Source organism: Streptomyces sp. RK9, assembly GCF_045070545.1.
In the GTDB taxonomy this organism is placed as follows: domain Bacteria; phylum Actinomycetota; class Actinomycetes; order Streptomycetales; family Streptomycetaceae; genus Streptomyces; species Streptomyces alboflavus.
In genome coordinates this window covers 2,842,668-2,956,889 of record NZ_CP173704.1, presented here as the reverse complement: position 1 = coordinate 2,956,889, position 114,222 = coordinate 2,842,668, and the positions used below count along the sequence as shown (strand labels likewise).

General features: G+C 72.6%; 97 protein-coding genes, 1 pseudogene and 1 riboswitch (2 of these 99 running past the window's edge). Of the genes and pseudogenes, 30 read left to right on the top strand and 68 right to left on the bottom strand.

Features of this window, described 5'->3' with window-relative positions; all coding sequences use genetic code 11:
* Positions 1–1,942: the 3' portion of an NACHT domain-containing protein gene (locus tag AB6L24_RS33370; protein WP_405661615.1), read on the top strand. Its footprint begins 1,037 nt before the window's first position; only the last 1,942 of its 2,979 coding nucleotides appear in the window; the start codon falls outside the window, past its left edge; the stop codon is at positions 1,940–1,942.
* Between the two features lie 51 nt (positions 1,943–1,993).
* On the opposite strand, the gene AB6L24_RS33365 is transcribed toward AB6L24_RS33370, so the two are convergent.
* From AB6L24_RS33365 to AB6L24_RS33350, 4 genes are all read right to left on the bottom strand, one after another.
* Positions 1,994–2,188 (bottom strand): acyl-CoA carboxylase subunit epsilon, encoded by a 195-nt coding sequence (locus tag AB6L24_RS33365; RefSeq protein WP_030361921.1) that lies wholly within the window; start codon positions 2,186–2,188, stop codon positions 1,994–1,996.
* Positions 2,189–2,243: 55 nt separating this feature from the next.
* Positions 2,244–3,836: an acyl-CoA carboxylase subunit beta gene (locus AB6L24_RS33360; RefSeq protein ID WP_380847211.1), complete on the bottom strand. Its 1,593-nt coding sequence runs from the start codon at positions 3,834–3,836 to the stop codon at positions 2,244–2,246.
* 419 nt (positions 3,837–4,255) lie between these two features.
* A complete protein-coding gene (locus AB6L24_RS33355) occupies positions 4,256–5,095 on the bottom strand; it encodes a DUF4097 family beta strand repeat-containing protein (protein WP_405661612.1) in 840 nt (279 codons plus the stop codon).
* A gap of 96 nt (positions 5,096–5,191) precedes the next feature.
* Positions 5,192–5,731: a toxin-antitoxin system HicB family antitoxin gene (locus tag AB6L24_RS33350; protein WP_405661610.1), complete on the bottom strand. Its 540-nt coding sequence runs from the start codon at positions 5,729–5,731 to the stop codon at positions 5,192–5,194.
* A 301-nt stretch (positions 5,732–6,032) separates the two neighbouring features.
* On the opposite strand from AB6L24_RS33350, the gene AB6L24_RS33345 reads away from it, so the two are divergent.
* A complete protein-coding gene (locus AB6L24_RS33345; RefSeq protein ID WP_405661607.1) occupies positions 6,033–6,638 on the top strand; it encodes a YceI family protein in 606 nt (201 codons plus the stop codon).
* 35 nt (positions 6,639–6,673) lie between these two features.
* Positions 6,674–7,219 (top strand): hypothetical protein, encoded by a 546-nt coding sequence (locus AB6L24_RS33340; RefSeq protein WP_405661605.1) that lies wholly within the window; start codon positions 6,674–6,676, stop codon positions 7,217–7,219.
* 25 nt (positions 7,220–7,244) lie between these two features.
* On the opposite strand, the gene AB6L24_RS33335 is transcribed toward AB6L24_RS33340, so the two are convergent.
* Complete coding sequence (locus AB6L24_RS33335; RefSeq protein WP_405661602.1) at positions 7,245–8,150, bottom strand: alpha/beta fold hydrolase; 906 nt, start codon at positions 8,148–8,150, stop codon at positions 7,245–7,247.
* 161 nt (positions 8,151–8,311) lie between these two features.
* Complete coding sequence (locus AB6L24_RS33330; protein WP_405661599.1) at positions 8,312–9,130, bottom strand: maleylpyruvate isomerase family mycothiol-dependent enzyme; 819 nt, start codon at positions 9,128–9,130, stop codon at positions 8,312–8,314.
* 86 nt (positions 9,131–9,216) lie between these two features.
* Between AB6L24_RS33330 and AB6L24_RS33325 the strand changes: the two genes are divergently transcribed.
* Positions 9,217–9,639, top strand: coding sequence for an ankyrin repeat domain-containing protein (locus tag AB6L24_RS33325; protein ID WP_405661597.1), 423 nt, complete (start codon positions 9,217–9,219; stop codon positions 9,637–9,639).
* A 43-nt stretch (positions 9,640–9,682) separates the two neighbouring features.
* On the opposite strand, the gene AB6L24_RS33320 is transcribed toward AB6L24_RS33325, so the two are convergent.
* Positions 9,683–11,041 (bottom strand): hypothetical protein, encoded by a 1,359-nt coding sequence (locus AB6L24_RS33320; protein ID WP_405661596.1) that lies wholly within the window; start codon positions 11,039–11,041, stop codon positions 9,683–9,685.
* 191 nt (positions 11,042–11,232) lie between these two features.
* Between AB6L24_RS33320 and AB6L24_RS33315 the strand changes: the two are divergent.
* Positions 11,233–12,699 (top strand): annotated as a pseudogene (locus tag AB6L24_RS33315) (glycoside hydrolase family 30 protein); the annotation flags it as partial.
* Between the two features lie 40 nt (positions 12,700–12,739).
* Here AB6L24_RS33315 and cimA read toward each other — a convergent pair.
* The 11 genes from cimA to ureA all read right to left on the bottom strand — a co-directional run bounded on the left by cimA (position 12,740) and on the right by ureA (position 26,173).
* Positions 12,740–14,365 carry a citramalate synthase gene (gene cimA / locus AB6L24_RS33310; RefSeq protein ID WP_405661594.1) on the bottom strand — a complete coding sequence of 542 codons (1,626 nt, stop codon included), beginning with the start codon at positions 14,363–14,365 and terminating at the stop codon, positions 12,740–12,742.
* A 338-nt stretch (positions 14,366–14,703) separates the two neighbouring features.
* Positions 14,704–15,993: a TolB family protein gene (locus tag AB6L24_RS33305; protein ID WP_405661591.1), complete on the bottom strand. Its 1,290-nt coding sequence runs from the start codon at positions 15,991–15,993 to the stop codon at positions 14,704–14,706.
* A 153-nt stretch (positions 15,994–16,146) separates the two neighbouring features.
* On the bottom strand, positions 16,147–17,385 hold the full coding sequence (locus AB6L24_RS33300; RefSeq protein WP_405661589.1) for a TolB family protein: 1,239 nt from the start codon (positions 17,383–17,385) through the stop codon (positions 16,147–16,149).
* A complete protein-coding gene (locus AB6L24_RS33295; protein ID WP_405661587.1) occupies positions 17,385–18,635 on the bottom strand; it encodes a hypothetical protein in 1,251 nt (416 codons plus the stop codon). Before AB6L24_RS33295 ends, AB6L24_RS33300 begins: the two co-directional genes overlap by 1 nt.
* 21 nt (positions 18,636–18,656) lie before the next feature.
* Entirely contained in the window at positions 18,657–19,712 is a 1,056-nt protein-coding gene (locus AB6L24_RS33290; protein ID WP_405661585.1) for a TolB family protein, read from the bottom strand.
* A gap of 44 nt (positions 19,713–19,756) precedes the next feature.
* Positions 19,757–20,869: a hypothetical protein gene (locus AB6L24_RS33285; RefSeq protein WP_405661583.1), complete on the bottom strand. Its 1,113-nt coding sequence runs from the start codon at positions 20,867–20,869 to the stop codon at positions 19,757–19,759.
* Positions 20,866–21,960, bottom strand: coding sequence for a protein TolB (locus AB6L24_RS33280; RefSeq protein WP_405661581.1), 1,095 nt, complete (start codon positions 21,958–21,960; stop codon positions 20,866–20,868). Before AB6L24_RS33280 ends, AB6L24_RS33285 begins: the two co-directional genes overlap by 4 nt.
* Positions 21,961–22,125: 165 nt before the next feature.
* The gene (locus tag AB6L24_RS33275; protein WP_405663509.1) at positions 22,126–22,671 is read right to left on the bottom strand and encodes a TetR/AcrR family transcriptional regulator; all 546 of its coding nucleotides are present in this window, start codon (positions 22,669–22,671) and stop codon (positions 22,126–22,128) included.
* Positions 22,672–22,758: 87 nt separating this feature from the next.
* Positions 22,759–23,781, bottom strand: coding sequence for an agmatine/peptidylarginine deiminase (locus AB6L24_RS33270; protein WP_405661579.1), 1,023 nt, complete (start codon positions 23,779–23,781; stop codon positions 22,759–22,761).
* A gap of 11 nt (positions 23,782–23,792) precedes the next feature.
* Positions 23,793–25,475, bottom strand: a complete 1,683-nt coding sequence (locus tag AB6L24_RS33265; protein ID WP_405661577.1) for an urease subunit alpha — start codon at positions 25,473–25,475, stop codon at positions 23,793–23,795.
* Positions 25,475–26,173 (bottom strand): urease subunit gamma, encoded by a 699-nt coding sequence (gene ureA / locus AB6L24_RS33260; protein WP_405661575.1) that lies wholly within the window; start codon positions 26,171–26,173, stop codon positions 25,475–25,477. Before ureA ends, AB6L24_RS33265 begins: the two co-directional genes overlap by 1 nt.
* Positions 26,174–26,358: 185 nt before the next feature.
* On the opposite strand from ureA, the gene AB6L24_RS33255 reads away from it, so the two are divergent.
* Positions 26,359–27,819, top strand: a complete 1,461-nt coding sequence (locus AB6L24_RS33255; protein ID WP_405661573.1) for a cytosine permease — start codon at positions 26,359–26,361, stop codon at positions 27,817–27,819.
* Between the two features lie 256 nt (positions 27,820–28,075).
* Here the strand turns inward: AB6L24_RS33255 and AB6L24_RS33250 are convergent, their stop codons facing one another.
* Positions 28,076–29,005: a zinc-binding dehydrogenase gene (locus AB6L24_RS33250; RefSeq protein WP_405661571.1), complete on the bottom strand. Its 930-nt coding sequence runs from the start codon at positions 29,003–29,005 to the stop codon at positions 28,076–28,078.
* Positions 29,006–29,210: 205 nt separating this feature from the next.
* Here AB6L24_RS33250 and AB6L24_RS33245 point away from each other — a divergent pair, with 205 nt between their 5' ends.
* Positions 29,211–29,873 carry a TetR/AcrR family transcriptional regulator gene (locus AB6L24_RS33245; protein ID WP_405661568.1) on the top strand — a complete coding sequence of 221 codons (663 nt, stop codon included), beginning with the start codon at positions 29,211–29,213 and terminating at the stop codon, positions 29,871–29,873.
* Positions 29,874–29,968: 95 nt separating this feature from the next.
* Here the strand turns inward: AB6L24_RS33245 and AB6L24_RS33240 are convergent, their stop codons facing one another.
* Both AB6L24_RS33240 and AB6L24_RS33235 read right to left on the bottom strand, forming a co-directional pair.
* Positions 29,969–31,057: a branched-chain amino acid aminotransferase gene (locus AB6L24_RS33240; RefSeq protein WP_405661567.1), complete on the bottom strand. Its 1,089-nt coding sequence runs from the start codon at positions 31,055–31,057 to the stop codon at positions 29,969–29,971.
* Positions 31,058–31,308: 251 nt separating this feature from the next.
* Positions 31,309–32,349: a 3-isopropylmalate dehydrogenase gene (locus AB6L24_RS33235; RefSeq protein ID WP_405661564.1), complete on the bottom strand. Its 1,041-nt coding sequence runs from the start codon at positions 32,347–32,349 to the stop codon at positions 31,309–31,311.
* A 176-nt stretch (positions 32,350–32,525) separates the two neighbouring features.
* Between AB6L24_RS33235 and AB6L24_RS33230 the strand changes: the two genes are divergently transcribed.
* On the top strand, positions 32,526–34,115 hold the full coding sequence (locus AB6L24_RS33230) for a purple acid phosphatase family protein (protein WP_405661562.1): 1,590 nt from the start codon (positions 32,526–32,528) through the stop codon (positions 34,113–34,115).
* A gap of 36 nt (positions 34,116–34,151) precedes the next feature.
* On the opposite strand, the gene AB6L24_RS33225 is transcribed toward AB6L24_RS33230, so the two are convergent.
* Positions 34,152–34,280 (bottom strand): hypothetical protein, encoded by a 129-nt coding sequence (locus tag AB6L24_RS33225; protein WP_087885970.1) that lies wholly within the window; start codon positions 34,278–34,280, stop codon positions 34,152–34,154.
* Between the two features lie 249 nt (positions 34,281–34,529).
* On the bottom strand, positions 34,530–35,492 hold the full coding sequence (locus AB6L24_RS33220) for a LysR family transcriptional regulator (protein ID WP_405661560.1): 963 nt from the start codon (positions 35,490–35,492) through the stop codon (positions 34,530–34,532).
* A 124-nt stretch (positions 35,493–35,616) separates the two neighbouring features.
* Here AB6L24_RS33220 and AB6L24_RS33215 point away from each other — a divergent pair, with 124 nt between their 5' ends.
* Positions 35,617–36,627, top strand: coding sequence for an NADP-dependent oxidoreductase (locus AB6L24_RS33215; protein WP_405661558.1), 1,011 nt, complete (start codon positions 35,617–35,619; stop codon positions 36,625–36,627).
* A 28-nt stretch (positions 36,628–36,655) separates the two neighbouring features.
* Here AB6L24_RS33215 and AB6L24_RS33210 read toward each other — a convergent pair whose 3' ends face one another.
* On the bottom strand, positions 36,656–37,225 hold the full coding sequence (locus AB6L24_RS33210) for a GNAT family N-acetyltransferase (protein WP_405661555.1): 570 nt from the start codon (positions 37,223–37,225) through the stop codon (positions 36,656–36,658).
* A gap of 77 nt (positions 37,226–37,302) precedes the next feature.
* Between AB6L24_RS33210 and AB6L24_RS33205 the strand changes: the two genes are divergently transcribed.
* The 5 genes from AB6L24_RS33205 (at position 37,303) to AB6L24_RS33185 (ending at position 42,051) form a co-directional block, all read left to right on the top strand.
* Positions 37,303–37,986: a CDP-alcohol phosphatidyltransferase family protein gene (locus AB6L24_RS33205; RefSeq protein WP_405661552.1), complete on the top strand. Its 684-nt coding sequence runs from the start codon at positions 37,303–37,305 to the stop codon at positions 37,984–37,986.
* Complete coding sequence (locus tag AB6L24_RS33200; protein WP_405661549.1) at positions 37,983–38,846, top strand: phosphatidate cytidylyltransferase; 864 nt, start codon at positions 37,983–37,985, stop codon at positions 38,844–38,846. The genes AB6L24_RS33205 and AB6L24_RS33200 overlap by 4 nt, the downstream gene beginning before the upstream one ends.
* A 140-nt stretch (positions 38,847–38,986) precedes the next feature.
* Complete coding sequence (locus tag AB6L24_RS33195) at positions 38,987–40,216, top strand: lysophospholipid acyltransferase family protein (RefSeq protein WP_405661546.1); 1,230 nt, start codon at positions 38,987–38,989, stop codon at positions 40,214–40,216.
* Between the two features lie 102 nt (positions 40,217–40,318).
* The gene (locus AB6L24_RS33190) at positions 40,319–41,050 is read left to right on the top strand and encodes a nitroreductase family protein (protein ID WP_405661544.1); all 732 of its coding nucleotides are present in this window, start codon (positions 40,319–40,321) and stop codon (positions 41,048–41,050) included.
* Between the two features lie 131 nt (positions 41,051–41,181).
* Positions 41,182–42,051: an alpha/beta fold hydrolase gene (locus tag AB6L24_RS33185; RefSeq protein WP_405661541.1), complete on the top strand. Its 870-nt coding sequence runs from the start codon at positions 41,182–41,184 to the stop codon at positions 42,049–42,051.
* 122 nt (positions 42,052–42,173) lie between these two features.
* On the opposite strand, the gene pruA is transcribed toward AB6L24_RS33185, so the two are convergent.
* Together pruA and AB6L24_RS33175 are read right to left on the bottom strand one after the other, a co-directional pair.
* A complete protein-coding gene (gene pruA / locus AB6L24_RS33180; protein ID WP_405661540.1) occupies positions 42,174–43,805 on the bottom strand; it encodes an L-glutamate gamma-semialdehyde dehydrogenase in 1,632 nt (543 codons plus the stop codon).
* Between the two features lie 50 nt (positions 43,806–43,855).
* Positions 43,856–44,782 (bottom strand): proline dehydrogenase family protein, encoded by a 927-nt coding sequence (locus tag AB6L24_RS33175; protein ID WP_405661538.1) that lies wholly within the window; start codon positions 44,780–44,782, stop codon positions 43,856–43,858.
* A 270-nt stretch (positions 44,783–45,052) separates the two neighbouring features.
* Here AB6L24_RS33175 and AB6L24_RS33170 point away from each other — a divergent pair, with 270 nt between their 5' ends.
* Positions 45,053–46,285 carry a PucR family transcriptional regulator gene (locus AB6L24_RS33170; protein ID WP_405661536.1) on the top strand — a complete coding sequence of 411 codons (1,233 nt, stop codon included), beginning with the start codon at positions 45,053–45,055 and terminating at the stop codon, positions 46,283–46,285.
* Positions 46,286–46,300: 15 nt separating this feature from the next.
* On the opposite strand, the gene AB6L24_RS33165 is transcribed toward AB6L24_RS33170, so the two are convergent.
* The 3 genes from AB6L24_RS33165 to AB6L24_RS33155 form a co-directional block, all read right to left on the bottom strand.
* Complete coding sequence (locus AB6L24_RS33165) at positions 46,301–46,924, bottom strand: isochorismatase family protein (protein ID WP_405661534.1); 624 nt, start codon at positions 46,922–46,924, stop codon at positions 46,301–46,303.
* Positions 46,925–47,139: 215 nt separating this feature from the next.
* Complete coding sequence (locus AB6L24_RS33160) at positions 47,140–48,150, bottom strand: GlxA family transcriptional regulator (RefSeq protein WP_405661533.1); 1,011 nt, start codon at positions 48,148–48,150, stop codon at positions 47,140–47,142.
* Between the two features lie 74 nt (positions 48,151–48,224).
* Complete coding sequence (locus AB6L24_RS33155; protein WP_405661531.1) at positions 48,225–48,872, bottom strand: TetR/AcrR family transcriptional regulator; 648 nt, start codon at positions 48,870–48,872, stop codon at positions 48,225–48,227.
* 83 nt (positions 48,873–48,955) lie between these two features.
* Here AB6L24_RS33155 and AB6L24_RS33150 point away from each other — a divergent pair, with 83 nt between their 5' ends.
* A complete protein-coding gene (locus tag AB6L24_RS33150; protein ID WP_405661529.1) occupies positions 48,956–50,623 on the top strand; it encodes an MFS transporter in 1,668 nt (555 codons plus the stop codon).
* On the opposite strand, the gene serA is transcribed toward AB6L24_RS33150, so the two are convergent.
* From serA to AB6L24_RS33120, 6 genes are all read right to left on the bottom strand, one after another.
* On the bottom strand, positions 50,620–52,224 hold the full coding sequence (gene serA / locus AB6L24_RS33145) for a phosphoglycerate dehydrogenase (protein ID WP_405661527.1): 1,605 nt from the start codon (positions 52,222–52,224) through the stop codon (positions 50,620–50,622). The genes AB6L24_RS33150 and serA overlap by 4 nt on opposite strands.
* A gap of 261 nt (positions 52,225–52,485) precedes the next feature.
* The gene (ilvC, locus tag AB6L24_RS33140) at positions 52,486–53,484 is read right to left on the bottom strand and encodes a ketol-acid reductoisomerase (protein ID WP_405661525.1); all 999 of its coding nucleotides are present in this window, start codon (positions 53,482–53,484) and stop codon (positions 52,486–52,488) included.
* A gap of 129 nt (positions 53,485–53,613) precedes the next feature.
* A complete protein-coding gene (gene ilvN / locus AB6L24_RS33135; protein ID WP_405663507.1) occupies positions 53,614–54,138 on the bottom strand; it encodes an acetolactate synthase small subunit in 525 nt (174 codons plus the stop codon).
* A gap of 35 nt (positions 54,139–54,173) precedes the next feature.
* Positions 54,174–56,033: an acetolactate synthase large subunit gene (locus AB6L24_RS33130; protein ID WP_405661522.1), complete on the bottom strand. Its 1,860-nt coding sequence runs from the start codon at positions 56,031–56,033 to the stop codon at positions 54,174–54,176.
* A 253-nt stretch (positions 56,034–56,286) separates the two neighbouring features.
* Entirely contained in the window at positions 56,287–59,418 is a 3,132-nt protein-coding gene (locus tag AB6L24_RS33125) for a putative bifunctional diguanylate cyclase/phosphodiesterase (protein WP_405661520.1), read from the bottom strand.
* A gap of 477 nt (positions 59,419–59,895) precedes the next feature.
* Complete coding sequence (locus tag AB6L24_RS33120; RefSeq protein WP_405661518.1) at positions 59,896–60,843, bottom strand: 2-hydroxyacid dehydrogenase; 948 nt, start codon at positions 60,841–60,843, stop codon at positions 59,896–59,898.
* Positions 60,844–60,949: 106 nt separating this feature from the next.
* On the opposite strand from AB6L24_RS33120, the gene AB6L24_RS33115 reads away from it, so the two are divergent.
* A complete protein-coding gene (locus AB6L24_RS33115) occupies positions 60,950–61,948 on the top strand; it encodes an aldo/keto reductase (RefSeq protein ID WP_405661516.1) in 999 nt (332 codons plus the stop codon).
* Positions 61,949–62,191: 243 nt separating this feature from the next.
* Positions 62,192–63,370, top strand: coding sequence for a PQQ-dependent sugar dehydrogenase (locus AB6L24_RS33110; protein WP_405661514.1), 1,179 nt, complete (start codon positions 62,192–62,194; stop codon positions 63,368–63,370).
* Positions 63,371–63,414: 44 nt separating this feature from the next.
* Here AB6L24_RS33110 and AB6L24_RS33105 read toward each other — a convergent pair whose 3' ends face one another.
* The 12 genes from AB6L24_RS33105 to gatC form a co-directional block, all read right to left on the bottom strand.
* Positions 63,415–63,675, bottom strand: coding sequence for a DUF6191 domain-containing protein (locus AB6L24_RS33105; RefSeq protein WP_405661513.1), 261 nt, complete (start codon positions 63,673–63,675; stop codon positions 63,415–63,417).
* A gap of 107 nt (positions 63,676–63,782) precedes the next feature.
* Positions 63,783–66,881, bottom strand: coding sequence for an AAA family ATPase (locus AB6L24_RS33100; protein WP_405661511.1), 3,099 nt, complete (start codon positions 66,879–66,881; stop codon positions 63,783–63,785).
* Positions 66,882–67,029: 148 nt separating this feature from the next.
* Positions 67,030–67,221, bottom strand: coding sequence for a hypothetical protein (locus AB6L24_RS33095; RefSeq protein ID WP_380847342.1), 192 nt, complete (start codon positions 67,219–67,221; stop codon positions 67,030–67,032).
* Positions 67,222–67,423: 202 nt separating this feature from the next.
* Positions 67,424–67,978 (bottom strand): helix-turn-helix domain-containing protein, encoded by a 555-nt coding sequence (locus tag AB6L24_RS33090; RefSeq protein ID WP_405661508.1) that lies wholly within the window; start codon positions 67,976–67,978, stop codon positions 67,424–67,426.
* Between the two features lie 165 nt (positions 67,979–68,143).
* Positions 68,144–68,785: a hypothetical protein gene (locus tag AB6L24_RS33085; protein ID WP_405661506.1), complete on the bottom strand. Its 642-nt coding sequence runs from the start codon at positions 68,783–68,785 to the stop codon at positions 68,144–68,146.
* A gap of 121 nt (positions 68,786–68,906) precedes the next feature.
* Complete coding sequence (locus AB6L24_RS33080; RefSeq protein WP_405661504.1) at positions 68,907–69,482, bottom strand: GNAT family N-acetyltransferase; 576 nt, start codon at positions 69,480–69,482, stop codon at positions 68,907–68,909.
* A 35-nt stretch (positions 69,483–69,517) separates the two neighbouring features.
* Complete coding sequence (locus AB6L24_RS33075) at positions 69,518–71,761, bottom strand: MMPL family transporter (RefSeq protein WP_405661502.1); 2,244 nt, start codon at positions 71,759–71,761, stop codon at positions 69,518–69,520.
* A gap of 254 nt (positions 71,762–72,015) precedes the next feature.
* Positions 72,016–74,106 (bottom strand): phosphocholine-specific phospholipase C, encoded by a 2,091-nt coding sequence (locus tag AB6L24_RS33070; protein ID WP_405661500.1) that lies wholly within the window; start codon positions 74,104–74,106, stop codon positions 72,016–72,018.
* 186 nt (positions 74,107–74,292) lie between these two features.
* The gene (gene gatB, locus AB6L24_RS33065; RefSeq protein ID WP_405661498.1) at positions 74,293–75,810 is read right to left on the bottom strand and encodes an Asp-tRNA(Asn)/Glu-tRNA(Gln) amidotransferase subunit GatB; all 1,518 of its coding nucleotides are present in this window, start codon (positions 75,808–75,810) and stop codon (positions 74,293–74,295) included.
* 18 nt (positions 75,811–75,828) lie between these two features.
* Positions 75,829–76,080 (bottom strand): hypothetical protein, encoded by a 252-nt coding sequence (locus AB6L24_RS33060; protein ID WP_405661496.1) that lies wholly within the window; start codon positions 76,078–76,080, stop codon positions 75,829–75,831.
* Entirely contained in the window at positions 76,077–77,576 is a 1,500-nt protein-coding gene (gatA, locus tag AB6L24_RS33055; RefSeq protein WP_405661494.1) for an Asp-tRNA(Asn)/Glu-tRNA(Gln) amidotransferase subunit GatA, read from the bottom strand. The genes AB6L24_RS33060 and gatA overlap by 4 nt, the downstream gene beginning before the upstream one ends.
* Before the next feature lie 6 nt (positions 77,577–77,582).
* Positions 77,583–77,879, bottom strand: a complete 297-nt coding sequence (gene gatC / locus AB6L24_RS33050) for an Asp-tRNA(Asn)/Glu-tRNA(Gln) amidotransferase subunit GatC (RefSeq protein ID WP_016642027.1) — start codon at positions 77,877–77,879, stop codon at positions 77,583–77,585.
* Between the two features lie 218 nt (positions 77,880–78,097).
* Here gatC and AB6L24_RS33045 point away from each other — a divergent pair, with 218 nt between their 5' ends.
* Complete coding sequence (locus AB6L24_RS33045; RefSeq protein WP_405661492.1) at positions 78,098–79,657, top strand: glycosyltransferase 87 family protein; 1,560 nt, start codon at positions 78,098–78,100, stop codon at positions 79,655–79,657.
* 75 nt (positions 79,658–79,732) lie between these two features.
* Here AB6L24_RS33045 and AB6L24_RS33040 read toward each other — a convergent pair whose 3' ends face one another.
* The 5 genes from AB6L24_RS33040 to AB6L24_RS33020 all read right to left on the bottom strand — a co-directional run bounded on the left by AB6L24_RS33040 (position 79,733) and on the right by AB6L24_RS33020 (position 88,009).
* The gene (locus tag AB6L24_RS33040) at positions 79,733–81,862 is read right to left on the bottom strand and encodes a putative bifunctional diguanylate cyclase/phosphodiesterase (protein ID WP_405663505.1); all 2,130 of its coding nucleotides are present in this window, start codon (positions 81,860–81,862) and stop codon (positions 79,733–79,735) included.
* 1,640 nt (positions 81,863–83,502) lie between these two features.
* Positions 83,503–85,686: an NAD-dependent DNA ligase LigA gene (gene ligA / locus AB6L24_RS33035; RefSeq protein WP_405661490.1), complete on the bottom strand. Its 2,184-nt coding sequence runs from the start codon at positions 85,684–85,686 to the stop codon at positions 83,503–83,505.
* A 31-nt stretch (positions 85,687–85,717) separates the two neighbouring features.
* Positions 85,718–86,725: a methionine synthase gene (locus AB6L24_RS33030; protein ID WP_405663503.1), complete on the bottom strand. Its 1,008-nt coding sequence runs from the start codon at positions 86,723–86,725 to the stop codon at positions 85,718–85,720.
* 29 nt (positions 86,726–86,754) lie between these two features.
* Positions 86,755–87,444, bottom strand: a complete 690-nt coding sequence (locus tag AB6L24_RS33025; protein ID WP_405661487.1) for an SDR family oxidoreductase — start codon at positions 87,442–87,444, stop codon at positions 86,755–86,757.
* Positions 87,445–87,469: 25 nt separating this feature from the next.
* Positions 87,470–88,009, bottom strand: a complete 540-nt coding sequence (locus AB6L24_RS33020) for a TIGR00730 family Rossman fold protein (RefSeq protein WP_405661485.1) — start codon at positions 88,007–88,009, stop codon at positions 87,470–87,472.
* A gap of 113 nt (positions 88,010–88,122) precedes the next feature.
* Between AB6L24_RS33020 and AB6L24_RS33015 the strand changes: the two genes are divergently transcribed.
* On the top strand, positions 88,123–88,455 hold the full coding sequence (locus AB6L24_RS33015; protein WP_405661483.1) for a DUF427 domain-containing protein: 333 nt from the start codon (positions 88,123–88,125) through the stop codon (positions 88,453–88,455).
* Here the strand turns inward: AB6L24_RS33015 and AB6L24_RS33010 are convergent.
* Positions 88,452–89,447: a GlxA family transcriptional regulator gene (locus AB6L24_RS33010; RefSeq protein WP_405661481.1), complete on the bottom strand. Its 996-nt coding sequence runs from the start codon at positions 89,445–89,447 to the stop codon at positions 88,452–88,454. The two genes, AB6L24_RS33015 and AB6L24_RS33010, sit on opposite strands and share 4 nt — an antisense overlap.
* A 94-nt stretch (positions 89,448–89,541) precedes the next feature.
* Here AB6L24_RS33010 and AB6L24_RS33005 point away from each other — a divergent pair, with 94 nt between their 5' ends.
* On the top strand, positions 89,542–90,501 hold the full coding sequence (locus tag AB6L24_RS33005; protein WP_405661479.1) for an NADP-dependent oxidoreductase: 960 nt from the start codon (positions 89,542–89,544) through the stop codon (positions 90,499–90,501).
* 242 nt (positions 90,502–90,743) lie between these two features.
* Here AB6L24_RS33005 and mnmA read toward each other — a convergent pair whose 3' ends face one another.
* The gene (mnmA, locus tag AB6L24_RS33000) at positions 90,744–91,886 is read right to left on the bottom strand and encodes a tRNA 2-thiouridine(34) synthase MnmA (RefSeq protein WP_405661477.1); all 1,143 of its coding nucleotides are present in this window, start codon (positions 91,884–91,886) and stop codon (positions 90,744–90,746) included.
* 61 nt (positions 91,887–91,947) lie between these two features.
* Here mnmA and AB6L24_RS32995 point away from each other — a divergent pair, with 61 nt between their 5' ends.
* Positions 91,948–92,667 carry an N-acetylmuramoyl-L-alanine amidase gene (locus AB6L24_RS32995; protein ID WP_405661474.1) on the top strand — a complete coding sequence of 240 codons (720 nt, stop codon included), beginning with the start codon at positions 91,948–91,950 and terminating at the stop codon, positions 92,665–92,667.
* Positions 92,668–92,824: 157 nt separating this feature from the next.
* On the opposite strand, the gene AB6L24_RS32990 is transcribed toward AB6L24_RS32995, so the two are convergent.
* The 3 genes from AB6L24_RS32990 to AB6L24_RS32980 form a co-directional block, all read right to left on the bottom strand.
* Entirely contained in the window at positions 92,825–94,003 is a 1,179-nt protein-coding gene (locus tag AB6L24_RS32990) for a cysteine desulfurase family protein (RefSeq protein WP_405661472.1), read from the bottom strand.
* Positions 94,004–94,067: 64 nt separating this feature from the next.
* A complete protein-coding gene (locus AB6L24_RS32985) occupies positions 94,068–94,286 on the bottom strand; it encodes a DUF4190 domain-containing protein (RefSeq protein ID WP_405663501.1) in 219 nt (72 codons plus the stop codon).
* A gap of 152 nt (positions 94,287–94,438) precedes the next feature.
* Entirely contained in the window at positions 94,439–94,591 is a 153-nt protein-coding gene (locus AB6L24_RS32980; RefSeq protein WP_405661469.1) for a hypothetical protein, read from the bottom strand.
* A gap of 133 nt (positions 94,592–94,724) precedes the next feature.
* On the opposite strand from AB6L24_RS32980, the gene AB6L24_RS32975 reads away from it, so the two are divergent.
* Positions 94,725–95,375, top strand: coding sequence for a TetR family transcriptional regulator (locus AB6L24_RS32975; protein WP_405661467.1), 651 nt, complete (start codon positions 94,725–94,727; stop codon positions 95,373–95,375).
* Between the two features lie 60 nt (positions 95,376–95,435).
* Positions 95,436–96,302, top strand: coding sequence for an alpha/beta fold hydrolase (locus AB6L24_RS32970; RefSeq protein WP_405661464.1), 867 nt, complete (start codon positions 95,436–95,438; stop codon positions 96,300–96,302).
* Here AB6L24_RS32970 and AB6L24_RS32965 read toward each other — a convergent pair.
* Positions 96,274–97,308, bottom strand: a complete 1,035-nt coding sequence (locus AB6L24_RS32965) for a helix-turn-helix transcriptional regulator (protein ID WP_405661462.1) — start codon at positions 97,306–97,308, stop codon at positions 96,274–96,276. The two genes, AB6L24_RS32970 and AB6L24_RS32965, sit on opposite strands and share 29 nt — an antisense overlap.
* 128 nt (positions 97,309–97,436) lie before the next feature.
* Here AB6L24_RS32965 and AB6L24_RS32960 point away from each other — a divergent pair, with 128 nt between their 5' ends.
* The 3 genes from AB6L24_RS32960 (at position 97,437) to AB6L24_RS32950 (ending at position 100,108) form a co-directional block, all read left to right on the top strand.
* A complete protein-coding gene (locus tag AB6L24_RS32960; RefSeq protein ID WP_405661461.1) occupies positions 97,437–98,342 on the top strand; it encodes a LysR substrate-binding domain-containing protein in 906 nt (301 codons plus the stop codon).
* 120 nt (positions 98,343–98,462) lie between these two features.
* Positions 98,463–99,044, top strand: coding sequence for a cysteine dioxygenase (locus AB6L24_RS32955; RefSeq protein ID WP_405661458.1), 582 nt, complete (start codon positions 98,463–98,465; stop codon positions 99,042–99,044).
* Positions 99,044–100,108, top strand: coding sequence for a YeiH family protein (locus AB6L24_RS32950; protein ID WP_405661455.1), 1,065 nt, complete (start codon positions 99,044–99,046; stop codon positions 100,106–100,108). Before AB6L24_RS32955 ends, AB6L24_RS32950 begins: the two co-directional genes overlap by 1 nt.
* A 121-nt stretch (positions 100,109–100,229) precedes the next feature.
* On the opposite strand, the gene AB6L24_RS32945 is transcribed toward AB6L24_RS32950, so the two are convergent.
* From AB6L24_RS32945 to AB6L24_RS32900, 10 genes are all read right to left on the bottom strand, one after another.
* Positions 100,230–101,099, bottom strand: a complete 870-nt coding sequence (locus tag AB6L24_RS32945; RefSeq protein WP_405661453.1) for a thioesterase family protein — start codon at positions 101,097–101,099, stop codon at positions 100,230–100,232.
* A gap of 25 nt (positions 101,100–101,124) precedes the next feature.
* A complete protein-coding gene (locus AB6L24_RS32940; RefSeq protein ID WP_405661450.1) occupies positions 101,125–101,802 on the bottom strand; it encodes a trimeric intracellular cation channel family protein in 678 nt (225 codons plus the stop codon).
* 178 nt (positions 101,803–101,980) lie between these two features.
* Positions 101,981–103,195, bottom strand: a complete 1,215-nt coding sequence (locus AB6L24_RS32935) for an ABC transporter ATP-binding protein (protein WP_405661449.1) — start codon at positions 103,193–103,195, stop codon at positions 101,981–101,983.
* Between the two features lie 11 nt (positions 103,196–103,206).
* Positions 103,207–104,349: an ABC transporter ATP-binding protein gene (locus AB6L24_RS32930; protein WP_405661447.1), complete on the bottom strand. Its 1,143-nt coding sequence runs from the start codon at positions 104,347–104,349 to the stop codon at positions 103,207–103,209.
* Complete coding sequence (locus tag AB6L24_RS32925) at positions 104,346–105,347, bottom strand: ABC transporter permease (protein WP_405663499.1); 1,002 nt, start codon at positions 105,345–105,347, stop codon at positions 104,346–104,348. The genes AB6L24_RS32930 and AB6L24_RS32925 overlap by 4 nt, the downstream gene beginning before the upstream one ends.
* A 166-nt stretch (positions 105,348–105,513) precedes the next feature.
* The gene (locus AB6L24_RS32920; protein WP_405661444.1) at positions 105,514–107,289 is read right to left on the bottom strand and encodes an ABC transporter substrate-binding protein; all 1,776 of its coding nucleotides are present in this window, start codon (positions 107,287–107,289) and stop codon (positions 105,514–105,516) included.
* Positions 107,290–107,391: 102 nt separating this feature from the next.
* Positions 107,392–108,396, bottom strand: coding sequence for an ABC transporter permease (locus tag AB6L24_RS32915; RefSeq protein ID WP_380847438.1), 1,005 nt, complete (start codon positions 108,394–108,396; stop codon positions 107,392–107,394).
* A gap of 368 nt (positions 108,397–108,764) precedes the next feature.
* Positions 108,765–109,580 carry an enhanced serine sensitivity protein SseB C-terminal domain-containing protein gene (locus AB6L24_RS32910; protein ID WP_405661441.1) on the bottom strand — a complete coding sequence of 272 codons (816 nt, stop codon included), beginning with the start codon at positions 109,578–109,580 and terminating at the stop codon, positions 108,765–108,767.
* A 608-nt stretch (positions 109,581–110,188) separates the two neighbouring features.
* On the bottom strand, positions 110,189–111,022 hold the full coding sequence (locus AB6L24_RS32905; RefSeq protein ID WP_405661439.1) for an enhanced serine sensitivity protein SseB: 834 nt from the start codon (positions 111,020–111,022) through the stop codon (positions 110,189–110,191).
* Positions 111,023–111,122: 100 nt separating this feature from the next.
* Positions 111,123–111,845 carry an AAA family ATPase gene (locus AB6L24_RS32900; protein ID WP_405661437.1) on the bottom strand — a complete coding sequence of 241 codons (723 nt, stop codon included), beginning with the start codon at positions 111,843–111,845 and terminating at the stop codon, positions 111,123–111,125.
* A gap of 143 nt (positions 111,846–111,988) precedes the next feature.
* Positions 111,989–112,108, top strand: a riboswitch (glycine riboswitch).
* A 158-nt stretch (positions 112,109–112,266) separates the two neighbouring features.
* Between AB6L24_RS32900 and gcvT the strand changes: the two genes are divergently transcribed.
* The 3 genes from gcvT to glyA form a co-directional block, all read left to right on the top strand.
* Complete coding sequence (gene gcvT / locus AB6L24_RS32895) at positions 112,267–113,391, top strand: glycine cleavage system aminomethyltransferase GcvT (RefSeq protein ID WP_405661435.1); 1,125 nt, start codon at positions 112,267–112,269, stop codon at positions 113,389–113,391.
* A 133-nt stretch (positions 113,392–113,524) separates the two neighbouring features.
* Positions 113,525–113,902 (top strand): glycine cleavage system protein GcvH, encoded by a 378-nt coding sequence (gcvH, locus tag AB6L24_RS32890; RefSeq protein WP_405661433.1) that lies wholly within the window; start codon positions 113,525–113,527, stop codon positions 113,900–113,902.
* Positions 113,903–113,927: 25 nt separating this feature from the next.
* A protein-coding gene (gene glyA / locus AB6L24_RS32885; RefSeq protein WP_405661431.1) for a serine hydroxymethyltransferase crosses the window boundary here: on the top strand, positions 113,928–114,222 show its 5' end (the start). It continues 968 nt past the right edge of the window; only the first 295 of its 1,263 coding nucleotides appear in the window; the start codon lies at positions 113,928–113,930; its stop codon lies beyond the right edge, outside the window.

Below are 114,222 nucleotides of genomic sequence, written 5' to 3'. Positions count from 1 at the left end.
CCGGGTGGCGGGGCCGCTGACGGGGCTGATGCCCGCCGGGTGGATGCACCGGGCGTTCGCGGACGGGCGGGTGCTGCTCCTGGTGGACGGCGTCGACGAACTGCTCGCGGGTGAGCGGCAGGGCGTGCGGGAGTGGCTGCGCGGGCTGCTGCACCAGTACCCGGACTCCCGCGTCGTCGTGACCTCCCGGCCCGCCGCGGCGCGCGGCGACTGGCTGCGGGACGAGGAGTTCACCGCGCTCCACCTCGCGCGCATGACCCCCGCCGACCTGACGTCCTTCATCCGCCAGTGGCACCAGGCGGTGGGCGGCTCCGCCGGTCTGCCGTGCGCGGAGGACGAGCTTCCGCGCTATGAGCGCTCCCTCCTGACCAGTCTCAAGGACCGGGCCCACCTCCTGTCGCTCGCGACGAATCCGCTGCTCGCCGCGTTGCTGTGCGCGCTCCACCTCGCGCGCCGGGGCCAGCTCCCCCGCAACCGCATGGAGCTGTACCGCATGACGCTCGAAGTCCTGGTGCAGCAGCGGGACAACGACCGGGGCGTGCGCAGCGAGCTGCCGGTGCCGCTGACGCTGACCGACAAGCTGTGTCTGCTGCGCGACCTCGCCTGGCGGCTTTCGGACAACAACCGCACCGAGATCGCCCACGACCGCGCCACCGCCCACGTCACCGTGAAACTCGCCGCGATGCGGCACCTGGACGGGCTGGACGGGCCCGCCGTCCTGGACCACCTGCTCCATCGCTCCGGGGTCCTGCGCTCGCCCGTCGAGGGCCGCCTGGACTTCGTGCACCGGACGTTCCAGGAGTATCTGGCGGCGTACGAGGCGGGGGTCGAGGACCGCATCGGGAACCTGGTGGGCCGCGCCCATCTGGATCTGTGGCGGGAGACGGTGATCATGGCCGCGGGCCACGCCAACCGGACCCAGCAGGAGGAACTGCTCGGCGGCATCCTGGACCGTGCGGAGCGGGAGCCGCGCCATGCGCGGACGCTGCGCCTGGTGGTGGCGTCCTGCCAGGAGACGATGCCGTCGGTGCCGGAGGCGCTGGCGGCGCGCCTCGACCAGGCGGTGGGTCGGCTGGTGCCGCCCAGGCGGCAGTCGGAGGCGGAGTCGCTGGCGGCGGTGGGCGTGCCACTGCTGTCCCGGCTGCCGTCGTCGCTGGACGGGCTGAGCGAGGCGGTCGCCCTGGCCACCGTCACCACCACCGCGCGGATCGGCGGCGAGGGCGCGCTGGCGCGGCTGGCGGCGTACGCGGCGGATGCGCGGCGGTCTGTCCAGCAACACCTGGCGGACCACTGGGGGCACTTCGACGCCGACGCCTTCGCGGCGGCCGTCCTGCAGCACATGCCGCTGGGCAACGTCGTCCTCCCCCTCACCCATCCCGGGCAGTGGGCGGCGGCGACCCGGCTGGCGAACCCCAGTTGGATCACCGTGCACTACCCCTTCACCAGGGGCCTCAGCTGCCTGGAGGAGCTGCCCGCGCCGCGCGGGCTGTGGCTGTTCGAACTGCTCGGGGACGTCGATCTGTCGCCGCTGCGCTCCCAGACGCAGCTGGGCGTCCTGTGTCTGAACGGGAGGGGCCGCCTGCGGGATCTCGACGCGCTCGGGCCGTTGGACAGGCTGTCCATTCTGACGCTCGACGGCTGGGCGCCCCTGCCACCTCCGGCCGGCATTCCCGGGCACCTGGAGCTGAGCCAGTTGACTCTGGGTGAACTCGCTCCCGACGCCGACCTGAGTCCGCTGACCGGCTTCCCCCTGTCGCGGCTCACCTTGTCCGGCAGCGGTCGGCCGCGCGGTCTCGATGTGCTGCCGCCGAGCCTCGGGAAACTGGAGCTCACCGGCTTCGACCTGACCGAGTGGCCTCCCCTGCTCGGCTCCACGATCCCCCCGCGGTGCGAGACGTCCTTCCACGGCTGCGAGCTGCCTCCCGCGTTCGGAGACGGCTGAGCCCCGCCCCTCCGGGAAGGAGGAGCGGGGCTCGGCGCACGCCGGTGGGGCTCAGCCCTGCCAGCTGTGCGGGGCGCGGAAGCCCGGGGTGCGCTCCAGGCGGCGCCAGCCGGCCTTGTCGCGGCCGCGGTGGGCGGGGGCGACGTCGGGCTGCGCGGCGGCGCGGGCGATCAGGATCGCGGTGAGGGCCGCGACCTCCTCGGGCTCGGCGTGGCCCTTCTCGACGCGGATGTCGGGAGTGCTCATTGCAGTGTGCTCCTTGTGGGAACTGCGGCGGACGGAAAAGGTCTGGGGTGCGCCGCTACTGCGGCGGGTTGCCGTGCTTGCGCGAGGGCAGGTCGGCGTGCTTGTTGCGGAGCATCGCGAGGGAGTTGATCAGCACGGCGCGGGTCTCGGCCGGGTCGATCACGTCGTCGACGAGTCCGCGCTCGGCGGCGTAGTACGGGTGCATCAGCTCGGCCTTGTACTCCTTGACCATGCGGGCGCGCATGGCCTCGGGGTCCTCGGCGGCGGCGATCTGACGGCGGAAGATGACGTTGGCCGCGCCCTCGGCGCCCATCACGGCGATCTCGTTGGTGGGCCAGGCGTAGGTCAGGTCGGCGCCGATGGACTGGCTGTCCATGACGATGTACGCGCCGCCGTAGGCCTTGCGCAGGATCAGGGAGATCCGCGGCACGGTCGCGTTGCAGTAGGCGTAGAGCAGCTTGGCGCCGTGGCGGATGATGCCGCCGTGCTCCTGGTCGACGCCGGGCAGGAAGCCGGGGACGTCGAGGAGCGTGACGATCGGGATGTTGAAGGCGTCGCACATCTGGACGAAGCGGGCCGCCTTCTCGGAGGCCTCGATGTCCAGGACGCCCGCGAGGGACTGCGGCTGGTTGGCGACGATGCCGACGACCTGGCCGTCGAGCCGGGCCAGGGCGCAGATGATGTTGCGGGCCCAGCGCTCGTGGACCTCCAAGTAGTCGCCGTCGTCGACGAGTTCCTCGATGACCTTCGTCATGTCGTACGGCCGGTTGCCGTCGGCGGGGACCAGGTCGAGCAGCACGTCGCTGCGGCGCTCGACGGGGTCGTCGGAGGGCGCCACCGGCGGGTTCTCGCGGTTGTTCTGCGGGAGCATCGCGAGCAGGTAGCGGACCTCGGCGAGGCAGGTCTCCTCGTCGTCGTACGCGAAGTGGCAGACGCCCGAGGTCTCGGCGTGCACGTCCGCGCCGCCCAGGCCGTTCTGGGAGATCTCCTCGCCGGTCACCGCGCGGACCACGTCCGGGCCCGTGATGAACATCTGCGAGGTGTCGCGGACCATGAACACGAAGTCGGTCAGGGCGGGGCTGTAGGCCGCGCCGCCCGCGCACGGGCCGAGCATCACCGAGATCTGCGGGATGACACCGGAGGCCTTGGTGTTGCGCTGGAAGATGCCGCCGTACCCGGCGAGGGCGGAGACGCCCTCCTGGATGCGGGCGCCCGCGCCGTCGTTCAGGGAGACCAGGGGCGCGCCGGCCGCGATGGCCATGTCCATGATCTTGTGGATCTTGGTGGCGTGCGCCTCGCCGAGGGCACCGCCGAAGATCCGGAAGTCGTGGGCGTACACGAAGACCGTGCGGCCCTCGACTGTGCCCCAGCCGGTGATGACACCGTCGGTGTACGGCTTCTTGGCCTCCAGGCCGAAGCCCTGGGCCCGGTGCCGCCGCAGCTGCTCGACCTCCTGGAACGACCCCTCGTCGAGGAGGAGCCCGATCCGCTCCCGCGCCGTCAGCTTGCCCTTGGCGTGCTGCGCCTCGGTCGCCTTCTCACTGGGCCCCGCCAGCGCCTGCGCACGGATCTCGGCCAACTCGGCCACTCGGCCCCGCGCGTCGGTGGGCTCCCCCGCGGAAGATCCAGCTTCGTCCAAAACGGTCATGCTCTCGACCTTACGAAGGACACGAGGGAAAACGGACCGTCGACTCTGCACAGTCTCCGGACCGTTTTCCTGGCACCCCCGAACAGAAGCGCCCGGGGCTGCAGCCGAAGTGACTGCTCAGAGGCCCATTGGGCTGTAGGGATTCCACAACCGCCGCCAGTGAGACTCAGGTCACACCCAGGCCCGGAGCGGGCCGCTCCGGACGCGCAGCGCAGTCGCGGGTCACGGCCCGTGACGGTCGCCGCAGGACGCCGACGGGAAGGCCCGCGCGGGCCTTCGCCGCCCGCGCGGACGGCGGAGGATAGCGGCCCGCGCTGACAGCTCGCTGAATTGGCGGGGCCCGACAACCGGCGGGCGCCCGCGCGGGGCCGACGCGAGGCGCCCCGGAGGGCTCCCCGCACCCCCGGGCGGCGCCCCGCTCAGGCCCGGTGGATCACGATGTCGCCGGTCCCCGTGCGCCCGCGCACCTGGACCGTCTCGCCGGAGTCGCCGGGGCCCTCGGAGGAGCCGAGCGCCTGCCGCACGGTGCCCGCCTTGGTGCGGACATCGAGCCAGGCGGCGGTGCCCTCGCGGACGCCGATGTCGATGCGGCCCATGCCGGTCTCCACGACGACGCCGCCGCGCACGACCTCGCCGACCGCGACGGCGCCGTTGGCCGTCCTGATGCTGACGTCGGAGAGCGCGTGGCCGACCGTGATGGTGCCGTTCGACGCCTTCACGCGCAGGTCGCCGACGACCTCGCCGACCTCGGTCGGGCCGTTGGAGTTCTTGATGACGGCGGCGCCGCCGATCTCGCCGAGCCGGACCCCGCCGGACGCGGTGGTGACGTCGACGGGGCCCTCCGCGCGGTCGACCACGACCTGGCCGTACCCGGTGTGCAGCCGCGCCGAGCCCGCCCACTCGACCCGGACGTCCCCGGCCGAGGTCTTCACCTCGCACTCCCCGATACGCCCGGTCGCGGCGAAGTCGGCCATGGACGCTGTGACGTCGACGTGCGAGCCCTCCGGGAGCGCGATCTCCACGTCGACGGACGAGCCCCGGCCGAACAGCGAGCGCTCCTTGGGGCCCTTCACCAGGAGCCGTCCGTTCGCGTACTCGACCCGGGTGCGCTCGGCGGCGCGCACGTCGGCCGGGCGGGAATCGGTGCTCGGGCGTACGTCGACGACGGTGTCGGCGCGGTCCGAGGCGGTGATCCGCACCGTCCCGACCTCCAGGATCACCGAGGCGTAGACGGGCTTGGCGGTGTCGAAGGTTGGCATGGGGCTGTCCTCATCCTGATCCTGACGGGTCGTCCGGTCCCGCCGGGACACGTCGTGCGGTCCCGGCCGGGCCGGACGGCTGGCGGGGCGGAGCCGCTAACGCGCCCATCCCGTGAAGCTGTTGCCCGCGCCCTGGTGGCCGCGGGGCGTGGGCTGCCGGGCCGGGTCGCCCTGCTTGAGCGCGTCGGCGACGGTGCGGACCAGCCAGGCGTTGACCGACAGGCTCTCGGCGGCCGCGGCCTCCTCGGCCTGGGCCTTGAGGTGCATCGGAAGCCGGAGGTTGATGCGGGCCGTGCCGCCCTCCTCCGGCTCGGGCACGGGCGCGGGCGCCGGGGCGGCGACGGGCCGGGGCGCGCGCAGGTCCATGGGCATCGCGTCGAAGCCCTCGCCCGCCGGGGCGGGCGTCACCACGAAGTCCGGATCGCCCCCACGCAGACGCACGTCGACCGAGCCCGGGGCCAGGTCTCGGGTAATCTCGTCCATGGCCGCGGACAGCACATTCAGCATGGTGAGCCGGGTGGCCGACTCCAGCGGCGCGATCAGACGCTCGGCGATCGCGCGAGCGTCCTCACCACCGGCCTCTGCGGCGACCGCGAGCTCCTGCCGGAGTTGGTCGACATACGGCGTGAGATTCATGGCACCATTCTGGCACCACAATGGCGCCATAGCAAGTTCTTAACGTCTCAAAACCGCCGTCACCCCCGGCCCGCGATGGCACCACCCCGCACGCCATCGGCACCCCTCGCGGCCCGGGCTCCGCCATTCGGCCCCACTTCCTCACACTCGACGCGTAATCGCCTCGACACGCTCCGCTTTATGTTGAATATTGAACCGAGTAGCGTTACAGTCAATCTCGTTGAACACTCAACTACTCGCGGCCGTGGCTCAGCACCCCCCGAAGGCCCGGAGCCCGGCCCGTCCCCCCGAGGAGCACGTCATGGGAATCTTCAGCCGCAAGGACGACAGCGCCACCCCCGCGACCGCCGGGGCCGCCCCGGAGCTGGGCGCGCTGACGGGTGAGTACACGCTCGACCCGGCGCACTCGTCGATCGGCTTCGTCGCCCGGCACGCGATGGTCACCAACGTCAAGGGCTCCTTCAAGGAGTTCAGCGGCGCGCTGCACCTGGACGGCGCGGACCCGGCCGCGTCGACGGCGTCCCTCGACGTCACCATGGAGAGCATCGACACCGGCAACGCGGACCGCGACGGCCACCTGAGGAGCGCCGACTTCTTCAAGACCGACGAGTTCCCGCAGATGACCTTCCGCTCCACCAAGGCCGAGGCCCTCGGCGGCGACGACTACCGCATCACCGGCGACCTCACGATCCTCGGCACCACCAGGCCGCTGAGCATCGACCTGGAGTTCAACGGCGCCGCGAAGGACCCGTTCGGCAACGAGCGCGTCGGCTTCGAGGGCAAGGCCGAGATCCTGCGCTCGGAGTGGGGCCTGACCTGGAACGCGGCCCTGGAGACCGGCGGTGTGCTCGTCTCCGACAAGATCAAGCTCAACTTCGACATCTCGGCGATCAAGAACGCCGCGTGACACCGGACCGCCGGACGGGACGGTACCGTTCGGCGGTGTCCGAGTTCCTGTCCCAACTGCCCGCCCTCATAGGCGTGGTCATCGGTGCCATGGGGTCGTACGTCGCCGTGATGCGCGGCGAGCGCGTCCGTTTCCGGCGCGAGCGCGAGGCCCGCTGGGAAGAGCGGCGCCTCGCGGTCTACACCGAGTACGCGCGCGTGCTGAAGCAGACCGTGACGCTCACCTACCGGATCGCCGCCGACCAGGGCAACGACCCGCATCCGCACCCCTTGTCCGCCGAGGAGGCCGAGCCGCAGCTCGCCGAGGCCGCCGACGCCCGCGACCCGGCGGGCGAGGCCCTGCTGCTGCTCGGCGCGCCGCGCGTGGTGGAGCGGGCCCGGGTGTGGGTGATCGTCGTGATCGAGATGGAGCGGTTCCTGCGCACGGGCGCCCACGACGACCCGGAGGCCTGGCAGGACCTCCTCACCCGCCAGCGCACGGCCCGCGAGGGCTACTACGCCGCGGTGCGGGAGGACTTGGGGCTGCCGCCCGGCCACTCCGGCCGCTGGGAACTGCCCGGGCTCAGGCCGCCGAGCGCCTGAGCCCGCACACGACTTCGCGACCCTCTCACCCGGCCCGGCGCGCCGCCGCGGCCGACGTGTGCTCCAGGATCGCCGCCACCAGCGGGCCCTGCACGGCCGGGGGCAGCGCGTGCCCCATGCCGGGGATCTCCACCAGGCGGGCGCCTCCCACCACCTGCGCGAGGTGCTGCGGGTGCGGCGGCGGGAACACCGGCTCGGCGGGAGCCACGGTCACCAGGACCGGGACCTCGTTCCGGGCGAGCGGCGCCGTGCGCAGCATCCCCGAGTCGTCCGCGCGACCGTGCGCCGTCGACGCCTTGTACGTACCCGTGTGCACGACGACGCGCCGCTCCAGGTCGCGGAAGTACCCTTCGTCGAACGGCAGTTGATCGCCCCCGAGCACCCGCCAGTGCTCCACGCGGCGGTCCAGCTCGGCCTCGAGCCCCTCGTCCTTCACGGGGCGCGCCCACATCTCCAGGACCTCGGGGAAGATCGGCGGCAACTCGGCCGCGGGCGTGGACGTGCCGTCCGGGGCGACGTACGGACGCGTGCTCAGCGCGCACGTGCCCATGAGCGTCGCGCTCAGGAAGCGGTCCGGGTGGTCGGCGAGGACCAGCTGGGTCAGCATGCCGCCGAGGGAGAGCCCGACCACGTGCGCCCGGGGGATCTCCAGGGCGTCCAGGACGGCGACCGCGTCCTGCGCCAAGTCCACGACGCGGTACGGCTGTTCGTCGTACGCCGTCGTCGAGCGGCCCGTGTCGCGGTGGTCGTAGCGGATCACGTGGTGGTGCTCGGCCAGGGCGTCCACCATCTCCTCCGGCCAGCCGACGCCGGCGGCCGCGGCGCCCATGACCAGGAGCAGGGGCGGGGCGTCGGGCGCGCCGCGGCGCTCGGTCCACAGGCGCACTCCGGGGGCCGCGTCGATGTACTGCTCGGTGGCGGGGTGGTGCATCGGGGCCTCCCGGAAGGGGTGGTGCGGGGTCGGCGGGCGCAGGGTGCCGCCGCGTCGACCATCACTTGACGATACGTATCGTCTCGTTCAATGGACCGCACGTCAAGCCGGGAGGGCGCGCCGCCCCGGGGGTCCCTGGCGTCGAGGTCGTGCACGCGCGGTCAGCCGAAGCCGTTGCGGTCCAGCCAGAAGGCGAGGAGGGCGGTGTCGCCCGTGACCTCGGTCGTGGGGGTGCCGGGCGGGCGGCGGCGGTAGAGGGTCAGGATCAGTTCGGTGAGGGGGCCGCTGACGGTGACGTCGGGCGCGCCGGGGTCGTCGCCCGTGCGGCGCCAGGCGAGCGCGTCGCCCCTGAGGTCGACCAGCCAGTCCGCCCCGGCCGCGGGGGCGGCGTCCGTCGCCCGGAAGCGCAGGGTGCTCCCCCGCCCCAGCAGCTCGCGCTTCTCCGGGAAGAACTGGAGCTGCAGCGGATGCGTGCCGAGCTCCATCCACTCGTCGACGGCGTCCACGGCCACGGCCTCGTCCAGGACGGTGAAGTCGATGCCGAGGGCGAGCGCCGCGTCGGCCCGGTGGACCAGGGACTCGTGCGCGAAACGGCGGGCGAAGAAGCCGGACGTCTCGCCCGGCAGCGGGGCCCACACCGGGGCGTCCGGGCCCGCTTCGCGCAGGGCGTCGGTGAGGCCCGCGGCGCTCTCGCGCAGCCAGGGGGCGAGGACGGCGGGGTCCTCGCCGGCGTACGCCGAGAGGTCGCGCATCGCGGTGTCCGGGGGCGGTGCCGCGGCGCGGGTGCGGACCGTCGTCTCCGCCCAGCGGTAGCCGTGGCCCAGGTGCCGGACCAGTTGGTTCACCGTCCAGCCCGGGCAGGAGGGGACGGGGGTCGACAGGTCGGCGTCCTTGAGGTGGGTGGCCAACTGGTCGGCCTGCACGGTGATCTGGTCGCAGGTGCGGGGGTGGCCGAGGCGGCCGTGACTCAGCTTCGACATGGGCCCACCGTAGGCCCGGGCACCGACACCGCCCCCGGCGGAAACGAGTGGTCCCGCCACGTATCCGGCCGTTAGTCTCGGCCCCGATGAAACAGCGACAGCAGAAGAAGCTCTCCCGGCAGCTCTTCGAGGCGATCTGGCAGGACACCCCCACCACCGTGCGGGCACTGCTGCGGGCCGGGGCCGACCCGGAGCGCCGCGACCGCGAGGGGGTCACACCGCTGTACGAGGCGTCGGTGAACGGCCGGGCCGCGATCGTCCGCCTGCTCCTGGCCGCCGGGGCCGCCCCCGACACCGAGAGCCACGGCCTCGGCGCGGACGGCACGCCGTTGTGCGCGGCCTCCTGCTGGGGGCGCACCGAGACCGTGCGGGCGCTGCTCGCGGGCGGCGCCGACCCGAACCTCCGCGAGGAGCGGGGCACGGGCTCGTCCCCACTGCACTGGGCGCACCAGGGCCCTCACCCCGAGACGGCCGCCCTCCTCGTCGCGGCGGGCGCGAGGCAGGCCTAGGGCCTCGCCGCTCCTTGCTCCACGCCGACCTATCGGACAGGCCCTAGAACCCGCCCCCGAAGTCCCCGCCCCCGCCGAAGCCACCACCGCCGAAGTCCCCGCCGCCGAAGTCCCCGGACGAGAAGTCGGCGCCGGACACGTCACCGCCCTCGTAGCCGCCCCCGCCGAAGTCCCCGTATCCGGCGCCGTAGCTCGCCGCGTACGCGGGGCTCGCCATCATCGAGCCGAGCATCGTGCCGACGAGGAGGCCGGGGAGCAGGCCGCCGCCGAAGTAGCCGCCCGCCCAGGGGCCGTAGGCGGGTCCGGCCTCCCAGTAGGGCCGTCGTTCGCCGGAGTCGGTCGTCACGGTGCGGGCCATCGGGTCGTCGCCGTCGGCGAGGCGGACCGCGTCGGCCGCGCACACCGGCACCTCACGGGTCGCGCCCCCGTCGGGGGTCCACTCGGCGTCCTTCACGGAGGGGCCGTGCCGGGGGTCGAAGAAGCAGGGGGCGCGGCGCTCGGGCAGCGGGCGGCCCTCCCGGCGGGCCGCGAGCAGCGCCAGCGAGAAGCGGCCGTCCTCCAGGGCCTGGGTGACGGCCCGCACCTGCTCGGGGCGCTCCGCCGACGCCATGAACGACTTGGCCTTCTCGTAGGCGTCGAGGGACCGTTCGTAGTCCGCGCGCATGGCGTCGTCCGCGCCGGCCTCCGCCGGGTGGAAGTCCAGCCGGTCCAGCTCCTCGCCGAAGGCGGTGATGTCCTCGTCGACCACGACGCGCAGCTTGTCCAGGGCCGCGCGCTGCTCGTCCTCGCGGGCGCGGCGCTTGCGGCGGGCGAGGGCGTAGGCGCCTGCGCCGCCCGCGGCCACGACCGCGCCGACGCCGATCAGCGCGCCGACGGGCACGCCGTCGTCACCGCCCGACGTGCTGCCCCAGGACGCCGGGGCCGAGCCCGACGCCTGCGGAAGCGCCTGGTCGACGAAGTCGTTGAGCTGGGACTTCGCGTCCTCGCCCTGGACCAGGGCGGACAGGTTGCCGACGGCGTTCTTCGAGAGCACGGAGCCGTCGGCCCGCGCGTCGAAGCGGTCGCCGAGGCGGACCGCGTACACGCCGGTGACGCCGGTGGCGGTGCGCAGGTCGCGGAAGAGGTCGTCGCGGCCGGGGAACGAGGCGGGGAGCACCGCGACGAACACCGGCTTGTCGGCCTTCTTGATCTTGTCGGCGAGGGCGTCCGCGTCGGCGGCGGAGAGCTGCGAGGCGGCGGCCTCGTCGACGTACACCGGGTTCTTCTTCAAGGCGTCGGCCACCGCCTGGACGTCCGTCGCGGCCTGGGCTCCGGGCGCCGCCGTGAGCGTGGCGCCGAGGGCCAGGAGCAGTCCGGACAGGATCAGGGTCAGCCGCGACGCCGTCTGCCTGGTGGGCCTCATACTTCACGCTAACTCCTCCACGGCCGGAACGTTCCCTCCGTTCGGCGGGGAAAGCGCTCACCGCGTTCGGCTCCCGAAGTCTTGACGGGTCCGTGGGGCAGCAGTTAACTCACGCCTTGAACTAAGGCATGACGTAGCCATGACATCCCCATGGCTCCCGGCCCGACCCCACGAAGGGCGGACAACGTCCCATGCGCAGACCCTCCACACCCCGGCGCCTCGCGCGCTTACTGACCGCCGGACTCCTCACCACCGCCGGGCTCACCGGCCTCGGGGTCTCCTCCGCCGAGGCGGCGGGCGAGCAGGTCTCCATCTGGCTGACGACGACGGACGACAGCGGCGGCCGCCACGTCACCCGGGGCCTGCAGCCGCAGACCCCGATCACCTTCCAGCCCGGCACGGGCGGCGGCGGCACGAACATCACCGTCGACGAGAACACCCGCTACCAGACCTTCACCGGCGGCGGCGCCTCCTTCACCGACACCGCGGCCTGGCTGATGGACGGCAGCGGGGCCCTCACCCAGGCCAAGCGCGACGAGACGATGCGCAAGCTGTTCTCGCCGACCGAGGGCATCGGGCTCTCCTACATCCGCAACCCCATGGGCGGCTCCGACCTGGCCCGCTTCGGCTACACCTACGACGACATGCCCGCCGGGCAGACCGACCCGGGCCTCTCCCGCTTCTCCCTCGCGCACGACCTCCAGGACGTGCTCCCGCTCACCAAGCAGGCCAAGCAGCTCAACCCGAGGCTGACGACGGTGGCGTCGCCGTGGACGGCCCCGGCCTGGATGAAGGACAGCGGGCAGCTCAACGGCGGCTGGCTGAAGGCGGAGTACTACGGGACGTACGCCCAGTACTTCGTGAAGTACCTCCAGGCCTGGCGCGACAACGGCGTGCCCGTCGACTACGTCACCGCGCAGAACGAGCCGACCTGCTGCAACGGCTACCCGTCGATGAGCTGGAACGGCAACGGGCTCGCGTACTTCACGAAGAACGAGCTGCTTCCCAAGCTCGCGGGCGCGGGCCTGCCCACCAAGGTCCTCGCGCACGACTGGAACTGGGACACCTACGACGCGTACGCCGCCCAGACCGTCGACGACGCGGCGGTGCGCTCGCACCCCAACTTCGGCGGCGTCGCCTGGCACGGGTACGGCGGCAACGTCTCGAAGCAGACCGAGATCCACAACAAGTACCCGCAGCTGGACGCCTTCCAGACCGAGCACTCGGGCGGCACCTGGATCGGCAATCAGCAGCGCGAGGACATGATGAACATCATCGACTACACGCGGAACTGGGCGAAGTCGGTGACGAAGTGGTCCCTCGCCGTGGACCAGAACCGCGGTCCGCACAACGGCGGCTGCGGCACCTGCGACGGCCTGATCACCGTGCACAACGGCGACGGGCGGCACGGGCAGGTCGACTACACCGTCGAGTACTACACGATGGGACACCTGACGAAGTTCGTGCAGCCCGGTGCCGCCCGCGTCGCCTCCACGGCCAGTGCGGACGTGCCGAACGTGGCCTGGCGCAACACGGACGGCACGAAGGCCCTGATCGCCTACAACGACTCCGCGTCGGCGAGGACGGTCACCGTCAACTGGGGCGGGCAGCACGCGACGTACTCACTGCCGGGCAAGACGTCGGCGACGTTCACCTGGAAGAGCTGACGCCCCGTCCTCGAAGCCCTGCGGGGCCGGGCTACTCCGTCGGCTCGACCCCGGCGCGCAGCAGGCCGTACGTGACGGCGTCCTCCAGGGCATGCCACGACGCGGCGATGACGTTGTCCGCGACGCCGACCGTGGACCACTCGCCGTCGCCGTCGGCCGTGGAGATCAGCACCCGGGTCGTGGAGGACGTGCCGTGCTTGCCCTCCAGGATGCGAACCTTGTAGTCCACCAGCTCCAGCTTGGCCAGCTGCGGGTAGATCCGCTCCAGGCCCACGCGCAGCGCCCGGTCCAGGGCGTTGACCGGGCCGTTGCCCTCTGCCGTCGCGACGATCCGCTCGCCCTTGGCCCACACCTTCACGGTGGCCTCGTTGGCGTGCGAGCCGTCGGGGCGGTCCTCGGTGATGGCGCGCCAGGACTCCGTGCGGAAGTAGCGCCGGGAGCGGCCCTCGGCCTCCTCGCGCAGGAGCAGCTCGAAGGACGCGTCGGCGGCCTCGTAGGTGTAGCCCGCGAGCTCGCGCTCCTTGACGCGGTCCACGACCCGGCCGATCAGCTCCCGGTCGCCGCCGAGGTCGACGCCCAGCTCCTTGCCCTTGAGCTCGATGGAGGCGCGCCCGGCCATGTCGGAGACCAGCATCCGGATGCGGTTGCCGACGAGTTCGGGGTCGATGTGCTGGTACAGGTCCGGGTCGACCTTGATCGCGGAGGCGTGCAGGCCGGCCTTGTGGGCGAACGCGGAGACGCCGACGTAGGGCTGGTGGGTGGACGGGGTGAGGTTCACGACCTCGGCGATGGCGTGCGAGACCCGGGTCATCTCGCGCAGCGCGCCCTCGGGCAGGACCCGCTTGCCGTACTTCAGCTCCAGGGCGGCGACCACCGGGAACAGGTTGGCGTTGCCGACGCGCTCGCCGTAGCCGTTGGCGGTGCACTGCACGTGGGTGGCGCCCGCGTCGACGGCCGCGAGGGTGTTGGCGACCGCGCAGCCCGTGTCGTCCTGGGCGTGGATGCCGAGCCGGGCGCCGGTGTCGGCGGCGACGGTGGCCACGACGGCCTGGACCTGGGCGGGGAGCATGCCGCCGTTGGTGTCGCAGAGGACGACGACGTCCGCGCCCGCGTCGGCGGCGGCGCGCACGACCGCCTTCGCGTACTCGGGGTTCGCGCGGTAGCCGTCGAAGAAGTGCTCGCAGTCGACGAAGACGCGGCGGCCCTGGGAGCGCAGGTGGGAGACGGTGTCGCGGACCATCTCGACGTTCTCGTCGAGGGTGGTGCGCAGGGCCAGCTCGACGTGCCGGTCGTGCGACTTGGCGACCAGCGTGATCACCGGGGCGCCGGACGCGAGCAGCGCGTTGACCTGCGGGTCGTCGGCGGCCTTGGCGCCGGGCCTGCGGGTGGCGCCGAACGCGACGAGCTGGGCGTTCCTGAACGTGATCTCCGCCTGCGCGCGGGCGAAGAACTCGGTGTCGCGCGGGTTGGCGCCGGGCCAGCCGCCTTCGATGAAGCCCACGCCGAAGTCGTCCAGATGCCGGGCGATGGTCAGCTTGTCCGCGACGGTCAGGTTGATGCCTTCGCGCTGCGCGCCGTCGCGCAGCGTGGTGTCGAACACGTGGAAGGAATCGTCGGGCACAGGTGAGGAATCGTCGGGCTTGCTGGTTTCCGTCATGCTGTCTGGCTCCTGTGTCGGATGTCGGTCTACCGGAAGGACCGGCTCCACCACCTCCATGATCCCGCGCGCCCCGTTTGCCGACTGTGGGTGGGCCGGAAAACGAAAAGACCCCTCGCGGGTGCGAGAGGTCTGCGCGCGGGTCGAGGACGACGGTGTCCGCTCTGTACGTGATGGGTACGGGGCGGTCACTGCGGACCGGCGCGCTTGCTGCCAATAATCATGGCGAACATGAGCATGTCCGGCAGGGTGCCACAGGTTCTGTGGCACCCGCCTCGCTGTCTCACCATGCGGTCCGGCTCATGGTTCGCGCCCCCGCGCGACTGAAGGCGTACGCGTCAGCGCACGTTCCGGCGTACGAAGACGTCGCGCGCCCCGTTCGTGTCGCCCGGGACCATGTTCGCCGCGTCCGAGGTGAACACGAACCTCTTGGCGTCGGCGCTCAGGGCGTAGGCGGGCCAGCCCTGGTCCTCGCTCTGGCCGCCGCCCCGGGGCACGTTGACGCGCCGGGTCACGCCGTCCTTCAGGTCCCGTACGTACAGCGGGCCCTGCGCCGGGTCGCCCGCGGTGAGGCCGGACGACGAGGAGATGAAGCCGACGTGGCGGCCGTCGGGGCTGATGCGGGCCTGGTGGGAGTCGGCGTCGGTCTGGCCGCCGCCCGCCTTCCGGGTGACCTTCTTGAGGGCGCCGGTGCGGGTGTCGAGGCGGTAGACGTCGCTCTTGCCGTTGGTGTCGCCGGAGACCATCGGCTCCACCGTCTCGAACGCCGCGTACCGGCCGTTCCGGCTCAGCGAGGGCAGTCCGACCTTGAGGTCCTCTCCGCTGGCGGACAGGTCGATGCGCTTGGTCGTGCCGGTGTTCGCGTCGTACGTGTACGTCCTGCCGCCGAGACCGGGGCGGACCTGGCCGAGGGTGTAGCCGATGTGGCGGCCGTCGGCGCTCAGGCTCATCCCGCCGATGATCCAGGTGGGCTGGCCGGTGACGATCTCGCTGACCCTGCGGGTGGTGCCCTCCTTGCGGTCGCGCAGGTAGATGCCGGTCCACATGCCGTCGCCGCCGCCGTCGCCGTGCTGCTTCAGCTCCGAGACGAAGGCGACGTACCGGCCGTCGGCGCTGACCTGGGCGCCGACCACATAGTCCCCGAAGACGGGCTTGTCGTCGTCGGAGAGGCTGACGATCTCGGTGCGGCCGGTCTTGCGGTCCTTCAGGAACGTGCCGCTGTACAGGCCGCCCGGCCGGTCCACCTGCGCGGAGTAGGTGACGTACCGGCCGTTCGCGCTGATCGAGGGGTCACCGGCGTGCGAGGTGTACTGCGCGCCGGAGTCCTGGAGGCTGATCCGCTCGACCTTCTTGGTCTTCAGGTCGCGCAGGTAGATGTCGGTGCGGTCGTTGGTGTCGCCCCGCACCAGGTTGGTGGCCTCGGACGCGAACACGGCGTAGCGGCCGTCGGCGCTGATGTCCGGGGCGTCGGAAGGGCCGTTCGCCTGGGTGCCGCTCGCGCCCACGCTCACCCGCTCGGTGCGGGGAGCGGGGGCGCGGGTGTCGGCTGCGGCCGCGGCCGGCAGGACCGCGCCCGTGACGGCGGCGACGAGCGCGGCGGCGAACGCCGCGCGGGTGGTGTGACGCATGGGTGGTTCCCCCGTGAGATGAGTGCTCGGTGCTCGTGCTTGGTGCTTGGTGCTTGGTGCGTCGTGCTTCGTGCTCGTGCCTGCTGCCGGGTTCCGGTGTGCGTTGCCCGGTTCCCGTGCCTGTAGGGAGTGCCGTACGGGCACTTCTGGTTGCTAGCCGGACTGTCCGTCCTTCACTGTCCGCAGGAAGACGTCCGACAACCTGTTCGTGTCTCCTGTCACCAGATCGGGCGATGCGGAGTCGAAGGCCACGACGCTGCCGTCTTCGTTGACCGACGGACGCCGGGCCGGGAGGTCGTTGCGCCCGCCGTCGACGTCCGCGCTGATCAACTGGGTCTTGCCGGTGGCCAGTTCGCGCAGGTACACGGCCGGCACCGCGGCCTTCCCCCGGCCCGGCACCGCCGACGTGTACGCGAGGTGCGCCCCGTCGGTGCTGAGCGAGGGCGCCGCCGTCCACGCCTTCGCGCCGGAACCCCGGACCAGGGTGGTGGTGTCGGTGTCGAGGTCGCGCACGAAGACGTTCACGCCGCCGTTCGTGTCGCCCGGCACGAGGTCGGAGGCCCGGGACGCGAAGGCCACACGCCGCCCGTCCGCGCTGATCGACGGCGCGGACGAGGCCCCGTCGGCCGCGCCGCCGTCCCGGGCGACGGACACCTTCTCGACGGTGCCGGTGTCCATGTCGCGGACGTGGACGTCGCGGCCCTGCCGGTAGGCCACGTACCGGCCGTCGTAGCTGACGTCCGAGTCGCTCGCCGCGCCCGCACCCGGCGAGTCGTCGCTGACCCGGTCGACGGTGCCGCCGTGGAACACGAACCGGTAGACGTGCGACCGCGGCTCCTCACCGGGGCCGGCGGGCGGCAGCGTGGCGGTGAAGGTGAGCCACTGGCAGGACGGGTCGACGGCGGGCTGCCCCGCCGAGGTGAAGTGGACGCCCTGGTGGCCCCGGACGTACGAGTACTTGCCCTGGGCGATGTTGTGGGTGTGGACGACCGGCCGGTCGTCGGGCAGCGGCGGGTAGGACACGTCGGTGGACTCGGAGACGAATCCGGTCTCCCGGCCGCTGGCGCACGGCGACCCGTCGTAGGAGGGACCGCTCGGCCAGCCGCTGATCGGGCCGGTGCCCGAGTGCGTGAGTTTGTAGACGTCCGGCTGTCCGTTGGTGTCGCCGTCCCAGAGCGGCCCGTCGGACGTGAAGGCGGTGACCCGCTCCTCCCCCATGTCCGCGTCGTACGACGCCTCGGCGAGCTGGCCGCCGTCCCGCGTCACGCTGATCCGTTCCGTGGCGGGCGCCTCCCCGGTGTCCGGGCCCGCCTGCGCGGGGATCGTGCCCATCAGGGCGACGAGCACGCCGGCGGCGACCGCTCCGGTGGTGACGCGCGTGCCGTTGCTCATCATCGTGCGTTCGCCCCCGGTCCGGTCGGAAGGGTGCGGACGAAGACGTCCCTGACCCCGTTGGTGTCCCCCGCCACCAGGTCGGCCGACGCCGAGTCGAAGGCGACGACGCTGCCGTCTTCGTTGAGCGACGGACGCCGGGCCGGGAGGTCGTTGCGCCCGCCGTCGATGTCCGCGCTGATCAACTGCGTCCTGCCGGTGGCCAGTTCGCGCAGGAACACGGCGGGAACGCGAGCGCCCTTGCCCCGTACCGCCGAGACGTACGCGAGGTGCGTGCCGTCCGTGCCGAGCGCCGCGTCGTAGGTCGTCGCGCGCCGCGACTCGCCGCGCACCAGGCGGGTCGCCCCCGCGTCGAGGTCGCGCACGAAGACGTTGACGCCGCCGTTGCGGTCGCCCGCCACGAGGTCGGACGCGGTCGAGTCGAAGGCGACGTGGCGGCCGTCGCCGCTCAGGGACGCGCCGGACGAGCGGCCGTCGGCCGGGCCGCCGTCGCGGGCCACGGACGCCTTCTCCAGGGTGCCGGTGTCCAGGTCGCGTACGTAGACGTCGCCCCGGGACTCGTACGCCACGTACCGGCCGTCGTAGCTGATCGAGGAGCGGTCGGCCCGTGCCGAGGGCGCGCTGACGAGGCGGACGGTGCCGTCGTAGATGCGGTAGCGGTAGACGCGCGGCTGCCCCGCGGTGCCGTCGGGGCCTTCGAGGGCCGCCGTGAACGACACCCACATGCAGTCGTCGCTCACCTTGGGCCGGGCCGCCCACGCGAAGGGCGTGCCCTCGAAGGACTGGCTGGCGCGGGAGACCTTGCCCACGGCGCGGTTGCGGACGTAGACGGTCGGGCGGTCGTCGGGGGCCGGTGTGGACGTGATGTTCGTGGCCTCGGAGACGAACGCGGTCATCCGGCCGCTCGCGCACGGCGCGCCGCCGCGGGAGGGGCCGTTGCCCGTGCCGCGCGGGTGGCCGGAGCTGATGACGGAGTCGCCGAAGTACACGTCGGTCAGGCCGTTGGTGTCGCCCTCCCACACCGGACCGGCCGTGGTGAAGGTGGGCCTGGCGGCGTATCCGGACGACAAGTCCTGTCCGTACGACGGCACTTGGAGCTGTGCGCCGCTCCGGTCCACGCTGGCCCGTACCGTCGTGGGCCCGGCGGGATCCGGGTCGGCGTGGGCCGGTGCGACGGCCGCCGCCGTGAGGGCGGCCGTCAGGACGGCCACGGTTCTCGCGGCCCTGCTCGCCGTGCTTGCCTCGCTCATGAAGGTCCCCCGTGGGTGGGTTCAGCGGGTGTGGCGCAGGAAGATGTCGGTGCTGCCGTTCGTGTCGCCCGGCACCAGGTCGGCGGCGGCCGAGGTGAAGACGACCGCGCGGCCCCCCGCGGTGACGGATCCGGGCGCGACGGCGCCGGGTCCGACGGGCGTGCGCCTGCCGGTGCGGACGTCGAGGAGGGTGAGCGCGGTGCCGTCCGCGCCCTCGGTGAGGACGGCGTACCGGGCGTCCGGGCTCGCGGCCTCGGCGGGCCTGTCGGCGACCTCGCGGGCGGCACCCTTGCGCAGGTCGTACGCGTACGTCCGGCCCCCGGCGACGAACAGCGCGGTGCGGCCGTTCCCGGCGAGCCGCACGAACCCCGCGTCGCCGAGGCCCCGGTCGAGCTGCGTGGTCGCCCCGGTCGCCCGGTCGCGCACGAACAGGTCCACGCCGTCCGCGCCCCGGGTCGCGTACGCGAGGAGCCCGCCGTCGGCGCTCAGGGACGCGGCCCCGAACCAGCCGTCGCCGCCGATCAGTTCGTCGGCCCCGGTGGCCAGGTCGCGGACGCGCAGGTTCTGAGTCGGGCGGAAGCGGTCGCCCGAGGTGTACGCGACCGTGTCGCCGTCGGCCGAGACGGCGCGGAGCAGGCCGGTGCCGTGCCCCGGCGCCCCCACGTTCACGTTCCGGCCCGTCTCCCGGTCGTAGAGCATGGGTGCCGGGGACTTGGTGCCCGCCGTGTGGCCGACGCGGCGGCCGTCGCGGCTGAGCAGCGGCGTGCCCCAGGAGGAGTCGCCGTCGTTCGGGATCGGGGTCAGCTCGCCCGTGACCCGGTCCTTCAGGACGAGGCAGGTGTACGTCTGCTGGTGGCAGCGCAGCCGCTCCGCCTTGGTGGCGAAGGCGACGTACCGGCCGTCGGCGCTGATCCCGGCGTCGAGGGAGCGCCCGTCGAGCTGCGCCCCTTCGGCCGCGGTGCTCACGCGCTCGGTGCGCGGCGCGCGCGGCGGGGCGTCCGCCGCGGCGGCCGGGAGGGTCGCGCCGCTGACCGCGAGGGCAAGTGCCGTCCCCAGCAGGGCTTTCGCGCACCTCATGCGCGCCTCCTCCGTCGCTGCGCGGGCCTTCACCGCGTGTGCCTTCACCGCGTGTGCCGTACGAAGACGTCCGGCACGCCGTTGGTGTCGCCCGGCACCAGGTCGGTGGCGCCCGAACTGAACACGACGGCACGGCCCTTGGCGGTCACCGCGCCGTGGCCCGCCCGCGCGTCCGCCGGGCCGACGTCCGTGCCGCGGCCGGTACGCAGGTCGAGCAGGCGCAGCCCGTCGGCGGTGGAGAGGACGACGTGGCGGCCGTCGGCGGTGGCGGACCTGGCGCGGCCGTCCGCGACGCGCGCGGTGGCACCGGTGCGCACGGTGTGGACGTACAGGCCGCCGCCCGCGTTGAACAGGATGCGGCGGCCGTCGCCGGTGATCCTGACCAGCTCGGCCGTGCCGAGGCCGGTGTCGAGCTGGACGCGGGCGCCCGTGGCGGGCTCCTTCAGGAAGACGTCGCCGCTGTCGTCGGGGCCCTCGCTGTAGCCGCCGATCTGGTACGCGACGCGGGTGCCGTCGTCGGCCACGGACGCCCCGCCCTTGTCGCCCTCCTCCGGCGCCGAGATCAGCTCGTCCGTGCCGGTGGTGGTGTCGCGGACGTACAGCAGACGGGCGTTCTGGTTGCCGTTGCGGTTGCCGACGGTGTAGGCGACGCGGGTGCCGTCGGGGCTGATCGCGTGCACGGCGCCGAGTTCGTTGCGCCCTGGCGGGTCGGTGGGCCAGAGGCGGGTGGTGGCGCCGGTGGCCCGGTCGTGCAGGTAGGGCGCGGCGAACCGCTTGTTGGCCGTGAAGGCGACGCGGCCGCCGTCGTCGCTGAGCAGCGGGTTGCCGTAGAGGTGGCCGCTGCCGAGGTCGATGCCGGTCAGGGCGCCCGTGCGCAGGTCCTTGAGCTTCAGGCAGTGCAGATAGGTGTCGCAGCCGAGGGCGGGCGCCCGGGTCACGAACGCGGCGTGCCGGCCGTCGCCGCTGATCGCGCCGTCCGTCGAACCGCCGTCGAGCTGGGCGCCGTCGGCGGCGGTGCTGAGGCGGTCGGTGCGGGCCCCGGCGGAGGCGGTGGCGGTGGCGGTGGCCGCCGTCAGGGAGGCGCCGCTCAGGGCGAGGGCGAGGGCGGCGGTCGCCAGGGTCCGCGCGCGGCCGCCGCCGTGCCGGGCCGTGCTCACCGGCGCGTCCACTTGAAGACGTCGTTCAGGTCGTTGGTGTCGCCGGGCACCACGTCGGTCTCGCCCGAGGTGTAGACGACGGTGCGGCCCTTGGCGCCGACCGCGCCGGGGACGGCGGTACCGGTGCCGACGACGTGCACGCGGCCGGTGCGCAGGTCGCGCAGGCGCAGCGTCGAGGCGTCGTCGGAGTAGAGCAGGTGGCGGCCCTCGGGGCCGACGGCCTTGGCCGAGGTGCCGGAGAAGTGCCGGACCTTGCCGGTGCGCAGATCGCGTACGTAGGCGCCGTTCGCGGAGTTCAGCACCACGGTGCGGCCGTTGCCGCTGATCTCGACGAGCTTGGAGGCGGTGCCGTCGTCGACGCGCTCGAGGCTGCCGGTGTCGCGGTCGCGGACCCAGACCTGCTTGGTGCCCGCGTCCTCGTACGCCACGAAGCGGCCGGTGTCGCTGAGGGACGGGTTCACCATGTCGCGGGCGGCGTCGGGCGGTCCGTCGCTGACGACCTCGCGGGTGTCGGTGGCCCAGTCGTAGACCTCGATCCGGTACGGGTCGGCGGGGTGCTGCGGGCGCAGGACGTACGCGACGTGGCGGCCGTCGGCGCTGATCTCGGACTCGCCGGAGCCCTCCTTGAAGCCCTTGGCGTCGACGCGCCGCTTCTCCCCCGTCGTCAGGTCCACCACGAACGCGTTGGTGGTGTGCGAGCCCCAGTCGAGGTACGTGGCGAAGCGGCCGTCGTCGCTGACGCTCGGCGCGGTCAGGCTGTCCCGGATCCTGCTGACCTTGCGGGAGTCCTGGTCCCGGACGTGCGCGGAGCTCTGGGGCCGCGGGTAGGTGTCGGGCGTGAGGTTGGTGGCCGCGCTGCTGAAGGCGACGTGCCCGCCGTCGGTCGTGACGGTGGCGGCGCCCGACGCGCCGTTGGCCTCGGTGCCGTCGGCGGCGACGCTGACGCGCTCCACGCGGGGCGCGCGGCGCTCCGACGGGGCGGCCCCGGCCGTGTCGGACGGTTCGGCCGCGTGCGCGGCCGACGGTAACGCGACGGCGGCGAGCGCGGTGGTGAGCGCGGCCGCGGACAGGGCACGAACTGCTCTGCGCATGATTCCCCCCGGAATCCCCTCGGCGCGCCCGCGCTGCCTCTGGGCGCGCCGCCCCCGGCCCGGCGCCGAGGGCCCACCGGGATACAAGCGCTTTCTCCGACGCCCCGCAATCCGCAGGAGTGCGTACAACCTGGACGCCCCCTCGGGCGTCCGTGGGCGAGGCGGCTACCCCTGCGGTGTGAGCGTTTCGTCCAGGAACTCCCTTGCGTGCGCGAGGACTTGGTCCCGTCCGGTGCCGCGCAGGCCGATCGCCACATGGATGGAGAAGCCGTCGAGCAGCGCCCGCAGCCGGGTCGCGTACCGGTCGGCGTCGACGGCGCGGAACTCCCCGCGCGAGACGCCCTCGGCGAGCAGCGCCACCAGGTCGCGGTGCCAGGAGCCCTCGATGGCGGCCTGCCGGTCGCGCCCCTTCTCGTCCGCGTTCAGGGACCGGTTCCACACCTCGAGCCAGAGGATCCAGTGCGGGTCGCGGTGCCCCTGCGGGACGTACAGCTCGACGTACGCGTCGAGGCGGGCGCGGGCCGGACCCGGCCGGGCGAGCAGCCGTCCGCGCTCGGCGCCGAGCCGCCCCTCGCTCCACTCCAGGGTGCGCAGGAGCAGTTCGTCCTTGGAGCCGAAGTAGTAGAGGAGGTGGCCGCTGCTCATGCCGACCTCGCGGCCGAGCGCGGCCATGGTGAGCTGTTCCAGGCCGCGGTCGGCGATCATCTCCATGGCCGTCGCGAGGACGTCCTCCCGCGGGGGCGCGTTCCTGCGTGCGCTGCGCGGGGCGCTCGCTTCGGCCACGTGGTACTCCGGCTGCTAGATCCTTGGCTGCTGCTGGGTGATGCAGTGGATGCCACCACCCCCGGCAAAGATCGTACGGGCGTCGACGAGGGTCACGGTCCTGCGCGGGAACAGCCGCCGGAAGATGCCCGCGGCCAGCTCGTCGTGCGGGTCGTCGAAGGCGCACAGCACGACGCCGCCGTTGCACAGGTAGTGGTTGATGTACGAGTGGTCGACCCAGCCGTCGTCGTCGGCGAGCGCGGTCGGCGCGGGCACCTCGACGATCTCCAGGGTGCGGCCGCGCGCGTCCGTCTGTCCCTTGAGTACGCCGATGACCTCGCGGCTGACCTCGAAGTCCGGGTGGGCGGGGTCCTGCTGGGAGTGCACGAGGACGACACCGGGGGCGGCGAACGCGGCGACGATGTCGACGTGGCCGAGGGTGCCGAAGCCGTGGCCGGGGTAGTCGGCGGTGAGGCCGCGCGGCAGCCACAGGGCCTTGCGGGTGCCGATGCGGGCGTGCACCTCCGCCTCGACCTGCTCCCTGGTCCAGCCGGGGTTGCGCTCGGGGCCGAGCTGCACGGTGTCGGTGAGGAGCACGGTGCCCTCGCCGTCGACGTGGATGCCGCCGCCCTCGTTGACCAGCGGCGAGGAGTACGTCTCGGCGCCGGCGAGGTCCGCGACATGGCGGGCGATCTTCGCGTCGTGCTCCCAGCTGGCCCACTCCTGCGCGCCCCAGCCGTTGAACGTCCAGTCCACGGCGCCGAGCCGGCCCGCGCCGTCGGTCACGAAGGTCGGCCCGATGTCCCGCATCCAGGCGTCGTCGAGCTCGCGCTCCACCAGATCGACGTCCGGGCCGAGCAGCTCCCCGGCCCCGGCGGACTGCCCGGGCCCGCACACGACGGTGACCGGCTCGAAGCGGCGGACGGCGCGGGCGACCGCGGCCCAGGCGCGGCGGGACTCCGCGAGCGCCCCTGGGTCGTCGAACGTCACGTTCGGGCCCGGCCAGGCCATCCAGGTGCGCTCGTGCGGCTCCCACTCGGCGGGCATGCGGAAGGTCATGGCTGTGGTCCTCACAGGAAGTACAGGCGGTTGAGGGAGACGGAGTCGGCGGGCTCCGAGCGGAGCGGGTCGCCGTCGAGGCTGACCAGGCCGGTGCGCTGGTCGACGTCGACGGCGCCGGTGCGGGAGTTCAGGAGCAGGTCGGCGGGGCCGATGCCGCGGGTGCCGCGCACGGCGACGCGGCGGCGCCGAGTGGGCATCAGGTCGTTGCCCTGCTCGACGGCGGCTCCGGCGACGAACGCGACGGAGATGTCGGCGGGGGTCGCGCCGTACGCGCCGAACTGCGGTCCGAGGACGAGGGGTTCGCAGGTGTCGGTGGCGGCGTTGGGGTCGCCGACGACGCCGTACGCAGGGAAGCCGGACTTCAGGACGAGCTGCGGCTTCGCGCCGAAGAACTCGGGGCGCCACAGCACGATGTCGGCGAGCTTGCCGACCTCGATGGAGCCGACCTCGTGGGCGAGGCCGTGGGCGAGGGCGGGGTTGATGGTGAGCTTGGCGACGTACCGAAGGACGCGGCCGTTGTCGTCGTGCGGCCCGTCGCCCTCCATCGGCCCCAGCTCGGCCTTCATCTTCCCGGCCATCGCGAAGGTCCTGCGGACCGTCTCACCGGCGCGCCCCATGCCCTGCGCGTCCGAGGACGTGATCCCGATGGCGCCGAGGTCGTGCAGGACGTCCTCGGCGCCCATGGTCCCGGCGCGGATGCGGTCGCGAGCCATCGCCGCGTCGCCCGGCAGGTCGGTCTTCAGGTCGTGGACGGACACGATCATCCCGTAGTGCTCGGCGACCGCGTCCCGCCCGAAGGGCAGCGTGGGATTGGTGGACGAACCGATGACGTTCGGCACGCCCGCCATCTTCAGCACGTTCGGCACATGCCCACCGCCGCAGCCCTCGATGTGGAAGGCGTGAATGGTCCGCCCCTCCAACACACGGAGGGTGTCCTCGACCGACAGACACTCGTTCAACCCGTCACTGTGCAGGGCGACTTGGACGTCGTACTCCTCGGCCACCCGCAACGCCGTGTCCAACGCCCGCGTGTGCGCCCCCATGTCCTCATGCACCTTGAAACCGGACGCCCCGCCCTCCGCCAACGCCTCCACCAGCGGAGCCTCATGGGACGACGAACCACGGCCGAGGAAGCCGATGTTGACGGGCCAGGCGTCGAAAGCGTTGAACGCGTGCCGCAGCGCCCAGGGCGAGTTGACCCCGACGCCCCACACCGGCCCGAACTCCTGGCCGATGATCGTGGTGACGCCGGAGGCGAGGGAGGCCTCCATGATGCGCGGCGACAACAGATGTACGTGCGTGTCCACGGCCCCGGCGGTGGCGATCAGCCCTTCCCCCGACACGATGGACGTCCCGGTCCCGACGACCACGTCCACACCATCCAGGGTGTCCGGATTCCCGGCCCGCCCGATGGCGTGGATCCGCCCCTCCCGGATCCCGATCGACACCTTCCGGATCCCAAGCACCGCGTCGATCACGAGCACATTGCTGATCACGACATCACAGGTCTCCCGCACAGCGGCGGCCTTCAGATGCAGCCCGTCCCGCGCGGTCTTGCCGAACCCGGCCAGGAACTCGTCCCCCGCCAACTGGGCATCGGACTCCACCCGCGCCACGAGCCCGGAGTCCCCGAGGACCACCCGGTCCCCGGCCCGCGGCCCATGCACGGACGCGTACTCGTAGGGGTCCATCACTCGCCCTCCTCAGGGGTGCTCGCTCCGAGATAGCCGCAGGCCGCCGCCCTGCGCAGGGCCTCCTCCTTGGCGCCGGGCGCGTCGAGCGGACCGTCGACGAGTCCGGCGAAGCCGATGGCGACGCGGGCGCCGCCGATGGGCACGAGCCCGGCCTCGACGCGTTCGCCGGGACCGAAGCGCAGGGAGGAGCCCGCGGGGACGGCGAGCCGCATGCCGTAGGCGGCGGCGCGGTCGAAGTCGAGGCGCGGGTTGGCTTCGAAGAAGTGGAAGTGCGAGGTCACGCTGACCGGCACGGACGCGGTGTTGTGCACGGCGAGGGTGACGACGGGCGCGCGGTCCGGCGTGGACGGGGCAGGCCGCAGCGCGCCGGGGGCGTCCGGGCCGAGAGAGCCGCCGCCGATCGGGTCGGCGACCACGGCGAGCCGCGACCCGTCGTCGAAGACGGCCTCCACGTGCACCTCGGTGACGACGTCCGCGACGCCGGGCAGCACGTCGTCGGGGCCGAGGACGGACCGCGCCCGCTCGATGGCCTCGGCGAGCCGGGCCCCGTCGCGGGCGGCCTCGCAGACGGTGTCGGCGATCAGGGCGGTCGCCTCCGGCACATTGAGCCTGAGGCCGCGCGCCCTGCGGGCCCTGGCCAGCTCGGCGGCGCCGAAGAGCAGCAGCCGGTCGCGTTCCGTGGGGGTAAGGCGCACGCCGCCACTCCTCGCATCCGTGGGTCACCGGGTCCGGACCCGGACGCTCCGGATCGACCACTTAGATCATCACTCTAAATGCCAAGCTCCCAGACCGAAAGCATTGACGCGAACGCAATACGTCCTTCACATTGAACGGCACTCAAACACCGAAGAACGATTCGAGCGAGCGTCAGGGGCAGCCCATGCCGATAGAACAGCGCGGAGTCGACACCATCCCCGAGGAGGAACGCACCAGCGGGCCGCGGGACGTGGTCTCGATCCTCCTCGGCTCCAACCTCTGCCTCGGAGTGATCGTCTTCGGCTGGCTGCCGGTCTCCTTCGGGCTCGGCTTCTGGCAGTCGGTGAGCGCGGTGGTGGCGGGCACGCTGATCGGCACGGCGCTCACGGCGCCGCTCGCGCTGGTCTCGCTGCGGACCGGCACGAACCTGTCGACGTCGTCGGGCGCGCAGTTCGGCGTCCGCGGCCGGCTCGTCGGCTCGGTCGTCGGGCTGCTCCTGTCCCTCGGCTACACCGCGCTGACCATCTGGATCGGCGGCGACGTCATGGTCGGCACCCTGCACCGCCTGACCGGCCTGCCCGCCGGCGGCCTCTCCTACAGCCTGGTGTACGCGCTGCTCGCGGCGGCGACGGTGGCCGGGGCGGTGTACGGCTACCGGGTGCTGCTCCGGCTCTCCCGCATCCTCGCCGTCGGCATGAGCGCCCTGCTCGTCCTCGGCGTCTTCGCGTACGCCCCCGACTTCACCACCGCGGCGCTGCCCGGCGCGGGCGGGTACGCGCTCGGGTCGTTCTGGCCGACGTGGCTCCTCGCGCTCGTCGCCGCGGGGCTCTCCGGGCCCATCGCCTTCATCACCCTGCTCGGCGACTACACCCGCTACGTCTCACCGGCGCGGCACAGCTCCCGCTCCGTCCTGCGCGCCACCTGTCTCGGCCTGACCGCCGGACTCCTCGTCCCCCAGCTCTTCGGCACCTTCACCGCCTACGCCGCCCGCGCGGCCCTCGACTACGCCGAGCCGCTCGTCTCGGCCGCGCCCGGCTGGTACCTCGTGCCGCTGCTTCTCGCCGCGTCCGCCGGGTCCGTCGGGAACGCCGGGCTGATGCTGTACTCCATGGGGCTCGATCTCGACGCGATCGTGCCGCGGGCCTCGCGGGCGCGGGCCACGTACACCGTGGCGGTGGTGGCCACGGGGTGTGTCTTCGTCGGGCACTTCGCGTGGTCCGCGCAGGACGCGATGACGTCCTTCGTGCTGCTCCTCACGGCGATCGGGACGCCGTGGGCCGTGATCACCCTCATGGGGTTCGTACGCTGTGGCGGGGTGTACGACGCCGACGCCCTCCAGGTCTTCAACCGGCGGTCCCGGGGCGGGCGTTACTGGTTCCGGTCCGGCTGGAACCCGTGGGCCACGGCGGCCTGGGCCCTCGGCGCGACCGTCGGGCTCCTCGCGGTGTCCCTCCCCTCCTACGAGGGGCCGCTCCTGCCCCTCACCGGCGGGGTGGACTGCAGCTTCCTCCTCTCGGGGGTGGTCGGGGGTGCCGCTTACGCGCTGCGCCCCGACCCTCGTCCTCAATCGCCGGACGGGCTCTCTCCCACCCACCCGCCCGAACTCGCACCGGCCTGCCCACCAGCCCGGCACCCCCAGCCCTGAACGGGTCACCCCCGATCGCGCTCCGCGCTCGTCCTCAAACGCCGGACAGGCTCTCTCCCACCCACCCGCCCCCACCATTGCTTCGGCTGGGGCGGTCCGCACTGCCTGCCCAGGCAGAAATCAGCCCGTCCGGCGCTTGAGGACGAGGCGCGCAGCGCCGATTCGGGGGCGCCCCCGTCTCACCCGACGGGAAATCCCACCCCCGGGGTCCAGGGGCAAAGCCCCGGTTTCGGGAAGGGGTGGGATCGGGGAAAGCTCACCCCACCTCCAGCACCGCCTTCCCATGCAGCCTCCGCCCCCGCAGCGCCTCCACCGCCACCCCGGCGTCCCCCCAGTCCCCCCGCCACGCCTCCCCCGCGTCCAGCCGCCCCGCGGCAACCTCCCCCGCCAGCCACGCCAGGTCCCGCCCCAACCCCGCACACCCCAGCAGAAAGAAGCTCACGACCGCCCGGTCGTGCCGCCCCTGGTCCCCGTACAGCACCCCGTGCGCGAAGTGCTCGCCGTCCCCACCCGAGTGCCCCACGGCGACCAACACCCCGCCCTGCGCCAACTTCTCGTACGCGGAGACGAGTTGCCGCCCACCCACGAGATCCACGACGCCGTCCAGCGGCACGTCGACCTCCTCGGGGTCCCCGACGACCGCGTGCGCGCCGAGCGCCCGCAGCGACTCGCCCCGCGCACCCGGATCCCCGGTCGAGGCGACGACGTACGCACCACCCCGCCGGGCGAGCTGCACGGCGTACCGCCCGACCCCGCCCGTCGCCCCGGTGACGAGGACCCGCCGCCCGAGCAGCGGCCCCACCCGGTGCAGGGCCCGCAGCGCGCTCGCCCCGGCGACGGGGATCGTACTGATGGCGCCGAGGTCGGCCCCGTCCGGCACGACGCCCATGAACCCCGTGTCCACAGCGCGGAGTTCGGCCCAGCCGCCGGCCTCGCCGAGGGTCACCACGGGGGTGCCGACCGGGGGCCCGGAGCCGTCGGCGGCGGCCCGCTCGACGTGTCCGGCGGCGTCCCAGCCGAGGACGGCACCGGGCGCGGCACCGGGCACGACGCTCGCGACCTCGCCGTAGTTGAGGGAGGTCGCGGCGACGCGGACGAGGGCCTGATGCGGGGCGGGTTCGGGGTCGGGCGCGGTGCCGAGACGGAGTCCGGCGGGGGCGTCGGGGTCGACGAGGAGAGCACGCATGACGAAGTCACCTTTCGCAGGCACGACAGAGCAGCACGACAGAGCAGACAGAGCGCGTAGAACAGACAGAACGGACAGAGCGCCACAGCGCAGGGAAGGGCAGGGCGGGGCGCAGTCCGGCGTCACCCGAACCGCGGCGCAGCCATAGTGCCACTCAGTGGCACAAGCCATCAAGAGGCATTGGCTACCGGGCTACACTCCCCGCATGGACTCCGCCCGCCCCACCCCCCAGCTCCCGCTGCGCGAACGCAAGAAGCTCCGCACCCGGCAGGCCCTGGTCGACTCCGCCCTGGAGCTGTTCACGGAGCGCGGGTTCGACGGCGTCACGCTGGATGAGCTCTGCGACACCGTGGAGGTGTCGAAGCGGACGTTCTTCCGGACGTTCACCAGCAAGGAGGATGTGGCCTGCGCGCCGCTGCACGACCTGTGGACGGCGTTCCTGGAGGAGCTGGAGCAGGCGCGGCCGCGGGGCGGGCCGCTGCACGAGCTGCTGCGTGACGTCCTGCTCGGCACGCTCGACCGGATGCCCGGCGAGGAGTGGGCGCACCGCGTGCTCCTGAGCCGCCGCCTCGCCGCGCGGAACCCGTCGATGGACGCGCACGGCCTGGCGTTCTGCGACCGCACCGGCCGGGCCGCCCTGGACATCGTCGTACGCCGCTTCGAGCTCGGCGGCGCCCCCGACGACCCGGACCACCTTCGCGCGCGTCTGGCCGTGGACCTGCTCGTGGCCGCCTGGCACCGCGGCCTGGACTCCTGGACCACCGGCGCGCCCGAGCCCGAACGGGCCGCTCTCGCCGCCGCGTTCCGCCGGGCGAGCGCGGCCCTGCCGGAGAGCCTGGCGCTCACCGCGCGCACCGGACCGGCCTGAAGCGACCCGGAGAACGGCACGCGAACGGCACGGAGGCCGGGTCCGGCAGGCGACTGCCGGACCCGGCCTCCGTGGCCGGACGATGCGGGAAGGGCTCAGCCCAGGCGGTGCATCCACCCGTGCGGGTCCGCCGCGACACCCCGCTGCACGTCGAGCAGCGCGTCCCGCAGCTTCATCGTGACCTCGCCGGGCGTGCCGTCGCCCTGCGTCCACTCGCCCCGGGCGGACTTGACCGTGCCGACGGGCGTGATGACGGCGGCGGTGCCGCAGGCGAAGACCTCGGTGAGGGTGCCGTTCGCGGTGTCGGCCTGCCACTGGTCGATGGAGACGCGGCCCTCCTCGGAGGTGTAGCCGAGGTCGCGGGCGACGGAGAGCAGGGAGTCGCGGGTGATCCCGGCGAGCAGGGAGCCGGTCAGTTCGGGGGTGACGATCTTGTCCCCGTACACGAAGTACAGGTTCATGCCGCCCAGTTCCTCGACCCACTTGTGCTCGACGGCGTCGAGGTAGGCGACCTGGTCGCAGCCCTTCTCGGCGGCCTCGGCCTGGGCGAGCAGGGACGCGGCGTAGTTGCCGCCGGTCTTGGCGTCGCCCATGCCGCCGGGGACGGCGCGCACGCGGTCCTCGGAGAGCCAGATGGAGACGGGCTTCACGCCGCCGGGGAAGTAGGCGCCGGCGGGCGAGGCGATGACGACGAAGAGGTATTCGTTGGCGGGCTTCACACCGAGCCCGGCCTCCGTGGCGATCATGAACGGGCGCAGGTACAGCGACTCCTCGCCGCCGTGCGCGGGCACCCAGTCGATGTCCTGCCGGACCAGGGCGTCGCAGGCGTCGAGGAAGGTCTCGACGGGCAGCTCCGGCATGGCCATGCGGCGGGCGGAGGCCTGGAAGCGCCGGGCGTTGGCCTCGGGGCGGAACAGGGCGACGGAGCCGTCGGGCTGGCGGTAGGCCTTGAGGCCCTCGAAGATCTCCTGGGCGTAGTGCAGGACGGTCGTCGCCGGGTCGAGGGCGAGCGGGCCGTACGGCACGAGCTGGCCGTCGTGCCAGCCGCGGCCCTCCGTCCAGCGGATGGTCACCATGTGGTCGGTGAAGTGGCGGCCGAACCCGGGGCTGGCCAGGACCGCCTCGCGCTCCTTGGCGGAGACCGGGGTCGAGGAGGGCTTGAGCTCGATCGTGGGCGTCGTCATGGTTGCGTGTCCTTCACCGGTTTGTGTGTGACGGACCGCGCCGAGACCCGTACGCGCGCGTTCCTCGCGGCGTCCGGGCGTGCGCCGTTTCGCGGCCCCACGTTCGATTATCGCTCGTGGGACGACCTGGACGAAACGGCGGCCTGGGGCGGCCCTGGGTTCGATGGTGACACCCGGGGACCGCAAACGAGAAGCCGCCGGGTGCGCGTGCGACCCGGCGGCTTGCTGTGACGGAGCTGGTGGCCGGCGGATCAGCCCGCTACGCGTACGGCGAGCGCGTCGCCGATCTCGTCGGTGGTACGAGCGGTGTCGCCGCGTCCGCCGAGGTCGGCGGAGACGGCCTCCTCGACACGGCCCGCCTCGTCGTCGTACCCGAGGTGGCGCAGGAGCAGGGCGACGGACAGCACGGTGGCGGTCGGGTCGGCCTTGCCCTGGCCCGCGATGTCGGGCGCCGAGCCGTGCACGGGCTCGAACATCGAGGGGAACTCACGGCCGGGGTTGATGTTGCCGGAGGCCGCGACGCCGATGCCGCCGGAGACGGCCGCGGCGAGGTCGGTGATGATGTCGCCGAAGAGGTTGTCGGTGACGATCACGTCGAAGCGGCCGGGGTCGGTGACGAGGTAGATCGTCGCGGCGTCGACGTGGATGTAGTCGGTGGTGACCTCGGGGAACTCCTCGGCCACCTTGTTGAAGACGTTCGTCCACAGGTGGCCCGCGAAGGCGAGCACGTTGTTCTTGTGGACCAGCGTGAGCTTCTTGCGCGGGCGGGCCTGCGCGCGGGCGAAGGCGTCCCGGACGACGCGCTCCACGCCGAAGGCCGTGTTCACGGAGACCTCGGTGGCGACCTCGTGCTCGGTGCCCTTGCGGATGGTGCCGCCGTTGCCCGTGTAGGGGCCCTCGGTGCCCTCGCGCACGACCACGAAGTCGATCTCGGGCTGGCCCGCGAGCGGCGTGGCCACACCGGGCAGCAGCCGCGAGGGGCGCAGGTTGACGTGGTGGTCGAAGGCGAAGCGGAGCTTGAGCAGGAAGCCGCGCTCCAGGACGCCGGAGGGGACCGAGGGGTCGCCGATGGCGCCGAGCAGGATGGCGTCGTGCTTCTTGAGGTCCGCGAGGTCGGCGTCGGTGAGGGTCTCACCGGAGGCGTGATACCGGCGGGCCCCGAAGTCGTACTCCTTGGTCTCCAGCTTCACATCCTGCGGGAGGACGGCGTTGAGGACCTTGAGCCCCTGGGCCACGACTTCCTGGCCGATCCCATCTCCGGGGATCACTGCGAGATTGATGCTGCGAGACATGACGGCACCGTACTCCTCGTCCCATCCAATGACATTCCCTGTCCGCCATACGGACGGGCGTGCGGCGGCCACGCGGACGGCGACGGCCGGGTTCCGCGCGGGCGCCACCACATGGACACGCATCCTTCACCTGTACGTCCGGCCTGAGTTGGACGCCCCTGGGAAGTTCCCTGGTCATGGACACCCCCAACGTCGGGCTCCCGGAGGAGCTCGCGAGCCGCCTGAGCATGCCGGAGCAGCACGAGTACCTGCGCGGGAAGCTCTCGCGCCGCAAGGTGCTCGCCAGTTCCTTCGCCACGGCGGGCGTCGCCGGCGGCATCGGCCTGCTCGCGGGCAGCTCGGGCAGCGCGTACGCCGAGCGCCCCACCGGCACGGCCCCGCTCGCTGCCTCGCGCGGCCCGGTGCGGGTCGACGGGAAGCTCGTCGCGCCCTTCGGCCGCCATCTCGCCTTCGGCGCCGACCCGAAGACCCAGATGCGGATCTCCTGGCAGGTGCCGTTCGCGGTCAAGTCCCCTTACGTACGGGTGGGTCTGAAGCCCTGGGAGCTGAGCCGGAAGATCGAGGCGGAGGTGCGCGACCTGCACACGCCGTCCCTGTCGAAGAAGCTCCCGAAGGTCGAGCAGTACTACCTGCACGTGGCGCTCGACGGCCTGAAGCCCGGCACCACGTACTACTACGGCGTCGGCCACGACGGCTTCGACCCGGCGTCGCCGGAGCGGATGGCCACGCTCGGCTCGTTCCGCACCGCGCCCGCGCGCCCGGAGAAGTTCGTCTTCACGGCCTTCGGCGACCAGGGCGTGAGCTACGAGGCGCTGGCGAACGACCAGTTGATCCTCGGCCAGAACCCGTCGTTCCATCTGCACGCGGGCGACATCTGCTACGCGGACACCACGGGCCACGGCAAGGAGGGCGACAGGTACGACGCCCGCGTGTGGGACCAGTTCCTCGCGCAGACCGAGTCGGTGGCGAAGTCCGTGCCGTGGATGGTGACGACCGGCAACCACGACATGGAGGCGTGGTACTCGCCGAACGGCTACGGCGGCCAGTCGGCCCGCTGGTCGCTGCCCGAGAACGGCTTCGACGCGAAGAACGCGCCGGGCGTCTACTCGTTCCGCTACGGCAACGTCGGCGTCGTCGCCCTGGACGCGAACGACGTCTCGTACGAGATCCCCGCCAACAAGGGCTACACGGACGGCAAGCAGACCGCCTGGCTCGACAAGCGGCTGAGGCAGCTGCGCGCCGACGAGGACATCGACTTCATCGTCGTGTTCTTCCACCACTGCACGTACTCCACGGCGACGCACGGCTCCGACGGCGGTGTGCGCGACGCGTGGCTGCCGCTGTTCACCGAGCATCAGGTGGACCTGGTGATCAACGGCCACAACCACGTGTACGAGCGGACCGACGCCGTCAAGGGCGGCGAGGTCGGCAAGCCGGTGCCGGTCGGAGCGTCGACCGATCCGACGCGCGACGGCATCGTGTACGTCACCGCGGGCGGCGCCGGCAAGGACCTGTACAGCTTCCCGGTCGGGGTCGACGACAGCTACGAGGGCCACGAGAAGGACGAGGGCACGATCCTCACCTTCCACTGGACCAAGCTGCGCCTGCCCGACCCGGACACGGTGCAGTGGTCACGGGTGCGCTACACCGGCTTCTCGTTCCTCGCGGTGGAGGTGACGGCCGGGTCCGACCCGAAGCTCACGGTCTCGGCGCTCGCGGAGAGCGGCGAGCGCGTCGACCACTTCGAGATCAGGCGCGGGAAGTAGCGCGGGACGGCTGCGGGCAGCGAGGGCGGGCGGGGCTCAGTGCCCCGTCTCGCCGCCGTTGTCCCTGCGGTCGAGGGCCCGCTGGAGGGCCGCTGCGGCGTTCTTGCGCTCGGACTCGCTGGGGCGGACGGCGTGGCGGACTCGGCGGGCGGTCGTCTCGGCCATGGGAAATCGACTCCTTAGATCGCATCCGGGAGTGCGGATCCGCGTACGCACGGTCGTACGCGGAGAGAAGGGGGGTTACGAGACATCCCCCACTACCTAATGGGTGTGAGGGGACCCCCAGAGAGGCCGGGGAGCACAGGCCGCAGGGTTCGCCTGCGCGGGGCCCGGCTCGCAGCCGCCAATCGCTTGATCGAGCGAGACGTTCGGCTCCTACAAAGCTAAGACAGCTTCGCCCACTTGTCTCTACAGTTACTCGGACTTCCTACTATCTGAGACGGCTCTCACCGGGCCGGGCGACTCCGCTTCCACTTCGGGTCGGGCCCGCAGCGCCCGCAACTCCCGGATCAGGGCCCGGACCGCCAGCGATCCGGCCAGCTCAGGCGTGGTGACATAGCCCACGGAGCGGGTCGGCCTGTCGGCGCCGAGATCGGTGATCCGCACCGTCGGCGGCGCTCCGGTCAGGGACAGGGCGGGCATGATCGCCATGGCGTGCCCGGCGCTCACCATCGCGAGCACCGCCCCGTCGTCCTCGGTCTGCGTGGTCGCCCGCGGGATCCAGTCCTGGCCCGCCCACCAGTCGCGGGTGTACGAGGTGCAGTTCTCGGCCCAGTCCACCAGCGGCAGGGAGCGCGGGTCGGGGTGCCCCGCCGGGTGCACGAAGGAGTACGGCTCCTCGACGAGCACGCCGCCGACCAGGCCCTGCGGGATCGGCGAGGTGGTGCCGATGGTCGCGATGCCGAGGTCCGCGCGCCCGTCGGCGACCTCGCCCGCGGTGCCGCGGCCCAGCTCGCGGACGACGCGGACCTCGGGCTCGAGGCCGGGGTGGCGGGCCCGCAGGTTCGCGAGGGCGGGTGGGAGCAGGTGCAGGGCGGCGCTGCGGAAGGCGGCGATGCGGAGGGGTCCGGTGAGGGCGGGCGCGCCGGTGCCGTCCGCGGCACCTGCCGCACCCCGGGTCTCGGCGACGAGGGTCTCCAGGAGCCGCAGCACGCGGCGCGCGTGGGCGACGGCCCGCTCGCCCGCCGGGGTGGGCGTCGCGCCCTTGCGGCCGCGCTCGAAGAGGACCGCGCCGAGCTTGTGCTCCGTGCCGCGCACCGAGTGCGACACCGCCGACTGGGTGAGGCCGAGGTCCCGGGCGGCGCCGGAGAAGCTCCGGGCGCGCTCGACGGCGACAAGGATCCGCAGCTCGTGCGGGGCGAGGTCGGGCTCGGCCACCGGTTCTCACCTGGTCCTGTCCGGTTCGTGGCATGGGCTCCCATGAGGAGCGCTCATGCTTCGGTGCGTTCCATGAACCGAACCCTCTGCCGCTCCCCCGCATTCCCCGCTTACGGTCGGCTCCATGAACAGCATCTCCGTCGCCACCGCCCGCACCGTCCACCAGATCGCCCGCCCGCACGGCTTCCCCACCCCCGACGACTTCGCGTTCGTGGAGTCCGCGGTGCCGGAGCCCGCGCCGGGCACCGCCCTGGTGGAGAACCTGTACTGGTCCGTCGACCCCTACCACCGCGAGATGATGGACGGCGAGTTCGAGCTGAACGCCCCGCTCGAAGGGCGCACCATCGGCCGCGTGACCGCCTCCCGGACGCCGGAGATCGCCGAGGGCGAGATCGTCTTCCACCGGCAGGGCTGGCGCACCCACGCGGTGGTGACCCCGGAGGAGGTCCGGCGGCTTCCGCGCTTCGACGGGGTGCCGCTGTCGGCGTACATGAGCATCCTCGGCGGCACGGGCCTGACGGCGTACGTGGGGCTGACACGGATCGCGAAGCTCCGCGAGGGCGAGGACCTGTTCGTCTCGGCGGCGGCGGGCGGCGTGGGCACGGCCACGGGGCGGCTCGCGCGGGTCATGGGCGCGGGCCGGATCGTCGGCAGCGCGGGCTCGCCCGCGAAGGTGGCGTACCTGACGGAGCAGGTCGGCTACGACGCCGCCTTCGACTACCACGCGGGTCCCGCCGTGGACCTGCTCGCGAAGGCCGCCCCCGACGGCGTGGACGTGTACGTCGACAACGTCGGCGGCGAGCAGTTGGAGGCCGCGATCGAGGGGCTGCGGGAGTTCGGCCGGATCGTGCGGATCGGCACCGTCGCGCAGTACAACGCCCTGGAGCCGCTGTCCGCGCCCCGCAACCTCACCGAGATCGTGGAGAAGAGCCTGCGCATGGAGGGCTTCCACGTGCGCAACCACCGTCACCTGCAGGACGAGTTGTACGACTTCGTGGTGCCGCATCTGCAGAGCGGCCGGATCGGCCTCGACGAGACGGTCGTGGACGGCTTCGACCAGATCGTGACGGCGTTCCTGGGGATGCTGCGCGGCGAGAACGTGGGCAAGATGATCATTCGCGCGACACCGGCGTAGCCGTACGGCGCGGCCCATCGGACAGGCCCTAGAACACGTCCCCGTCCCGCCAGTCGATGAGCAGTTCGTGGGCCGGGTCGAGGTCGGAGCCCCACACCATCGGCGGGTCCTCGTCCGGCATGGACACCGGGCCCTCGGGGCCGAGCGTGCCGACGGTCCCCGGCCAGGTCTCCCAGCCGTGCGCGCGGTACAGCTTCTCGCCCTCGTCGGAGGGCGAGAGGACGCCGAGGTCGTAGCCGCCGTCGACGATCCGCTCCAGGGCGCTCATCACCTGCCCGCCGAGGCCCTGGCGCTGCCGGTCGGGGCGCACTGCGACGTTCTCGACGTAACCGACGCGCAGGGAACGGCCGTTGTGCAGGACGCGCCGCTGGACGACACAGCCGTGAGCGAGCAGCGTGCCGTCCGGACCGTGCACGAGCACATGCATGCCGCCGAGCCCGTGGGCCCAGTCCTCGTCGCCGAAGTCGCCGTCGAAGGCGAGGTCCATCAGGGCGCGTCCGGCCCGGAGTTCGGCGGCGGAGAGGTCGGCGGTGTGGGCGGTGCGCAGCACCGTGCCGCCGGAGGGAGGGGAGGAAGGAGGGGTGGTCTGGTTGATCACGGACCCACGGTACTCAGACCCCATTTGAGTACGCACCCCGATTTTCCGGTGCCCCCGGCGGCGGCAGAGTCACCCGCATGAACGCTTCCTCTGGCTCCTCGGGGTCCCCGGGTCCCGGCCTGTACGCGCTGAAGCCGTGGTACGCGCGGAAGCTCTCCGGCGTACGCGGCGCGCTGGCCCGCCGCGAGGTGTCCCCGGACACCCTGACCGCGGCGGGCGTGGTGTGCGCGGCGGGCGCGGGGGCGGCCCTCGCCTGGCTCCCGGCCCCGCTCGCGGCGCTGCCGGTGGCCCTCCTGCTCGCGGCCCGCCTGGCGTGCGCGAACCTCGACGGCGCCCTGGCCCGCGACACCGGCCGCACGACACGCCGCGGCTCCCTCCTCAACGAACTGGGCGACAGGGCGGCCGACTTGGCCGTCGTCGCCGGTTTCCTCACCGTGGCCCCCCTGTGGCTGGTGGCCACGGCGGCCCTGGCCGCGACCCTCCCGTCCTGGGTGTCCCTCGCGGGCGCGGCGGCGGGCGCACCGCGCCTCAACGGCGGCCCGGTCGGCAAGACGGAACGCTGCGCCCTGGCGGTCGTGGCGGCGGCGTCCGGCTGGTGGGTGCCGGTCCTCGCGGTGATCGCGGCGGGCTCGGCGGTGACGGCGGTGACGCGGGGCGTGCGGCTGTGGGGGGAGCTGGGGCGGACGCAGGAGCCGGGGCGGCCCCGGACACCCGAGCAGGCCGAAGTCCCCGCGACACAGCAGGAGTTGAGGGCGCGATGAGTCTCGCGGTCCTGGTCGGGGAGACGGTCGGGCGGGCCGTGCCGGTCGTGGCGGGGGTGCTCGGGGCCGGAGGTGTGGCCGTGGCCGCGCTGCCCGCGCGGGTGCGGATGCGGGCCGAGTTGCGGCGGCGGTGGCGGACGTGGGCGCTTGCGGCGCCGCTGTTCCTCGGGGCGTTCTGGGCGGGCCCGGCGGGCGCGTTCGTGCTCGCGGCGGGGCTCGGGGCGGTCGCGGTCGGCGAGTACGCGCGGATGGCGGCCCTGCCGGGCGGCGAGCGCGCGGTGCTGTGGGCGGCGGCGGTGCTGCTCCCGGCGGCGGCCTGGGCCGCGCCGGACACCCTGGACGTACGCGTCCTCGGCGCGCTCCTGCTCGTCGCCGCGCTGCCCGCGCTGTTCTCGGGCGACGCGGCCCACGGCTTCACCCGCGCCGCCCGTACCGTCTTCGGCCTGCTGTGGATCCCCGTGTCCCTGACCGGCCTGGTGCTCCTTGGCGACACGGCGGTGGCGGTGGGCGTGGCGGTGGCGTTCGGCGACGTGGGCGCGTGGTGCGGCGGCACGGCCCTGGGCCGCCGCGGCCCCCTGGCCCGCCCCCTCTCCGCCCTGTCCCCCAACAAGACCTGGGCGGGCGTCCTCGGCTCGGCCGCCGCGACCGCCGCCGCCCTGGCCGCGGTCGGCGCCTTCACCCCCCTCCTCTGGCTCGCCGTCCTCACCGGCTGCGTCCTCGGCGACCTCCTGGAGTCGATGGTGAAACGCGAGGCGGGCGTCAAGGACGCAGGCACCTGGCTCCCCGGCTTCGGCGGCCTCCTGGACCGGGTGGACTCCTTGCTCCTGGCCCTCCTGGTGACAATGGCGGTGGCACTGTGACGACGCTGACCCGCGCACGCGGCGCGACGACCACCAAGCCCGTCCGGCGATTGAGGACGAGCGCGAAGCGCGATCGACGGCGCCGCGTCCGACCCGCACTCGCTCAGCACGGCCCGGCGAGTTCCCAGCCCGTCCGGCGATTGAGGACGAGCGCGAAGCGCGACCGGCGGCACCCAGTCCCACCCGGGAGGAACACCCGCTCCCGGCGCCCGAGGCGCACCGCAGCGCTCCTCCGCCGAGCGCTCTGGTGGACCCTCCTCACCCTCACAGGCGGCATCTCCCGCCACGGCCACCTCCCCAAGGGCGGCTGCGTGGTGGTCGCGAACCACACCTCCCACGCCGACACGGCGGCCCTCCTCGCGGCCCTGGACGCACCCCACGCCCCCAGGATCGCCGCCGCGGCGGACTACTGGTTCGCCTCCCCCTGGCGCAGCCGCGTCTGCTCCCGCCTCGCCGCGGGCTTCCCCGTACGCCGCACGGGCGGCGGCATGGACGACCTCCTGGCCCGCACGGGCGACCTGCGCGCGGGCCGCGCGGTGGTCCTGTTCCCGGAGGGCACCCGCGCCCGGGCGGGCGATCTTGGCGCGTTCCACAAGGGCGCCCTGGTCCTGGCGAGGGAGGCGGACGTCCCCGTGGTCCCGGTGGGCATCGCGGGCACGGACCGCCTCCTGCCGAAGCACGGCACCCTGCGCCCGGCCCTGGTCCGCGTCCGCATCGGCACCCCGCTCCCGCCGACGGCGACCCCGGAGGAGGCCCGCGCGGCGGTGTCGGAGCTGCACCGCCGTACGACCGCCGAACCCCTCGGGGACTCCCGCGTCCGCAAGCGCGCCGCCCGCGTCCTGGCGACCCGCTGGGCCCTCCCGCTCGCGTTCGCCTGGGCGTTCGCGGAGGCCCTGAGCTGGCCGCTGATGCCGGAGCTGCTCCTGGCGATCGTGTGCGTGGCGGTGCCGCGCCGCGCCTTGAAGCTGTCCCTCGCGGCGCTCGCGGGCACCCTGGCGGGCGGCGTACTCGCCCTCCAACTCGCCGCGTCGGGCGCACACGTGCCGCAGCCCCTGACGACGGACCGGATGCGCGCGGAGGTGCACAAGGAGCTGACCGCGCACGGAGCGGCGGCCGTCCGCGACCAGCCGTGGAACGGCATCCCCTTCAAGGTGTACGCGGCCGGAGCGGGCACGGCCGACGTCCCGGCCCCGGACTGGCTGGCCCAGTCGGCCCTCGCGCGCGGCTCGCGCACCCTCACCGTGGGCCTCGCGTGCGGCGCGTTCGGTTTCCTCGCGCACCGCCTGCGCCGGCACTACGGCCTGTATCTGGCCCTGCTCGGCACCGGATTCACGAGCGGTCTGACGCTGATCGTACGGAGCTGGAGCTGACCGCCGACTGCCCGCGGGGGCCGACCCGCGGGCACCGGCCCCGCCCCCGAAACCCGCTGCCGCCCCCTGTCCGCCCCCGCCCCCGCGCGGCACACTCGGCTCATGCCTGATACCGAACAGAGCAAGCCGGAGACCGGACACACCGAAGAGCGCTGGACCCCCATCCACGGGCAGCCCTACCGCTCCGTCCCCTACCGCCCGGCCCGCATGCCGGAGGCCGAATCCCTCAGCCAGGCAGCGGAGTTGAGGGACCGCATGCGGGAGCGCCGCACGGTGCGGCAGTTCTCGCCGGACCCGGTGCCGACGCAGGCCGTGCGGGACGCCATCGCCTGCGCGGCCACCGCGCCGTCGGGCGCGCACCAGCAGCCGTGGACCTTCGTCCTCGTACAGGATCCGGAGATACGCCGCCGGATCCGCGAGGCCGCCGAGCACGAGGAGCGCATCTCCTACGACGGGCGGCTCGGCGAGGAGTGGCTGGCGGCGCTGCGCCCGCTCGGCACGGACGAGGTGAAGCGGCACCTCACGGACGCGCCCGCGCTGATCGTCGTCTTCCAGCAGCGCTACTGGCTCGGCGAGGACGGCACGAAACACAAGCACTACTACGTGGACGAGTCCGTCGGCATCGCCGTCGGGATGCTGCTCTCGGCCCTGCACCTGTCGGGCCTGGCCGCGCTGGTGCACACGCCGAGCCCGATGCGGTTCCTGTCGGAGGTGCTCGGCCGCCCGGCGAACGAGAAGGCGTTCGCGGTGCTCCCCGTCGGCTATCCGGCCCCGGACTGCCAGGTCCCCGACCTCGTGCGGAAGTCCCTGGACCAGGTCCTCGTGGAGGTGTAGCCGCACCGGCCCGCCCCCGCCTCGGCACCCCCCACCTCCGGCTAACCACCAAAAGACACTTGACTGGTTAGCCGGAGGCGTGCTCGAATCATCTCATCGGCAACCACTGAAAGAGCGATGAGGGGTTAGAGATGAGCGCCCAGGTGCACTACCGGTCCGTCGAGGTCCGCGGCCACGAGATCTTCTACCGCGAGGCGGGCCCCGCCGACGCCCCCGCCCTGCTGCTCCTGCACGGCTTCCCGACCAGCTCGCACATGTTCCGCGACCTCATCCCGAGCCTCGCCGGGCGGTACCGCGTCATCGCGCCGGACCACATCGGCTTCGGCCGCTCGGCGACCCCCGCGGCCACGGACTTCCCGTACACCTTCGCCGAACTCGCCCTGGTCACCGCCGAGTTCACGGAGAAGATCGGCCTGGACCGGTTCGCGCTCTATGTGCAGGACTACGGCGCCCCGATCGGCCTGCGCCTCGCGCTCGCCCACCCGGACCGGGTCACGGCGATCGTCACGCAGAACGGCAACGCCTACGAGGACGGGCTCGGCAAGGAGGCGTGGGCGCCCGTGTTCGCGTACATCGCGGCGCCGAGCGAGGAGACGGCCGGGCCCGTCCGCGAGATCCGCTCCCCCGAGGGCATCAAGTGGCAGTACACGCACGGCGTCCCGGACCCGAGCGCGGTCAGCCCGGACGCCTGGGACCACGACGTGGCCCTGATGGCACGGGACGGCCAGGACGAAATCCAGCTCGCCCTCATGGGCGACTACGGCAGCAACATCGACCTCTACCCGGACTTCCACGCCTACTTCCGCGCGAGCCAGGTCCCGGTGCTCGCCGTGTGGGGAGGCCACGACGAGATCTTCGTGCCCGCCGGGGCGATCGCCTTCCAGCGCGACCTGCCCGAAGCGGAGATCCACCTGCTGCCGGCGGGCCACTTCGCCCTGGAGACGCACGCGGAGCAGATCGCGGGCCTGATGGACGACTTCCTCGCCCGGCGGGTGCGGTAGTCCGGACCCCTCGCCGCGGTGGTCCGGACACGTCACCGCCCCCGGCCGGGGTGGGGCCCAGGCCGGGGGCGGGGGTCGGGGTGGCGTCGGGCCGCGGGCCGGGCCCGACGCCGGTCGGGGGGTCAGCCCATGTGCGGGTAGGAGTAGTCGGTCGGCGGGACCAGCGTCTCCTTGATGGCGCGGGTCAGGGTCCAGCGCTGCAGGTTCTGCGGAGCGCCGGCCTTGTCGTTGGTGCCGGAGGCGCGGCCGCCGCCGAACGGCTGCTGGCCGACGACGGCGCCGGTCGACTTGTCGTTGATGTAGAAGTTGCCCGCCGCGTAGCGGAGCTTCTCCATCGTGTGCGCGGCCGCGGCGCGGTCGTTCGCGATGACCGAACCGGTGAGCGCGTAGTCCGACACCGACTCCATCTGCGCCAGCATCTCGTCGTACTTCTCGTCCTCGTAGACGTGCACGGCGAGGAACGGGCCGAAGTACTCGGTCGTGAAGACCTCGTTGGCCGGGTCCGAGCACTCGACGACGGTCGGGCGCACGAAGTAGCCGACGGAGTCGTCGTAGGTGCCGCCCGCGACGATCGTGCAGGAGTCGTCCGCCTTGGCGCGGTCGATCGCGGCCTTGTTCTTGGCGAACGAGCGCTCGTCGATGACGGCGCCGATGAAGTTCGACAGGTCGGTGACGTCACCCATCTTGATGGCGTCGACCTCGGCCGCGAACTCCTCCTTGAAGCCCGAGTTCCAGATGGAGGCCGGGACGTACGCGCGCGAGGACGCGGAGCACTTCTGGCCCTGGAACTCGAAGGAGCCGCGGGTCAGCGCGGTCTTCAGGACGGCGCGGTCGGCGCTCGGGTGGGCGACGACGAAGTCCTTGCCGCCGGTCTCGCCGACCAGACGCGGGTAGGTGCGGTACTTCGCGATGTTCTCGCCGACCGTCTTCCACAGGTGCTGGAAGGTCGCCGTCGAGCCGGTGAAGTGGATACCCGCGAGGTCACGGTGGTGCAGGGCGACCTCGGAGACCGCGATGCCGTCGCCGGTGACGAGGTTGATGACGCCCTTGGGCAGGCCCGCCTCCTCCAGGAGCTGCATGAGCAGGACGGCGGCGTGGGTCTGCGTCGGGGACGGCTTCCACACGACCACGTTGCCCATCAGGGCGGGGGCGGTGGGGAGGTTGCCCGCGATGGCCGTGAAGTTGAACGGCGTGATCGCGTAGACGAAGCCCTCGAGCGGGCGGTGGTCCAGGCGGTTCCAGACGCCCGTGGAGTTCGCCGGGGGCTGCTCGGCGAGCAGGTCACGGGCGTACTTCACGTTGAAGCGCCAGAAGTCGACGAGCTCACAGGGAGTGTCGATCTCGGCCTGCTGGGCCGTCTTGGACTGGCCGAGCATGGTGGAGGCGGCCAGCGTCTCGCGCCACGTGGTGGACAGCAGCTCGGCGGCGCGCAGGATGATCGCGGCGCGGTCGTCGAAGGACATCGCGCGCCACGCCGGAGCGGCGGCCAGGGCCGCGTCGATCGCGTCCTGGGCGTCCGCCTGCGTGGCGCCGCGGCCGGTGCCGATGACGGCCTTGTGGTTGTGCGGCTGCACGACCTGGAAGGGCTCGCCGCCGCCGAGGCGCTTCACGCCGCCGATCGTCATCGGCAGCTCGATCGGGTTCTCGGACAGCTCCTTGAGCTTGGTCTCGAGCCGGGCGCGCTCCGGGGAGCCGGGGGCGTAGCCGTGGACCGGCTCGTTGACCGGGGCGGGGACCTGGGTCACAGCGTCCATGAGTTCCGTAACTCCTTTGTGCGGGGGAAATCTGGCGGCCGGGGGCGGGCTCAGCCCTTGGTGAGGACCGACCGGGCGAAGAACAGCAGGTTCGCCGGCTTCTCCGCGAGACGGCGCATGAAGTAGCCGTACCAGTCGGTGCCGTAGGCGGTGTACACGCGCATCCGGTGGCCTTCGGCGGCGAGCCGCAGGTGCTCGTCGCTGCGGATGCCGTAGAGCATCTGGAATTCGTACTCGTCCAGTTTGCGCCCGGCGCGGCGCGCGAGCTCCTGGGTGATGGCGATGAGCCGCGGGTCGTGGGACCCGATCATGGGGTAGCCGGAGCCCTCCATGAGGATCTTCAGGATCCGGACGTACGCCTTGTCGATCTCGGCCTTGTCCTGGTACGCGACGGAGGCGGGCTCCTTGTAGGCGCCCTTCACGACACGCACGCGGCTGCCGGCTGCGGCCAGGCGGCGGGCGTCGTCCTCGGTGCGGAACAGGTACGACTGGATCACGCAGCCGGTCTGCGGGAAGTCCTTCCGCAGCTCCTCGTGGATGGCGAACATCGAGTCGAGGGTGGTGTGGTCCTCGGCGTCGAGGGTGACGGTGGTGCCGATGGCGGCGGCGGCCTCGACGACCGGGCGGACGTTGGCGAGGGCCAGCTCGTGGCCGCCCTCCAGCGCCTGGCCGAACATCGACAGCTTCACGGACATCTCGGCCTTGGTGCCGAGGCCGAGGTCCTTGAGCCGGTCGATCAGCTCCAGGTAGGCGTCGCGCGCGGCGTGGGACTGCTCCACGGTGGTGATGTCCTCGCCCACCACGTCCAGGGTGACCTCGAGGCCCTTGTCGGCGGCGTCGACGACGATCGGGACCACCTGGTCGACCGTCTCACCGGCGATGAACCGGTCGACGACCTGCTTGGTGCCCGGCGCCGCCGACACGAAACGGCGCATCTGGTCACTGCGCGACGCGGCAAGGATCACGGGACCCAGCACGGGCACCTCCACGGGAGTACGAGCGAGTGCCGTACCGACAATTTTGCGACAAAACCGGTACGACACGGAGAACCACCGTGAAACTTATGGATCCCTCCGACCGTGGGCCATCGACACCTGTCACGCATCCGTGGGCTGGATCTCAGACATATGTATGAGGTCCGGTCCCGACTGCGTGAGAATGGGCTTCGTACGGGACGGGACGCGTACGGCACGGGCTTCCTGCGGGTGGCCTTCCCACGGAGTGGCGCGAGCGAAGGGCGGCGGCGGGTGAAGGGCGACTACCAGGAACTGGTCGACGAGATCTCGACCCTGCTCGGCGCGCCCGCCACGCTGGAGAACCGCGACTTCGAGCTGATCGCCTTCGGCGCGCACGACGGCGGCGACGGCCTCGACGCCCCCGACCTCGACCCGGTCAGGACCCGCTCGATCCTCACCCGCCGCTCCACCACCCAGGTCCGCGCGTGGTTCGAGAGCTTCGGCATCACCCGCGCCACGAGCCCGGTCCGGATCCCGCCCACCCCGGAGGCGGGCGTGCACCGCGGCCGCGTCTGCCTTCCGGTACGCCATCGGGGGTTCGCCCTGGGCTACGTCTGGCTGCTCGACGACGAACCGGGCCCCACGGACGCACAGCTCACCGCCGCCATGGAGGTGGCCGCGCGGATCGGGGCGCTGCTCGCGGAGGAGGTCCAGGCGGGCGCCGACCTCACCCGGGAGTTCCGGGCGGCCCTGACGGCGGAGCGCGGCTGGCAGCGGGACATGACGGTGGCGGCGCTGCACACGGCGCTCGGCCCGCGCGCGGACGGGCCGCACGCCCTGGTGTGCGTGGCGCCCTGGCACGCCCCCGGCTCCCGACGGCACTCCGGCAGCGGACCGGCGGGCGCCGCCCCCGCCCCGGACCCGGTCGCCGACCCGGACGACGCGCCCGCGCTGCGGACGGTGCCGGGCGCGGCGGCCCTGTGCACGGTGCCGTGGACCACGGCGCCCGGCGTCCTCGGCCAGGCGCTCGCGGTCCTCGTGCGCCTTCGGTCGGCGGACGCCCTGACGCCCGCCCTGTCGGCGGCCGGGCGTCTCGCGGAGTCGGCGGGGCAGGGCGCGGCGGCCGGGGTGGCCGGGGCGCGGCGGGGGCTCGACGACCTGGGGGCGGCGTGGGGCGAGGCGACGGCGGCGGCGCGGGCGGCGCTCGCCGAACCGCGGTTCGCGCCGCTCGCGCGCTGGTCGGACATCGGACCGTACCGGCTGCTCACGGCGCTGCCTCCGGAGGCGGCGCGGGACGCGGTGGCCCGCGAGCTGCTCTCCCCCGCCCATCGCGAACTGGCCCGCACGGCCGAGGTGTTCCTCGACCGCGCGGGCCAGGCGGGACGGGCGGCGGCCGAGCTCGGCATCCACCGCCAGACCCTCTACTACCGCCTCTCGCGCGTGGAGCAGCTCACGAAGCTGGACCTCGACGAGGGCGAGGACCGGCTCCTCCTCCACATGATCCTCAAGGCGTCACGCCTGTAGCGGACGCCTGGCCGATCAGGCCTTGACCAGGTCGTCCACCGTCGGCGCGACCCGGCCGAACAGGTCGCCGATCGTGGCCAGCGCGGCGGTGTGCAGGGCCGCCGCGGGCAGGGCTGCGCCGTCCGTGTCGGCGAGGGTGCGGGTGGCGGTGGCCTCGGCGACGACGGTGGGCCGGTAGCCGAGGTTGAAGGCGCCCTGGGCGGTGAAGGTGACGCACATGTGCGTCATGAACCCGGCGAGCACAAGCTCCGCGCCCGCCTCGACGCCCAGCTCACCGAGGACCTCCTGGAGCCGGGTCTCGTGGAAGGAGTCGGGGAACTGCTTGACCACGACGGGCTCCCCGTCGACGGGGGCGACCTCGTCGCAGATCGCGCCGATCTCCGCGCGGATGTCGTACGGGGTGCCCTCTCCCCCGTCGTTGACGATGTGGACCACGGGAATCCGGGCGGCGCGGGCGGCGGCGAGGAGCCGGGCCCCGGCGGCCAGCGCCTCGCTCGCGCCCTCCAGCTCCATCACGCCGGTGGTGTACGTGTTCTGGTAGTCGATCAGGACGAGGGTGGTGTCACCGAGCCGGGGCAGCTCGGCCTCCAGGCCGATCACCTGGCGGAGGGTGGCGGAGGGCTTCGTGGGAGCGGTCATGACGGGGGGTCCTTTCGAGGTGGGGTACGTGGCGGGCGCGCGGGCGCACGGGCACGGCGAAGCGGCACGGCTCGCGTGAATGCCCGGTGCCCCGGGGCCCGGGGTCGGTCGGTCTGTCGGTCTGTCGGTCTGTCGGTGAAATGTGGTGCCGAATCCGGTGGATCAGGCCGTGGTGCGGGTCCGGCGGACGAGGTCGCGGTGCGGGGTCCGGCGGATCAGGCCGTGGTGCGGAAGCGGCGGCGATAGGCCGCGGGGGTCGTGTCGATCTGCTTGCGCAGCGCCCGGTGCAGGGTCTCCACGGAGCCGAACCCGCTGGCGGCGGCGACCCGTTCCAGGGGTTCGTCGGTGCTTTCGAGGAGGCGGCGGGCGGCCTCCACCCGGACGGCCTCGACATAGGCGGCGGGTCCAGTGCCGGTCTCCTGGCGGAAGACCCGCGCGAAGTGCCGTTCGCTGAGGGCCATCCGCCCGGCGAGCGCCCCCGCCGACAGGTCGGCGTCGAGGTGCTCCGCGATGTACGTCCGCAGCTCCTCGATGTCCCGCCGGGACGCGGGCGGCCGGCTCAGCGGTACGGAGAACTGGCTCTGCCCGCCCTGGCGCTTGAGGTACATCACCAGTTGCCGGGCCACCGTGAGGGCGACCTGCTCACCCAGGTCCTCGGCCACCAGGGCGAGCGCCAGATCCATGCAGGCGCTGATGCCCGCCCCGGTCCACACCCGCCCGGACCGCACGAAGATCGGGTCGGCGTCGACCGTCACCTCCGGGTGTTCGGCGGCGAGTTGGGCGGCGGTGGACCAGTGGGTGGTCACCCGCTTCCCGTCGAGCAGCCCCGCGGCGGCGAGGACGTGCGCGCCGACGCACACCGACGCGACCCGCCGGGCGCCGGGCGCGGTCTCCTTCACCCACGCCACGACGTCCTGGTCGATCCGGGCGACCGGGCCCTCGGGGAGCATGTCGACGGCGCCGGGCACGAGCAGCGTGTCGATGACACCGCCGCCCCCGCGCGCCCCGCCGCCCGCGCCGACCTCGGCGAAGGACAGGTCGGCGAGGAGCCGCACCCCCGCCGATGTCGTGACGGCGCCGCCGGTCGGCCCCGCGAGCTGCACGTCGTAGCTCGCGCGGCCGCCGGTCTCGCGGTTGGCCAGCGCGAACACCTCGGCCGGGCCGGTCACGTCGAGCAGGTCGACGTCCGGGAAGACCGCGATGACGATGCGTCGGGAACGGGGCATGGACTTATCGTCGCCCGCGCCCCGCACATCCACAATGACGGGCTTCTGTCACATCCGGACACGAGTGACCCGCGTCAGCCGCCCACCCCGTCCGACCCAGACTCCCCGCCCAACCCAGAGGCCCCATCCGACCCAGACACCCCAGACGCCCCCGCCCGCCCCATCACGCGCCGCAGCCCCTCCGTCAGCTGCGCCGCGTCCGTCGCCGACTCCGGGTCGAAGAGCCACTGCACCATCAGCCCGTTGAGCAGCGTCGTGTAGAGCCGTCCCTCGGCGTCGAGGACGTCGTCGCCCAGCGTGTCCTCGTCGACGTCGAGCAGCACCGAGGCGAGCCCCGCCCGCCCCTCCCGCTGCGCCTTGGCGACGAGTTCGCGCACGCCGGGCAGCCGGTCGCCGTGGGTGACGAACTCCAGGCTGAGCAGCCACACCCCGCGCGCCTCGGGGAACGTACGGATGACGTTGCCCCACACCTCCTGGAACCGCTCAAGGGAGCCGCCCGGCGCCGCACCCGCCCCGCCCACCGGGCCGAAGGCGTCGCCGATGGACTCGATGAGGGCGATGTAGGCCTGCGCGAGCAGGGCGTCCTTCGAGCCGTAGTGGTAGCCGATCGACGCGAGATTCGTCCCCGACTCCTTGACGACGTCGCGCGCCGTGGTGCGCACGAACCCCTTCTCCAGCAGGCAGCGCTTGGCGCCTTCCAGCAGATCCTCACGGTGTCCCATGCCCCAACCCTACCCACGATCCAGACACCCGTCCTATACAGTCGTACTAGACAACTGTTTTATACGACCGTACAGTCCGGGCCATGCCTACGAACCCGCCCCCGCAGCCGCTCCCCGAGCCGCCCCCGGTGACCTCCACCCCCGTCCCGGCCCGCGCGGGCCGCAGGGAGTGGACGGCCCTGGTGGTCCTGATGCTGCCGCTGCTGCTCGTCTCGATGGACGTCTCGGTGCTGTACTTCGCGGTCCCCGCGATCAACGCCGACCTGGAGCCGACCGGCACCCAACAGCTGTGGATCTTCGACGTGTACGCCTTCGTGCTCGCCGGACTGCTCATGACCATGGGCTCGTTGGGCGACCGCGTGGGCCGCCGCAAGCTGCTGCTGTGCGGCGCCGCCGCGTTCGGCGCGGCCTCGCTGACCGCCGCGTACGCGAGCAGCCCCGAACTCCTCATCGCCGCCCGCGCCGTCCTCGGCATCGGCGGCGCCACGCTGATGCCGTCCACGCTCGCCCTGGTGCGCACCCTGTTCCGCGACCCCGGGCAGCGCGCGCGGGCGATCGGGATCTGGTCCGGCGTACTGGTCGGCGGGGTGGCGCTCGGCTCGGTGCTCAGCGGGCTGCTCGTCGAGTTCTTCTGGTGGGGCTCGGTGTTCCTGGTGAACCTGCCCGCGATGGCGCTGCTCCTGGTCCTCGCGCCGGTCCTCATCCCGGAGTCGAGGGACCCGCACCCGGGCCGCTTCGACCTCCTGAGCGTGCCCCTCTCCCTGGCGGCGGTGCTCCCCGTCGTCTACGGCCTCAAGGAGATCCCCTCCGAGGGCCCGCGCACGGAGTACGTCGTGTCGCTCGCCGTCGGCCTGGTCTTCGCCGTCCTCTTCGTACGCCGCCAGCGCACGGCCGCGTCGCCGCTGATCTCGCCCGCCCTGTTCCGCGGGGCGCGCGGCTTCGGACCTGCCGTCCTCCTGAACCTCATCTCGTCGTTCGCGATGATGGGTTCGGCGTACTACACGACGCAGTACCTGCAGTCCGTGCTCGGCAAGAGCGCCCTGGAGGCGGCCCTGTGGGCGCTGCTCCCCTCGGTCCTCATCGGCTGCGCGGCGCCGGTCGCGACGGCGCTGGTGCGGCGGGGCGTGGACCGGGCGCAGGTGGTCGCGGGCGGCTTCGCGGTGGCCGCGTGCGGGTACGGGCTGCTGTTCCTCGCGGGCACCGACGCCCTGTGGACGGTGCTCGCCGGGGCGGGCGTGCTCGCCTGCGGCGCGGTCGTCGTCGGCTCACAGCTGACCGACCTGGCGCTCGGGGCGGCGCCCGCGGAGAAGGCCGGGGCGGCGGCGTCGCTCCTGGAGACCGGGCAGGAGTTCGGCGGGGCGCTCGGGATGGCGCTGCTCGGGTCGGTCGGTACGGCGGTGTACCGCGGCGAGATGCCCGCGGGGGCGCCGGGCGAGGCGCGGGAGACGCTCGGGGGCGCCCTGGCCGTCGCCGAGCGGCTGCCGGCGCCGGCGTCCGACGCGCTCACCTCGGCGGCGCGGGCCGCGTTCACCAGCGGCATGCATGTCGCTGCGCTGGTGGGGGCGGGGGTGCTGCTGGGGGCGGCGGCGGTGGCGGTGGGGGCGCTGCGTGGAGCTCAAACGCCGGAGGGGCTGGGTCTTTCAGCCCGTCCGGCGTTTGAGGACGAGGCGCGAAGCGCCGACAACGGGGTCCGGGGCGGAGCCCCGGTTCCGGGAAGGGGCGGGACTGGGGAAAGCCCCGCAGGACCCTAGTCCGCCAGGTTCACCGAGCGCGCCGACGTCGCCCCGATCTCCTCGGCCAGCTCCGCGAGGACCGGCTGCGGCACCGTGTCGTCGACGGTGAGGACGGCCAGCGCCTCCCCCCCGACGTCGGCCCGAGCGACCTGCATCCCGGCGATGTTGATCCCGGCCTCACCGAGCACGCGCCCGACGGTGCCGACGACACCGGGCCGGTCGGCGTAGCGAAGGACGACCATGTGGTCGGCGAGCGCGAGATCGACGTCGTAGTCGCCGACGGCCACGATCTTCTGGTGGTTCTTGGGCCCGGCGAGCGTGCCGGACACGGCGATCTCCTCGCCGTCGCCGAGGGTGCCGCGCACGGTGACGACGTTGCGGTGGTCGGGCGACTCGGAGGAGGTGGTGAGGCGCACCTCGACACCGCGCTCCTGGGCGAAGAGGGGCGCGTTGACGTACGACACGGTCTCGTCGACGACGTCCTCGAACACGCCCTTGAGGGCGGACAGTTCGAGCACCTTCACGTCGTGCTGGGTGATCTCGCCGTACACCTCGACGTCGAGCCGCGCGGCGACCTCGCCCGCGAGGGCGGTGAAGATCCGGCCGAGCTTCTCGGCGAGGGGCAGCCCGGGGCGCACGTCCTCGGCGATGACGCCGCCCTGGACGTTCACCGCGTCGGGCACCAACTCGCCCGCGAGGGCGAGCCGCACGGACTTGGCGACGGAGATGCCGGCCTTCTCCTGGGCCTCGTCGGTGGAGGCGCCGAGGTGCGGGGTGCAGACGACCTGGTCGAGCTCGAAGAGCGGGGAGTCGGTGCAGGGCTCCTTGGCGTACACGTCGAGACCGGCGCCCGCGACGCGGCCCTCCTTGAGGGCGGAGTACAGCGCCTCCTCGTCGACGATGCCGCCGCGCGCGGCGTTGACGATGCGCACGGACGGCTTGACCTTGTGCAGCGCGTCGTCGCCGATGAGGCCGAGGGTCTCGGGGGTCTTCGGCAGGTGCACGGTGATGAAGTCGGAGACTTCGAGGAGCTCGTCGAGGGAGAGGACCTTCACGCCCATCTGGGCGGCGCGCGCGGGCTGCACGTACGGGTCGTAGGCGACGACCTTCATGCCGAAGGCGCTCATGCGCTGGGCGACGAGCGCGCCGATCCGGCCGAGGCCGACGACGCCGAGCGTCTTCTCGGCCAGCTCCACGCCCGTGTACTTGGAGCGCTTCCACTCGCCGTTCTTCAGGGCGGTGTTGGCCTGCGGGATGTTGCGCGCGGTGGCGACGAGCAGACCGCAGGCCAGCTCGGCGGCGGTGACGATGTTCGAGGTGGGCGCGTTCACCACCATGACGCCCGCCTTGGTGGCGGCGGAGACGTCGACGTTGTCGAGGCCGACGCCCGCGCGGGCGACGACCTTCAGCTTGGGGGCGGCGGCGATGGCCTCGGCGTCGACCTTGGTCGCGGAGCGGACCAGGACGGCGTCGACGTCGGCGATGGCGGGCAGCAGTTCGGCGCGGTCCGCGCCGTTGCAGTGCCGGATCTCGAAGTCCGGGCCCAGCGCGTCGACGGTGGCGGGCGACAGCTCTTCGGCGATGAGTACGACCGGTTTGCCGTTGGCAGCAGTGCTCACGTGAGTCCTCACAGGTCCAATGCGGACGGCCGTCCCGACGGCCGCAGGCGGTGGAGGGTGCTCCGCGTGGAAGACGCACGACGCTGTGGGCCTGACGCGAATGTGGTTTGCAGTGTAGTGGCGCGTGGCGGGCCTGCTTGCGCCTGACTGGAAGGATCACCCGGACGTGGCTGGCCACCACGGACAAGACGATCCGGCCCACCATGACGACGGCGCGGGTGGGGCACCGGAGCCCCGGTGCCCCACCCGCGCCGCATCCGCTTACTTGTCCTCGTCGACCCAGCTCATGAGCTTGCGCAGCTCCTTGCCGGTGGTCTCCAGGAGGTGCTCGGAGTCCTGCGTCTTGTACTCGTTGTACTTCTTCAGACCGCCGTGGTACTCGTCCATCCACTGCTTCGCGAACGTGCCGTCCTGGATCTCGGCCAGGACCTTCTTCATCTCGGCCTTGGTGGCGTCGGTGATGATGCGGGGGCCGGTGACGTAGTCGCCCCACTCGGCGGTCTCGGAGACCGACCAGCGCATCTTCTCCAGGCCGCCCTCGTACATCAGGTCGACGATGAGCTTCAGCTCGTGCAGGCACTCGAAGTAGGCGATCTCCGGCTGGTAGCCCGCCTCGACGAGGGTCTCGAAACCGGCCTTGACCAGCGCGGCCGTGCCACCGCAGAGGACGGCCTGCTCGCCGAAGAGGTCGGTCTCGGTCTCCTCGGTGAAGGTCGTCTTGATGACGCCCGCGCGGGTGCCGCCGATGCCCTTGGCGTACGACAGGGCCAGCTCGAAGCCCTTGCCGGTGGCGTCCTGCTCGACCGCCGCGATGCACGGGACGCCGCGGCCCTCCTCGTACTGGCGGCGCACCAGGTGGCCCGGGCCCTTGGGGGCGACCATAGCGACGTCCACGCCCGCCGGGGGCTTGATGAAGCCGAAGCGGATGTTCAGGCCGTGGCCGAAGAAGAGCGCGTCGCCCTCCTTGAGGTTGTCCTTGATGGACTCCTCGTAGACCTGGGCCTGGATCGGGTCCGGGACCAGGACCATGATGACGTCGGCCTCCTTGGAGGCCTCGGCCGGCGTGACCACGCGCAGGCCCTGCTCCTCGGCCTTCGCCTTGGACTTGGAGCCCTCGTGGAGGCCGACCCGCACGTCCACACCGGAGTCGCGCAGCGAGAGGGCGTGGGCGTGACCCTGGCTGCCGTAACCGATGACCGCGACCTTGCGGCCCTGGATGATGGACAGGTCGGCGTCGGCGTCGTAGAACAGCTCGGCCACTGGATATCTCCTATGTGTGCTGGTGTTGCGTCCCACCGTACGGCGGGCTGGGTGAGGGAAGTTGTCGGGTCTCGGCATCCGGGACCCGCGCCGCGCGCGGAGAGGGGTGGTCCGCGCGCGGGGCGGGCGCTACGCGGAGCGGTCGAGGGCGCGCAGGCTGCGGTCGGTGATGGAGCGCGAGCCGCGGCCGATCGCGATCGTGCCGGACTGGACCAGCTCCTTGATGCCGAAGGGTTCCAGCATCTTGAGCATGGCCTCCAGCTTGTCGCTGCTGCCGGTGGCCTCGATGGTGACCGCCTCCGGGGAGACGTCCACGGTCTTGGCACGGAACAGCTGGACGATCTCGACGATCTGGGAGCGGGTCTCGTTGTCGGCGCGCACCTTGGCGAGGACCAGCTCGCGCTGCACGGCCTGACCCGGCTCGAGTTCGACGATCTTCAGGACGTTGACCAGCTTGTTGAGCTGCTTGGTGACCTGTTCGAGCGGGAGTTCCTCGACATTCACGACGATGGTGATGCGGGAGATGTCGGGGTGCTCGGTGACGCCGACGGCGAGGGAGTCGATGTTGAAGCCGCGGCGGGAGAAGAGGGCGGCGATCCTGGCCAGGATGCCGGGGGTGTTCTCGACGAGGACCGAGAGCGTGTGCTTCGACATGGGGGTCATGGCGGTCATTCCTCTTCCTGCTGCTCTCAGTCGTCTTCGTTGTCGCCGAAGTCGGGGCGCACGCCCCGGGCGGCCATGACCTCGTCGTTGGAGGTGCCTGCGGCGACCATCGGCCACACCTGGGCGTCCTCGTGGACGATGAAGTCGATCACGACGGGGCGGTCGTTGATGGCGTTGGCCTCTTCGATGACCTTGTCCAGGTCGGCCGGGTCCTCGCAGCGGATCGCGTGGCAGCCCATCGCCTCGGACAGCTTGACGAAGTCCGGGACCCGGGTGCCCGCGCTCGGCTGCTTGCCGTCCGCGTCCGGGCCGCTGTGCAGCACGGTGTTGGAGTAGCGCTGGTTGTAGAACAGCGTCTGCCACTGGCGGACCATGCCGAGCGCGCCGTTGTTGATGATGGCGACCTTGACCGGGATGTTGTTCAGGGCGCAGGTGGTCAGTTCCTGGTTGGTCATCTGGAAGCAGCCGTCGCCGTCGATCGCCCAGACCGTGCGGTCGGGCTGTCCGGCCTTCGCGCCCATCGCGGCCGGCACCGCGTAGCCCATGGTTCCGGCGCCGCCGGAGTTGAGCCAGGTCGCGGGCTGCTCGTACTGGATGAAGTGCGCCGCCCACATCTGGTGCTGGCCGACGCCCGCGGCGAAGATCGTGCCCTCCGGCGCCAGCCGGCCGATGCGCTCGATGACCTGCTGGGGCGAGAGCTGCCCGTTGTCCGGGTGGTCGTAGCCGAGCGGGTACGTCTCGCGCCAGCGGTTGAGGTCGGTCCACCAGGCGGCGTAGTCGCCCGTGTGGCCTGCCGTGTGCTCGGCCTGGATGGCCTGCACCAGGTCGGCGATGACCTCGCGGGCGTCCCCGACGATCGGGACGTCGGCGGTGCGGTTCTTGCCGATCTCGGCGGGGTCGATGTCGGCGTGCACGACCTTGGCGTACGGGGCGAAGCTGTCCAGCTTGCCGGTGACGCGGTCGTCGAAGCGGGCTCCGAGGGCGACGATCAGGTCGGCCTTCTGCAGCGCGGTGACGGCGGTGACCGCACCGTGCATGCCCGGCATTCCCACGTGCAGCGGGTGGCTGTCGGGGAACGCGCCGAGCGCCATCAGGGTGGTGGTGACGGGCGCTCCGGTGAGTTCGGCGAGGACCTTCAGCTCGGCGGTGGCGCCGGCCTTGATGACGCCGCCGCCGACGTACAGGACGGGGCGCTTGGCGGCGGTGATGAGCTTCGCGGCCTCGCGGATCTGCTTGGCGTGCGGCTTGGTCACCGGGCGGTAGCCGGGCAGTTCCTGCTGGGGCGGCCAGGAGAACGTGGTGCGCGCCTGCAGGGCGTCCTTGGCGATGTCGACGAGGACCGGGCCCGGGCGTCCTGTGGAGGCGATGTGGAAGGCCTCCGCGATGGTGCGCGGGATGTCCTCGGCCTTGGTGACCAGGAAGTTGTGCTTGGTGATCGGCATCGTGATGCCGACGATGTCCGCCTCCTGGAAGGCGTCCGTGCCGATCGCCTTGGACGCCACCTGGCCGGTGATCGCGACCAGCGGGACGGAGTCCATGTGGGCGTCCGCGATGGGCGTGACCAGGTTGGTGGCGCCGGGCCCCGAGGTCGCCATGCAGACGCCGACCTTGCCGGTGGCCTGCGCGTACCCGGTGGCCGCGTGGCCCGCGCCCTGCTCGTGGCGGACCAGGATGTGGCGCACCCGGGTGGAGTCCATCATCGGGTCGTACGCGGGGAGGATGGCACCTCCGGGAATGCCGAATACCGTGTCGGCCCCGACTTCCTCGAGAGCACGGATCAGCGACTGCGCGCCCGTGACGTGCTCGACGGCGACGGACTGCGGTCCTGAGGATCGGGGCCGGGGCTGCGGATGGTGGGCCCCGGAGGCCTGCTCGGTCATCGGCATTCTCTTCTCGAAGCTGAGGGTCTTTGCTGAGGATTCTGCGGGGGTGGCGCGGGGTTTTTGCCAGGGTTTGGCAGGTGCCAGTGCAACAAAAAACCCCTCGTGCCGTGAGGCAAGCGAGGGGAGCGCGCCGGGTGCGGTCGCTGGGTGTCTCCGGTGTCCGGACCGGTGCGTCCCAGCTTCAGCCGACGCGCTTTCCAAGTACGAGAATTCGGGTGCGCATGGCTCTGACCCTCCCCCTGGCGCGCCACACCTGTCAAGTAGGTGGGACGGGCGTCTCATTATGTGAGCGACCGTAGGAGGGAGATCCGGCCGCGAGAGCCGCCCCCGCCGCGCCGAAGGGTGTGGTCGGCCCGCCGAAGGGCGTAGGCGATTCGCCGTACGCCGCCGAGGCTGCCTTGAAGGCGGGCGCGCCCTCTCCGTAGACAGCGGGCTCGGAGGCGGGGCCGCCGCCCACGCACACGGGCTCCACGGCGCCGTGCGGCACGGGATACTCCCCCACCGTGAGCGCCCGGCGCAGCCGGTACTCGTCGAGCGGGCCCGAGAACGCCATGCCGTACCCGTGCGTGCAGCCCATCGCGCGCAGGGCGATGACCTGTTCGGGCAGGTCGACACCCTCGGCGACGGAGCACAGGCCGAGGTCGCCCGCGATCCGAAGGAGCCCCGAGGTGATCTTGTGCAGCCGTGCGGACTCCACGACGCCCTCGACCAGACCGCGGTCCAGTTTCAGTACGTCGACGGGGAGCCGGCGCAGTGCCGTGATCGCCGCGCTGCCGCTGCCGAAGCCGTCGAGGGCGATGCGGACGCCGAGGCGGCGCAGGGACGCGAGACGGCGCTCCAGGTCGTCCACGGACACCCGCGGGTCGCTGTCGGCCAGCTCGATGACGAGTCCGCCGGAGGGCAGGCCGTGCCGGGTGAGCAGCGCCTCGATGGAGCCGAGCGGCATGGAGCGGTCCACGAGGCGGCGGGCGCCGACCCGCACGCAGACGGGCACCGCGTGGCCCGTCCTGCCGCGCTCGGCGGCCTGCTCGACGGCTTCCTCCAGGAGCCAGCGGCCCAGCTCGGCGGCGCGGTCGCCGCCGTCGGCGGTGCGCAGGAACTCGGCGGGCGTGAAGAGGATGCCCTGGGCCGAGCGCCAGCGCGCCTGGGCCGCCACGGAGGTGACCCGGCCGGTCTCCAGGGACACCACGGGCTGGTGCAGGAGCACGAACTCGCCGTCGTGCAGGGCGCTGCGCAGCCGCGTGGCCAGCTCGGCCTTGCGGGCGACGTCGGCCTGCATCTGGGGTGCGTACAGCTCGACGCGGCCCTTGCCCGCCGCCTTCGCGCGGTACATCGCGAGGTCGGCGTTGCGCAGCAACTCGCCCGCGCCCACGCCCGGTTCGGCGAAGGCCACGCCGATGGACGCGGCGACCCGGACGTCGTTGCCGTCGATGTCGTAGGGCTGGGAGAGGCGGATTCTGAGACGGTCGGCCAGCTCGAAGATGTGCCGCTCGCGGGCGGCATGGTCGCGGGTGCCGTCGCCGACGATGAGGGCGGCGAACTCGTCCCCGCCGAGTCGGGACGCGGTGTCCGAGGCGCGGACGGCCTCCTGGAGCCGCTGGGCGGCCTGCACGAGCAGGGCGTCGCCCGCCTGGTGCCCGATGGTGTCGTTGACGGCCTTGAACCCGTCGAGGTCGATGAAGAGGACTGCGGTGCCCCGGTCGGTGGCTCTGCGACCGCCGAGCGCGGAGGCGACTCGGCGGGTGAAGAGGGCCCGGTTGGGCAGGTCGGTGAGTGGGTCGTGCTCGGCGTTGTGCTGCAACTGCGCCTGCAGGCGCACGCGTTCGGTGACGTCCCGGCTGTTGAAGATGAGGCCGCCGTGGTGGCGGTTGACGGTGGACTCGACGTTGAGCCAGTCGCCGCAGCCGGACTTGAAGCGGCATTCGATGCGGGTGGTGGGTTCCTCCACGGGGTTGGCGGCGAGGAAGCGGCGCACTTCGTGGACGACGCGGCCGAGGTCCTCGGGGTGGATGAGCGTGGCCAGTTCGGAGCCCACGAGGTCGTCGGCGTCGCGGCCGTAGACCCCGGCGGCGGCCGGGCTGACGTAGCGCAGGATGCCACTGGGCGCGGCGATCATGATGACGTCGCTCGATCCCTGGACCAGGGACCTGAAGTGGTTCTCCTTCTGGGCCAGTTCCTGGGTGAGCGTGATGTTGTCGAGCAGCATGATGCCCTGGCGCACGACGAGCGCGAGGACGACCGTGCCCGCGGTGAACAGCACGACCTCGTCGACGCTGCGGCCGTTCAGGACGTTGTAGAGGATCCCCAGGGTGCAGACGGCCGCGGCCAGGTAGGGCGTGAGGGCGGCGAGCGATCCGGCGATGGGGCGGGTGGTGGCGTACCGCCCGCGGCCGTCGGGGCGCTCGCCGGGACGGTCGTCGCGGTCGTGGCGCTCGTCGTGCGCGCGGGGGCCGCGGCCGTCGGGGCAGCGGGTCCTGCCGTACGCCCGGTACGCCGCGCGCACCGGGCTCTCGTCGGCACGGGCCGTCCCGAAGTCGCCGCGGCCGTGCCCGGACGCCGCCCAGGGTGCGTAGGCGAGCAGGAGCGAACCGGCGAACCAGCCCGCGTCGAGGAGCTGGCCCGAGCGGTAACTGGCGTGCAGCATCGGCGAGGTGAAAAGCGCGTCGCACATCACCGTGAGCGCGAGGGCGCCGATGGCGGTGTTCACGGCGGTGCGGTTCGCCGAGGATCGTCTGAAGTGCAGCGCGAGGACCATGCTGACGAGCGCGATGTCCAGGAGCGGATACGCGAGCGACAGCGCGGCGTGCGCGACGCTGGGGCCCTCGAACTGCGCGTTGTGCGCGAGGGCGAGGCTCCAGGAGAGCGTGAGCAGGGAGCCGCCGATGAGCCAGGCGTCGAGCGCGAGGCACACCCAACCGGCCTTCGTGACCGGCCGCTTGGCGAGCACGAGGAGCCCGATGATGGCGGGGGGCGCGAAGCACAGGAAGAACAGGTCCGCGTAGCCCGGGCTGGGCACGGGGCGCTCGAGGACGACCTCGTACCATCCCCAGACGCCGTTGCCGCAGGCCGCCATCGCCGAGGAGAGCGCGAACAGCAGCCAGGCGGGTCGAAAGCGGCTGCGGCGGGTGCGGGAGTACCGGAAGCAGGAGACGGCGGCGATGGCGGCGGCCGCGCTGAGCCCGAAGTCCCCCATGATGAGCGCGAGGCGGTCGGAGCCCCAGCCGAGCGCGGACCCGGTCGCGTATCCCCCGCAGACCAGCAGCAGGACGACCTGCGAGAGCAGTCCGGAGCCGGAGGCCGGGCGCCGGGTGAGCGGCGCTCCCGGCGGCGGCGCGGGTGGCCCGATCCGGCCCTCCAGGACGGTCGCGGAAGCCGACTGCCCGCTCACCGGCCCGCCCCGCTCCTCGCGGCGGCGCCCCGGCCGGGGGCGCCACGTCCACGGACCGGGCCAGGTGCGGGGCCGCGGCAGGGCGGGCTCGTGCGGGGTGGGCGGGTGCGCGCCGGCCGCGGGTGGCCGCAGGCCGGGCACGGGCCGCCGGAGCGGCACAGCGGTCGGTGACGCCGGGTGGCGTCCCGGCGTCTGCGGATCGGTGTGCGCGAGAGTCGTCGGCGGTGGTCCCGCCGCGTCGGATCGTTCGCCCATAGGCCGTACATCGCCCGTCGCCCCCCTCGCAGTCCTGTTGCCACGTCCCCGGCGCCGAATGGTTCACGGCGCGTCCCCAGTCGGGACGATACACCAGTCTCGTCACTCAGGGACAGGGTCGCTCTACTCTCCGTGACTGCCAGCGTCAATGCGGACACGCGGCGCACGCGGGCGGGTGCGGAGCGTGCGCGGAACGTTCCCTACCGCTTCCGCGCCCCTCGGCTACGCGGTCGTCAGGACGACGTTGGCGAGCGGATCCCCGGCCTCGTACCGGTTCAACTGGCCGGAGAGGAGGCGCTTGGCGCGGGGCAGGAAGGCGGATGTCGGGCCGCCCACGTGCGGGCTGATGAGCACGCCGGGGGCCTGCCACAAGGGGTGACCGGGCGGCAGCGGCTCCGGGTCGGTGACGTCCAGGGCCGCGGTGAGGCGGCCGCTCTCCAGCTCGGCCAGGAGCGCCTTGGTGTCGACGACGGAGCCGCGGGCGACGTTCACCAGGAGCGCGCCGTCCTTCATGTGCGCGAGGAAATCGGCGTTCACCATTCCGCGCGTGGAGTCCGTGAGCGGCGTGGAAAGGATCACGACATCGGCTTCGGGCAGCAGTCGGGGCAGTTCGGAGAGCGGAAGCACGGGACCGCGCTCCGTGGCACGCTCGGAGCGCGCAACGCGCGCCACCCGCGCACACTCAAAGCCCGTGAGCCGGTCCTCGATCGCCGAACCGATCGCTCCGTAGCCCACGATGAGGACGGACTTGTCGGCGAGGGCCGGGTTGAACCCCTGCCGCCACTCCTGTACCCGCTGTCCCTCCACAAAACGCGGAATGCCCCGCAGGGAGGCGAGGGTCAGGGTCAGGGCGAGTTCGGCAGTGCTGGCTTCGTGGACCCCGCGCGCGTTGCACAACTGAACACCCGGGGCGAGCCGTTCGACGGCGGGCAGCACGTGGTCGACGCCCGCGGTCAGGGTCTGGACGACGCGCAGGGACGTCATCTCGGACAGCGGGCGGGCGCAGACCGCGGGATCGATCATGTAGGGGACCCCGTAGAAGACACAGTCGGCGGGGTCGGCGGGATAGTCGCCGCCGTCCCAGAATCGGTAGGTGAAGCCCTCGTCGTGGGGGGCGGGCAGGCCCTCGATCTCGGACGCCGCCACGGGCAGCCATACGTCGGTCGTCATGTCCAGGAGGCTAATGCGCACAGGCCGCACGCGGCGTGCCCGGGCGCAGAGGTTACGTTGGGGGCCGCCCGGACGAAGATCACCGGACAGGGGAGGGTACGGCCAGGTGGAGCGCAGGACGATCGGCGCGGGGGCGCTGGGGGTGGGCGCCGTCGGACTCGGCTGCATGCCGATGAGCTGGGCCTACACCGGCTCCCGACAGCGCGGTGACGCCTCGATGCGGACCGTGCACGCGGCGCTCGACGAGGGTTCGACGCTCCTCGACACCGCCGACATGTACGGTCCTTTCACCAATGAGCTGCTGATCGGCCGGGTGCTGAAGGAGCGGCGCGCGGAGGCCTTCGTGTCCACGAAGTGCGGGCTGCTCGTCGGCGAGCAGCACATCGTCGCCAACGGCCGCCCCGGCTATGTGAAGCGGGCCTGCGACGCGTCGCTGCGGCGGCTGCAGACGGACACCATCGACCTGTACCAGTTGCACCGCGCCGACCCCGAGGTGCCCGTCGAGGAGACCTGGGGCGCCATGGCCGAGCTGGTGTCGGCCGGGAAGGTGCGCGCGCTCGGGCTGTGTGCGGTGGGCGCGCGGGCCGGCCGCCGCGCGGGGGCCCGCACGGGTCTCCACGACGCCACGATCCGGCAGTTGGAGCGCGTCCAGCAGGTCTTCCCGGTGGCGGCGGTGCAGGCCGAGCTGTCGGTGTGGTCGCCGGAGGCGCTGGTGGCGCTGCTGCCCTGGTGCGCCGCGCGGGGTGTGGGGCTGCTCGCGGCGATGCCGCTGGGCAACGGCTTCCTCACCGGCACGCTGACGCCGGGGCAGGGCTTCGAGCCGGACGACCTGCGGGCCCGCCATCCCCGCTTCACCGCCGAGATGATGGCGGCCAACCAGCCGCTGGTGGTGGGCCTGCGCCGGGTCGCCGAACGGCACGGCGCGACGCCCGCGCAGGTGGCCCTCGCGTGGGTGCTCGCGCAGGGGCCGCAGGTGGTGCCGGTGCCCGGCGCCAAGCGGGAGCGGTGGGCGCGGGAGAACGCCGGGGCCGCGCGGGTGCGGCTCACGCCCGCGGACCTGGCGGAGCTGGCGGCGCTGCCTCCGGCGCAGGGGTCGTGGGACTGACGGGGTCCGGGACTTGCGGGGTCCGGGACCGACGGGTCTGGGACTGACGGGTCCGGGACCGACGGGTCCGGGACTGACGGGTCCGGGACTGACGGGTCCGGCACCGGCGGGGTCTGGGACCGACGGGTCCGGGACCGGCGGGGTCGTGGGGCCGGCGCCCGGAAATGGCGCGCGGTGGATGGGAACCTGCGGGGCGGCTGCGGTGTATGAACAGGAGAAGTCCGCGTCGAAGGGATCCTGACCGTGCTGAGTGCTCACCACCCCCGTCGTGCCGCCGCGGCGGCCGTGCTTGCCGCCGCCGCGCTCCTCCTGGCGACCGGGTGCTCGTCGGACGACGACGGCCCTTCCGGCGACAAGAGCGCCGAGTCCGGCTCCGCCGACCCGAGCGCGTCGCCGTCGGGAGACGCCGCCGACGCGCCGCCCGAGAAGGGCTCGGCCGAGGTCACCAAGACCCTCGCCACGGGCCTGAAGTCCCCCTGGGGCCTGGCCCCGCTGCCGGACGGCGACCTCCTGGTGTCCTCGCGCGACGAGGGCACGATCACCCGGATCGACGGCGAGAGCGGAAAGAAGACCGAGGTCGGCTCGGTCCCCGGGGTCGCCGCCGCGGGCGAGGGCGGCCTGATGGGCCTCGCCCTCTCCCCGACCTACGCATCGGACCACCAGGTGTACGCGTACTTCACCACGGAGTCCGACAACCGCATCGCCCGCATGCTGTACGACGAGAAGAAGCCCTCCGGCCAGCAACTGGGCGCTCCCGACACGGTGTTCAAGGACATCCCGAAGGGCGTGATCCACAACGGCGGCCGGATCGCCTTCGGCCCGGACAAGATGTTGTACGCGGGCACGGGCGAGACCGGCGAGACGGACCTGGCGCAGGACAAGAAGTCCCTCGGCGGCAAGATCCTGCGCCTGACCCCGGACGGCGACCCGGCCCCGGGCAACCCCTTCGCCGACTCCCCCGTGTACTCGCTCGGCCACCGCAACGTCCAGGGCCTGGACTGGGACGAGGACAAGCGTCTGTGGGCCTCGGAGTTCGGCCAGGACACCTGGGACGAGCTGAACGAGATCAAGGCCGGCGACAACTACGGCTGGCCGGAGGTCGAGGGCAAGGACGACTCCGACGACGCCTTCCACGCGCCCGTCGCCCAGTGGAAGACGTCCGAGGCCTCACCGAGCGGCGTTGCCTACGCGAAGGGCTCGGTGTGGATGGCGGGCCTGCGCGGCGAGCGGCTGTGGCGGATCCCGGTGCGGGGTGTGACCGGCGAGCCGAAGACGGAGGCGTTCCTCACGGAGAAGTACGGACGGTTGCGCACGGTGGTCGCGGCGGGCGGCGACAAGCTGTGGCTGGTGACCAGCGAGACGGACTCCCGGGGGACGCCGGGGAAGGAGGACGACAGGATCCTGGAGGTACGTGTGAAGTGAGGCACCGGTGAGGCGGCGGGCGACCAGGAAGCGGGGTCCGGGCGTCAGGCCTCGGGCTCGTCCTCGGGACCCGTACGGCCGGTGCGGTCGGGGTGGTCCGTGCGGTCAACCTGATCCGTGTCGTCCGTCCGGCGCCCGGGAGCCTGCTGCGGCACCCGCACCACCACCTTGCCGGAGGACAGGTCTATCGGGCCGCGGCCGGGGTCCCCGTCGTCCACGTCGACCCGCGTCAGCTCCAGGCGTTTGTTCTCGTCGTCCGTGTGTTTGCGCCCTGGGGCGAAGAGCTGCTCGAACACGTTGAACACTGCGCCTCCAAGGCCGGACGGTGGTCCTGCCCTTCCCAGCGTAAGCGACGCCGCCGGAAACGAGCCGGGCCCCGCGCCCCGTCCGGGGCGCGGGGAGCCGCGTGTCCCTAAGGGGCGCGCACCGCGGCGTCGGCCGGCTGCGGCCCGTCGCCCGGGAAGAGCTGAAGGCGGTGGGCCAGGGCGGCCGCCTCGCCGCGGCCCGCGACGCCGAGCTTGCCGAGGATGTTGGAGACGTGCACGCTCGCCGTCTTCGGGGAGATGAACAGTTCCTCGGCGATCTGGCGGTTGGTGCGTCCCGCGGCGACCAGGCGCAGCACGTCCCGTTCGCGGGAGGTCAGGCCGAGGGCGTCGGCCGGGTCGGCGGGTCCGGCCGGGGGCGCGCCGGTGAGGGAGAGCCGGGTGCGCTGGGCGAGCCGGTCGACGCTCTCGGCGAGGGGGCGGGCACCCAGGTGCTCGGCGACGGCTCCGGCCTGGCGGAGGAGCTCGGCGGCGCGGTCCCGGTCGGCGTCACCGGCCCCGGCCGCACCTCCGGATCCCGCTCCCGCTCCGGGCGTGAGCAGGGCGGCGGCGAGCCGGTGCCGGACGCGGGCGAGGTCGTAGGGGCGCTCCAGCGGGCCGACGGCGGTGAGGGCGGCCAGCCAGTCGTCGGGGGTGGCGCGGCCTTCGGCGCGCAGGAGTTCGGCGCGGACCCACAGTTCGTACGCCTGCCAGACGGGGGCGGTCGTGGGCAGGGACTTGGCGGTGGTGCGGATGAGGTGGAGGGCGTCGGCGCGGCCGGGGGCGGCGATGGGCAGGCCCCGGGCGTCGGCCTCGGCGGTGGCGGCGGCGAGGAGCAGCGGCCAGCCGTAGCGCTGGGTGCCGGGCGGGAAGCCCTCGGCGACGGCCCGGTCGAGTTCGGTGCGGGCGTCGAGGAGGCGGCCCTCGCCCGCGGCGACGCCGATGGCGACGCGGTGCAGCGGCAGGGAGTTCTGCGGCATCGGGTCGTGGGTGCCGAAGTGCTCGCGGGCCTGGGCGAGTTGGTGGGCGGCTTCGGCGATGTCGCCGCGGGCCAGGGCGAGGTGGGCCAGGCGCATGCAGGCGCCGCCGCGCGGCTTGGCGCTCAGGCCCGCGCGGCGGGCCGCGTCGACGGCTTCCGTCCAGCGGCCGAGGGCGTACATCGCCTCGGCCTTGTTGGCCCACATCCAGGGCTCGGACTCCAGGAGGCCGTAGCGCCGGGCGAGGCGGATGCCCTCGTCGAGGAGTTCGGCGGCCTCGCGGGAGCGGCCGATGCCTTCGAGGACGGAGGGCAGGTTGATGAAGGTGCGGCCGATCGGGCCGACGCTGCCGCCGGCGAGGACCTGCTCGCGCACCGCGAACATCTCGGCGACCCCGGCGTCGACGTCGCCCGCGTCGACCATCAGGCCGCCGAGGGTGAGGCGGGCGGACAGCTCGATGTCGCGGGCGCCGACCATGCGGGCGTACTCGACGGCCTGTTCGGCGGCGGCGAAGGCCTCGGGGCCCGGCTCGTGGAGCATCGACCAGCCGGCGACCATGGCGAGCACCTCGGCGTGCACGACGGACGGCGGCAGGCCGCGGACGAGGTCCTGCGCGGTGGCGAGCTCCTTCCAGCCGTCGCCGCGGGCGAGGGTCTGCACGAGCCGGGAGCGCTGCACCCAGAACCAGGCGGCGCGCAGCGCGTCGGGCTCGTCGTCGAGGAGCCGCAGGGCCCGCTTGGTGATCTTCAGGGCGCGTTCGCGCTCGCCGCACAGGCGGCCCGCGACGGCGGCCTCGGCCATCAGGTCGAGGTAGCGCAGCGGGGTGGTCTCGGGGTCGCAGCCGCAGGGCGGGTAGACCTCGGTGTAGTCGACGGGGCGCAGTTGGACGCGGACGTCGTCGGGGGCGGCGTCCCACAGTTCCATCGCCCGCTCCAGGAGCCGCAGTTGCTCGGCGTAGGCGTGTCTGCAGCGGGCCTCGACGGAGGCGTTGAGGACGGCGGGCAGGGCCTTGGCGGCGTCGTGGGCGTGGTACCAGTAGCTGGCGAGGCGGGTGGCGCGCTGGTCGGGGGCGACGAGCGTGGGGTCGGCCTCCAGGGTGGTGGCGAAGCGGCGGTTGATGCGGGAGCGCTCGCCGGGCAGCAGGTCGTCGCCGACGGCCTCGCGGACCAGGGAGTGCCGGAAGCGGTAGCCGTCGCCGCCGGGCGAGGGGATCAGGATGTTGGCGCCGACGGCGGCGCGCAGGGCGTCGATCAGGTCGTCCTCGCCGAGGCCGCTGACCTCGGCGAGCAGGTCGTACTCGACGGTGGAGCCGCCCTCGGCGACGATCCGCGCCACCCGCTGGGCGTCCTCCGGCAGGTCCTCGACGCGCACGAGCAGCAGGTCGCGCAGCGAGTCGGTGAGGGCGGCGCAGCTGCCGCCGTGGGAGGCGACGGCGAGTTCCTCGACGAAGAAGGCGTTGCCGTCGGAGCGCGCGAAGATGTCGTCGACCAGCTTCGGGGCGGGCGCGGCGCCGAGGATCCCGGCCATCTGGCGGCCGACCTCGTCGCGGGTGAAGCGGGCCACCTCGACGCGGCGGACCGTGCGCAGCCGGTCGAGTTCGGCGAGCAGGGGGCGCAGCGGGTGGCGGCGGTGGATGTCGTCGGCGCGGTAGGTGGCGAGGACGACGAGGCGGCCGCGGCGCAGCGTGCGGAAGAGGTACGACAGGAGGTGGCGGGTGGAGGCGTCGGCCCAGTGCAGGTCCTCGAGGACGAGGACGACGGTCTGCTCGGCGGCGAGGGCTTCGAGGAGGCGTGCGGTCAGCTCGAAGAGCCGGGCGGTGGCCTCCTCGCCGTTGCGTCCGTCGAAGCCGCGGAGCGGGGTCGAGTCGCACAGCTCGGGCAGCAGCCGGGCCAGTTCCTCCTCCTGGCCCGTGGCCGCCGCGGCGAACTCGGCGGGCAGCATGCGGCGCAGGGTGCGCAGGGCGGTGGAGAAGGGGGCGAAGGGCAGCCCGTCGGCGCCGATCTCGACGCAGCCGCCGACGGCGACGATCGCGCCGCGCGCGCAGGCCACGGCCGCGAACTCCTCCAGGAGCCTGGTCTTGCCGACGCCCGCCTCACCGCCGAGCAGCAATGCCTGTGGCTCGCCCGCCGCCGGGTCGGCGGCGCGGGCGAGCGCGTCCTGCAGGGCGCCCAGTTCGTCGGTCCGACCGACGAACACCGGGCTGACGGACCTGGTCTCCATGGCGGTGAGCATCGCACAGACCTGCGACTTCGTGGCAGGGCGTTTCCCGGTGGGCGAAACCGGGGCGGCCCGGGGCGTGGAGACCCGGGCGGCCCCGGTCGATGTGTCCGGGGCGGGATTCACCCCGGTCTCCGGGTGGGGGGCGGGCACGCCCGGCCCCTCACGCGGCGCGGGTGAAGCGGTCCGTGAACCGTTCCGTGACGCGCCCGGGGCTCACCCGCCCCTCGGCTTCGTCGCCGCGTCGGCCCCGGCGTCCGGCGCGGGCCTTGCGGGCCTCCCGGACGAGGCGGTCGTGCTGGGCGACCTGGGCGAGTTCGGCGGTGCGCTGCTGGTGGAGTTCGTACTCGAACACGGTGTGCTCCCTGGCTTGTCGGTGGTGCTCGGTGGGTTTCGCCTTCGTTCTCGGCGATGACTCCACTTTCGTCTGCCAGGGGGGTGCGGCACATCGGGAGAGTGCCGCATGTTGGGGCGGGTGGGGGCCTTAGGGCAGGGGTGAGGGGGTCCTTAGGGCAGGTAGGGGCTTAGGTCCGGGGGCGGAAGGGGGGGCCTTGTGCCTAGGACGGGGTGTCGCCGCCGGTCGGCGGGCCCTCCGCGGGGAACACGATGGGGCTGAGGAGGTGGCGGGTGCGGTGGGGGGTGGGTTCGTTGGTCGCCCTGGCCACGATCACCTCGCGCAGCTCGGCGATCATCTCCGCGAGTTCGTCGGGGCTGAGCCAGAGCGAGTACTGGCGAAAGCCCACCAGGTCGGCGACGGGGGAGGCGTCGCCCCGGTCGAGGTAGGTGTCGAACTCGGCCATGAGGGTCGCGGTCGCCACCGCGAAGGCGCGCCGGAAGTCGTCCAGGGACAGCGACGCGGCCGTCTCGGGGTCGAGCACCACGCGGCCCCGGTTCAGCCGGTAGTGACGCTCCACGGAGCCGCGCACCGGCTGCTCGTCGGCCACGGCCAGGAGGCCGCCCTCGACCAGGAGGCCCGTGTGCCGGTAGAGCGTGGCCTTGGAGACGTCGGGCAGCAGGGAGCGGAGCTCGGTGGTCGTGCGCGTACGGCCGTCGTACATCGCGTGGACGATGCGTATGCGTACGGGGTGCAGCAGGAGTTCGACCGTTTCCATGGGCCGATGTTCTCACCCTCGAAAAGATCGCGGGCCTCGCCCCCGCGTCCTCGTCGGACGGGAAAAGGCGAGGCCAGAAGGGAGTTGGCAGCGCGCGGGCGAGCCGCGCGCCGCATTCTCGGACATGTGTGCGGGCCGATGGCCCGACCGCTTTCGGTCGGTGCGCTAGCTCGTCGACGGCAGTCCCAACAGGACGTTCGTGTACTTCGCGATCGCCAGCACCAGACCGATCGCGCCGAGCGCGACTCCGGCCCACGCCACCGACTTGATCCACGGCGCCTGGACGCGCCCCGGTTCGCCGAACGCGGGCCGGACCAGCACGCCGGCCCCGATCACCAGGGCGGCGAGCGCGAAGAGGCCGCCGACCAGGGCGGTGGTCTTCCAGGAGTCGCCGTAGACCTCCTGCACCTGCTGGGCCACGGTCGCGCTCTGCGAGGTCTTGAGCTGGCCGATCAGCGACTCGCGCGCGGACGCGACGGTGCCGAGCCAGCCGCCGGAGAGCCCGACCACGCCGAGGGCGGCGGCGACGACGGCACCGGCGCCCTGGCCGACCCCGGCGGACGAAGCGGCGGTGTCGCCCGCGGCGGCCTCGAACTCGTCGTCCAGGTCGTCCTCGTCGGCGTCGGCGCCGTCGTCAGCGGCGGCGTCGTCAGCGAGCTCCCCGTCGGCCACGGCGGCGTCGGCCTCAGCGGACGCCTGGCCCGCCTTCTCGGCCCCGTCGGCCCCCTCGGCCTTCTTGAGGTCGACCTCGGTCTCCGCCCCGGCCTCAGCGGTGTCTGCGGACTCGTCAACTGCCTTGGTTCCCATGCCCCGCACCGTACGGACGCAGTATGAGAACTCCCTTACGGCGAAGGCCCGTTTATGAGAGCCCGCTTAACGCCGAGCGCGGCCGCGCACCCCGAGGGCCACGGCCCCCGCACACCCCGCCCTAGCCCCGGCCCTCCGCCTCCCGCTCGGCCCGCGCCTCCCGCCACTCCGGCGCAAGCACCGACCACACCTCCATGTCGTGCCGGATCCCCTGCCACAGGAAGCTCTCCCGCAGCACCCCGTCCCACACGAAGCCGAGCCGCTTCGCCACGCCCTTGCTGCGGTCGTTGCGGGAGGACACCAGCCACTCCACGCGGTGCATGCCGCGCTGGTCGACGGCCCAGTCGATGAGGACCCGGCACGCGTTGGTGATCAGCCCGCGCCCGGCCGCCGACGGCTCCAGCCAGACGCCGACCTCGCACGACTCGGCGGCGGTGTCGAAGATCCGGAAGAGCACGCCGCCGACGAGCGTCCCGCCGAGCCAGATGCCGTAGAGGCGCCCGGTGTCGGCGGCCTGCCGCTCGGCGAAGTGCTGGAGGTGGGCCCGCGCCGACTCCACGTCCGTGACCTTGACGGTGAACGGGACCCAGGGCCCCGCGTACTCACGCGCCCGCTCCACATGGGCGAACAGCTCCTCGGCCTGCCACGGCTCGATCGGCCGCAGCTCGGCCCCTTCACCCACGGATATCGCGAACATCCCGCTCCTCACACGTGTCGGCACGCCCGCGCGCCCTACCGCGCGCCCCCGTGCCGCTCGGCCGTCACGTCCTCCAGCGTGAACGGAGCATCGTCCGTCGCACACTGCCCCGGGATCGTCGCACGCACGCGCGATTCGGGCACCTCAATACTGATGCGGGGCAGCCAGCGGTCGAGGCGCTTGGGCAGCCACCAGTTGGCGCCGCCGAGCATGTGCATCAGGGCGGGCACCAGGAGCGTGCGCAGGACGAACGCGTCGAGCGCGACGGCCGCCGCGAGCGCGATGCCGAACATCGCGATCACCCGGTCCCCGCTGAGCACGAACGCCAGGAAGACCGAGATCATGATCACGGCCGCGGAGTTGATCACGCGGCTGGTCTCGGCGAGGCCCACCCGGACGGCGACGCGGTTGTCGCCGGTCTCCAGCCACTCCTCGTACATCCTGCTGACCAGGAACACCTGGTAGTCCATGGAGAGGCCGAAGAGGACCGAGACCATGATCACGGGCAGGAAGGGCTCGATCGGCCCGGCCCGGCCGAGGCCCATCAGCTCGCTCCCCCAGCCCCACTGGAACACCGCCACCACGACGCCGAACGCCGCCGCCACCGCCGCCACGTTCATCACGGCGGCCTTGAGCGGGATGCCGACCGAGCGGAAGGCGAGCAGGAGCAGGACGCAGCCGAGGCCGATCACGACGCCCACGAACAGCGGGAGCTTGCCGACGATGATCTCCGCGAAGTCGTCGTACCCGGCCGTCACACCGCCGACGTGCACGTCGAGGGAGGTGTCGGTCTGGGCCTTGGGCAGCACGTCGGTGCGGAGCCGGTCGACGAGGTCGCTGGTCGACTGGGACTGGGGCGCGGAGTCCGGCACGACGGTGAGGAAGGCCGCGCTGCCGCCGTCGTCGTACGTCACGGGGCTCACGGAGGCGACGCCCGGCGTGGACGTCAGGGTGGTGCCGAGGTTGTCGAGGGCGAGCCGGTCGGCGGCGCCGTTGACCTCGGTGACGAGGGTGAGGGGGCCGTTGACGCCGGGGCCGAAGCCGTCGGCGAGGAGGTCGTAGGCCTGCCGAGTGGTGGCCGACGAGGGGTTGTTGCCCTGGTCGGAGGTGCCCAGGTGGAGGGAGAGGGTGGGGATGGCGAGCAGCGCGATCACGGCGACGGCGACGCCGCCGAGCAGCTTGGGGTGGCGCTCCACGAACGCCGACCAGCGGGCGGCGAGCCCCGTCGGCACCTCCGGCTCGGGCCCGCGCTCGGCCAGCCTGCGCCGCTCGCGGCGGCTGAGGGCGCGGGGGCCGATGAAGGAGAGCAGCGCGGGGAGCAGCGTCACCGACGCGGCCACGGTCAGGATCACGGTGAGGGACGCGGCGATGGCGACGCCGTTGAGGAAGCTCAGGCGCAGGATCAGCATGCCGAGCAGGGCGATGCAGACGGTGGCGCCCGCGAAGACGACGGCGCGGCCGGTGGTGGCGACGGCCCGTTCGGCGGCCTCGGCGACGGGCAGACCGCGTTTGAGGCCCTTGCGGTGCCTGGTCACGATGAACAGGGCGTAGTCGATGCCGACGCCGAGCCCGATGAGGGTGCCGAGCATCGGGGCGAAGTCGGCGACGGTCATGAAGTGGCCGAGCAGCACGATGCCCGCGTACGCCGTGCCGACGGAGACGACCGCCGTGGCGATGGGAAGCAGCGAGGCGGCCAGCGAGCCGAAGGCCAGGAAGAGCACGACGGCGGCGACGGCCACGCCGACGATCTCGGCGGTCTTGGCGCTCTTGGACTCGGTGAGGCCGATCGCGCCGCCGCCCAGCTCGATGTCGAGGCCTTCGCTCTCGGCGGCCTTGGCAGTGTCGACGACGGCCTGGGCATCGGCCCGGTCGACGGAGTCGATCTGGTCACGGAAGGTGACGGTGGCGTACGCGGTGCGGCCGTCCGCGCTGATCTGCGCGGCGCCCCGGTCGGCGTACGGGCTGGTGACGGAGGCGACGCCGGGCAGCTCCGCGATCCGGTCGAGGGTCTCGGTCATCGTCTGCTCGACGGCGGCGGAGCGGACCTTCTGGTCGGCTCCGGTGTGCCAGACGACGGTGTCGCTGTCGCCGCCGAGGTCGGGGAAGCCCTCGCCGAGGAGCTTGGTGGCGCGGTCGGACTCGGTGCCGGGCACTTCGTAGTTGTTCGAGTACGCGGAGCCGACGGCGGCGGCAGCGGCGGCCGTGCCGCCGAGTGCGAGGAGCCAGAGCAGTACGGCGACTAGGCGGTGCCGGACGCACCACCGGGCGAGTGCTGCCACGAAGAGGCTCCCTGAATGATTCCTGGATCTTCAGCGGGAGCAGCCGGGAAGCGTCGGAGTGACCCGTAAAGAACACATGAGCGGCATGAGCGGGGAAATGGATCATGATCATCGCTTATGCGGCGAGATGACCCATGCGCAGACACTCTGACAGTCCCCGGAGATCCTTGGTCCCTTTCGTGGCCTTACTCACAAGATCACAAGGGGCCCCGCGGAGGGCTTCGCCGCACACGAAACCCTCCGCGGCACAGGCGTCACCCCGAGACGCTGGCGCGACCGTTCTCGATGTGTCCCATCAGGCGCCGCCGGAAGCCCTTGTCGCCCTCGGCGGTGACCTCGATGTCGTACCAGCCGTGCTCGTCGCCCGTCTGCCAGGCGATGGTGCGGCTGCTTCCTGCCTTGATCCGGACCGTGCGGGTGCGCCGCCGGACGTCCGCCTCCTCCACGTATCCGAGCGGCTTGACCGTGAAGACGAGACTCCCCTTGCCCCGGTTGGCCAGCGTCAGGTGGATCTCGCGCCGGGTGATCGCCGAGGAGAGGGCGGCCGCGCCTTCCCTCTGTCCTACGAATTCGCGGCGGAATCCGTTCGGCCCGGTGACGGTGAAGTGATACGCGTCACTCTTCTCGGGCAGGATCCAGGAGCCGTCGTGGGACACGTCCTGGTGCTGCGGGATCGGGAACTCGCCCGCGTACGGGTACAGCGCGAAGTGCGCGGCGCGCCGGCCGCCGTTGCGCAGCCGCACCTTCAGGGCACCGTCCTTGGTGCGTTTGAGGTCGGCGTCCGGCTGGTACGGCAGCGGGCGGGCGCGGCGGGCGCCGGGCTCCTGCGCGGGCATGACCTGCTTCTCCGGCGGCTTCGGCTGCCAGCGGCCGGAGAACACCGGGATGGTGCCGGGCCGTTCGACCTCGGGCTGGCGGTGGCCGCGGTGGAAGTCGAAGGCGCTGGTGAGGTCGCCGACGACCGTGCGGCGCCAGGAGCCGATGTTGGGCTCGCGCACGCCCGTCCACTTCTCCAGGAAGCGCACGACGGAGGTGTGGTCGAAGACCTCGGAGCAGACGTAGCCGCCCACGGTCCACGGCGAGACGACCAGCATCGGCACGCGCGCGCCGAGCCCGGTCGGCCGCCCCTGCCAGTACTCCTCCTCGTTGCCCGCCGCGGGCACGGGCGGCGGCACGTGGTCGAAGAAGCCGTCGTTCTCGTCGTAGTTGATGAAGACGGCCGTGCGCCGCCACACCTCGGGGTGCGAGGCGAGCGCGTCCAGGACCTTGTAGACGATGGTGGCGCTGTGCACCGGCGAGGACACCGAGGGGTGCTCGGAGTCCAGGGCGGACGGCACCAGGTAGTTGACCTTGGCCAGCTTGCCGCGCGCCACGTCCTTGGCGAACCGGTCGGCGAGCGTGCCGGTGGGCACCCGCCGCAGCCCCCGCTCGAACAGCGACCGCTCCCGCTTGCTGAGCGTCTTGACGCCCTCGTCGAGCGCGGCGAGCAGCTTGCCCCGCTCCACCTCGTCCTTGGCATCGCGGACCTTGGCGTAGAACGCCTCCATGAAGGTGTCGCCGGTCTTGGCGAGGACCTTCCGCGCGATGGCCTTGAAGGTGGTGAAGAACTCGATCTGGTTGTCGGTGAAGTTCTCCCACTCGGTGTAAGTCTGCCAGCTGATCCCGGCCTTCTCCAGGCGCTCCGCGTACGTCCCCCAGTCGTAGCCGGGGTGCGTGCCCTCGGCGTACGCGTCGTTCTCGACGGCGCGCTTGCCGTTCGCCTCGAAGCCCGTCTTGCCGCTCCACAGGTGGTTGCGGTTGGGGCTGGTGGAGGTGTGGATGGAGGAGTGGTAGGCGTCGCAGACGGTGAAGGTGTCGGCGAGTTCGTAGTGCAGCGGGATGTCCTCGCGCGTGTAGTACGCCATCGTGGCCGCGGTCTTCGCGGTGATCCAGCCGTCCATCCAGCCGTCGTGCCAGGCCTTGGCGCCGCCGCTCCAGGAGTGGTCGAGGGCGCCGATGTACTGGAGGTCCTTCTTCTGCGCCTCGGCGGCCTCGCGGACCGGGAACGGCAGCACCGAGCGCAGCGGTCCCGCGGGCTGCTCGAACACGCTCTTGCCGCCGGGCAGTTGGATCGCGTTGCGGTCGGAGAAACCGCGCACACCGCGCAGCGTCCCGAAGTAGTGGTCGAAGGAGCGGTTCTCCTGCATCAGGATCACCACGTGCTCGATGGCGCCGAGCCCGCCCCTCGGCGGCTCCTTGGCGAGCGCCTGCTGGAGGGACGGCGGCAGGAACGAACCCACGGTGGCGGCGCCCAGGGCACCACCGCCCACAGCCATCAGTCGTCTGCGCGATATCTCCGCTGCCACGCCCAACCTCCAGTCGACGCCCAATGGTTGTCCTTTGATCCATTGGTCTGTTGAGCTGGGACGGTAGTGACTCCTGGTGGCTCATGGAAGACCGGTGACCGAAGTCAGCGTGAACGTCGCCGCCACGTGTTGGGGCGCCGCACCTTCACGGTGCGGCGCCCCTTCACGAACGGGAACGAGTCGGCGTCAGCCCTCGACGCCCAACTGCTCCAGGATCAGCTCCTTGACGCGGGCCGCGTCGGCCTGACCGCGAGTCGCCTTCATGACCGCGCCGACCAGGGCGCCGGCCGCCGCCACCTTGCCGCCGCGGATCTTGTCCGCGATGGCCGGGTTGCCGGCGATGGCCTCCTCGACGGCCGCCGTCAGCGCGCCCTCGTCGGAGACGACCTTCAGGCCGCGCTTGTCGACGACCTCGTCGGGCGTGCCCTCGCCCTTGAGGACGCCGTCGATGACCTGACGGGCCAGCTTGTCGTTCAGCTCACCGGCGGTGACGAGCGCGGAGACCCGCGCCACGTGCTCCGGGGTGATCGGCAGCGAACCGAGGTCCACGCCCTGCTCGTTGGCGTTGCGGGCCAGCTCGCCCATCCACCACTTGCGGGCGGAGACGGCGTCCGCGCCCGCGTTGATGGTGGCGACGATCGGGCCGATGGCACCGGCGTTGAGGATCGACTGCATGTCGTGGGCGGACACGCCCCACTCCTCGCGCAGCCGGTTGCGCTGGGCGAGCGGCAGCTCGGGCAGCGTGGCACGCAGCGCCTCGACCCACTCGCGGGACGGGGCGACCGGCACCAGGTCCGGCTCCGGGAAGTAGCGGTAGTCCTCCGCCTCTTCCTTCACCCGGCCCGACGTGGTCGAACCGTCGTCCTCGTGGAAGTGCCGGGTCTCCTGGACGATCGTCCCGCCCGCGCCGAGGACGGCGGCGTGGCGCTGGATCTCGAAGCGGGCGGCCCGCTCCACGGAGCGCAGCGAGTTGACGTTCTTCGTCTCGGAGCGGGTGCCGAACTTCTCCTGCCCGTGCGGGCGCAGCGAGAGGTTGACGTCGCAGCGCATCTGGCCCTGCTCCATGCGGGCCTCGGAGACACCGAGGGCCTTGATGAGCTCACGCAGTTCGGCGACGTACGCCTTGGCGACCTCGGGGGCCCGCTCGCCCGCGCCCTCGATCGGCTTGGTGACGATCTCGATGAGCGGGATGCCCGCGCGGTTGTAGTCGAGCAGCGAGTGCGAGGCGCCGTGGATACGGCCCGTCGCGCCGCCGACGTGCGTCGACTTGCCGGTGTCCTCCTCCATGTGGGCGCGCTCGATCTCCACGCGGAAGACCTCGCCGTCCTCCAGCTGGACGTCCAGATAGCCGTTGAAGGCGATCGGCTCGTCGTACTGCGAGGTCTGGAAGTTCTTCGGCATGTCCGGATAGAAGTAGTTCTTCCGGGCGAAGCGGCACCACTCGGCGATCTCGCAGTGCAGCGCGAGGCCGATCTTGATGGCGGACTCCACACCGATCTCGTTGACGACCGGCAGCGCGCCGGGCAGGCCGAGACAGGTGGGGCAGGTCTGCGTGTTGGCGTCCTGCTTCAGCTCGGTGGAGCAGCCGCAGAACATCTTGGTCTTCGTGCCGAGCTCGACATGGACCTCAAGGCCCATGACCGGGTCGTACGTCGCGAGCGCGTCCTCGTACGACACCAGCTCGGGGGTGGTCGTGGCAGTCACGGTGTTGGAACTTCCCTCTCAGCCGAGCAGAACGTCGTCGTCGCCGATGCGCTTCAGCTCACGCACCAGGATGGCGATGCCCGTGACGATGGCGGCGGCGGAGACGACCGCGTCGACGAGCTTGAGCGTGTCGTGCTCGGCGCGGGCCTTCTTGACCTGCTTGAGCGTGCTGAGCGCGCCGAACGCGGTGGTGCCGATGGACAGATACGTGCCGGTCTTGGACTTCTTGAAGCCCTTGGCCTTGGTCAGTGTTTTCGACGACTTGCTCACAGCGACGGTGCCTCCTCCAACAGCGGGTGACCCCACTTTTCCACGAAGGCGGCCTCTACGGCCGCGCCCACCTTGTAAAGGCGGTCGTCCTTCAGGGCGGGGGCGATGATCTGCAGCCCGACGGGCAGGCCGTCCTCCGGCGCGAGGCCGCAGGGCAGCGACATGGCGGCGTTGCCCGCCAGGTTGGTCGGGATGGTGCAGAGGTCGGCCAGGTACATCGCCATCGGGTCGTCGGCGCGCTCGCCGATCGGGAAGGCGGTGGTGGGCGTGGTCGGCGAGACGATCACGTCGACCTGCTCGAAGGCCTTCTCGAAGTCGCGCGTGATGAGCGTGCGGACCTTCTGGGCGCTGCCGTAGTACGCGTCGTAGTAGCCGGAGCTGAGGGCGTACGTACCGAGCATGACGCGGCGCTTGACCTCGTCGCCGAAGCCGGCCTCGCGGGTGAGCGCGGTGACGTCCTCGGCGGAGCGGGTGCCGTCGTCGCCGACGCGCAGGCCGTAGCGCATGGCGTCGAAGCGGGCCAGGTTCGAGGAGCACTCGGACGGCGCGATCAGGTAGTACGCCGACAGGCCCAGGTCGAAGGACGGGCAGTCCAGCTCGACGACCTCGGCGCCCAGGGACTTGAGCAGCTCGACGGACTCGTCGAAGCGCTGCATCACGCCGGCCTGGTAGTGCTCGCCGCGGAACTGCTTCACGACGCCGACGCGCATGCCCTGGACCGAGCCGTTGCGGGCGGCCTCGACGACCGCGGGGACCGGGGCGTCGATGGACGTGGAGTCCATCGGGTCGTGCCCGGCGATGACCTCGTGCAGGAGGGCCGCGTCCAGGACCGTGCGGGCGCAGGGGCCGCCCTGGTCCAGGGAGGACGAGAACGCCACCATGCCGTAGCGGGAGACGCCGCCGTAGGTCGGCTTGACGCCGACCGTGCCGGTGACGGCCGCGGGCTGGCGGATGGAGCCGCCGGTGTCGGTGCCGATGGCGAGCGGGGCCTCGTACGCCGCGAGGGACGCGGAGGAGCCGCCGCCGGAGCCGCCGGGGATGCGGGTGAGGTCCCACGGGTTGCCCGTCGGGCCGTACGCGCTGTTCTCCGTCGAGGACCCCATGGCGAACTCGTCCATGTTGGTCTTGCCGAGGATGACGACGTCGGCGGCCTTGAGGCGCTTGGTGACCGTCGCGTCGTACGGCGGGATCCAGCCTTCGAGGATCTTGGAGCCGACGGTCGTCGGCACGCCCTCGGTGGTGAAGATGTCCTTGAGCGCGAGCGGGACGCCGGCGAGCGGGCCGAGCTTCTCGCCCCGCGCGCGCTTCTCGTCCACGGCGCGGGCCTGCGCGAGCGCGCCCTCGCGGTCGACGTGCAGGAAGGCGTGCACCTTCTCGTCGACGGCCTCGATGCGGGCCAGGTGGGCCTCGGTGACCTCGACGGCGGTGACTTCACCGGCGGCGATCTTCGCGGCGATGTCGGCCGCGGTGAGCTTGATGATGTTGCTGTCCGTCATGACTTCTTAGTCCTCCCCCAGGATCTGCGGCACCTTGAAACGCTGCTGCTCCTGTGCCGGGGCTCCGGAGAGCGCCTGCTCGGGGGTGAGCGACGGACGGACCTCGTCCGCGCGCATGACGTTCGTCAGCGGCAGCGGGTGGGAGGTCGGCGGTACGTCTTGGTCGGCGACCTCCGAGACGCGTGCGACCGCGCCGATGATGTCGTCGAGCTGTCCGGCGAAGTGGTCGAGCTCTTCGTCCTTCAGCTCCAGACGTGCAAGGCGGGCGAGGTGGGCGACCTCCTCGCGCGTGATGCCAGGCATGCAGCGATCCTCAGGGGTGAGTGTGATGGTTTCGCCCCCAATCCTATGGGGCTGGCCGTGCTGCCCGCGCCCGAGTTCCCTCCGGGGCCGCGCGCGGGGTGCTCGCGGGGCGTCGCGGCTCCGTCGTTGCGCCACCCGGCGCACTGTTCCCCCGCTCCCCCGGTGAGCCGCCGGTGAGCTGCCCGGACGGGGTGCGCGGCGGGGCCGACCATGCGTGCATGGGACTGCGTCAGACCGGCACGGCACTACGGGATCGGGCTCTCACGGGGCTGCGCGCCACCGGGGGCGGACGGGGCCTCGCCCTCGCGGCGCCCCTCGGCGGCGCGCTGCTCCTCACGGCTTCGCTCATCGCCTGGTGGTACGTCGTGACGGGCCCGACGTACGCCGGGGCGCGCAGCCCCGCCGACCTGAGCGTGTACCTGGACGCGGCGGACGCGCCGGACCAGGGCCTGTACGCGGGCAAGTACGGGATCCACGGGCTGCCGTATCTGTATCCGCCGTTCGCCCTGCTGCCGTTCCGTGCCTTCGCGGGCGCGGACCTGACGGTGGCGGTGCGGGTGCTGGCGGGGGTCTCGGTCGTGGCGATGGTGCTGGTGGCGTGGGCGGCGGTGCGGGTCGCGCGCGGGGCGGGGGCGGCGACGGGGTCCGGGGGGCGGGCAGGGTCCGGAGGGCGGGCGGGGAGCCGGTGGTCGGCCGGTGCGGTCACCGCCGGGTGCGCGTGCGCCGTCGCGGGGGCCGCGCTGTGGACCGAGCCGGTGCTGCAGAACCTGGACTTCGGGCAGGTGAACCTCGTCCTCATGGCACTGGTCGTCACGGACCTCGCGACGTCCGACCGGCGGCCGTGGAAGGGGCTCGGCGTCGGCGTCGCGGCGGGCCTGAAGCTGACGCCGGGCCTGTTCATCGTGTACCTCCTCCTCACCCGGCGGTTCCGGGCGGCCGGGCTCGCGACGGCGGCGTTCGCGGGCACCGTGCTCGCGGGCTGGATCGCGCTGCCGGAGGCGTCGGCGGACTTCTGGGGCGGGGCGCTCGCGGGCAGCCCGGGCGGCAGGGAGTATCTGGCGAACCAGTCCCTTAACGGCGTCTTCGTCCGGCTCGGCTTCGGCGGCGACGGGGTCGGCGGACCGGTCTGGGGCGCGGTGTGCGGGCTGCTCGTGGTGGCCGGGCTCGCCGCGGCGGCGGTGGCGTCGCGGCGGGGCCGGGAGCTGGTGGCGATCTGCGTCGTCGGGGCGCTGACCCTGCTGTGCTCGCCGCTGTCGTGGACCCACCACTGGGTGTGGATCGTCCCGGCCCTCGTCCTCGCGGCCGACGCGGCGGCCCGGCGGGCCACGGCCCGCGCCTGGCTGTGGGTGGCTGGCCTGTTCACGCTGTTCGCGGCGTGGCCGATCCGCATCGACGGCTTCGGCACCTGGGACCCGACCCGGCCGCTGCTTCCCTACGGACTCCTCTGGTACACACCCCACTGGCACCGCGAGCAGGACTGGGACCCGTTCCACTTCCTGTCGGGCAACTTCTATGTGTGGGTCGGTCTCGGGTTCGTGGTGTGGGCGGTGTGGGTGTTCGGTGGGTGGGGGGATGCGGGGCGGCGGGGTGCGGCTGGGGGGCGGGGTGCGCGGGGTGCACGGGTTGTGGGGGGTGCGCCGGAGGTCGAGGTGCCGGAGGGCGCGGGGGCGTCGGTGCCGGGGCCCGGGAGCGGGAGCGGGCCCGGGAGCGAGGGTGAGGTCGGCGTGGGTGCCGAGGTCGGGGCAGGGGGTCAGGGCCTGTCCGACGGGTCGACGTGAGTTCGACGCGCTGAACACGGGGGTGGCTCCGGGGCTCCGAGCGCGGTGGGGCCCCGGGGCGGGGTGGTCGCTACGTCACTTGGCCGCTCGGGTCGGGGACGGGTCCGGGGTCTCCGGGGCGGGGGTGGCCGGGGGGTCCACCGCGCGGTGCCAGCCGCGTTCGCCGCGGGTGCGCAGCCACGCCGTCGTCTCGTTCGGCGGCATCGCGGCGGCGACCAGCCAGCCCTGGACGGCGTCGCAGCCCAGGTCGCGCAGGCGCTCCCAGGTCTCGTCGTCCTCGACGCCCTCGGCGACGACCAGCAGGCCGAGTGAGTGCGCGAGGTCGACCGTGCAGCGCACGATCTCGGCGTCCTCGTTGTCGACGGCGAGCCGGGCCACGAACGACCGGTCGATCTTCAGCTCGCTGACGGGCAGGCGGCGCAGGTGCACCAGGGACGAGTAGCCCGTGCCGAAGTCGTCGAGGGACATCTTCACGCCGTGGCCGGTGAGCCCGGCGAGGGTGTCGGCGGCGCGCTGCGGGTCCTCCAGGAGGACGTGCTCCGTTATCTCCAGCTGGAGCGCCCCCGCGGGCACCCCGTGCCGGGCCAGGCGCGCGGCGACGGCGCCCGCGAAGCCGGGGGTGTGCACGTCGCGCGGCGACACGTTCACCGCGACCGGGACCTTCAGGCCCTGCGCACGCCACCTGGCGACCTGGGCGAGCGCGGACTCCAGGACGTACTCCGTGAGGTGCGGCATGAGGCCCGAGGACTCGGCGATGGCGATGAACTCGTCCGGCGGCACCTTGCCCCGCTCCGGGTGCACCCAGCGCACCAGCGCCTCGAGGCCGGCGACCTGCCCGTCGAAGCGGACCTTCGGCTGGTAGTGCAGCTCCACGTCGCCCGCGTCCAGGGCGCGGCGCAGATCGCCGAGGAGGCCGAGCCGGTCGGGGGTGTTGGAGTCGCGCTTGGACTCGTAGACCTCTACGCCCGTGCGGTCCCGCTTGGCCTGGTACATCGCCACGTCGGCCCGCCGGAGCAGGCCCTCGGCGTCGAGCGCGTGGTCGGGGAAGACGGCGAGCCCGGCGCTGGCCTCCAGGACGAGGGTGAGCCCGTCCAGGTCCAGGGGCGAGCCGAGGGCGGCGACCAGGGAGCGGGCGACGCGTGTGGCCGACGTGGTGGAGTCGGCGACGGGGAGCAGCACCGCGAACTCGTCGCCGCCGAGCCGGGCCGCCTCCGCGCCGCGCGGCAGGGCGAGCCGCAGCCGGTCGGCGATCTGCAGCAGCAGGCGGTCACCGGCGAGGTGGCCGAGGGTGTCGTTGACCGAGCGGAAGCGGTCCATGTCGATCAGCATCAGGGCGGAGCGCGCGCCGATGCGCTCCGCGTCGTCGAGGGCCGTCCAGGTCCGCTCCAGGAGCCACTGCCGGTTGGGCAGTCCGGTCAGCGGGTCCCGCAGCTGCTCCTCGGCTCTGGCGCGCGCGATCCACAGCGTCGAGTCCAGGGCGACGAGCGGGATGGTGAACAGGGGCAGGAGCAGCGGCAGGGACATCGCGACGACGCAGATCAGCGGCGCGATGCCGAGCAGGGCCACGCCGAGCAGGCCCTGTCGGACCAGCGCCGTGCGCGTGACCGTGGGCAGGGCGCCGGTGCGCGGGGCGTGGACGTACCAGAGCAGGACGCGGGTGACGGCGAGGTACGCGACGGCGACGAGGGCGACCTCGGGTGCCGTGTAGAGGTCCCAACTCTCCGGGTTCCAGGGGGAGTCGGCCGCGGGCGCCGTGCCGAACGCCGCGAGGGTGAGGGCGCCCGCGCCGATGCCGAGGATGTCGACGGCGCCGTGCAGCACACCTTGTCGCCAGCGGTGGCGGCGGGCGACGCCGACGAGGACGACGACCGTGAGGCTGACCATGCCCGCGGGCATCCAGCCGTACAGCAGGAGTACGGCGACGGTCAGCGCGCCGCCGGAGCCCGTGCCGCCCCACCAGCGATCGCGGCCGAGCGCGACGAGGTGGCCGACGATGAGGCCGGTCAGGACGGCGAGCGACCAGCCGACCGTGCCGGAGGGGAAGAGCGGGTGGCCGCCGGTGAACGCGTGGAAGAAGCCGGTGCCGAGGACGACGGCGGCCGCCGCGACGACGGCCGCGGGCAGCAGCTGCCAGCTCCCGCGCCCCTCGTCCTCGTCCGCGCCCCCGTCCACGCCGGACCCGTCGAGGGCGCCCTGGCCCCGCATGTCCGTCCCGCGCCCGCCGCGCCACAGCCCGCGCCGCGCACCGCCGCCCGAGGAGTCCGCCCCGCCGCGCAGGGTCCCCCGGGCGGTCGGGGCGTCCCCGCCGACGGCACCACCGCCGACCCCACCGCTCCCGGAACCGCCGGTGCCGACCGAGCCGGCCCCGACCCCGCCGGTCCCGGCACCACCCGCACCGACACCGCCGCCACCTGTACCGACACCAGCGGCACCAGCCGCGCCACCGGCACCGCCGCCGCCCCCGGCCCCAGCGCCACCACCGACCCCGGCCACCGCGCTCAGGACGCTCCCGGCGTCACCGCCCGCACCGCTGCCAATGCCGCCTACGGGACCCTCGGAGCCACCCGCAACGCCCCGCGCACCCGCGGGACCGGCTCCCGCGCCGTCACCGAACCCGGCGCCGGCCGTCGCGAGCACGGCCGGGCTCCCGCCACCGGAAGCCGCCGGCGCGCCGGAAGCCGACACGGGCCCCGAGGCCGCGATCGCACCGGAAGCCACGACGGGGCTCGACGCCGCCACCGCACCAGAAGCCACGACGGGGCTCGACGCCGCCACCGCACCAGAAGCCACGACGGGGCTCGACGCCGCCACCGCACCAGAAGCCACCACAGAACCCGAAGCAGCCACCGCGCCGGAAGGCGTCACCGCACCCGAGCCCACAACCGCGCCGGAAGCGGCCGCCACGCCCGGACCAACGGCCGCGCCCGAAGCACTCATCGCACCCGGACCAACGGCCGCACCCGAACCCACGACCGCGCCGGAAGGCGACACCGCACCCGAACCCCCAACCGCACCCGAAGCACTCACCGCACCGCGCACGTTCACCGCGCCCACCGCCGCGCCCTCGGCGAATCCGACACCCGACGGGGCGTCAACTCCCGTCGCCCGCAAGGCCGGTGACGCGGCGGGCGGCGTGCCGTCCGCCGCAGTGTCCGTCTCGTCCCCGCCGGGCCAGGGCGCACCGTGGCCACCCGCACCCCGCCGTTCACCTTCGGCACTCGCCGTCACGCCAGCCTCCGCCGGGACCGCAGTTCCGTGACCGCCGGTTCCCCGCACAGGCGCCCGTCGTCCGCCCGGCTCCGGTCCCTCACCAACTGGCTTACCCCGTATGCCCGTTACTTCCTCCTGCGGGGCCGCATCGGGGCCGGAAACGGCCGCCCGGCCGAGGATCGCGTCCGCGTCCGCGCCGCCCGAGGTCCAGGCGCGCTCGCGGGGACGGAAGCCGGGCACCGCGTCGACCCGCGCGGCCGCGGCGTCATTCGGGTCACGCACCGTGTCGCGCGCACGCCCGCGCCGGGCGCCGAGCACGCGCCGCAGGCGCGACCGCAGCCATGAGTCCGGGGCGACGCTCTCGGTCGGTTCCATTCCCGTCCCTCTCACAGCCGGCGGTGCCCACGCCACGCGGAGCCACGCGGACTTGAAGATCCCTGGACAGCCGCGTCCGAAAACCCTGCCCCGGCTCTCGACGAGCAGGGGAGACCCCATCCGCAGCGGGGCACGGCAGGCGCACACCTCAACAGTAGGCCGCAGAAGGCTTCCACGGGCAGCGGTCGTCTACGGTTGCCCGAATGCGACCCGGCCACCCGTATGCATCTGATATGCGCTGAACGGGTGGCCTTCAACCGCTATTCTTCGGCCGGAAGTGCGACTTCCCGAGCGGCGTCCGCGCCTTGTTCGAGCAGGACGGCGAAGCCGTCCTCATTGAGAACCGGAACCTTCAGTTGCATGGCCTTGTCGTACTTCGAGCCGGGGTTGTCCCCCACCACGACGAATCCCGTCTTCTTTGAAACGGAACCGGTGACTTTCGCTCCGCGGCTCTGCAGCGCCTCTTTCGCGCCATCCCGGGTGTGGGTCGCCAGGGTGCCCGTGACGACGACGGTGAGTCCTTCCAGGGGACGCGGCCCCTCGTCCTCGCCGCCGCCCTCTTCCTCCATCCGGACGCCGGCGGCGCGCCACTTGCGGATGATCTCCTGGTGCCAGTCCTCGGCGAACCACTCCTTGAGGGACTTCGCGACGATCTCACCGACGCCGTCGGTGTTGGTCAGCTCCTCCTCCGTGGCCTGCTCGATGCGGTCGATGGAGCGGAACTCACGGGCCAGCGCCTCGGCCGCGACGGGGCCCACGTGCCGGATGGAGAGGCCGGTGAGGACGCGGGCGAGCGGGCGCTCCTTGGCCGCGGCGATGTTCTCCAGCATGGCGAGGGTGTTCTTCTTCGGCTCGCCCTTCTGGTTGGCGAAGAAGAACACCACCTTGTCCTCGCCGGTCTTGGGGTCGCGCTTGGGCAGGCCCGTGTTCTGGTCGAGGACGTAGGACTTGATCGGGAGGAGTTCCTCGACCTTCAGGTCGAAGATGTCGCCCTCGTTGACGATGGGCGGCGTGGGGGGCTCCAGCGGGGCCGTGAGCGCGGCCGCGGCGACGTAGCCGAAGTTCTCGATGTCCAGGCATTTGCGGCCCGCGAGATAGAACAGGCGCTCGCGCAACTGGGCGGGGCACGCCCGTCCGTTCGGGCAGCGGAGGTCGATGTCGCCCTCCTTCATGGGCCGCAGCGCCGTGCCGCACTCGGGGCACTCGGCGGGCATCACGAACTCGCGCTCGCTGCCGTCGCGCAGGTCGACGACCGGGCCGAGGATCTCCGGGATGACGTCGCCCGCCTTGCGGAGCACCACCGTGTCGCCGATGAGGACGCCCTTGGCCTTCACCACCTCCTGGTTGTGCAGGGTGGCGAACTCGACCTCGGAGCCGGCGACGGTGACGGGCTCCACCACGGCGTACGGCGTGACGCGGCCGGTGCGGCCGACGCCGACTCTGATGTCGACGAGCTTGGTGTTGACCTCCTCGGGCGCGTACTTCCACGCGATGGCCCAGCGGGGGGCGCGGGAGGTGGAGCCGAGGCGGCCCTGGAGCGGGATCTCGTCGAGCTTGACGACGACGCCGTCGATCTCGTGCTCCACGGAGTGGCGGTTCTCGCCGAAGTACGTGATGAACTCGCGGACGCCGTCCAGGCCGTCGACCACCTTGTTGTGCTTGGCGGTGGGCAGGCCCCACTCGCGCAGCAGGTCGTACGCGTGCGACAGGCAGTCGATGTCGAAGCCCTCGCGGGCGCCGATGCCGTGCACCACCATGTGCAGCGGGCGGGTCGCCGTCACCCGGGGGTCCTTCTGGCGCAGCGAACCCGCCGCCGCGTTGCGCGGGTTGGCGAAGGGCTTGTCGCCGGCCGCCACCAGGCGGGCGTTCAGCTCCTGGAACTTCTCCATCGGGAAGAAGACCTCGCCGCGGATCTCGACGAGGGCCGGGACGCGGTCGCCCTGGAGCCGCTCGGGGATGTCCGCGATGGTGCGGACGTTGGGCGTGATGTCCTCGCCCGTGCGGCCGTCGCCGCGGGTGGCGGCGCGGGTCAGACGGCCGTTCTCGTACGTCAGGTTGACCGCGAGGCCGTCGATCTTCAGCTCGCACAGGAAGTGGTGGTCGCCGGTGCCCACCTCCTTGGCGACGCGGTCGGCCCAGGCGGCCAGTTCCTCGTCGTCGAAGGCGTTGTCGAGGGACAGCATCCGCTCGCGGTGCTCGACGGAGGCGAAGTCGGTCTCGTAGGACCCGGCGACCTTCTGGGTCGGGGAGTCCGGCGTGCGCAGCTCCGAGTACCGCTCCTCCAGGGCCTCCAGCGTGCGGAGGAGCTTGTCGAACTCGGCGTCGCTGACGACCGGCTGGTCCTTCACGTAGTACCGGAAGCGGTGCTCCTCGATCTGTTCGGCGAGCTGGGCATGCTCGTCGCGTGCCTCGGCCGGCACCGTGCCTTCCTGTTCGACAGCCACCGTCTCGTCCTCCCGTTACCTTCAGACCCAGTTACTCAGGGTTGTCCGCGAGTGATCTCGCCGCCCGTACGCAGTGGGCGAGCGCCGCACGGGCATATGCGGGCGAAGCACCCGCGAGACCGCACGACGGCGTGATCGTGACCGACTCCGCGAGTGACCCCGGATTCAGCCCCAGCCTGCGCCACAGCGTCCTGACACCCATGACGCTACCGGCAGGGTCTGACAATGGGCCGTCCGTGCCCGCCACGACACCGGCGAACAGCTTCGTGCCGGCCTCGACCGCCTCGCCGAGCACCTCGTCATCACGCTCGGTGAGCAGCGAGAAGTCGAACGACACGGCGTCCGCGCCCGCCCTGCGCAGCAGCGCGAACGGTACGTCGGGCGCGCAGGAGTGCACCAGCGCCGGGCCGTCGTGGACGGCGAGGACGTCGCGCAGCGCGCTCTCGACGAGCTGCCGGTCCACGGCACGGTGCGTGCGGTACTGGCTCGCGGTCCTGATCTGTCCGCGCAGCACGGCGGTGAGCGAGGGCTCGTCGAGCTGCAGGACGAGGTCCGCGCCCGGCACCCGCCGCTTGACCTCGGCGAGGTGGCCGCGCAGCCCCTCCGTGAGGGATCCGGCCAGGTCCCGGCAGGCGCCGGGGTCGGAGAGCGCGGCCTCGCCGTTGCGCAGCTCCAGGGCGGCCGCGAGCGTCCAGGGGCCGACGGCCTGGACCTTCAGCGGGCCTTCGTAGCCCTGCGTGAACTCCTCCAGGGCGTCCAGGTCCTCGCCGAGCCAGGACGCCGCGCGGCGCGTGTCGCGCCCCGGCCGGTCGCCGAGGCGCCAGCCGCTGGGCTCCACGCGCGCGTACAGCTCGACGAGCATCCCGGCCGTGCGGCCGATCATGTCGGCGCCGGGTCCGCGCGCGGGCAGCTCGGCCAGGTACGGCATGCCGCGCTCGGCCCCGGCGGCACCTTCGAAGGTGCCCGTCACGGTCTTCGCCGTCTCGCGGGCGTCGCCCCCGGGCATCGACCCGACGCCGGTGGCGCCGCCCCACCGCATACCGCCGACCGCCTCGCTCACCGCGCCGCTCACCGTCCGGGCCGCACCGTCAGGTCGTTGACCTCGGCGTCGCGCGGCAGGTCGAGGGCCATCACGATCGTCGTGGCGACCGACTCGGGGTCGATCCACTGGGCGGCGTCGTACTCCTTGCCCTCCTGCTGGTGCACCTTGGCCTGCATGGGGCTCGCCGTGCGGCCGGGGTAGACGGAGGTGACGCGCACGCCGTTGCCGTGCTCCTCGCCCCGCAGGGAGTCCGCGAGGGCCTTCAGGCCGTGCTTGGAGGCCGCGTACGCCGACCACTCGGCGCTCGCGCGCAGGCCCGCGCCGGAGTTCACGAAGATCACGTGGCCCTGGGTGACGCGGAGTTGGGGCAGGAAGTGCCGGGTCAGCTCGGCGGGCGCGATCAGGTTGACGTTCAGCTGGTGGCGCCAGGCCTTCGGGGTGAGGTCGCCGACGGGGCCGAGGTCGACGACGCCCGCGATGTGCAGGAGCGAGTCCACGCGGTCCGGCAGGCTCTGGTGCGAGAAGGCCCAGGAGAGCTTGTCGGGGTCGGCGAGGTCACCGACGAGGGTGCTCGCGCCCGGGAACTCGGCGGCGAGCTCCTTGGCGCGGCCCGCGTCGCGCGCGTGCAGCACGAGGGTGTCCCCGCGCTCGTGGAGGCGGCGGGCGACGGCCGCGCCGATGCCGGAGCCCGCCCCGGTGATCACATGAGTTGCCATGGGCCCATGGTCCCATTGCGGCCGGTCAGCGCGTGCCCATGGCCTCCTCCAGGTACGCGAGGGCACCCACCGGCTCCTCCGCGAAGAAGACCAGATCGGTCAGCGGCACCGGCAGGAAGCCCTCGGCCTCCATGCGGCGGAACTGCTCCTTCAACCCGTCGTAGAACCCTCCGGAGTTGAGCAGCACCACCGGCTTGGTGGTCCTGCCGTGCTTCTTCAGCTCCAGGATCTCGGTGGCCTCGTCCAGGGTGCCGGTGCCACCGACCATGATCACGACGGCGTCGGCCTTCTCCAGGAGCAGGGCCTTGCGCTCGGCGAGGTCCTTGGCGATCACCATGTCGTCGACGCCGGGCCTGGCCTTGGCGGCGAGGAAGTCGACCGAGACGCCCACGAGGCGGCCGCCGGCCTCCTGCACGCCGTCCGCCACGACCTTCATCAGGCCCACGTCCGAGCCTCCCCACACCAGCGTGTGGCCGCCCTTGCCGAGCAGCTCGGCGAACTCGCGGGCGGGGCGGGTGTAGGTCTCGGGCAGGTCGGCGGCGGAGAGGAAGACGCAGATGTTCATGGCGTCCACCGTACGTTCCGGCTCCGGCGCCCCGGCAGTACCCCGGAACCGGGAAGAACGGCCCCCCTGGGCGCGCTGAACCGGAGAGACGACTCCTACGGAAGGGCACCACCGTGACCCAGGGACACCGCATCACCGTCGAGCAGGGCAGCCGGCACGTGCGCGTGACGCGGGACGGACAGGTCGTGGCCGAGAGCGAGCGCCCGCTCCTGTTGCGCGAGACGGGCTTCCCGGTGCGCTACTACCTGCCTCCGGAGGACGTGCGCACCGACCTCCTGAAGCCGTCCGACACGCACACGTACTGCCCCTTCAAGGGAACGGCGTCCTACTGGTCGCTGCCGGACGCCCCGGACGCCGTGTGGGCGTACCCGGACCCGAAGCCCGAAGTGGCGCAGATCAAGGACCACTTCTGCTTCTACGAGGTGGAGGAGGTGCCGGCCGCCTAGGCGACCACTGTCGCGGGCGCCGTCGCCGTGAACGTCCTGCGGTAGGCGGCCGGAGAGACGCCGAGTACGGACCGCATGTGCTGGCGCAGCGAGTTGCCGGTGCCGAAGCCCGCGCGGTGGGCCACCAGGTCGATGGGCAGGTCGCTGGCCTCCAGGAGGTGGCGGGCCAGCTCCAGGCGCTGGGCGGTGAGCCAGCGGCCGGGCGTGGTGCCCACCTCGTCGCGGAAGCGGCGCGTGAACGTGCGCAGGCTCATGCGCGCGTGGTCGGCGAGGTCGCCCAGCGTCAGCGGCTCCTGGAGCCGCTGCAGCGCCCACGCGCGCGTGTCCGCCGTCGTGGCGAGGGTCGCCTCGGGGACGGGCCGTTCGATGTACTGCGCCTGCCCGCCGTCGCGCCAGGGCGGCACGACGCAGGTGCGCGCGACGAGGTTGGCGACGGCGCTGCCGTGGTCGCGGCGGACCAGGTGCAGGCACAGGTCGACCCCGGCGGCCACGCCGGCCGAGGTGAGGATGTCGCCGTCGTCCACGAAGAGCACGTCCTCGTCGACGCGCACGCGCGGGTAGGTGCGCTGGAAGTGCGGGGCGACGTGCCAGTGGGTCGTCGCGGGGCGCCCGTCGAGGAGTCCCGCGGCGGCGAGCACGTACGAGGCGCTGCAGAACGACACCAGGCGCGCGCCGGTCCTGATCCGGCCGAGCGCGGCGGCGACCGGCTCCGGGAGCGTGTCGCCGGCCAGGCCCTTGTCGAGCTCGCTCGTCGGGGGGATCACGACCGTGTCGGCGCTCTCCAGGGCCTCGGGTCCGTGCTCGACGGCTACGGAGAAGCCCGCTTCCGTGCGCACAGGGCGGCCGTCCACCGTGCACACCACGATGTCGTACAGGGGGCGTCCCCCCGTGCCCCGGGCGCTGCCGAAGACCCGCGAGGCGATGCCCAGCTCGAAGGCGTACACACCCTCCAGGGCGAGGACGACGACGCGGTGCGTGCTGCGGGATGCCATGGCCGGATTCTGTCACATGATGGCCAAACTGCCAGCACCGCGAGCTGTCCGGCGGGCGCACTCTGGTGGTCGCTCACCAGAAAGGACCAGATCAATGAGCTCCCGTACGACCGCCACCATGCGTGCCGTCAGCCCGCGCGCGTGGGGTGCCCCCGATGTCCTCGTCCCCGTGGAGGTGGACCGCCCCGAGCCCGGGATCACCGAGATCCTGGTGAAGGTGCACGCGGCGGGGGTGAATCCGGTGGACTGGAAGACGCGGGCCGCGGGTGAGTTCGGGACGTGGGGCGACACCCCGATCCTCGGCTACGACGTGTCCGGCACGGTGGAGGCCGTCGGCCCCGGGGTGACGCTGTTCGCGCCCGGTGACGAGGTGTTCGGCATGCCGCGCTTCCCGGAGCAGGCGGGCGGCTACGCCGAGTACGTCGTCGCCCCTGCGCGGCGCTTCGCCCGCAAGCCCGCGGCCATCGACCACGTGGAGGCCGCGGCGCTGCCCCTTGCGGCGCTCACCGCCTGGCAGGGCCTGATCGAGACCGCGGAGCTGCGCGCGGGCCAGCGCGTCCTGATCCACGCGGCGGCCGGGGGCGTCGGCCACCTCGCCGTGCAGATCGCCAAGGCGCAGGGCGCGTACGTCATCGGGACGGCGCGCGCCGACAAGCACGACTTCCTGCGGTCCCTCGGTGCGGACGAGCTGATCGACTACACGACCACGGACTTCACCGAGGCCGTGCGCGACGTGGACGTGGTCCTCGACGGCGTCGGCGGCGCCTACGGAGACCGCTCCCTGCCCGTGCTGCGGCGCGGCGGCCACCTGGTGACGCTGCCCGACCCCGGCGGCCTCCCCGACGCCGAGCGGGCGCGCCAGGCGGGCGTCCACACGGGCTGGACCATCGTGGAGCCGGACCGGCACGGCATGCTGGAGATCGCCCGGCTGGTCGCGGAGGGGCGGCTGCGCGCCGAGGTCGCCGCGACCTTCCCGCTGGCGCAGGCCGCCGAGGCACACGCCGTGGGCGAACTGTCCCGCACCCAGGGCAAGCTGGTCCTCACGGTGGCGTGACGCCTATGGGGCTGCGCCCCTCTCCCCCGCATCGCCGCTCCGCGGCTCGTCCTCAATCGCCGGACGGGCTCATTCCCCCTCGGCCGGCGTCCGGCGCAGATTCCCGGCCGCCGTCCGGCGGGATTTCAGCCCGTCCGGCGTTGCGGGATTTCAGCCCGTCCGGCGTTTGAGGACGAGGCGCGGAGCGTCGATCGGGGGGAGAGGGGCGCAGCCCCAGAAGCCCGGGCCGAGGCCGCCAGGCCTCAGGCCAGGGCCGCGGCCCGCTCGGTCGCGGCGATCGTCGCCGAGCCCACGACCCGCGAGCCGTCGTAAAGAACGATCGCCTGCCCGGGGGCGACCCCCCGCACCGGCTCGGTGAAGCTCACGTGCAGCCGGTCGCCGACCAGCTCCGCGGTGACCTCGGTCTCACCACCGTGGGCCCGCAGCTGCGCGGTATAGGTGCCCGCCCCGGAGGGAGCGGCACCGCACCAGCGCGGCTTGACGGCCGTCAGGGCGGTCACGTCGAGGGCGGCGGCGGGACCGACCGTCACGCGGTTGTCGACCGGGGAGATGTCCAGGACGTAGCGCGGCTTGCCGTCGGGCGCGGGCGTCCCGATCCGCAGCCCCTTGCGCTGCCCGATCGTGAACCCGAAGGCACCTTCGTGGCTGCCGACGACCGCGCCGGACTCGTCGACGATGTCGCCCTCCGCCTTGCCGAGGCGCGAGGCCAGGAAGCCCTGGGTGTCGCCGTCCGCGATGAAGCAGATGTCGTGGCTGTCGGGCTTCTTGGCGACGGCGAGGCCCCGGCGCTCGGCCTCCGCGCGGATCTCGTCCTTCGTGGTGACGGTGTCGCCGAGCGGGAACATCGCGTGCGCGAGCTGCCGGTCGTCGAGCACCCCGAGGACGTAGCTCTGGTCCTTGGCCATGTCCGAGGCGCGGTGCAGCTCGCGCACCCCGTCCGCGCCCGTGATCACCTGGGCGTAGTGGCCGGTGCAGACCGCGTCGAAGCCGAGGGCGAGAGCCTTGTCCAGGAGCGCCGCGAACTTGATCTTCTCGTTGCAGCGCAGGCACGGGTTCGGGGTGCGCCCCGCCTCGTACTCGGCGATGAAGTCCTCGACCACGTCCTCGCGGAAGCGCTCGGCGAGGTCCCACACGTAGAACGGGATGCCGATGACGTCCGCCGCGCGGCGGGCGTCGCGCGAGTCCTCGATGGTGCAGCAGCCGCGCGCGCCCGTGCGGAACGACTGCGGGTTCGCCGAGAGCGCCAGATGCACGCCGGTCACGTCGTGCCCGGCTTCGGCGGCACGGGCGGCTGCGACGGCGGAGTCCACCCCGCCGGACATGGCGGCGAGGACACGGAGCGGGCGGCTGGTGCGCGGCGGTGCCGACGGGATCTGCGAAGTCATAGCCCTAACAGGGTACGGGTCCGCGGGAACCCGGCGCCCCTGAGTATGCGTTGAGGATCACATGGGGGACGAGAAGACGGAGAGCACCGAGGACGGCGGGAAGGCCGAGCCGCCAGAGCGCGCGATCAGTCGGCGGGCCCTGCTGCTCGGCGGCACGGTCGCCGTGGGCACGGTCGCCGCCGTGGTCGCCCGCGACGAGCTGGGGCGCCTGTGGTGGCGGATTCCCGGGGTGGAGAAGGGGCGCGAGGAGGGCGCGGTCGACGCACGGGGCGCGCAGTGGATAGCGGCGTCCTCCGCGAACTGGCGGCGGGCCGACCGCCCCGACGACTACGAGATCGACCGCGTCGTCATCCACGTCGTGCAGGGCGGCTACCGCACCGCCCTGAAGGTCTTCAAGGACCCCGGCCACGGCGCCGCCGCGCACTACGTGGTCCGTAAGGACGGCCACATCGCCCAGATGATCCGTGAGCTCGACGTGGCGTTCCACGCGGGCAGCAGGAGCATGAACGAGCGCAGTGTGGGGATCGAGCACGAAGGGTTCGTGGACAAGAAGGAGTCGTTCACGGACGCGATGTACGAGGCGTCGGCGCGACTCACGGCGGGGATCTGCGGGCGGTACGACATTCCGGTGGACCGGGAGCACATCATCGGGCATGTGGAGGTGGAGGGGACGGATCACACGGATCCGGGGCCGCACTGGGACTGGGAGCGGTATCTGCGGCTTGTGCGGCGGGAACGGGATCGGCCCAGTCGGCCTGCGCGGACCGGGACGCCTGCCTAGCTGGTCCGCGGTGCGGGGCCCGGCTGGGAGCTCCCCAACCCCGCCCCTTCCCGTAACTGGGGCTCCGCCCCAGACCCCGCTCCTCAAACGCCGGAGGGGCTGATTTCCCCCCGCCGGACAGACTGCCCGCGGGGCTCAGAGCGCCGCAGCGGACGCGCTAGCTCAGGCCCGCCGTCCGTGCCCTCTCCACGGCCGGGCCGATCGCCGCCGCCACCGCCTCCACGTCCTCCTTCGTCGACGTGTGGCCGAGGGAGAAGCGGAGGGTGCCGCGGGCGAGGTCCGGGTCGGTGCCGGTGGCGAGGAGGACGTGGCTGGGCTGGGCGACGCCCGCGGTGCAGGCCGAGCCGGTGGAGCACTCGATGCCCTGGGCGTCCAGGAGCAGCAGGAGCGAGTCGCCCTCGCAGCCGGGGAAGGTGAAGTGGGCGTTGGCGGGGAGCCGCCCCGCGGGGTCCGGGTCGCCGCCGAGGACGGCGTCGGGGACGGCGGCGCGCACGGCCGCGACCAGCTCGTCGCGGAGCGCGCCGATCTCCCGGGCGAACCACTCGCGGCGCTCGGCGGCGAGCCGCCCGGCCACGGCGAACGCGGCGACGGCGGGCACGTCCAGGGTGCCGGAGCGCACATGCCGCTCCTGGCCGCCGCCGTGCAGCACGGGCACGGGGCTGTGGGCGCGGCCGAGCAGCAGCGCGCCGATGCCGTAGGGGCCGCCGACCTTGTGCCCGGAGACGGTCATCGCGGCGAGCCCGGAGGCGCCGAAGTCGACGGGCACCTGCCCGAAGGCCTGTACGGCGTCGGCGTGCAGCGGCACGTCGAACTCGGCGCAGACGTCGGCCAGTTCGCGTACCGGCTGGAGGGTGCCGATCTCGTTGTTGGCCCACATGACGGTGGCGAGGGCGACGTCCTCGGGGTTGCGGGCGATGGCCTCGCGGAGCGCGTCGGGGTGCACGCGGCCGTGCGCGTCGACGGGGAGGTACTCGACGGTGGCGCCCTCGTGCTCGCCGAGCCAGTCGACGGCGTCGAGGACGGCGTGGTGCTCGACGGGGCTCGCGAGGACCCGGGTGCGGTCCTGCCCGCCGTCCGCGCCGGAGCGCCGCGCCCAGTACAGGCCCTTCACGGCGAGGTTGTCCGCCTCGGTGCCGCCCGAGGTGAGGACGACCTCGCTGGGGCGCGCGCCGAGCGACTCGGCCAGCGCCTCACGGGCCTCCTCGACGGTGCGGCGGGCCCGGCGGCCCGCCGCGTGCAGCGAGGAGGCGTTGCCGGTGACGGCGAGCTGGGCGGTCATCGCCGAGATCGCTTCCGGGAGCATCGGGGTGGTCGCGGCGTGGTCGAGGTAGGCCATGGTGGGCACGATTCTACGAGCCGCGGCCGAGGAGCCCGACCCCGCGGTGGCGCGTCTGCGCCGGTCAGCCCGCGAAGCTCCAGGACACCGAGTTGTTCAGGGACATCAGCGTGGCGAGGACGACGAGATCGGCCACGCCGAGCCCGAGTCCGAGCAGCGCGCGGCCGCGCCGTGCGGTGCCGCGCCACAGCGCGAGGGACGCGAGGACGATGGCGACGGGGCCGAGCACGATGTTCAGGACGAGCAGCCCGAGCAGGCCGAGGACGAAGGAGGCCACGGCCATGCCGTCGGTGTCGCGACGGCCGACGGGCCGGTCTCGCTCCCTGCTGTCCGTCGCCTGCGGCCCGCTCTCGGTCGGCGCCTGTGCGGCGAGTTCCATGGTGCGACTCCTCGGGGTGGTCGGAGTTCGTACGGAGTCGGGCGGCCGTACGGCGGTCAGCGGTGGCCCGCGCGGCGCTCGCGCAGCGCGAACACCAGCAGCCAGACGCCGATGACGACGGCCATGACGAGGGAGACGGGCAGCGGGGCGTGCGCCACGGTGCCCATGGCGACGCCGAGGAGCAGGAGTGCGGCGACGAGGAACAGCATGAGAAGGACCCCTTCCTGTACGGACAGCCGTCGAACCTTCGGTGAACGCTTGTGGTTACAACTGTTCACTGACTGGAGAGTCTACTCTTCCCGCGGCTTTCAAAACTCGGAGAACAGTTGTTAACTGCATGGCATGAGTCACACCCTCGACGGCCCGGCCCCGGGCGCCCGCCAGGCGCAGAAGCAGAAGACCCGGCAGGCCCTGCTCGACGCGGCGCTGCACCTCCTCGCGGAGCAGAGCCTGTCCAGCCTCGGCCTGCGCGAGGTGACCCGCGCCGTCGGCGTGGCCCCGACCGCCTTCTACCGGCACTTCCGCGACACGGCCGACCTGGGCGTGGCCCTGGTCGAGGAGGCCCTGGGCAGCCTGCACACCACCCTGGTCGCCACCCTCGCGGCGACCGGTGACGGCGAGGAGCGCATCACGGCCGCCGTGGACTTGATCGTCGCGTACGTCCGGACGCACCCCGCCCACGCCCGCTTCATCGCGCGCGAGCAGCACGGCGGAGTGAAGGCGGTGCGCGAGGCCATCGGCGGCCAACTCGCGCTGTTCGCCGAGGAGGTGGCGGCGCAGTTCGCCAAGGAGCCGGAGGCGGCGGGCTGGAGCGAGGCGGACCTGCTCATGCTCGCCCGGATGTACGTGGACCACATGGTGATGACCGCGTCCGCGCTCCTGGGGACCGACGACGAGGAACCCGTGGCCGACCGTGCCCGCAGACAACTGCGCCTGCTCACTCTGGGGCGGCGGCACTGGCTGGACGCGACGGTGGACGAGAACAACGGGTGACGGCGGACAAGTCTGGCCGGTACTCGACGCAGCCGTAAGGGGCAACTAGCCTTCCCGGTCATGACAACCACGCATGCCGACTGGCCCCTCGACCAGAGCTTCGCCTCCTCCTCGGGCGCCGTCCGCTGGGCCGGCATCGGCCCGGCCGACGCGGACCCCGTGGTCCTGGTCCACGGCACCCCGTTCTCGTCGTACGTCTGGCGGGGCGTCGCCAGGGCGCTCGCGCGCGACCACCGGGTGTACGTCTGGGACCTGCCCGGGTACGGGGCGTCCGAGATGCGGGCCGGGCAGGACGTCTCGCTCGCCGCGCAGGCCCGCGTGTTCACCGAACTGCTCGCCCACTGGGGCCTGGACGGGCAGCGGCCCCCGGCCGTCCTCGCCCACGACTTCGGCGGCTGCGTGGCCCTGCGGGCGCATCTGCTGCACGGCGCGCGCTACGCCCGGCTCGCCGTCGTCGACCCGGTGGCGCTCGCGCCGTGGGGCTCGCCCACGTACCGGCTGCTCGGCGCACACGCGGACGTGTTCGCCCAGCTGCCGCCCGCGCTGCACGAGGCGCTGGTGCGGGAGTACGTCGGCTCGGCGAGCCACCGCGGGCTGCACCCGGCCGTGCTCGACCGGCTCGTCGCGCCCTGGTGCACGGAGGCGGGCAGGCCCGCGTTCTACCGTCAGATCGAGCAGAACGACCAGCGGTTCACGGACGAGATCCAGGGCAGGTACGGCGAGTTGGCGCTGCCCGTCCTGGTCTGCTGGGGCACCGAGGACACCTGGATCCCGGTGGCGCGCGGCCACGAACTCGCCGGTCTGATCCCCGGCGCCGAGCTGCGTCTGATCGAGGGCGCGGGACATCTCGTACAGGAGGACGCGCCGGCGGAACTCACGGGGGAGCTCGCGCGTTTCCTCAATGCGGGCCCTCGTACAGTGCGCTGACAGCCGCGGCGGCCCGCGCCAGCTCTTCGCGGATCTCCGGCGGCGCAAGGACCTCGACGGCGTCGGAGAAGGCGAGCAGGGCGCGCGCCGCGCGCTCCTCCTCGACGACGAGGCGCACGGTCACCCACTCCCCCGTGCCCTCGCCGGCCCTCGGGCCACCCCCTTCGACACCCTCCGCGCGCCCGTCCTCCGCGCCCCTGTCCTCCGCCACCACCTCCGTGACCACGCCCCCGTGCAGCCGCAGAAAGCGCCCGTAGCGGTCGCGGCGCACCCGCGCGGTGACCTCGATGCCGCCGGTGCGCCGCTCCACCCACTGCTTCAACCGCTCCCACACGTCGGCGAGTTCGACACCGGGCCGGCGCCGCACCGCCTCCTCCGTCAGGCTCGCCGAGCGCACCCGGTCCGCGCGGAAGAGCCTCGGCTCGCCGTCCCGGTCGGCCACGAGGTACCAGACGCCCGCCTTGGACACGAGCCCGTAAGGATCCAGGGTGTAGTCCCGCACGCCCTCGGACCGGCTGTGCACATAGCTGACGCGCACCCGCCGGTCGGCGAAGACCGCGTCCTGGAGCGTGCCCAGATGGTCCAGGGGCAGGCCGGAGCCTGGGCCGCGCGTCCAGCGCGAGGCGTCGACGAGGATCCGGCGGCTGGTCAGCTCGGCGGCGGGCCGGTGCGGTGCGGGCAGCGCCGCCATCACCTTGCGCAGCGCCGAGCCGATGGCCGCGTCCAAGCCTAGCGCGGCGTGGGCGCCCTGCGCGGCGAGGACGAAGAGAGCGCGCGACTCGTCGGCGGTCAGGCCCGTGACGTCGGTGCGGTAACCGGGCAGCAGTGTGATGCCGCCGTGCCGCCCGCGCTCCGCGTAGACCGGGACGCCCGCCGCGGACAGCGCGTCGACGTCGCGGTAGATGGTGCGGACGGACACCTCCAGGCGCTCGGCGAGTTCGGGCGCGGGCACCGTGCCACGGGTCTGGAGCAGCAGCAGGATCGAGAGCAGCCGGTCGGACTTCACGCGGTCAAGGATCGCGCACGCCCACGACGCCGGACGGCCGGGCGCCCCGGAGCGGGCGACGCCCGACGGATCCAGAAGCGACGGAAAAGGCCCGTCAGCTGTTCCCAAATTTTGCTTATGATTCGACTGTGTTCGACTCCCGGCACATCAGGTCCTTCCACGAAGTGGTCCGCACCGGTTCGTACTCCGCCGCGGCCCGCTCGCTCGGCTATACGCAGCCGGCGATCACCCAGCAGATGAAGGCGCTCGAACGGTCCGTGGGTACGGTCCTGTTCACGCGCGTCGGCCGCCGGATGCGGCTGACGGAGGCGGGTGAGGCGCTGTCCCGGCACGCCGGGGTGATCCTCGGCAACATCGACGCGGCCCAGCAGCAGATGAACGCGATCACACGGCTGCGCACCGGCCGGGTCAGACTCTGCGCGTTCCCGAGCGCCACGGCCACGCTGATACCGGAGGCGCTGGCCCGCCTGGCCCGCAACCACCGCGGCATCCGCGTCGAACTCCAGGAGTACGAGCCGCCGGAGTCCCTGCAGCGCCTGGTGCACGGCGACGCCGACGTCACCCTCGCCTTCACCTATCCCGGCCTGCTCGAAGAGGTGCCGGACGAGGTCGTGGAAGTACCGCTGATGGAGGACCAGTTGACGGTCCTGATGCCGACCAGGCACCCGATGGCGCGGCGTCGCTCGGTGCGGCTCGCGGACCTGTCGGAGGAGCGCTGGATCGCGGGCTGCCTGCGCTGCCGGGCCAACTTCCTGCACGAGTGCGCCGAGCAGGGCTTCGCCCCGGACATCGCCTTCACCACCGACGACAACCTCGTCATCCAGAGCCTCGTCTCCGAGGGCCTCGGCATCGCGATGATGCCGGGCCTCGTCCTGAACTTCCTGTGCCACCGCTCGGTCACGGGACGCCCCCTCGACCCGGCGTCCCGGCGGCAGGTGTCCGCGTACGTCCTGCGGGAGCACCTGCGCATTCCGGCCACGGCCCTCGTGCTCGACGAGCTGCGGGCGGTCGCGGCGAACCGCGTCGGCTGCTGAGGGCGGCGCGACCGACCGCTCCCCCACGGCACTTGAACGGCCAACCCATAAGCATTTTTTGAGGGAGAGCCAAGAGACTGTCGTTGGACGTGATGGATGGGGCGGCCCGACGCTGCCGGTATGACCACCCCCACCGCGCACACCCGCACCGCGCCCGCCCGCCCCTGTACGACGCCCCGCCTGGACGCGCTCGTCGCCGAGATACGCGAGGCCGTCGGCCGCGGCCTGCCCCCGGACCTGACCGCGTACCTGGTGGGCGAGCGCCTCGCACCGCACCTGGGCACCGCCGACCTGCTCACCGCCGAGCAGTGCGAGGGCGACCAGGACCGCTACCGCCAGCACCTCCTGCATGCCGAGAGCGACGGCAGCTTCTCCGTCGTCGGCCTGGTGTGGCTGCCCGGTCAGCGCACGTCCGTGCACGACCACGTGTCGTGGTGCGTGACCGGCGTGCACGAGGGCGAGGAGCACGAGCGGCGCTACCGGCTTGTGCCCGCCGAGGACGGCGTTCCCGCGCACCTCGTCGCCACGGAGGACGTGGTGAATCCGCAGGGCGCGGTGTGCGGCTTCGCGCCGCCCGGAGACATCCACCGGGTGTGGAACGCGGGCGCCGGACGCGCGATCTCCCTGCACGTCTACGGCGCCGACATCGGGCGGCTCGGCAGCAGCGTGCGACGGGTGTACGACCTCCCGGCCGACCGCTGATGGCCCTGCTCGGACAGCGCCCGCCGCGGACGGCGCCGGCGCCGCGCCCCGCCGCCCCCGGCACGGGCCCCTGGCCGGGCCTCGCGCTCGCGGGGACGGGGGTCGCCGCCGCCTGGCTGACGCACCGGCTCGTGCCGGACGTGCCGATGCTGACGGTCGCCATCGTCCTCGGCCTCGCCGCCGCGCAGGTGCCGGGCTCCCGGGTGTGCGTGCGCGGCTGGGCCAAGCCCGGCCTCACCTTCGCCGCGAAGCGCCTGATGCGGGTCGGTGTGGTGCTGCTCGGCCTGAAGCTCAGCCTGCGCGATGTGCTCGGGGTGGGCTGGGCGACCGTCGCGATGGTGCTCGTGGTGGTCGCGGCGACGTTCTTCGGCACCTGGTGGCTCGGCCGGAAGCTGGGCCTGCCCGGGGACCAGCCGCTCCTCATCGCCACCGGGTACTCGATCTGCGGGGCGTCGGCGATCGGCGCGGTCAGCGACGTCTCCCGCAGCGAGGAGCGCGACACGGCCGCCTCGGTGGCGGTGGTGACGCTCTGCGGGACGCTCGCGATCGCCGTGCTCCCGCTGCTCCAGGGGCCGCTCGGGCTCACGGACGCGGAGTTCGGCCGCTGGGTCGGGGCGAGCGTGCACGACGTGGGCCAGGTCGTCGCCACCGCGCAGACCGCGGGGGGCTCCGCGCTCGGCGAGGGCGTGCTCGTCAAGCTGATGCGGGTGGCGCTGCTCGCGCCGCTGGTCGCGGGCGTGGCGATCGCGGTACGAGCCCGGCGCGCGGCCGCGGCTGACGGAGCCGCGGGCCCCGGTGAGCGGCGCCCGCCGCTGGTGCCGCTGTTCGTCGCGGGCTTCGTGGCGATGGTCGGCCTGCGCAGCACCGGGTGGCTCCCGGACACGGCCCTCGACGTGGCCGGGACGGCCCAGGAACTGCTCCTCGCCGCCGCCCTGTTCGGCCTCGGCAGCGCGGTGGACCTGCGGACGCTGGTACGCACCGGGGGCCGGGTGGGGCTCGTGGGGCTGTGCGCGTGGGTGGTGGTCGGCGGGGTGTCGTACGCGGGGGTGTGTCTGACCGGGTGAGCGGGGTCCGGCCGACGCGGCGGGAAGGGCCCGGCCGGTCCCGTGTGCCGGGGAGGCCGCCCGGCCCGGACGCACCCCGCCCGGGCCGCTGGAGTCGGCCCGGGCGGAGTGCGTGGAGCGGTCAGCGCAGGCGGGCGCGGGCCAGCTGGCGGGACTGGGCCACCAGGCGGTCGGCGGAGTCCCAGACCTCGGCGTCCTCCTCCAGGAAGCCGCCGGCGAGGTTGCGGGTGGTGATGGCGACGCGCAGGGGTCCCGGCGCGGGCCTGGCCCGCACGTGGACGGTGAGCTCGATGGTGGGCACCCAGCCGGAGAGGCCCATCTCGAACGCCGTCGGCGGCAGCGCGTCCACGGCGAGGAGGAGCGACAGCGGGTCCGCGTCGCGCCCGTCGGCGAGCCCGAACCAGGCCCGCATCTCGCCCTTGCCGGACGGCTGGCCGAGCGCCCAGCCGAGGGTGGCCGGGTCCAGCTTCAGCCACAGACGGTCGGCGATCGCGGACGACCCCGGGACCGCGCGCTGCTCGGGCGGGGCGTCGTCGGCGCCGAAGCACTGGTCGACCGGGGGCAGTTCTGGGGGCTTGGCCGTCGTGCGCACGTCGTCGGGCAGGGCGTCCAGGTCCCCGTACGAGGCGAGCACGCGCAGCCGCTCGACCTCGGTGCCGTCGGCCTCGAACTGCACCAGGGAGGCCTGCCCGGTCGACAGGCCGCGGCCGGTGCGGACGGTCTCGGTGCGGATCACCGCGGGGCCCGGGTCGGACGCCGTCAGATAGTGCGCGGAGATCGTGAACGGGTCGGAGTGCGGCAGCGCGTGCGCGAGGGCGCGGCCGACGACGGCGAGGAGATAGCCGCCGTTGACGGCGCTGACGATGGTCCAGCCCGCGGAGAGGTCGATGTCGTAGACGCCGGGCTCCCGCTGGGTGACCGCGGTGTCGCGGTCGAACTCGCTGTCCCCGACCGTGGCGCGCGTCGTGGGCGCCGCTGCTGTGTCAGCCATACCGGCAACGTACAACAGAAAACTACTAAGCGGTAGCTTTATGCTCCGGCTCCTCGGACGCCGAGGAGCGGCGGTTCCAGGCGCGCGGCGCCCGCCAGTGGTAATGCATCGCGAGCAGCCGCAGGACGAACGCCGTGACGATGGCCAGCGCCGTGGTGAAACCGTTCAGCATCTCGAAGCGGATGGACAGGGCGACGATGGTGGCCCCCACGATGGCGGGAACCGCGTACAGGTCACGGTCCCAGCGCACCAGGGACGGCACCTCGTTGGCGATGATGTCCCGCAGCACACCGCCGCCCACCGCCGTGGCCAGGCCCAGGGTCGCCGAAGCGGTCAGGCCGAGCCCGTAGTCGTACGCCTTCGTGGTGCCCGTCACGCAGAACAGGCCGAGGCCCGCCGCGTCGAAGACGTTCACCGCGAACTGGGTGCGCTCGACCTGCGGGTGCAGGAAGAACACCAGGAGCGCGGCGAGCAGCGGGGTGAGGAAGTAGCCGAGATCCGTGAAGGCGGCCGGGGGCACCGCGCCGATCACCAGGTCGCGGAAGAGGCCGCCGCCCAGGGCCGTGACCTCGGCGAGCACGGCGATGCCGAAGACGTCGAAGTTCTTGCGCACGGCGAGGAGGGCGCCGGAGATCGCGAAGACGAAGATGCCGACGATGTCCAGTGCGTGCTGGACCCCCGGGCTGAACAATTCCTGAAGCACGCCGCATTGTCCCTCGCCGGGAGGGGGACCCCGAATCGCCGGCTCCGCCAGGCTCGTCCTCAAACGCCGGACGGGCTTTCACCCGTCCGCCCGCCCCATTTCAGGGGCGAGCGGACGGGAGGGCAGACAAAGCCCGTCCGGCGTTTGAGGACGAGGCCGCAGGCCGATCGGCGTGCACTCAGTCCTTGGTCACGTCGGTCGCCTTGGCCTCAGGCGCCTCCGCGGCCTCCGCGGCAGCGGACTCCTCCGCCGAGGCGGCGGCCTCGTCCTCAACCTGAGCGTCAGCGACATCTGCCGCGGTGGTGACCGACACCACATCAATGGCCTCTCGGGCCACGGAGAGCAGCTTCGTGTCCTCCGGCGCCTGGTCCGGCGCGTTCTCCGGGTGGTGGCACGCCACCTGGTGCGCCGTCTCCAGGGCCACGAACGGCGGCTCCTTGACGGCGCAGATCTCCGTCGCCTTCCAGCACCGCGTGTGGAAGCGGCACCCCTTCGGCGGGTCGATCGGCGAGGGCACGTCGCCGCGCAGCAGGATGCGCTCGCTCTTGACGCCGCGCCGCTTGGGGTCGGGCACCGGCACCGCGGACAGGAGCGCCTTCGTGTACGGGTGCATGGGCTTGGTGTACAAGTCCTTGCGGTCCGCGAGTTCGACGATCTTGCCGAGGTACATGACCGCGATGCGGTCGGACACGTGCCGGATGACCGACAGGTCGTGCGCGATGATCACGTAGGTGAGCCCGAGCTCGTCCTGGAGGTCGTCCAGGAGGTTGACCACCTGGGCCTGGATGGACACGTCCAGGGCCGACACCGGCTCGTCCGCCACGACCAGCTTCGGCTGCAGGGCGAGCGCACGGGCGATGCCGATGCGCTGGCGCTGACCGCCGGAGAACTCGTGCGGGTAGCGGTTGTAGTGCTCGGGGCTGAGGCCGACCCGCTCCAGCATGCCCTGGACGGTCTTCTTGATGCCGCCCTCGGGGTTCACGCCCTGGAGCTTGAAGGGCGCGCCGACGATCGTGCCGATGGTGTGCCGGGGGTTCAGCGACGAGTACGGGTCCTGGAAGATCATCTGGACGTCGCGGCGCAGCGGCCGCATCTTCGCCGTGCCCAGGTGCGTGATGTCCGTGCCCTCGAACTCCACCCGCCCGCCGGTCGGTTCGAGCAGCCGGGTGATGAGCCGGCCCATGGTCGACTTGCCGCAGCCGGACTCGCCGACGACGCCGAGGGTCTCACCGGAGCGCACGTCGAAGCTGATCCCGTCGACGGCCTGGACGGCCGCGACCTGGCGCTGCAGAAGCCCCTTCTTGATGGGGAAGTGCTTCACCAGGCCATCGACCTTGAGGAGCACGTCCCCCTCGGAGGCCGGGGCGGGTTTCGCCTGCGCGGGGATGGTCATGTCCTGGTCCTTCACAGCTTCGGCGCAATCTCTTCGGTCCAGATCTTGGTGCGCTCCTCGCGCGACATGTGGCAGGCCGAGTAGTGCCCGGAGCCGACCAAGCTCAGCTCGGGGCGCTCGCTGCGCGTGATCTGGTCCTTGGGCACGTCCGCGTACGGGCAGCGCGGGTTGAAGGCGCAGCCGCTCGGCAGGTTGATGAGGCTGGGCGGGGAGCCCTTGACCGGGACGAGGCGCTCGGTCTCCTCGCGGTCGATGCGCGGCATCGAGCCGAGCAGACCCCAGGTGTAGGGGTGCTGGGGCTCGTAGAAGACCTGCTGCGCGGAGCCGCGCTCGACGCAGCGGCCGCCGTACATCACGAGCAGCTCGTCGGCCATCTCCGCCACCACGCCGAGGTCATGGGTGATCATGATGACCGCGGAGCCGAACTCCTTCTGCAGGTCCCGGATCAGGTCCAGGATCTGCGCCTGCACCGTCACGTCGAGGGCCGTCGTCGGCTCGTCGGCGATGAGCAGCTCGGGGTTGTTGACGAGCGCCATGGCGATCATCGCGCGCTGACGCATGCCGCCGGAGAACTCGTGCGGGTAGGAGTCCACGCGCTTGTCGGGCTGCGGGATGCCGACCCGGTCGAGCATGTCGATGGCGTGCTTGCGGGCCGCCTTCTTGTCGACGTCGTTGTGGACCCGGTACGCCTCGATGATCTGCTTGCCGATCGAGTAGTACGGGTGCAGCGCCGACAGCGGGTCCTGGAAGATCATCGCCATCTCGCGGCCGCGGAGCTTGCGCACCTCGTCCGCCGGGGAGCTGAGCAGCTCGGTGCCGTTCAGCCAGATCTCACCGGACAGCTGCGCCTTGCGGCGACCGTACTGCCCGGCGGTGTGCAGGCCGAGGATGCCGAGCGAGGTGACGGACTTGCCGGACCCGGACTCGCCGACGATGCCGAGGGTGCGGCCCTTCTCCAGGCTGAAGCTGAGGCCGTCGACGGACTTGACCAGGCCGTCGTCGGTCGGGAAGTGCACCTTGAGGTCGCGCACCTCGAGGAAGGCGGTGGGAGCGGGCGAGCCGGCGACGACCTCGCCGACGGCCGTGCCGGTCTTCGACACGGTGGCTTCCGCGCCGCCCTCGGGCGCCGCTCCGCTCTTGGACAGTTCGGTCATCCCAGCCTCACTCGCGGGTCGATGACGGCGTACAGAAGGTCCACGACGAGGTTGGCGATGGCGATCGCGAGGGCCGCACACAGGGTGACGCCGAGGATCACGGGCAGGTCCTTGCTGCTGATGGCCCTGACCGCTTCCAGGCCGAGGCCCGGGAGGTTGAAGGTGGACTCGGTGAGCACGGCGCCGCCCATGAGCACGCCGAGGTCGAGTCCGAAGACGGTGAGGATCGGTGTCATGGCGGAGCGCAGCGCGTGTCTGCGGATGACGACGGCCTCGCCGAGGCCCTTGGCGCGCGCGGTGCGGATGTAGTCCTCGCCCAGCACCTCCAGCATGGTGGCGCGGGTGAGGCGGGCGTACATCGCGGCGTTCAGGAAGGCGAGCACGACCCAGGGCAGGATCAGCGTCTGGAACCAGACGTCGATGGAGTCGTCCGTACTGAGGCTGTCGGCGATCTTCACCCAGCCCAGGTTGTGGACGAAGACGCCCATCGCGATCATGCCGGTGAAGAAGACGGGGAGCGAGACGCCGCCGAGGGCGGTGGTCATCGCGGCGCGGTCCCAGATGGTGCCGCGCTTGAGCGCGGAGATCACACCGGTGAGGACACCGGCGCCGAGCCACAGCACACAGGCACCGGCGGCGAGCGCGCCGGTGACGGGCAGGGCGTCCTTGAGGGTCTCCCAGACGGGGGCCTCGGTGCGGAAGGAGTAGCCGAAGCAGGGCGCCGGGCAGTGGGTGACGTCACTGCCGTTGGCGTAGTCGCGCCCCATCGGGATGCCCTTGACGAAGTCCCAGAACTGCACGAGCAGCGGGTCGTTGAGGCCGAGTTTGGTCCGGATGCCCTCGAGCTGCTCGGCTCCGGCCTGCTTGCCGGCGAAGAGGACGGCGATGTCCTGTCCCGCCCACTTGGGCAGCATGTAGAAGACGGTGAAGGTCGCGAGCAGTACGACCAGCACCATGATGATGACGGCGATCAGGCGCCGGATGAGATAAGCAAGCACTGTGCGCGGCCCGGCGGTGCCCAGGGCCCCCTCGTGAGGGGCTCCGGTCACCGCCCGGGGCCATCACCTGCCCTTCGGACTGGCGGGATGCGGCGGTGGCGTGGCGGTCGGTCAAGAGCGGTCGCCGCGGCGGGAGTTCTCCCGCCGCGGCGGCACACTCGCGGTGTTACTTCTTGTCGTTGACGCCGAGCGAGACGTAGTCGTACCGACCGTTGAACGCGTCGGACATGTACGCGTTCGTCAGTCGCGGACCGCGCCAGGTGATGTTCTTCTCGTACAGGAAGGGCATCCAGTCGGCCTGGTCGAGGATCCGCTTGTCCAGGGCCTTGTAGGTCTCGCCGGCCTTGACCGGGTCGGTCTCGGCGATCGCCTTGTCGAAGAGCCCGTCGATCTTCTTGTCCTTGATCTGGGACTCGTTGTAGTTACCGGTCTCGGCGAGGAAGCGGCTGTCGAACAGCGGCTGCGCGTAGCCCTGGCCGGAGGGGAAGTCCGGGCCCCAGCCGCTCATCTGCATGCTGTAGCCGCGCTTCTTCACCACGGACGGCGAACCGGTGATGCTGGAGGAGTCCGCGCCGTCCAGGGTCTCGACGGAGAGGTTGATGCCGACCTTCTTCAGCTGGGCCTGCAGCGCCTCGGCGGTGTCCTCCTCACCCGGGTTGTTGTTACGGGCGGTGATCTTGGCGCTGAATCCGTCCGGCTTGTTGCACTTCTTCAGCTCGTCCTTGGCCTTGGCCGCGTCGGGCTTGCCCTTGCGCTCCAGGACGCCGTACGGGTCGTAGTCGCTGTAGCCCGGGATCGCCTTCGGGAAGGTGCTGTTGGCGATGTCACCGGCCGCGAGCTTGCCGCCGCGGGTCTGCTGCAGCGCCGCGAAGTCGGTGCCGTAGAAGACGGCCTTGCGGCAGTGCACGTTGTCGAACGGCTTCGCGGTGTGGATCAGCGCGACGTAGCGCACGAAGGACGTGTGCATGTTGTCGATGCTGCTGCGGTGCTTCTGGATCGCGGTGACGCGGCCGGACTGGGTCATGCCGGTGCCGTTGAGGTCGACGTCGTAGTCGCCGGCCATCAGGCGCTTGTCGTTCTCCTCCAGGTTGGCGGAGATCGTCACGTCGACCTTGTCGGGAAGCGCGGCGCGGATCGGGTCCGAGTCCTTCTTCCACTTGTCGTTGCGGACCAGGATGATCTTCTTGCCCGGCTTGTACTGCGAGAACTTGTACGGGCCGGAGGAGAACGGCCGCTGGGTGTACTTGGCCTTGGTGTCCTTGGCCGCCTTCACCGGCGAGCCGGACGGCATGGCCAGGAACTGCTCGAAGTCACCGTTGGGCTTCGGCAGCTTGAAGACGATGGTCTTGTCGTCGGGCGTCTCGATCGCCTTCAGACCGAGCTTGTCCTTGGACGAGTCCTTGTAGGGGCCCTTGTACTCGCCCTTGGGGTCGAGCGCCTTCATCAGGTACTGCGGGCCACCGGTGATGGTGTCCGTCGCCCAGATGCGCTCGATGCCGTACTTGACGTCCTTGGAGGTCAGCGGCGAGCCGTCCTCCCAGGTGACGCCGTCGCGCAGCGTGTACGTGTAGGTCTTGCCGCCGTCCGAGATCTTGCCGTTGGCCTCGGCGAGGTCCGGGACCAGCTTGGTGCCCGCCTTGCCCGGCTTGGTGTCGTACGACACCAGCTGCCGGGTGTAGAAGCGCATGAAGTCCCAGGACATGCCGTAGTAGGCGCGCTGCGGGTCGGCCGAGTCGAGGTCCTGCTTGCCGACCATGCGCAGGGTGCCGCCGGCCTTCTTGGACGGGTTGGCGACCTTGTTCAGGGCGGCGTTGTACCCGGCGCCCTTGCCTTTGCCTTCGCCGTCGCCGTCGCCGCCACCGCACGCGGTGGTGGTCACCAGCGCCGCGACGACGAGGGCCGCACCAGCGGTGAGCCGTCGCTTCGAGGAAACTGTTGGCATTTTGTCGCAAACCTCCGAGATTCGCGGTCCCTGGCCATGAGCTGCCTGAGAACCATGGAAAGAGCCACCTGACTGCGGCAGGGGCAAGTCAGTTGGGGACTGCTAGCGGGTTCCCTTGGGGTCGAGCGCATCGCGCAGACCGTCCCCGAAGAGGTTGAAGGCGAGCACCGTGATGAAGATCGTCACGCCGGGGAAGACCATGAACATCGGATCGTGCTCGTACGTCTCCAGGGCGTCGCGGAGCATGCCGCCCCAGGAGGCTGTCGGCGGCTTGACGCCGGCGCCGAGGAAGCTGAGGGCGGCCTCGGTCAGGATGTTGGTCGGGATCATCAGCGTCGCGTAGACGGTGATGGGGGCGACCAGGTTGGGCAGCAGCTCCTTGAACAGGATGTGGCGGCGGCCGCCGCCGAGGCTGCGGGCCGCCTCGACGTACTCGCGTTCGCGCAGCGAGAGCGTCTGGCCGCGGACGATGCGGCCGACGTAGGGCCAGCCGAAGAAGCCGATCACCAGGATCAGGATCGCCACGCGCACGCTCGTGCCCTGCAGGCCGAGCAGATCGTCCGGGAGCACGGAGACCAGGGAGATGATGAAGAGCAGCTGCGGGAAGGACAGCAGCACGTCCATCACCCGGCTGATCAGCGCGTCGACCCAGCCGCCGAAGTAGCCGGCGATGATGCCGAAGAGCGTGCCGAGCACCACCGCGACCACGGCGGCGAGGAAGGCCACGAGCAGCGAGATCCGCGCGCCGTAGACGATCCGGCTGAACACGTCGCGGCCCTTGTTGGGCTCGACGCCGAACAGGAAGTCGCTGCTCACGCCGCCCAGTGAGCCCGTGGGCAGGTTGGTCAGCGGGTCCAGCTTGTCCTGGTGGAAGTCGTTCGGCGGGTGGCCGAGGAGGCTGACGATCAGGGGCGCGAAGACCGCGACCAGGACCAGTACGAGCACGGTGATTCCGCCGGCCAGGGCGACCTTGTCCCGCTTGAGTCGGTTCCAGGCGATCTGCTTGAGCGACCGTCCCTCGACCTTCTTCACCCCCGCACCAGCTGCGGGAGCGACGTCCTCGGTGGGTTTCGCGTCCGCAGGTGTGTCATGCAATGGCGCCGTCATCGTGGCAGGGACCCCTCTCAACCGGCGGTGACCGGCCCGCACTTGCCGCTGTAGCGACGTGATCGTCCGTCGTACACAGGGGCGAAGGCCCCTTGGAGCGGGAGTCTTCAACGGGGTCGTGATCTGTTACCAGACTTGTCGGGGAATGGATGCGCAACCGTGATGCTGATCGAGGTGTTCCGTTATCCGGACGAGACTGAACGCCGGGCGAACGCAGGGCACTTCGGGGTCAAGGCGCCACAGGAGTCCATACCGTCGCTCGGGCACCTTTAGGGGACATCACGCACGTCGGTGCTGATCAGCAAGCTACCGACCGGCGAAATCCGGACGCTGTCCGGATCAGTGCGGAGGGGTTTGTGCCGTTTTGTTCAGTACGGGGCGGGATAGCCGTATCCGCCCGCGGCGGGGGCCGGGGCCGCCTGTGCGTCGCGGTCGTAGAACGGGCGGGCGTTGGCGCGCAGCCACATCGCCACCGGGTCGTGCGGGTCGGCCATCGCCACCGTGGAGACCGGCAGGCCCTCGGGGACGGCGCCGATGGACTGCTGCATCATCGCGCGGACCGTGTCCACCGCGCCCGGCGAGGTGTCGTACACATCGAGGCCGATGGCCAGGTACGGGGCGCCGAGCGCGGGCTGCACCCAGGCGCGGCGCAGCGAGCGGACCGTCGGGGTGCGGTGGGCGTTCTGGCTCAACAGGGCGTAGAACTGCGGGAGTTCGATGGCCGGTTCGGTCAGGCGCAGGGGCCCTGCGGGCTGCAGGTCGAGGCCGCCTGCGATGCGGCGCAGGTCCAGCCAGGGGATGCCGACGCCGCCGCCCGGGGCGTGCGGGTTCAGCCACAGGCCGTAGTGGTCGGGGTACAGGGCGCGGGCCGCGTCCAGGCCGGTGAGCACCTCGTAGCCGCGGTTCCAGCCGCTGGCGGAGAGCTCCTGGGCGGAGGTCACGCAGGGGGCGTAGCCGAGCCCTTCGACCTCCATGTTGCCGTACTGCGCGTCGGGGGAACCCGACTGGCCGTGCCAGAGCAGCATCCACACCTGGTCGTCGGCGAGGGCTCCGAGCAGCGCCTCGTACGCGTCGTAGCGGCCCGGCGCCACCTGGCGCAGCATGTGCTCGACGTTTCCCCAAGCTCGCGGGCGCGCTCCAACAGGGGAGGCCCCGTCGCCCGCGGCCGTGCCCGACGCACTCACCCGTAACCGCCCCTTCACGACTTGCCCGACGTGCTCGACCCGTCCGCACGGCTGTGCTCGGGTCGAGTCAATGGAACCAGCTTACTTCTGGCGTGGGCGCCTTGATCGGGGCTCGGGTCGGGCGTTCGTTCCGTTTCGCCTCGGCTCGGCGTCGGATGCTGTACCGCCGCTGCGCGGCGGCTTCCCCACCCGCCCACCCGTTTCTGTGGGACCCGGGGCGGGGGAGGGGCATTGTTGTGGGGCTCGGGGTGGGGGCGGGGCGTTGCTGTGGGACCCGGGGCCGGGGCGGGGCGTTGCTGTGGGACCCGGGGCCGGGGCGGGGCGTTGCTGTGGGACCCGGGGCGGGACGGGCTGGGTGTGCTTCGGGCAGGCAGTGCGGACCGGCTCGGGCGCGGTCATGGTGGGGGCGGGTGGGTGGGAGAGAGCCTGTCCGGCGATTGAGGACGAGGCGCGGAGCGCCGATGCGGGGGCGACCCCGGCGGGGCCGAGGGTGCCGGGCTGTTGGGCAGGCCCGGGGAGGGCCGTCCGCCTCAGCCCGAGCCCCGGCCCCGTGCCGTCCGTCTTCCCCGAGGCCAAGGGGCAGGTGGGAAAGAGCCCTGGGCAGGGGGTCAGTGGGATGTGTAGAACGGGCGGATGTGGGTGCGGAGCCAGTCCGTGACCGGGTCCTGGGCCACGTCCAGGAGGACCAGGTTGACCGGCCAGGCCGGGGGGAACGCGGTGAGGGCGCGGGCCAGGGCCTGCATGGGGGCCTCGCGGGCGTCGCCCTCCCAGGAGGAGAGTTCCACGCCGACGAACAGGGACGGGTCCTCGCCCTCGACGCTGGCCAGGCAGCGACGGGCCGTCAGGACCACCCCGGTCGCCTGGAACTCGCGGGACGCGGCGCTCAGGAAGTCGACCGGGTCCTCCTTCCAGTCCGGCTCGAAGAGACGGACCCGGCCGCCGGTCGTCGGACCGTCCAGCTCCGTGCGCCCCACCTGGCACAGCGCCGCCACAGCGGGCGGCGGCAGCGGCACGACGACCGTGCCCTCGGGGTTCAGGACGATGCCGAGCTGCGGCTGGAGCCCGCGCGCGAACTCCACCGCGGGCGCCACCGTCCAGCTCATCCGGCCCCCCGTGACCTGCTGGAACTGCTGCTCCGACGTGAAGACGGGAACGTACGCCTGGCCGTCGATCTCCAGCGTGGGCAGGTCGAGCGTGCCCTGGTCGGGGCCACCGCCGGACGGGAGCGGGACCCAGACCCGGCCGCGGCCCAGCGTCTCGACGATGCGGGCGCCCACCGAGTCCGACGGCGGCGCCCCGAGCGACGCGGCCAGGACCCCCTCCAGCTCGTTGGCCGGCCAGCCCTCGTACGGATGCCCGTGCGGATACCCCTGGTCCGGGCCCGGCCCCGGTGCCTGTCCCGGTGCCGGAATGCCGCCCGGGTGGTCCCCCGGATAGTTCATCTGTCCTCGACCCCTGCTCTGCGCTCTGCCCTGCTCCTGTGCTGCGGGCCCGACCCTAACCGGGACCCCCGCAGCACCGCCCCCTCAGCCCCCTCAGCCCTCAGCCCTCGAACCCGATCTCCCGCAGCGCCCCCGCCGCCTCCCGGTCAAGGAGCACCGCCGAGCCGCAGCCCCGCGGCAGCTCGCCCCGCTCGGCGGCGCGGACGAGGAGGCCGACCGTCCTGCGGTGGCGCGCGAAGGCGTACCGCGAGACCCCGCGCCCGCGCTCGCGCTGCCCGTCCAGGGCGACCTCGACGGGCACGTCGAGCAGGAGGAGGTGCAGCGTGGCCCCGCGCCGGGCGGCGGCGCGGCCGAGCCACCGGCGCACCCACGGCTGCGTACCGCAGTCGTGCACGACGACGCCCGCGCCGGAGCGCAGCGCCCGGTGCAGGCCCGCGTAGTGCGCGACCCGGACCAGGGGGCGGTAGAGGGCGTACGGCAGGAGCCGGGGCATGCGGGCCGCCCACCGGTCCCGGGTGTCCTGGGAGTCCACACGCGGGCCCGCCACCGCGCGCCGCATCAGCGTGGACTTGCCGCTGCCGGGAAGCCCGGACACGACCACGACGTCGCTCGCGGCGAACACCAGGCGGCGCGGGCCGCGCCGGGCCCGGTCCCTGAGGTCGCGCACGACGGGCCGCGGGAAGTACCCGAGGCTCTCGCGCACGGGGACACCGGGCTGCGGCGGCACCACGCCGCTCCCGGGCGGCGCCGCACCCGTGGTGGTCGCATAAGCACCGCTCCTGCGCACCGTGATCGGCCTCCCCATGCTGGTCACGTCACTCATCCCCAGTACTTCTCCGTTGAGTGTAAAGAGACGGTAATGCCGCACAAGGGCATTCCGCCGTAGCCGCCGTCGTGAAGAAGTTGCTGCTGTCGTGAAGCGGGGGCGCGTGCAATGATGTGCGCGCCAACTCCATACCGGCCGCTTGAATCCGCGCGGGAGAGTTCCCGGAGACGTGACCGCACCTCGATGCGGACGTCGTCCCGGGGCGCCGAAGGAGCAAGTTCCTCCCTTGAATCTCTCAGGCCCCGTACCGCGCGGGCGAGGCACATCTGAAAAGCGGGTCGATCCCCGGTCACAGGGGCGGCTCCACCCAAGGTGCAAGTCATGACCCGTCATACGCACGGGACGTGGTGAACCTCTCAGGTTCGATGACAGATGGGGAGGATCGACCTCGCCCGTCATGCCCCGGGAGCCAGTACTGATGAGCAATACCCCACGCCACACCGCCCTGGACGCCCTGCATCGCGACCTCGGTGCGACCATGACCGACTTCGCGGGCTGGGACATGCCGCTGCGGTACGCCAGCGAGCGCGACGAGCACAACGCCGTCCGCACCCGCGCCGGCCTCTTCGACCTCTCCCACATGGGCGAGATCACGGTCTTCGGCCCCGCGGCGGTGGACCTGCTCAACCACGCCCTGGTCGGCAACATCGGCTCCGTCGGCGTCGGCCGCGCCCGCTACACCATGATCTGTCAGGCCGACGGCGGCATCCTGGACGACCTGATCGTCTACCGGCTCCAGGACCAGGAGTACATGGTCGTCGCCAACGCCGGGAACGCCCAGGTCGTGCTGGACGCGCTGACCGCGCGCGCCGACGGGTTCGACGCCGTGGTCCGCGACGACCGCGACGCCTACGCCCTCATCGCCGTCCAGGGCCCGGAGTCCCCCGGCATCCTGAAGGCGGTCACGGACGCCGACCTCGACGGCCTGAAGTACTACGCGGGCCTGCCCGGCACCGTCGCGGGCGTCCCCGCCCTGATCGCCCGCACCGGCTACACCGGCGAGGACGGCTTCGAGCTGTTCGTGGCCCCCGAGCACGCCGAGCAGCTGTGGCGGGCGCTCACCGAGGCCGGTGCCCCGGTGGGCCTGGTCCCCTGCGGCCTGTCCTGCCGCGACACGCTGCGCCTGGAGGCGGGCATGCCGCTGTACGGGCACGAGCTGACGACGGCCCTGACGCCGTTCGACGCCGGTCTGGGGAGGGTCGTCAAGTTTGACAAGACGACCCACGCGGACGACTTCGTGGGCGTCGAGGCGCTCCGCGCGGCCGCCGAGCGCGCCGAGTCCGCTCCCCCGCGCAAGCTGGTCGGCCTGATCGCCGAGGGCCGCCGGGTCCCGCGCGCGGGCATGTCCGTGGTCGTCGGCGGCGAGGTCGTCGGCGAGGTCACCTCCGGCGCGCCGTCCCCGACCCTCGGCAAGCCCATCGCGATGGCGTACGTCGACGCGGCGCACGCCGCCCCCGGCACGGCGGGCGTGGGCGTGGACATCCGCGGCACGCACGAGCCGTACGAAGTCGTCGCGCTGCCGTTCTACAAGCGCCAGAAGTAGCCCGGCGGCGACGGCCCACGCCCGGTCCGCGGACGCCTCCGCGTCCCGTCGGCCCCGGTGGCGGCACGCGCCCGTCTCAGTCCGTAAGACCCACGTTCCTCAGCACTCGCCCGCGTACAGGAGAATTCAGGCCATGAGCAACCCCCAGCAGCTGCGTTACAGCAAGGAGCACGAGTGGCTGTCGGCCACCGAGGACGGTGTGGCGACGATCGGCATCACCGAGTTCGCGGCCAACGCGCTCGGTGACGTCGTCTACGCCGACCTCCCGGCCGCAGGCACCACGGTCACCGCGGGCGAGACCTGCGGCGAGCTGGAGTCGACCAAGTCGGTCAGCGACCTCTACTCGCCGGTCACCGGCGAGGTCGTCGAGGCCAACCAGGACGTCGTGGACGACCCGTCCCTGGTGAACTCGGCCCCCTTCGAGGGTGGCTGGCTGTTCAAGGTGCGCGTCGCGGAGGAGCCGGGCGACCTGCTCTCCGCGGACGAGTACACCGCGTTCTCCGGCAGCTGACCACGGCGTAAGGACTGATCTTCCGATGTCGCTTATGAACACCCCTCTCCACGAGCTCGACCCGGACGTCGCCGCCGCCGTCGACGCCGAGCTCGTCCGCCAGCAGTCCACCCTGGAAATGATCGCCTCGGAGAACTTCGCTCCGGTCGCCGTCATGGAGGCCCAGGGCACCGTCCTCACCAACAAGTACGCCGAGGGCTACCCCGGCCGCCGCTACTACGGCGGCTGCGAGCACGTGGACGTGACCGAGCAGATCGCCATCGACCGGGTCAAGGACCTGTTCGGCGCCGAGTACGCCAACGTCCAGCCGCACTCCGGCG

Bases quoted from the DNA above. Each gene is read 5' to 3' on its own strand.
- AB6L24_RS33335 (WP_405661602.1), bottom strand. From the start codon at position 8,150: ATGCACCACCCCGCCACCGAGCAGTACATCGACGCGGCCCCCGGAGTG.
- AB6L24_RS32930 (WP_405661447.1), bottom strand. From the start codon at position 104,349: ATGACCGAACTGTCCAAGAGCGGAGCGGCGCCCGAGGGCGGCGCGGAA.
- AB6L24_RS33080 (WP_405661504.1), bottom strand. From the start codon at position 69,482: ATGTTCGCGATATCCGTGGGTGAAGGGGCCGAGCTGCGGCCGATCGAG.
- AB6L24_RS33355 (WP_405661612.1), bottom strand. From the start codon at position 5,095: ATGCCAACCTTCGACACCGCCAAGCCCGTCTACGCCTCGGTGATCCTG.
- AB6L24_RS33245 (WP_405661568.1), top strand. From the start codon at position 29,211: ATGGACTCCGCCCGCCCCACCCCCCAGCTCCCGCTGCGCGAACGCAAG.
- AB6L24_RS33085 (WP_405661506.1), bottom strand. From the start codon at position 68,785: ATGGGAACCAAGGCAGTTGACGAGTCCGCAGACACCGCTGAGGCCGGG.
- AB6L24_RS33160 (WP_405661533.1), bottom strand. From the start codon at position 48,150: ATGCCCCGTTCCCGACGCATCGTCATCGCGGTCTTCCCGGACGTCGAC.
- AB6L24_RS33350 (WP_405661610.1), bottom strand. From the start codon at position 5,731: ATGAATCTCACGCCGTATGTCGACCAACTCCGGCAGGAGCTCGCGGTC.
- AB6L24_RS33360 (WP_380847211.1), bottom strand. From the start codon at position 3,836: ATGACCGTTTTGGACGAAGCTGGATCTTCCGCGGGGGAGCCCACCGAC.
- AB6L24_RS32970 (WP_405661464.1), top strand. From the start codon at position 95,436: ATGACAACCACGCATGCCGACTGGCCCCTCGACCAGAGCTTCGCCTCC.
- AB6L24_RS33305 (WP_405661591.1), bottom strand. From the start codon at position 15,993: ATGCGTCACACCACCCGCGCGGCGTTCGCCGCCGCGCTCGTCGCCGCC.
- AB6L24_RS33100 (WP_405661511.1), bottom strand. From the start codon at position 66,881: ATGCTCACCGCCATGGAGACCAGGTCCGTCAGCCCGGTGTTCGTCGGT.
- AB6L24_RS33290 (WP_405661585.1), bottom strand. From the start codon at position 19,712: ATGAGGTGCGCGAAAGCCCTGCTGGGGACGGCACTTGCCCTCGCGGTC.
- AB6L24_RS32985 (WP_405663501.1), bottom strand. From the start codon at position 94,286: ATGGCCGTGGCCTCCTTCGTCCTCGGCCTGCTCGGGCTGCTCGTCCTG.
- AB6L24_RS32990 (WP_405661472.1), bottom strand. From the start codon at position 94,003: ATGGCCTACCTCGACCACGCCGCGACCACCCCGATGCTCCCGGAAGCG.
- gatC (WP_016642027.1), bottom strand. From the start codon at position 77,879: ATGCCTGGCATCACGCGCGAGGAGGTCGCCCACCTCGCCCGCCTTGCA.
- AB6L24_RS32915 (WP_380847438.1), bottom strand. From the start codon at position 108,396: ATGACGGCGCCATTGCATGACACACCTGCGGACGCGAAACCCACCGAG.
- AB6L24_RS33320 (WP_405661596.1), bottom strand. From the start codon at position 11,041: ATGAGGCCCACCAGGCAGACGGCGTCGCGGCTGACCCTGATCCTGTCC.
- gatA (WP_405661494.1), bottom strand. From the start codon at position 77,576: ATGACGGACAGCAACATCATCAAGCTCACCGCGGCCGACATCGCCGCG.
- pruA (WP_405661540.1), bottom strand. From the start codon at position 43,805: ATGGACGCTGTGACCCAGGTCCCCGCCCCGGTCAACGAGCCGGTCCAC.
- AB6L24_RS33205 (WP_405661552.1), top strand. From the start codon at position 37,303: ATGAACGCTTCCTCTGGCTCCTCGGGGTCCCCGGGTCCCGGCCTGTAC.
- AB6L24_RS33270 (WP_405661579.1), bottom strand. From the start codon at position 23,781: ATGACCTTCCGCATGCCCGCCGAGTGGGAGCCGCACGAGCGCACCTGG.
- AB6L24_RS33155 (WP_405661531.1), bottom strand. From the start codon at position 48,872: ATGGGACACCGTGAGGATCTGCTGGAAGGCGCCAAGCGCTGCCTGCTG.
- AB6L24_RS32955 (WP_405661458.1), top strand. From the start codon at position 98,463: ATGACCACCCCCACCGCGCACACCCGCACCGCGCCCGCCCGCCCCTGT.
- AB6L24_RS32905 (WP_405661439.1), bottom strand. From the start codon at position 111,022: ATGAACTATCCGGGGGACCACCCGGGCGGCATTCCGGCACCGGGACAG.
- AB6L24_RS33330 (WP_405661599.1), bottom strand. From the start codon at position 9,130: ATGTCGAAGCTGAGTCACGGCCGCCTCGGCCACCCCCGCACCTGCGAC.
- AB6L24_RS33325 (WP_405661597.1), top strand. From the start codon at position 9,217: ATGAAACAGCGACAGCAGAAGAAGCTCTCCCGGCAGCTCTTCGAGGCG.
- AB6L24_RS33240 (WP_405661567.1), bottom strand. From the start codon at position 31,057: ATGACGACGCCCACGATCGAGCTCAAGCCCTCCTCGACCCCGGTCTCC.
- AB6L24_RS32945 (WP_405661453.1), bottom strand. From the start codon at position 101,099: ATGGCTGACACAGCAGCGGCGCCCACGACGCGCGCCACGGTCGGGGAC.
- AB6L24_RS32920 (WP_405661444.1), bottom strand. From the start codon at position 107,289: ATGCCAACAGTTTCCTCGAAGCGACGGCTCACCGCTGGTGCGGCCCTC.
- gcvT (WP_405661435.1), top strand. From the start codon at position 112,267: ATGAGCAATACCCCACGCCACACCGCCCTGGACGCCCTGCATCGCGAC.
- AB6L24_RS33255 (WP_405661573.1), top strand. From the start codon at position 26,359: ATGCCGATAGAACAGCGCGGAGTCGACACCATCCCCGAGGAGGAACGC.
- AB6L24_RS33295 (WP_405661587.1), bottom strand. From the start codon at position 18,635: ATGAGCGAGGCAAGCACGGCGAGCAGGGCCGCGAGAACCGTGGCCGTC.
- mnmA (WP_405661477.1), bottom strand. From the start codon at position 91,886: ATGACTTCGCAGATCCCGTCGGCACCGCCGCGCACCAGCCGCCCGCTC.
- AB6L24_RS33045 (WP_405661492.1), top strand. From the start codon at position 78,098: ATGGGACTGCGTCAGACCGGCACGGCACTACGGGATCGGGCTCTCACG.
- AB6L24_RS33190 (WP_405661544.1), top strand. From the start codon at position 40,319: ATGCCTGATACCGAACAGAGCAAGCCGGAGACCGGACACACCGAAGAG.
- AB6L24_RS33300 (WP_405661589.1), bottom strand. From the start codon at position 17,385: ATGAGCAACGGCACGCGCGTCACCACCGGAGCGGTCGCCGCCGGCGTG.
- cimA (WP_405661594.1), bottom strand. From the start codon at position 14,365: ATGACGGAAACCAGCAAGCCCGACGATTCCTCACCTGTGCCCGACGAT.
- AB6L24_RS33365 (WP_030361921.1), bottom strand. From the start codon at position 2,188: ATGAGCACTCCCGACATCCGCGTCGAGAAGGGCCACGCCGAGCCCGAG.
- AB6L24_RS33225 (WP_087885970.1), bottom strand. From the start codon at position 34,280: ATGGCCGAGACGACCGCCCGCCGAGTCCGCCACGCCGTCCGCCCCAGC.
- AB6L24_RS32900 (WP_405661437.1), bottom strand. From the start codon at position 111,845: ATGAGTGACGTGACCAGCATGGGGAGGCCGATCACGGTGCGCAGGAGC.
- ilvN (WP_405663507.1), bottom strand. From the start codon at position 54,138: ATGTCGAAGCACACGCTCTCGGTCCTCGTCGAGAACACCCCCGGCATC.
- AB6L24_RS32935 (WP_405661449.1), bottom strand. From the start codon at position 103,195: ATGACCATCCCCGCGCAGGCGAAACCCGCCCCGGCCTCCGAGGGGGAC.
- AB6L24_RS33010 (WP_405661481.1), bottom strand. From the start codon at position 89,447: ATGGCATCCCGCAGCACGCACCGCGTCGTCGTCCTCGCCCTGGAGGGT.
- AB6L24_RS33040 (WP_405663505.1), bottom strand. From the start codon at position 81,862: ATGCGGGGCCAGGGCGCCCTCGACGGGTCCGGCGTGGACGGGGGCGCG.
- AB6L24_RS33025 (WP_405661487.1), bottom strand. From the start codon at position 87,444: ATGGCAACTCATGTGATCACCGGGGCGGGCTCCGGCATCGGCGCGGCC.
- AB6L24_RS33185 (WP_405661541.1), top strand. From the start codon at position 41,182: ATGAGCGCCCAGGTGCACTACCGGTCCGTCGAGGTCCGCGGCCACGAG.
- AB6L24_RS33150 (WP_405661529.1), top strand. From the start codon at position 48,956: ATGCCTACGAACCCGCCCCCGCAGCCGCTCCCCGAGCCGCCCCCGGTG.
- AB6L24_RS33275 (WP_405663509.1), bottom strand. From the start codon at position 22,671: ATGGAGATGATCGCCGACCGCGGCCTGGAACAGCTCACCATGGCCGCG.
- AB6L24_RS33200 (WP_405661549.1), top strand. From the start codon at position 37,983: ATGAGTCTCGCGGTCCTGGTCGGGGAGACGGTCGGGCGGGCCGTGCCG.
- AB6L24_RS32975 (WP_405661467.1), top strand. From the start codon at position 94,725: ATGAGTCACACCCTCGACGGCCCGGCCCCGGGCGCCCGCCAGGCGCAG.
- AB6L24_RS33030 (WP_405663503.1), bottom strand. From the start codon at position 86,725: ATGCGGTGGGGCGGCGCCACCGGCGTCGGGTCGATGCCCGGGGGCGAC.
- AB6L24_RS33165 (WP_405661534.1), bottom strand. From the start codon at position 46,924: ATGACCGCTCCCACGAAGCCCTCCGCCACCCTCCGCCAGGTGATCGGC.
- AB6L24_RS33020 (WP_405661485.1), bottom strand. From the start codon at position 88,009: ATGAACATCTGCGTCTTCCTCTCCGCCGCCGACCTGCCCGAGACCTAC.
- AB6L24_RS33130 (WP_405661522.1), bottom strand. From the start codon at position 56,033: ATGCCGATGACCGAGCAGGCCTCCGGGGCCCACCATCCGCAGCCCCGG.
- AB6L24_RS32980 (WP_405661469.1), bottom strand. From the start codon at position 94,591: ATGCTGTTCCTCGTCGCCGCACTCCTGCTCCTCGGCGTCGCCATGGGC.
- AB6L24_RS33265 (WP_405661577.1), bottom strand. From the start codon at position 25,475: ATGGACCCCTACGAGTACGCGTCCGTGCATGGGCCGCGGGCCGGGGAC.
- AB6L24_RS33230 (WP_405661562.1), top strand. From the start codon at position 32,526: ATGGACACCCCCAACGTCGGGCTCCCGGAGGAGCTCGCGAGCCGCCTG.
- AB6L24_RS33250 (WP_405661571.1), bottom strand. From the start codon at position 29,005: ATGCGTGCTCTCCTCGTCGACCCCGACGCCCCCGCCGGACTCCGTCTC.
- AB6L24_RS33345 (WP_405661607.1), top strand. From the start codon at position 6,033: ATGGGAATCTTCAGCCGCAAGGACGACAGCGCCACCCCCGCGACCGCC.
- AB6L24_RS33235 (WP_405661564.1), bottom strand. From the start codon at position 32,349: ATGTCTCGCAGCATCAATCTCGCAGTGATCCCCGGAGATGGGATCGGC.
- AB6L24_RS33090 (WP_405661508.1), bottom strand. From the start codon at position 67,978: ATGGAAACGGTCGAACTCCTGCTGCACCCCGTACGCATACGCATCGTC.
- AB6L24_RS32995 (WP_405661474.1), top strand. From the start codon at position 91,948: ATGGGGGACGAGAAGACGGAGAGCACCGAGGACGGCGGGAAGGCCGAG.
- AB6L24_RS33120 (WP_405661518.1), bottom strand. From the start codon at position 60,843: ATGACGACCGACGTATGGCTGCCCGTGGCGGCGTCCGAGATCGAGGGC.
- AB6L24_RS33215 (WP_405661558.1), top strand. From the start codon at position 35,617: ATGAACAGCATCTCCGTCGCCACCGCCCGCACCGTCCACCAGATCGCC.
- AB6L24_RS33005 (WP_405661479.1), top strand. From the start codon at position 89,542: ATGAGCTCCCGTACGACCGCCACCATGCGTGCCGTCAGCCCGCGCGCG.
- AB6L24_RS33280 (WP_405661581.1), bottom strand. From the start codon at position 21,960: ATGCGCAGAGCAGTTCGTGCCCTGTCCGCGGCCGCGCTCACCACCGCG.
- gcvH (WP_405661433.1), top strand. From the start codon at position 113,525: ATGAGCAACCCCCAGCAGCTGCGTTACAGCAAGGAGCACGAGTGGCTG.
- AB6L24_RS32950 (WP_405661455.1), top strand. From the start codon at position 99,044: ATGGCCCTGCTCGGACAGCGCCCGCCGCGGACGGCGCCGGCGCCGCGC.